98 protein-coding genes are annotated in these 115,343 nt (G+C 60.9%); 47 read left to right on the top strand and 51 right to left on the bottom strand.

The window, feature by feature from the left end; translation table 11 throughout:
* Window positions 1-19: 19 nt before the first annotated feature.
* Both AC1DX3_RS19800 and AC1DX3_RS19795 read left to right on the top strand, forming a co-directional pair.
* Window positions 20-781: an SDR family NAD(P)-dependent oxidoreductase gene (locus tag AC1DX3_RS19800; RefSeq protein WP_476991064.1), complete on the top strand. Its 762-nt coding sequence runs from the start codon at window positions 20-22 to the stop codon at window positions 779-781.
* A gap of 73 nt (window positions 782-854) precedes the next feature.
* Window positions 855-2,867 (top strand): glycoside hydrolase family 2 protein, encoded by a 2,013-nt coding sequence (locus tag AC1DX3_RS19795; RefSeq protein ID WP_476991063.1) that lies wholly within the window; start codon window positions 855-857, stop codon window positions 2,865-2,867.
* A 153-nt stretch (window positions 2,868-3,020) separates the two neighbouring features.
* Here the strand turns inward: AC1DX3_RS19795 and AC1DX3_RS19790 are convergent, their stop codons facing one another.
* The 3 genes from AC1DX3_RS19790 to AC1DX3_RS19780 all read right to left on the bottom strand — a co-directional run bounded on the left by AC1DX3_RS19790 (window position 3,021) and on the right by AC1DX3_RS19780 (window position 7,692).
* Complete coding sequence (locus tag AC1DX3_RS19790; RefSeq protein WP_476991062.1) at window positions 3,021-6,239, bottom strand: family 78 glycoside hydrolase catalytic domain; 3,219 nt, start codon at window positions 6,237-6,239, stop codon at window positions 3,021-3,023.
* Window positions 6,240-6,334: 95 nt separating this feature from the next.
* On the bottom strand, window positions 6,335-6,673 hold the full coding sequence (locus AC1DX3_RS19785; protein ID WP_476991061.1) for an L-rhamnose mutarotase: 339 nt from the start codon (window positions 6,671-6,673) through the stop codon (window positions 6,335-6,337).
* Window positions 6,670-7,692, bottom strand: a complete 1,023-nt coding sequence (locus AC1DX3_RS19780) for a LacI family DNA-binding transcriptional regulator (protein WP_476991060.1) — start codon at window positions 7,690-7,692, stop codon at window positions 6,670-6,672. Before AC1DX3_RS19780 ends, AC1DX3_RS19785 begins: the two co-directional genes overlap by 4 nt.
* Before the next feature lie 284 nt (window positions 7,693-7,976).
* Here AC1DX3_RS19780 and AC1DX3_RS19775 point away from each other — a divergent pair, with 284 nt between their 5' ends.
* The 8 genes from AC1DX3_RS19775 to lldD all read left to right on the top strand — a co-directional run bounded on the left by AC1DX3_RS19775 (window position 7,977) and on the right by lldD (window position 15,961).
* Window positions 7,977-9,149 carry an aldose 1-epimerase family protein gene (locus AC1DX3_RS19775; RefSeq protein ID WP_476991059.1) on the top strand — a complete coding sequence of 391 codons (1,173 nt, stop codon included), beginning with the start codon at window positions 7,977-7,979 and terminating at the stop codon, window positions 9,147-9,149.
* A 1-nt stretch (window position 9,150) separates the two neighbouring features.
* Complete coding sequence (locus AC1DX3_RS19770; RefSeq protein ID WP_476991058.1) at window positions 9,151-9,894, top strand: SDR family NAD(P)-dependent oxidoreductase; 744 nt, start codon at window positions 9,151-9,153, stop codon at window positions 9,892-9,894.
* Window positions 9,895-9,923: 29 nt separating this feature from the next.
* The gene (locus tag AC1DX3_RS19765) at window positions 9,924-11,114 is read left to right on the top strand and encodes a CaiB/BaiF CoA transferase family protein (RefSeq protein ID WP_476991057.1); all 1,191 of its coding nucleotides are present in this window, start codon (window positions 9,924-9,926) and stop codon (window positions 11,112-11,114) included.
* Window positions 11,114-12,214 (top strand): carbohydrate ABC transporter substrate-binding protein, encoded by a 1,101-nt coding sequence (locus tag AC1DX3_RS19760; protein WP_476991056.1) that lies wholly within the window; start codon window positions 11,114-11,116, stop codon window positions 12,212-12,214. Before AC1DX3_RS19765 ends, AC1DX3_RS19760 begins: the two co-directional genes overlap by 1 nt.
* Window positions 12,215-12,985 carry an enoyl-CoA hydratase/isomerase family protein gene (locus AC1DX3_RS19755; protein ID WP_476991055.1) on the top strand — a complete coding sequence of 257 codons (771 nt, stop codon included), beginning with the start codon at window positions 12,215-12,217 and terminating at the stop codon, window positions 12,983-12,985. It abuts the gene before it with no gap.
* A 114-nt stretch (window positions 12,986-13,099) separates the two neighbouring features.
* Complete coding sequence (locus AC1DX3_RS19750; RefSeq protein WP_476991054.1) at window positions 13,100-14,065, top strand: 2-hydroxyacid dehydrogenase; 966 nt, start codon at window positions 13,100-13,102, stop codon at window positions 14,063-14,065.
* A complete protein-coding gene (locus AC1DX3_RS19745; RefSeq protein ID WP_476991053.1) occupies window positions 14,049-14,834 on the top strand; it encodes a kinase in 786 nt (261 codons plus the stop codon). Before AC1DX3_RS19750 ends, AC1DX3_RS19745 begins: the two co-directional genes overlap by 17 nt.
* The gene (gene lldD / locus AC1DX3_RS19740; protein WP_476991052.1) at window positions 14,831-15,961 is read left to right on the top strand and encodes an FMN-dependent L-lactate dehydrogenase LldD; all 1,131 of its coding nucleotides are present in this window, start codon (window positions 14,831-14,833) and stop codon (window positions 15,959-15,961) included. Before AC1DX3_RS19745 ends, lldD begins: the two co-directional genes overlap by 4 nt.
* Before the next feature lie 78 nt (window positions 15,962-16,039).
* On the opposite strand, the gene AC1DX3_RS19735 is transcribed toward lldD, so the two are convergent.
* Both AC1DX3_RS19735 and AC1DX3_RS19730 read right to left on the bottom strand, forming a co-directional pair.
* Window positions 16,040-16,885 carry a fumarylacetoacetate hydrolase family protein gene (locus AC1DX3_RS19735; protein ID WP_476991051.1) on the bottom strand — a complete coding sequence of 282 codons (846 nt, stop codon included), beginning with the start codon at window positions 16,883-16,885 and terminating at the stop codon, window positions 16,040-16,042.
* A gap of 69 nt (window positions 16,886-16,954) precedes the next feature.
* Window positions 16,955-17,680 (bottom strand): SDR family oxidoreductase, encoded by a 726-nt coding sequence (locus tag AC1DX3_RS19730; protein WP_476991050.1) that lies wholly within the window; start codon window positions 17,678-17,680, stop codon window positions 16,955-16,957.
* A gap of 287 nt (window positions 17,681-17,967) precedes the next feature.
* Here AC1DX3_RS19730 and gntR point away from each other — a divergent pair, with 287 nt between their 5' ends.
* From gntR to AC1DX3_RS19700, 6 genes are all read left to right on the top strand, one after another.
* The gene (gntR, locus tag AC1DX3_RS19725; RefSeq protein WP_476991049.1) at window positions 17,968-19,005 is read left to right on the top strand and encodes an HTH-type transcriptional regulator GntR; all 1,038 of its coding nucleotides are present in this window, start codon (window positions 17,968-17,970) and stop codon (window positions 19,003-19,005) included.
* Window positions 19,006-19,320: 315 nt separating this feature from the next.
* A complete protein-coding gene (locus AC1DX3_RS19720) occupies window positions 19,321-22,245 on the top strand; it encodes a TonB-dependent receptor domain-containing protein (protein WP_476991048.1) in 2,925 nt (974 codons plus the stop codon).
* A 228-nt stretch (window positions 22,246-22,473) separates the two neighbouring features.
* Complete coding sequence (locus AC1DX3_RS19715) at window positions 22,474-23,049, top strand: gluconokinase (protein ID WP_476991047.1); 576 nt, start codon at window positions 22,474-22,476, stop codon at window positions 23,047-23,049.
* Window positions 23,046-25,280: a beta-glucosidase gene (locus AC1DX3_RS19710; RefSeq protein ID WP_476991046.1), complete on the top strand. Its 2,235-nt coding sequence runs from the start codon at window positions 23,046-23,048 to the stop codon at window positions 25,278-25,280. The genes AC1DX3_RS19715 and AC1DX3_RS19710 overlap by 4 nt, the downstream gene beginning before the upstream one ends.
* A 4-nt stretch (window positions 25,281-25,284) precedes the next feature.
* Window positions 25,285-26,649 (top strand): GntT/GntP/DsdX family permease, encoded by a 1,365-nt coding sequence (locus AC1DX3_RS19705; protein WP_476991045.1) that lies wholly within the window; start codon window positions 25,285-25,287, stop codon window positions 26,647-26,649.
* Between the two features lie 29 nt (window positions 26,650-26,678).
* Window positions 26,679-29,738, top strand: a complete 3,060-nt coding sequence (locus AC1DX3_RS19700; RefSeq protein ID WP_476991044.1) for a glycosyl hydrolase family 28-related protein — start codon at window positions 26,679-26,681, stop codon at window positions 29,736-29,738.
* A 46-nt stretch (window positions 29,739-29,784) separates the two neighbouring features.
* On the opposite strand, the gene AC1DX3_RS19695 is transcribed toward AC1DX3_RS19700, so the two are convergent.
* Both AC1DX3_RS19695 and AC1DX3_RS19690 read right to left on the bottom strand, forming a co-directional pair.
* The gene (locus AC1DX3_RS19695) at window positions 29,785-30,501 is read right to left on the bottom strand and encodes a TorF family putative porin (RefSeq protein ID WP_476991043.1); all 717 of its coding nucleotides are present in this window, start codon (window positions 30,499-30,501) and stop codon (window positions 29,785-29,787) included.
* A gap of 77 nt (window positions 30,502-30,578) precedes the next feature.
* On the bottom strand, window positions 30,579-31,949 hold the full coding sequence (locus AC1DX3_RS19690) for a dicarboxylate/amino acid:cation symporter (RefSeq protein ID WP_476991042.1): 1,371 nt from the start codon (window positions 31,947-31,949) through the stop codon (window positions 30,579-30,581).
* A 262-nt stretch (window positions 31,950-32,211) separates the two neighbouring features.
* On the opposite strand from AC1DX3_RS19690, the gene AC1DX3_RS19685 reads away from it, so the two are divergent.
* From AC1DX3_RS19685 to AC1DX3_RS19675, 3 genes are all read left to right on the top strand, one after another.
* Window positions 32,212-33,918, top strand: a complete 1,707-nt coding sequence (locus AC1DX3_RS19685; protein ID WP_476991041.1) for an ATP-binding protein — start codon at window positions 32,212-32,214, stop codon at window positions 33,916-33,918.
* Window positions 33,915-35,264: a sigma-54-dependent transcriptional regulator gene (locus tag AC1DX3_RS19680; RefSeq protein ID WP_476991040.1), complete on the top strand. Its 1,350-nt coding sequence runs from the start codon at window positions 33,915-33,917 to the stop codon at window positions 35,262-35,264. Before AC1DX3_RS19685 ends, AC1DX3_RS19680 begins: the two co-directional genes overlap by 4 nt.
* A 108-nt stretch (window positions 35,265-35,372) precedes the next feature.
* Complete coding sequence (locus AC1DX3_RS19675; protein WP_476991039.1) at window positions 35,373-35,927, top strand: alpha/beta fold hydrolase; 555 nt, start codon at window positions 35,373-35,375, stop codon at window positions 35,925-35,927.
* Here the strand turns inward: AC1DX3_RS19675 and AC1DX3_RS19670 are convergent.
* From AC1DX3_RS19670 to AC1DX3_RS19645, 6 genes are all read right to left on the bottom strand, one after another.
* Entirely contained in the window at window positions 35,913-36,647 is a 735-nt protein-coding gene (locus AC1DX3_RS19670; RefSeq protein ID WP_476991038.1) for a hypothetical protein, read from the bottom strand. The genes AC1DX3_RS19675 and AC1DX3_RS19670 overlap by 15 nt on opposite strands.
* A gap of 185 nt (window positions 36,648-36,832) precedes the next feature.
* Entirely contained in the window at window positions 36,833-39,559 is a 2,727-nt protein-coding gene (locus AC1DX3_RS19665; protein ID WP_476991037.1) for a TonB-dependent receptor, read from the bottom strand.
* A 624-nt stretch (window positions 39,560-40,183) separates the two neighbouring features.
* Window positions 40,184-41,467 (bottom strand): MFS transporter, encoded by a 1,284-nt coding sequence (locus AC1DX3_RS19660; RefSeq protein WP_476991036.1) that lies wholly within the window; start codon window positions 41,465-41,467, stop codon window positions 40,184-40,186.
* 17 nt (window positions 41,468-41,484) lie between these two features.
* On the bottom strand, window positions 41,485-42,318 hold the full coding sequence (locus AC1DX3_RS19655) for an amidohydrolase family protein (RefSeq protein WP_476991035.1): 834 nt from the start codon (window positions 42,316-42,318) through the stop codon (window positions 41,485-41,487).
* Window positions 42,315-43,265 (bottom strand): aldo/keto reductase, encoded by a 951-nt coding sequence (locus AC1DX3_RS19650; RefSeq protein ID WP_476991034.1) that lies wholly within the window; start codon window positions 43,263-43,265, stop codon window positions 42,315-42,317. The genes AC1DX3_RS19655 and AC1DX3_RS19650 overlap by 4 nt, the downstream gene beginning before the upstream one ends.
* 130 nt (window positions 43,266-43,395) lie before the next feature.
* Window positions 43,396-44,535, bottom strand: coding sequence for a mandelate racemase/muconate lactonizing enzyme family protein (locus tag AC1DX3_RS19645; RefSeq protein ID WP_476991033.1), 1,140 nt, complete (start codon window positions 44,533-44,535; stop codon window positions 43,396-43,398).
* Between the two features lie 286 nt (window positions 44,536-44,821).
* Here AC1DX3_RS19645 and AC1DX3_RS19640 point away from each other — a divergent pair, with 286 nt between their 5' ends.
* Window positions 44,822-45,556 carry a FadR/GntR family transcriptional regulator gene (locus AC1DX3_RS19640; RefSeq protein ID WP_476991032.1) on the top strand — a complete coding sequence of 245 codons (735 nt, stop codon included), beginning with the start codon at window positions 44,822-44,824 and terminating at the stop codon, window positions 45,554-45,556.
* A 132-nt stretch (window positions 45,557-45,688) separates the two neighbouring features.
* Window positions 45,689-46,111: a tetratricopeptide repeat protein gene (locus AC1DX3_RS19635; protein WP_476991031.1), complete on the top strand. Its 423-nt coding sequence runs from the start codon at window positions 45,689-45,691 to the stop codon at window positions 46,109-46,111.
* A gap of 175 nt (window positions 46,112-46,286) precedes the next feature.
* Here AC1DX3_RS19635 and AC1DX3_RS19630 read toward each other — a convergent pair whose 3' ends face one another.
* The 4 genes from AC1DX3_RS19630 to AC1DX3_RS19615 all read right to left on the bottom strand — a co-directional run bounded on the left by AC1DX3_RS19630 (window position 46,287) and on the right by AC1DX3_RS19615 (window position 50,846).
* Entirely contained in the window at window positions 46,287-47,822 is a 1,536-nt protein-coding gene (locus AC1DX3_RS19630; RefSeq protein ID WP_476991030.1) for a rhamnogalacturonidase, read from the bottom strand.
* Window positions 47,823-47,836: 14 nt separating this feature from the next.
* Window positions 47,837-49,930 (bottom strand): right-handed parallel beta-helix repeat-containing protein, encoded by a 2,094-nt coding sequence (locus tag AC1DX3_RS19625; RefSeq protein ID WP_476991029.1) that lies wholly within the window; start codon window positions 49,928-49,930, stop codon window positions 47,837-47,839.
* Window positions 49,931-50,229: 299 nt separating this feature from the next.
* A complete protein-coding gene (locus AC1DX3_RS19620) occupies window positions 50,230-50,571 on the bottom strand; it encodes a hypothetical protein (protein ID WP_476991028.1) in 342 nt (113 codons plus the stop codon).
* Window positions 50,550-50,846 carry a hypothetical protein gene (locus AC1DX3_RS19615; protein ID WP_476991027.1) on the bottom strand — a complete coding sequence of 99 codons (297 nt, stop codon included), beginning with the start codon at window positions 50,844-50,846 and terminating at the stop codon, window positions 50,550-50,552. The genes AC1DX3_RS19620 and AC1DX3_RS19615 overlap by 22 nt, the downstream gene beginning before the upstream one ends.
* A 412-nt stretch (window positions 50,847-51,258) precedes the next feature.
* On the opposite strand from AC1DX3_RS19615, the gene AC1DX3_RS19610 reads away from it, so the two are divergent.
* The 4 genes from AC1DX3_RS19610 to AC1DX3_RS19595 all read left to right on the top strand — a co-directional run bounded on the left by AC1DX3_RS19610 (window position 51,259) and on the right by AC1DX3_RS19595 (window position 53,875).
* The gene (locus AC1DX3_RS19610) at window positions 51,259-51,693 is read left to right on the top strand and encodes an OsmC family protein (protein ID WP_476991026.1); all 435 of its coding nucleotides are present in this window, start codon (window positions 51,259-51,261) and stop codon (window positions 51,691-51,693) included.
* Window positions 51,694-51,940: 247 nt separating this feature from the next.
* Entirely contained in the window at window positions 51,941-52,300 is a 360-nt protein-coding gene (locus AC1DX3_RS19605; RefSeq protein WP_476991025.1) for a YciI family protein, read from the top strand.
* Window positions 52,300-52,665, top strand: a complete 366-nt coding sequence (locus AC1DX3_RS19600) for a YciI family protein (RefSeq protein ID WP_476991024.1) — start codon at window positions 52,300-52,302, stop codon at window positions 52,663-52,665. The genes AC1DX3_RS19605 and AC1DX3_RS19600 overlap by 1 nt, the downstream gene beginning before the upstream one ends.
* On the top strand, window positions 52,649-53,875 hold the full coding sequence (locus AC1DX3_RS19595) for an RNA polymerase sigma factor (RefSeq protein ID WP_476991023.1): 1,227 nt from the start codon (window positions 52,649-52,651) through the stop codon (window positions 53,873-53,875). The genes AC1DX3_RS19600 and AC1DX3_RS19595 overlap by 17 nt, the downstream gene beginning before the upstream one ends.
* Before the next feature lie 212 nt (window positions 53,876-54,087).
* Here the strand turns inward: AC1DX3_RS19595 and AC1DX3_RS19590 are convergent, their stop codons facing one another.
* Window positions 54,088-55,506, bottom strand: coding sequence for an ArnT family glycosyltransferase (locus AC1DX3_RS19590; protein ID WP_476991022.1), 1,419 nt, complete (start codon window positions 55,504-55,506; stop codon window positions 54,088-54,090).
* A 26-nt stretch (window positions 55,507-55,532) separates the two neighbouring features.
* A complete protein-coding gene (locus AC1DX3_RS19585) occupies window positions 55,533-57,590 on the bottom strand; it encodes a phosphocholine-specific phospholipase C (RefSeq protein ID WP_476991021.1) in 2,058 nt (685 codons plus the stop codon).
* 139 nt (window positions 57,591-57,729) lie between these two features.
* Between AC1DX3_RS19585 and AC1DX3_RS19580 the strand changes: the two genes are divergently transcribed.
* Window positions 57,730-58,836 carry an NADH:flavin oxidoreductase/NADH oxidase gene (locus AC1DX3_RS19580; RefSeq protein WP_476991020.1) on the top strand — a complete coding sequence of 369 codons (1,107 nt, stop codon included), beginning with the start codon at window positions 57,730-57,732 and terminating at the stop codon, window positions 58,834-58,836.
* Here AC1DX3_RS19580 and AC1DX3_RS19575 read toward each other — a convergent pair.
* From AC1DX3_RS19575 to AC1DX3_RS19560, 4 genes are all read right to left on the bottom strand, one after another.
* Entirely contained in the window at window positions 58,833-59,270 is a 438-nt protein-coding gene (locus AC1DX3_RS19575) for a YdeI/OmpD-associated family protein (protein ID WP_476991019.1), read from the bottom strand. The genes AC1DX3_RS19580 and AC1DX3_RS19575 overlap by 4 nt on opposite strands.
* On the bottom strand, window positions 59,267-60,298 hold the full coding sequence (locus AC1DX3_RS19570) for a CFI-box-CTERM domain-containing protein (protein WP_476991018.1): 1,032 nt from the start codon (window positions 60,296-60,298) through the stop codon (window positions 59,267-59,269). The genes AC1DX3_RS19575 and AC1DX3_RS19570 overlap by 4 nt, the downstream gene beginning before the upstream one ends.
* 78 nt (window positions 60,299-60,376) lie before the next feature.
* Complete coding sequence (locus tag AC1DX3_RS19565) at window positions 60,377-60,910, bottom strand: rhodanese-like domain-containing protein (protein WP_476991017.1); 534 nt, start codon at window positions 60,908-60,910, stop codon at window positions 60,377-60,379.
* Window positions 60,911-60,956: 46 nt separating this feature from the next.
* Window positions 60,957-61,295, bottom strand: coding sequence for an ArsR/SmtB family transcription factor (locus tag AC1DX3_RS19560; protein WP_476991016.1), 339 nt, complete (start codon window positions 61,293-61,295; stop codon window positions 60,957-60,959).
* A 76-nt stretch (window positions 61,296-61,371) separates the two neighbouring features.
* Between AC1DX3_RS19560 and AC1DX3_RS19555 the strand changes: the two genes are divergently transcribed.
* Entirely contained in the window at window positions 61,372-61,734 is a 363-nt protein-coding gene (locus tag AC1DX3_RS19555) for a carboxymuconolactone decarboxylase family protein (protein ID WP_476991015.1), read from the top strand.
* Window positions 61,735-61,867: 133 nt separating this feature from the next.
* Here AC1DX3_RS19555 and AC1DX3_RS19550 read toward each other — a convergent pair whose 3' ends face one another.
* From AC1DX3_RS19550 to AC1DX3_RS19540, 3 genes are all read right to left on the bottom strand, one after another.
* On the bottom strand, window positions 61,868-64,201 hold the full coding sequence (locus tag AC1DX3_RS19550; protein WP_476991014.1) for a glycoside hydrolase family 31 protein: 2,334 nt from the start codon (window positions 64,199-64,201) through the stop codon (window positions 61,868-61,870).
* A gap of 161 nt (window positions 64,202-64,362) precedes the next feature.
* Entirely contained in the window at window positions 64,363-65,793 is a 1,431-nt protein-coding gene (locus tag AC1DX3_RS19545) for a DUF1501 domain-containing protein (RefSeq protein WP_476991013.1), read from the bottom strand.
* Window positions 65,794-65,805: 12 nt separating this feature from the next.
* Window positions 65,806-67,614 (bottom strand): DUF1800 domain-containing protein, encoded by a 1,809-nt coding sequence (locus AC1DX3_RS19540; protein WP_476991012.1) that lies wholly within the window; start codon window positions 67,612-67,614, stop codon window positions 65,806-65,808.
* A 127-nt stretch (window positions 67,615-67,741) separates the two neighbouring features.
* On the opposite strand from AC1DX3_RS19540, the gene AC1DX3_RS19535 reads away from it, so the two are divergent.
* On the top strand, window positions 67,742-67,960 hold the full coding sequence (locus AC1DX3_RS19535) for a hypothetical protein (protein WP_476991011.1): 219 nt from the start codon (window positions 67,742-67,744) through the stop codon (window positions 67,958-67,960).
* An 11-nt stretch (window positions 67,961-67,971) separates the two neighbouring features.
* Here AC1DX3_RS19535 and AC1DX3_RS19530 read toward each other — a convergent pair whose 3' ends face one another.
* Window positions 67,972-68,790 carry a hypothetical protein gene (locus AC1DX3_RS19530; protein ID WP_476991010.1) on the bottom strand — a complete coding sequence of 273 codons (819 nt, stop codon included), beginning with the start codon at window positions 68,788-68,790 and terminating at the stop codon, window positions 67,972-67,974.
* A gap of 314 nt (window positions 68,791-69,104) precedes the next feature.
* Here AC1DX3_RS19530 and AC1DX3_RS19525 point away from each other — a divergent pair, with 314 nt between their 5' ends.
* Window positions 69,105-70,145, top strand: coding sequence for a glycoside hydrolase family 43 (locus AC1DX3_RS19525; RefSeq protein ID WP_476991009.1), 1,041 nt, complete (start codon window positions 69,105-69,107; stop codon window positions 70,143-70,145).
* 28 nt (window positions 70,146-70,173) lie between these two features.
* Window positions 70,174-72,588: a beta-galactosidase GalA gene (gene galA / locus AC1DX3_RS19520; RefSeq protein WP_476991008.1), complete on the top strand. Its 2,415-nt coding sequence runs from the start codon at window positions 70,174-70,176 to the stop codon at window positions 72,586-72,588.
* Between the two features lie 80 nt (window positions 72,589-72,668).
* Here galA (AC1DX3_RS19520) and AC1DX3_RS19515 read toward each other — a convergent pair whose 3' ends face one another.
* A complete protein-coding gene (locus AC1DX3_RS19515) occupies window positions 72,669-74,342 on the bottom strand; it encodes a methyl-accepting chemotaxis protein (protein WP_476991007.1) in 1,674 nt (557 codons plus the stop codon).
* A gap of 355 nt (window positions 74,343-74,697) precedes the next feature.
* Here AC1DX3_RS19515 and AC1DX3_RS19510 point away from each other — a divergent pair, with 355 nt between their 5' ends.
* Entirely contained in the window at window positions 74,698-77,151 is a 2,454-nt protein-coding gene (locus AC1DX3_RS19510) for an exo-alpha-sialidase (protein ID WP_476991006.1), read from the top strand.
* A 283-nt stretch (window positions 77,152-77,434) separates the two neighbouring features.
* Here the strand turns inward: AC1DX3_RS19510 and AC1DX3_RS19505 are convergent, their stop codons facing one another.
* Window positions 77,435-77,860, bottom strand: a complete 426-nt coding sequence (locus AC1DX3_RS19505; RefSeq protein ID WP_476991005.1) for a YciI family protein — start codon at window positions 77,858-77,860, stop codon at window positions 77,435-77,437.
* A 164-nt stretch (window positions 77,861-78,024) separates the two neighbouring features.
* Between AC1DX3_RS19505 and AC1DX3_RS19500 the strand changes: the two genes are divergently transcribed.
* The 4 genes from AC1DX3_RS19500 (at window position 78,025) to AC1DX3_RS19485 (ending at window position 81,443) form a co-directional block, all read left to right on the top strand.
* Window positions 78,025-79,131: an S-(hydroxymethyl)glutathione dehydrogenase/class III alcohol dehydrogenase gene (locus AC1DX3_RS19500; RefSeq protein ID WP_476991004.1), complete on the top strand. Its 1,107-nt coding sequence runs from the start codon at window positions 78,025-78,027 to the stop codon at window positions 79,129-79,131.
* Window positions 79,132-79,232: 101 nt separating this feature from the next.
* Complete coding sequence (locus AC1DX3_RS19495) at window positions 79,233-79,904, top strand: hypothetical protein (protein ID WP_476991003.1); 672 nt, start codon at window positions 79,233-79,235, stop codon at window positions 79,902-79,904.
* A 115-nt stretch (window positions 79,905-80,019) separates the two neighbouring features.
* Complete coding sequence (fghA, locus tag AC1DX3_RS19490; RefSeq protein WP_476991002.1) at window positions 80,020-80,874, top strand: S-formylglutathione hydrolase; 855 nt, start codon at window positions 80,020-80,022, stop codon at window positions 80,872-80,874.
* A gap of 53 nt (window positions 80,875-80,927) precedes the next feature.
* The gene (locus tag AC1DX3_RS19485; RefSeq protein ID WP_476991001.1) at window positions 80,928-81,443 is read left to right on the top strand and encodes a homogentisate 1,2-dioxygenase; all 516 of its coding nucleotides are present in this window, start codon (window positions 80,928-80,930) and stop codon (window positions 81,441-81,443) included.
* Here AC1DX3_RS19485 and AC1DX3_RS19480 read toward each other — a convergent pair whose 3' ends face one another.
* The 7 genes from AC1DX3_RS19480 to AC1DX3_RS19450 form a co-directional block, all read right to left on the bottom strand.
* Window positions 81,444-83,450: a ferritin-like domain-containing protein gene (locus tag AC1DX3_RS19480; protein ID WP_476991000.1), complete on the bottom strand. Its 2,007-nt coding sequence runs from the start codon at window positions 83,448-83,450 to the stop codon at window positions 81,444-81,446.
* Between the two features lie 153 nt (window positions 83,451-83,603).
* Window positions 83,604-83,828, bottom strand: a complete 225-nt coding sequence (locus AC1DX3_RS19475; protein WP_476990999.1) for a hypothetical protein — start codon at window positions 83,826-83,828, stop codon at window positions 83,604-83,606.
* Window positions 83,829-83,840: 12 nt separating this feature from the next.
* The gene (locus AC1DX3_RS19470) at window positions 83,841-84,650 is read right to left on the bottom strand and encodes a SagB family peptide dehydrogenase (protein WP_476990998.1); all 810 of its coding nucleotides are present in this window, start codon (window positions 84,648-84,650) and stop codon (window positions 83,841-83,843) included.
* 6 nt (window positions 84,651-84,656) lie between these two features.
* Window positions 84,657-85,958: a YcaO-like family protein gene (locus AC1DX3_RS19465; RefSeq protein WP_476990997.1), complete on the bottom strand. Its 1,302-nt coding sequence runs from the start codon at window positions 85,956-85,958 to the stop codon at window positions 84,657-84,659.
* Window positions 85,955-86,812, bottom strand: a complete 858-nt coding sequence (locus tag AC1DX3_RS19460; protein WP_476990996.1) for a TOMM precursor leader peptide-binding protein — start codon at window positions 86,810-86,812, stop codon at window positions 85,955-85,957. Before AC1DX3_RS19460 ends, AC1DX3_RS19465 begins: the two co-directional genes overlap by 4 nt.
* Window positions 86,813-87,120: 308 nt before the next feature.
* Window positions 87,121-87,450, bottom strand: coding sequence for a transcriptional regulator (locus AC1DX3_RS19455; protein WP_476990995.1), 330 nt, complete (start codon window positions 87,448-87,450; stop codon window positions 87,121-87,123).
* Window positions 87,447-88,088 (bottom strand): hypothetical protein, encoded by a 642-nt coding sequence (locus AC1DX3_RS19450; protein ID WP_476990994.1) that lies wholly within the window; start codon window positions 88,086-88,088, stop codon window positions 87,447-87,449. Before AC1DX3_RS19450 ends, AC1DX3_RS19455 begins: the two co-directional genes overlap by 4 nt.
* Window positions 88,089-88,318: 230 nt before the next feature.
* Here AC1DX3_RS19450 and AC1DX3_RS19445 point away from each other — a divergent pair, with 230 nt between their 5' ends.
* Window positions 88,319-88,729 carry a helix-turn-helix domain-containing protein gene (locus AC1DX3_RS19445; RefSeq protein WP_476990993.1) on the top strand — a complete coding sequence of 137 codons (411 nt, stop codon included), beginning with the start codon at window positions 88,319-88,321 and terminating at the stop codon, window positions 88,727-88,729.
* A 180-nt stretch (window positions 88,730-88,909) separates the two neighbouring features.
* Window positions 88,910-89,527, top strand: coding sequence for a 30S ribosomal protein S4 (rpsD, locus tag AC1DX3_RS19440; RefSeq protein ID WP_476990992.1), 618 nt, complete (start codon window positions 88,910-88,912; stop codon window positions 89,525-89,527).
* Window positions 89,528-89,624: 97 nt separating this feature from the next.
* Here rpsD and AC1DX3_RS19435 read toward each other — a convergent pair whose 3' ends face one another.
* The 4 genes from AC1DX3_RS19435 to AC1DX3_RS19420 all read right to left on the bottom strand — a co-directional run bounded on the left by AC1DX3_RS19435 (window position 89,625) and on the right by AC1DX3_RS19420 (window position 94,259).
* On the bottom strand, window positions 89,625-91,253 hold the full coding sequence (locus tag AC1DX3_RS19435; RefSeq protein WP_476990991.1) for a DUF1570 domain-containing protein: 1,629 nt from the start codon (window positions 91,251-91,253) through the stop codon (window positions 89,625-89,627).
* 75 nt (window positions 91,254-91,328) lie between these two features.
* A complete protein-coding gene (locus AC1DX3_RS19430) occupies window positions 91,329-92,861 on the bottom strand; it encodes a hypothetical protein (protein WP_476990990.1) in 1,533 nt (510 codons plus the stop codon).
* A gap of 91 nt (window positions 92,862-92,952) precedes the next feature.
* Entirely contained in the window at window positions 92,953-93,288 is a 336-nt protein-coding gene (gene grxD, locus AC1DX3_RS19425) for a Grx4 family monothiol glutaredoxin (protein ID WP_476990989.1), read from the bottom strand.
* Between the two features lie 65 nt (window positions 93,289-93,353).
* Window positions 93,354-94,259 carry an aldo/keto reductase gene (locus tag AC1DX3_RS19420; protein ID WP_476990988.1) on the bottom strand — a complete coding sequence of 302 codons (906 nt, stop codon included), beginning with the start codon at window positions 94,257-94,259 and terminating at the stop codon, window positions 93,354-93,356.
* Window positions 94,260-94,572: 313 nt separating this feature from the next.
* Between AC1DX3_RS19420 and AC1DX3_RS19415 the strand changes: the two genes are divergently transcribed.
* Window positions 94,573-95,043 carry a hypothetical protein gene (locus tag AC1DX3_RS19415; protein WP_476990987.1) on the top strand — a complete coding sequence of 157 codons (471 nt, stop codon included), beginning with the start codon at window positions 94,573-94,575 and terminating at the stop codon, window positions 95,041-95,043.
* A gap of 7 nt (window positions 95,044-95,050) precedes the next feature.
* Here AC1DX3_RS19415 and purL read toward each other — a convergent pair whose 3' ends face one another.
* The 6 genes from purL to purC form a co-directional block, all read right to left on the bottom strand.
* Window positions 95,051-97,267, bottom strand: a complete 2,217-nt coding sequence (purL, locus tag AC1DX3_RS19410; protein ID WP_476990986.1) for a phosphoribosylformylglycinamidine synthase subunit PurL — start codon at window positions 97,265-97,267, stop codon at window positions 95,051-95,053.
* 39 nt (window positions 97,268-97,306) lie between these two features.
* Window positions 97,307-98,734 carry an alpha/beta fold hydrolase gene (locus AC1DX3_RS19405; RefSeq protein WP_476990985.1) on the bottom strand — a complete coding sequence of 476 codons (1,428 nt, stop codon included), beginning with the start codon at window positions 98,732-98,734 and terminating at the stop codon, window positions 97,307-97,309.
* Between the two features lie 70 nt (window positions 98,735-98,804).
* Window positions 98,805-99,476 carry a phosphoribosylformylglycinamidine synthase subunit PurQ gene (gene purQ, locus AC1DX3_RS19400; RefSeq protein ID WP_476990984.1) on the bottom strand — a complete coding sequence of 224 codons (672 nt, stop codon included), beginning with the start codon at window positions 99,474-99,476 and terminating at the stop codon, window positions 98,805-98,807.
* A gap of 6 nt (window positions 99,477-99,482) precedes the next feature.
* Window positions 99,483-99,965: a DUF3291 domain-containing protein gene (locus AC1DX3_RS19395; protein WP_476990983.1), complete on the bottom strand. Its 483-nt coding sequence runs from the start codon at window positions 99,963-99,965 to the stop codon at window positions 99,483-99,485.
* Window positions 99,966-100,205: a phosphoribosylformylglycinamidine synthase subunit PurS gene (gene purS, locus AC1DX3_RS19390; RefSeq protein ID WP_476990982.1), complete on the bottom strand. Its 240-nt coding sequence runs from the start codon at window positions 100,203-100,205 to the stop codon at window positions 99,966-99,968.
* The gene (gene purC, locus AC1DX3_RS19385; RefSeq protein ID WP_476990981.1) at window positions 100,202-100,963 is read right to left on the bottom strand and encodes a phosphoribosylaminoimidazolesuccinocarboxamide synthase; all 762 of its coding nucleotides are present in this window, start codon (window positions 100,961-100,963) and stop codon (window positions 100,202-100,204) included. The genes purS and purC overlap by 4 nt, the downstream gene beginning before the upstream one ends.
* Window positions 100,964-101,195: 232 nt before the next feature.
* On the opposite strand from purC, the gene AC1DX3_RS19380 reads away from it, so the two are divergent.
* Both AC1DX3_RS19380 and AC1DX3_RS19375 read left to right on the top strand, forming a co-directional pair.
* On the top strand, window positions 101,196-101,525 hold the full coding sequence (locus AC1DX3_RS19380) for a DUF1476 domain-containing protein (protein ID WP_476990980.1): 330 nt from the start codon (window positions 101,196-101,198) through the stop codon (window positions 101,523-101,525).
* Between the two features lie 18 nt (window positions 101,526-101,543).
* Window positions 101,544-102,290 carry a transglycosylase SLT domain-containing protein gene (locus tag AC1DX3_RS19375; protein ID WP_476990979.1) on the top strand — a complete coding sequence of 249 codons (747 nt, stop codon included), beginning with the start codon at window positions 101,544-101,546 and terminating at the stop codon, window positions 102,288-102,290.
* Here the strand turns inward: AC1DX3_RS19375 and AC1DX3_RS19370 are convergent.
* Both AC1DX3_RS19370 and purB read right to left on the bottom strand, forming a co-directional pair.
* Complete coding sequence (locus tag AC1DX3_RS19370) at window positions 102,287-102,967, bottom strand: 2OG-Fe(II) oxygenase family protein (protein ID WP_476990978.1); 681 nt, start codon at window positions 102,965-102,967, stop codon at window positions 102,287-102,289. The genes AC1DX3_RS19375 and AC1DX3_RS19370 overlap by 4 nt on opposite strands.
* Before the next feature lie 177 nt (window positions 102,968-103,144).
* Window positions 103,145-104,446, bottom strand: a complete 1,302-nt coding sequence (gene purB / locus AC1DX3_RS19365) for an adenylosuccinate lyase (protein WP_476990977.1) — start codon at window positions 104,444-104,446, stop codon at window positions 103,145-103,147.
* A 127-nt stretch (window positions 104,447-104,573) separates the two neighbouring features.
* Between purB and AC1DX3_RS19360 the strand changes: the two genes are divergently transcribed.
* The 3 genes from AC1DX3_RS19360 to galA (AC1DX3_RS19350) all read left to right on the top strand — a co-directional run bounded on the left by AC1DX3_RS19360 (window position 104,574) and on the right by galA (AC1DX3_RS19350) (window position 108,628).
* On the top strand, window positions 104,574-104,684 hold the full coding sequence (locus AC1DX3_RS19360; RefSeq protein ID WP_476990976.1) for a lipoprotein: 111 nt from the start codon (window positions 104,574-104,576) through the stop codon (window positions 104,682-104,684).
* Window positions 104,685-104,782: 98 nt separating this feature from the next.
* On the top strand, window positions 104,783-106,063 hold the full coding sequence (locus AC1DX3_RS19355) for a peptidoglycan-binding domain-containing protein (protein WP_476990975.1): 1,281 nt from the start codon (window positions 104,783-104,785) through the stop codon (window positions 106,061-106,063).
* 102 nt (window positions 106,064-106,165) lie between these two features.
* Window positions 106,166-108,628 carry a beta-galactosidase GalA gene (gene galA / locus AC1DX3_RS19350; RefSeq protein WP_476990974.1) on the top strand — a complete coding sequence of 821 codons (2,463 nt, stop codon included), beginning with the start codon at window positions 106,166-106,168 and terminating at the stop codon, window positions 108,626-108,628.
* A 170-nt stretch (window positions 108,629-108,798) separates the two neighbouring features.
* Here galA (AC1DX3_RS19350) and radC read toward each other — a convergent pair whose 3' ends face one another.
* Together radC and map are read right to left on the bottom strand one after the other, a co-directional pair.
* Window positions 108,799-109,542: a RadC family protein gene (gene radC / locus AC1DX3_RS19345; RefSeq protein ID WP_476990973.1), complete on the bottom strand. Its 744-nt coding sequence runs from the start codon at window positions 109,540-109,542 to the stop codon at window positions 108,799-108,801.
* Window positions 109,543-109,570: 28 nt separating this feature from the next.
* On the bottom strand, window positions 109,571-110,389 hold the full coding sequence (gene map / locus AC1DX3_RS19340; protein ID WP_476990972.1) for a type I methionyl aminopeptidase: 819 nt from the start codon (window positions 110,387-110,389) through the stop codon (window positions 109,571-109,573).
* A gap of 205 nt (window positions 110,390-110,594) precedes the next feature.
* On the opposite strand from map, the gene AC1DX3_RS19335 reads away from it, so the two are divergent.
* From AC1DX3_RS19335 to AC1DX3_RS19325, 3 genes are all read left to right on the top strand, one after another.
* On the top strand, window positions 110,595-111,014 hold the full coding sequence (locus tag AC1DX3_RS19335) for a hypothetical protein (RefSeq protein WP_476990971.1): 420 nt from the start codon (window positions 110,595-110,597) through the stop codon (window positions 111,012-111,014).
* A gap of 86 nt (window positions 111,015-111,100) precedes the next feature.
* Complete coding sequence (locus AC1DX3_RS19330) at window positions 111,101-111,943, top strand: division plane positioning ATPase MipZ (RefSeq protein ID WP_476990970.1); 843 nt, start codon at window positions 111,101-111,103, stop codon at window positions 111,941-111,943.
* On the top strand, window positions 111,943-112,404 hold the full coding sequence (locus AC1DX3_RS19325) for a J domain-containing protein (protein WP_476990969.1): 462 nt from the start codon (window positions 111,943-111,945) through the stop codon (window positions 112,402-112,404). Before AC1DX3_RS19330 ends, AC1DX3_RS19325 begins: the two co-directional genes overlap by 1 nt.
* A 130-nt stretch (window positions 112,405-112,534) precedes the next feature.
* Here the strand turns inward: AC1DX3_RS19325 and AC1DX3_RS19320 are convergent, their stop codons facing one another.
* Window positions 112,535-114,058, bottom strand: a complete 1,524-nt coding sequence (locus tag AC1DX3_RS19320) for an SPOR domain-containing protein (protein WP_476990968.1) — start codon at window positions 114,056-114,058, stop codon at window positions 112,535-112,537.
* Window positions 114,059-114,482: 424 nt separating this feature from the next.
* Here AC1DX3_RS19320 and AC1DX3_RS19315 point away from each other — a divergent pair, with 424 nt between their 5' ends.
* Window positions 114,483-114,917 carry a phasin family protein gene (locus AC1DX3_RS19315; protein WP_476990967.1) on the top strand — a complete coding sequence of 145 codons (435 nt, stop codon included), beginning with the start codon at window positions 114,483-114,485 and terminating at the stop codon, window positions 114,915-114,917.
* Window positions 114,918-115,343: the final 426 nt, after the last annotated feature.

Genomic DNA, 115,343 nt, shown 5'->3' with positions numbered 1-115,343 from the left:
CATGCTGCTTGAAGGGCCCATGCTTCTTAAAGGTCAAAATATTCTCATCACCGGGGCCTCGCGTGGTATCGGCCGCGGCACGGCCATCGAATGCGCCCGCCACGGCGCCGACATCGGCCTCAATGTCTATAATGACGCTGATGCCGCCGAAGACGTCGCCGCCGAGGTCCGTGCGCTTGGGCGAAAGGCCTTTATCTATAATGGCGATGTCGCCGATCCGGCCTCGGCATCGGCCTTCGTCGCCGCCGCGGTTGAGGCGCTCGGCGGCGTTGACAGTTTCGTCTCCAATGCAGGTATCTGCCCTTTCCACAGCTTCCTCGACATGCCGGCCGAGGTGCTGAAACGCACGGTCGATGTCAATCTGATGGGCGCCTATTACATGGTCCAGGCGGCGGCTAACCAAATGGTGAAGCAGGGCAGGGGCGGCAGCCTGATCGCCATCTCCTCCATCTCCGCCCTGGTCGGTGGTGAAATGCAGTCGCACTACACCCCGACCAAGGCCGGCGTCCATTCCTTGATGCAATCGACCGCCATTGCCTTGGGCAAATATGGCATCCGCTGCAACAGCGTCATGCCGGGCACCATCGCCACCGATATCAATAAGGACGATCTCGCCGATCCGGCCAAACGCGCCTATATGGAAAAACGCATCCCACTCGGCCGCCTCGGCCGTCCCGAAGACATCGCCAAGGTCGTCGTCTTCCTGGCGTCGGACCTCGCGGGTTACGTCACCGGCGCCTCGGTCTTAGCCGACGGCGGCATGTTCGTGAACTTGCAATAAAATTCATCATACAACTCTTGTTTTGACACCGGTAGCACGCTAGCGTAACGGGGACATAAACAGGAAATGCCACATGAACAAGCTCCTTTCCGGATTGGCGCTGACTGCCGCCATCGCCTTGCCGCACGCTGCCGAAGCCCGCACCGTCACGCCCTTGCTCAGCCACTGGCAATTCATCCGCAGCGATGTCCCGTCCGCCAAGGCCCCCGCTTTCGACGCATCAAACTGGCAGACCGTCGACCTGCCGCACACCTTCAATGCCGATGACGCCGACTCAAACGGCAATGGTGCTTATTATCGCGGCCCGGCCTGGTATCGCCACGATCTCGCCATCACCCTGGAAGCCGGCCAGCGCTACGTCCTGCAATTCGATGGCGCCGCACTGATCACCGACGTCTATGTCAATGGTCAATCGGTCGGCCACCATGAAGGCGGCTACGCGGCCTTCCGATTCGACATCACCCAGGCCCTGCGCGCCGGCGCTAACACCATCGCCATCCGCGTCGACAACACGAAGGTGCCGCAGATCGCCCCGATTAGCGGCGATTTCAACGTTTTCGGCGGCCTCTATCGCGGCGTGTCCCTGATCCAGGCCCCGGCCGTTCACATTGCCCTCAACGATCACGGCGGACCAGGCGTCTATGCGACAACCCAATCTCTCAACGGCGCTATTGCCGTACGTAATCTGATCAGCAACGATGGCGCCGCGCCCGCCAAGGTCAAGGTGCGCACCCGCATCCTCGATGCTGATAACAGGACGGTCGCCATGGCCACGGCGACACAAACCATCGCCGCCAATACGACCGCACCTGCCGCCGTCACGCTCAACGTCAAACACCCGCACCTGTGGCAGGGCCGCAAGGACGCCTATCTCTACCATGTCGTCACCGATATCGCCGACGACTCGGTCACCGTGCCGCTCGGCATCCGCACCGTCACGGTCGACTCGAAGAACGGCTTCCGGCTCAACGGCCAGCCTTACCGCGTCTACGGCGCCAACATGCAGCAGCCCGTCCGCATCGGCAAAGGCACGGCCGTCTCGGCCTCCGACATCGACCAGGACATGCAGGTCATGGACGACCTCGGCGCCACCGCCTTGCGTCTGGCCCACATGCAGCATCCGCAGCGCGTCTATGACGATGCCGACACCATGGGACTATTGCTGACCACCGAAGTGCCTTTGGTCGATAACATGACCGAAACGCCGGAGTTCAAAGCCAATATCGTCACCCAGATGCAGGAACTGGTGGCGCAAAACTATAATCATCCATCGGTCATCATGTGGGGCATCGGCAACGAGATTCGCCAGGGCACGCCGGCCTATCTCAATGACGTCCTGGGCGCGCTTGCCACGACCGCAAAGTCGCTCGACTCCAACCGCCCGACTGTCTATTCGCATTGCTGCTTGGCCGACGACGACGCCATCACCGCTCATAGCGACGTCATCTCCTACAACCGCTATTACGGCTGGTACGAAGGCGAACTGACCGGCATGGGTGACTGGGCCGACGCCTTGCACAAGAAGCTGCCGGACCGTGTCTTCGGCGTCAGCGAATACGGCGCCGGCGCCTCGATCGCCCACCAGGAAGATCCCGTCAAACGCCCCAATACCCAGGCAACCTGGCACCCTGAACAATACCAGGCGGTCTATCACGAATCGAACTGGCGCCAATTGAACGCCCGCCCGTTCATCTGGTCCGATTTCGTCTGGGTCGCCTTCGACTTTCCGTCGATCTGGCGCAACGAAGGCGACCGCCCCGGCATCAATGACAAGGGCCTGGTGACTGAAGACCGCCAGACCAAAAAGGATGCCTATTACTGGTATCAGGCCAACTGGTCGGACAAGCTGATGCTGCACATCACCAGCGCCCGCGATACCCAGCGCCGCGTCCGCCATGCGACTATCAAGGTCTATTCCAACATGCCGGAGGTGCGTCTCTCCCTCAACGGTGAAAGCCTGGGCACGCAGCCGGTCAACGACCACATCGCCACGCTCGAGATAGACCTGAAAGACGGCGATAACGTCGTCGAAGCGTTTGCTGGTAAGGATCTCCACGACCGCGTCGTGTGGACGTATCAGCCCTGATGCTGCTCTAGAAGCCAGATCCAATGGCTTGTAATTAGGTATTATAATGCCGCATTCGCGCCAGCCGTCTCTCCATTCGGAGTGCGGATTTTCCTTGAATAGGGCCTCGGCTACTCCGAATCTCGCCGGCAGCGGTTTCGGAGATTTGCTCAATTAAGTCCGTGTCACGAAGCGATACGTCCCCGAACCGACGTCGAGCTTGACGCGCCCGCCCTCGACACCCAGAACCTTCACATTGGCGCCTCCAACGGCGTTGCCGCTCTCGCGCACCTTTCCCGCCGAAGCGGCCGGCAGCCACACCTCGGCGCGGGCGTTCGGCGGCACGGTCAAATCCAGGCGGAAACCACCAGCCTCCTGCGCCCATGCCGTCGATATCCGCCCCAGCACGCTGTCATAATCCCCGCCGCCGGTCGTGACCCGCCCATCCAAGACCGGATTGAAGCGGAACCTTCGGAATCCGGCCTCGACTGGATCGATCCCGGCAATCCGCCGGAAAATAAAGCCATTCACCGCCCCCAGGGCATAGTGGTTGAACGAATTCATCGAGACATCGCCGACATCGCCGTTCCATCTTTCCCAGATGGTCGTGGCGCCCTTGACCACCATATAGCCCCACGACGGGAAGGTCGTTCGCAACAAGAGATTATAGACGATATCGTCGTAGCCGGCGTCGCTCAGCACATCCAGACTGCTGGGCGTCCCCAGGAACCCCGTCGACAGCAACATGCCACGGCGCTTGATATCGGCGACCAATAAGGCCGCTGTCGCCGCCCGCATTTCCGTCGGCACCAGATCGTATTTCAGCGCCAATATATAGCCGGTGTGCGAGTCATTGCCGAGAGAGCCGTCGTCGCGCACAAACGCCTTGATAAAGGCCGCCCGGATGCGCGCGGCCGTGTCGCGATAACGCGCGGCCTCGTCGGGCCGGCCCGACATGTCGGCCATATCGATCATATGATCGCACGACAGCTTCCACATCGCCGTCGCGACCAGGTCCTTCGGTGTCGTCGGATCGCCCGGTTCCTTGGCGTCCAGCGCCACCCAGTCGGCATAGTCGTGGCCGCGCTTGTTGAGCCAGAGATAGTCGGGATTGTTGCTGCTGAGGAAGGTCATATAGCGCGTCATGGCCTCCCAGTTCTGGTCGATGACGTCGGTATCGCCGTATTTCTTCCACACCGTCCAGGGGAGGATGATGCCGGCTTCCGACCAGCCCGGTGACGCGCCATAGGCGCCCCAGCGTGTGTCCCAGGCATTGGGCGCGAAATCGGGGAAGGCGCCGTCAGCGCTTTGGCCGTCGCGGACATCGCCCATGAAACGCTTGGTGAAGGCAACGACGTTCATGTTGAACGAGGCGGCGTCCCAGAAGACGCCGGCATCGCCCATCCACCCCAAACGTTCGTCGCGCTGCGGGCAATCGGTCGGCAGGCCGACAAAGTTAGACCTTTGACTCCATAGCGTATTTTGCCAAAGTTGCTGGATGATCGGATTGCCGACCCGCAAATGACCAGTCTCAACGAGATCGGAATGGACGACGATGCCGGTGATGTCGGCGGCCGTGGGTGTGCCGGGAAAACCGCTGACCTGGACGAAGCGGAAGCCGTGATAGGTAAAACGCGGTTCCCAGGTTTCGCCGGAGGCTGTGCCTTTCAGCGTATAGGTATCCGTCGCCCGCGCCGCCCGCAGATTGGACGGATCGACATCGCCGTCGGCCAGCAGGACCTCGGCAAAACGCAGGGTGACCGTGTCACCGCCCTTGCCCTTGACCTTCAACCGCGCCCAGCCGGCGAAATTCTGCCCAAAATCGAAGACAAAGACCCCCGGCTTGACCTCCTTGATGGATTTGGCGGTCAATTCCATGGCGCGGCGGATCGGTGGTGAGCTCTGCGCTATCAAGACACACGATGGCGCGGGCGCCAGTCCCACAGGCGCCCAGCCGCTATCGTTCAGGCCGGGCGACGACCAGCCGGCGATCTCCTGGCGCGCATCATAGGTCTCGCCATTATAGATCTCGCTTGAGACGACGGCTGAATGTTTTATCGTCCACGACTCGTCGCTGACCACGGTCTCGGTCGAGCCGTCGCTATAGGTCAGCTCCAATTGCGCCAGATAACGCAGGGGCGGTGGACCATAGGCAAATCGACCGGCGGGCGCATTATAACTCCCGTACCAACCATCGCCAACCCAGGCGCCGATGACGTTTTCGGCCTGTTTGACCATTTGTGTTACGTCGTAAACGCGGTAAAGCGCGTGGTCGCGGAAGTCGCTGCTCTCCGGCGTTAGCAGGGCATCACCGACCCGGGCCCCATTGATCCAGGTCTCATAGGCGCCCAGCGCCGTGGCGTATAAGCGCGCCGAAACCACGGTTTTCGGAGCTGTGAACTCTTTACGCAGCAAATAGGCACCTTTACCGGGCAGGGCCTCCATCTGGTAATCGGATTTGGCCGCCACGGCCCAGGCGCTGTCGTCAAAACCGACATCCGTCCAGCCGTCGGGCTCGCCAAGCGCCGTTACCGTGCCGTCGCTGCCGATTCGAATCGTCTGGCCATTTGCCAGATGGGCGCGGATCAGGCTCGCCAGGCCGATTTCCGGCTGATACATTTCCAGAAACCCGTCTGGATCGCGCACCAGGACGCCCAGAACATGCTCACCCTTGGTTAGTTTCGACGGTGTTTGCGCCAGTTCCGCCTTGCCGAAACGCGCCGCGCCGTCGGCCGGCAGGGTGAACTTCCGCCCGTCGACATAGATGTCGTAGCTGTGGTTGGCGATGGTAAGGATCGTGACATCCGCCGCCTCCGGCAGGTTGAACTTCAAGCGGAACAGGCGATGGCTCTTGTCCTGCGGCCGGTCGCCGCGCACCCAGATCAGCCCGGTTTCGCGATCGAGGCGTGATTCTTCATCTTCTGCAGCGATCCATTTCGCCGACCAATCCGACGGCGACAACAACGCCATTTCCCACGACGCCGCGGAGCCTGTCGCCGTCTGTCCGCGGTTATCCCAAACCTGCACGGCCCAAAATGCCTGTTGCCTGGACAGCAAGGGTTTGCCGGCATATTTGACATCGAAACACTGGGGCGAATTGACTTCGCCGCTGTTCCACAGATCGAAATCGCCGGCCTTCAACTTCGCCGGCGACGACGCCACCGTTACGCGATAAGCCGTCTGTTCGGTCGCCCGCGCCGGCGACGCCAGTTGCCACGACAATCGCACTGACTGCTCGTCGATACCCATGGGGTTGACCAAAGACTGAGCCTGCAAGCCCTTGACGTTCAAGCCCTTGACGTTCAAGCCATTGCCCTTTGAAAGGGCAGGCACGGCGGCGGCCATCGGGGTGAGGGCGGCGACGGTCATCAGACCACGGCGAGAGATCGACATCGGCATTTCCTCGTTTTTATAATACGTATGATGTTTGCAGAAAATACCCTGATGCGCAAGAGGGCAGGCGGGAGAGGCCCTGTTTTACGGCCGCCTCAACCCTGTTCGTCCAAACTATAGATACGTTCCATCTCCACCCACGTCGTCTCAGGCGCAAATGGCAAAGGCTTCTGAAGCCTCCGCATCAAGGCATCCCAGGCCTGAACATCGGTATTGTCTTCGTCCCGCGCTGCTTTAGTCACTGGATCGAAACCGTCACCCTGTTCCATGATCATCATCATGCGGTCGCCGACCAGGTAGATCTCCAACTCACGAATATCATCCGCGCGGATAGCCGCCGTCACCGCTGCCGGCACGGCCCCCGCTGCATGCCATGCGCGATACTGCGCGATCAGTGGCTCATGGATGTCGACAGCAAATACCTTTCGGGTCATTCAGGTATGTTTTCCTTGAAAATCGCCTGCACCCGGATCGGCAGATAGGTCTTCAAGCTCTCGCCGCGCACCGCCCGCGCCAGTTGATCGATCGCCTCGCGCGCCTCAACCCTTGGGTTCTGGTCGATCACTGCATCCATCACGCCCGACAGCAGGAACCGCCGTGTATGTTCAGTTAACTCGTGACCGATAAAGACGATCTTGTGCCCAACACCGGCCTCTTCGATGGCTCGCGCGATGCCGCGATTGCCAGCGCCGATATTATAGATCCCAGCCAATTCAGGATATTGCGCCAACAAGGCCTTGGCCTCGGCATAGGCCCGTTCGTCGTCGTCGCGCACTTCACGCAGTTCAACAACCGACAGGTTGGGATAGTCTTCTCGCAGGATATGGCGGAAGCCCATTTCGCGCTCCTCGTGGCCGCGGTAGGACAAGGAGCCGGCAAACAAGGCCAGCTTGGCCGGCGCCTTGGGCAGCAGCCGCCCCAGCAGATAGCCGCTCAACCGCCCTGCGGCGCGATTATCGATCCCGACATAGCTTTCACGTGGCACGTTCGAGATATCCGAGATCATGGTGATGAACTCGGTGCCGGCCGCCTTGACCTGGCGAAGGGCCTCGCGCACCAGGGGATGGTCGAGCGCGATAAGCCCTATCCCCTTGACCTTGCCGGCTAAAGGCAACAGGCAGTCGGCCATGGCATAGGGATCGAAGCCTTCGATATAGTGCAGGCGCAGTTCGATATCGCCGCGTTCGGTGCTGGTCTCTTCCAATGACTTGGCGAGATTGCGGATAAATGTGTTGTCGCCATTGGGCAGGATGAAGTCGAGCGCCACTGGCGCGCGTGAAATCGTCTGTTCGGGCCCGGAACTGATATAGCCGAGCCGTGCCGCCGTTTGGAAAACGATATCGCGGGTCCGTTCGCGCACGCCCGGCCGGCGGTTGAGCACGCGATCGACGGTCGCTGTGGATACGCCGGATTGCCTGGCAATATCGATCAGGGTTGCGCGGGTTACCGCCATAGGTTTCATCTCCCTACCTCGGACACATCGCGCGGTCCATGAGGTCTGCTGACATCAAAATACATCGTTACGGGGAGGGCAAGTCAAGTGCTGATTTTGCCAATTCGTGTAAATGGCCGCTATGATTATTGACCGCTATCTATCATCCTATTGAAACATATAAATTAATTAGATAGCGAAAATAAATTAGACGTATGATGTATGATGATGTATTGACATCACAAGTCAGGCGTATATGAATCATCGACATCAAAAATAAGCGTACAGGGACCTGCAGGCCAACGATGACGGAGCTTTATCACCGCAGCTATAGCCGGCGCGACCTGGCGGCCCATACCGGGCAGTTATCGCAATTTGCCGGGGTCCGTCTTATGACTCTGGGCGATGGCCTGGAACGCGGTGTGCGCATGCTCGAATTCCGCACCGGCTCGGGCCTGCGTTTCACGGTCATGATCGACCGCGCCATGGATATTGCCGATTGCGAACACAATGGCCGCGCCGTCGGCTGGCACTCGCCGTCCGGCTTTCAAAATCCCGCCCTGCATTACTATGAAGGCGAGGGCGGCCTGGGCTGGTTTCGCGCCATGTCGGGCCTGATGGTGACCTGCGGCCTCGATCACATCCTGTTTATGGATGACGACGACGCCAGCCATTATCATTATGGTCCGCGCAAAACCGTGAAGTCCTCGCTGCACGGCCGGGTCGGCACCATCCCGGCGCGCCTGACCGGCTACGGCGAGCGCTGGGATGGCGATATCTGCACCCTGTGGGCCGAGGGCATCGTCCAGCAGTCCACCGTCTTCGGCGAAGACCTCCACCTGATCCGTCGTATCGAAGCACGGGTTGGCGCAAACGAAATCGAGATTCACGACCGCGTCGTCAATCACGGTTTTTACCGCACGCCGCATATGTATTGCTACCACATCAATGTCGGCCACCCGGTTCTAGCCGAAGGCTCGCGCTATGTCGCACCGATCAAGGATGTCATCTGGGCTGCGCACGCCGACGATTACCAAAAACAGAGTACCGGTTATCGCACTATGCCGGCGCCGCAGATGAACTTCCACGAACAGGTGTGGCAGCACGACATGGGCGCGTATAACGACTGTGTAAACGTTGCTTTGATCAATGAAAACATAGGCTTCGGCTTTGAGGTAGAAACCCGCAAGTCGCAGTTCCCCGCCATGTACGAATGGCAGAACCTGCAGGCCGGGCACTACGCGCTGGGTATCGAGCCCTCGACCAACCACGTATTTGGCAAACCCTTCGCCCGCGAACGCGACGAACTGATCTGGCTCGAACACCGCGACGAGCGCCGTTACGACAGCGTCTTCCGCATACTGCCCGACAGCGATGCTGTCGCCGACGCCGTTCAACGCATCGAAGCTGTCGCCGTCCAGCCCGACGCAGACTATCCCGTCCCGTCGGGCCATTTTCCGATGATCGTGAGGCCCTAAAATGCACAACAAGACTATTCTCTATACGGGGGCCGCCGGCGGGCTTGGACTGCAAACGACGCTGCGCTTTCTCGAACGCGGCGCCACGGTGGTGGCGGTGGACCACGACGACGCCAAGATCGCCGCCCTGACGGCTGCGGCCGGGACGACCAATGGCCGGCTTCTCGTCACCAAGTCCGACATGTCCGATCTCGAAGGCTTCCGCGCCGATATCCGCGCAAAGCTTCATGAGACGAAGGGCTTCGACGTCGTCATCAACAATGCCGCCATCTATCCGTCGAAACCGTTTGAAGACTACAGCATTGAAGAACATCAGCTGGTCCAGCGGATCAATGTTGATGCCGGCATCGTCGCCGTCCAGGAAGCCTTGCCCGGCATGAAGGCGCGCGGCTTCGGTCGCATCATCAATGTCGCCTCGGTGACGTTCTACGGTGGCTGGGCCAACCTGTCGCCCTATGTCGCTTCCAAAGGTGCCCTGGTCGGCCTGACACGGGCCTGGGCGCGCGAATTTGGCGCCTACGGCATCACGGTCAACGCCATCTCGCCCGGGGCCTTCCCGACCGACGCCGAAGCCATCCACCCCGATCCCGATGGCTATACGCGCTACGTCCTCGATCATCAGGCGGTCAAGCGCCGCGGCGACGTCGGCGATATCGCCAATGCCATCGCCTTCCTCGCCTCTGAAGACACGGGCTTCATCACCGGCCAGACGCTCAATGTTGATGGCGGCTGGGTCATGCACTAACCCATACACTAGCTAAGGTCTTGTTTTTTATGTCCATACTGTCCGGTATCCGCGTCCTCGACTGCTCCATCGCCATGGCCGGTCCCTTTGCCGCCCAACGCATGGGCGACATGGGCGCGGACGTCATCAAGGTCGAACCAACGACCGGTGAATGGCAGCGCCACGCCCCGGCCGGCGGCGCCTGGGGCAACGAAATCAACGTTTCCTTTCTCTCGCTCAACCGCAACAAGCGCTCACTGGCTATCGACCTGAAGGCACCGGAAGGCAAAGCGCTTCTGCTGGAGCTGGTCAAGACGGCCGATGTCTTTCTGCAGAACTATCGCCCGGGCGTCGCCGCCCGCCTCGGCGTCGATTACGAGACCCTGTCCGCCATCAACCCAAAACTGATCTATGTCTCGATGTCGGGCTACGGCGAGGAAGGCCCGTACAAGAACTATCCCGGCCAGGACCTGCTGCTGCAATCCATGTCCGGCGCCATGATGTCGGCCGGCTCCAAGGATCAGCCGCCGTCGCCCGCCGGGCAGTACCTCGTCGACGCCATCACAGCCTATACGGCCTTCGAAGGCGCCCTGGCGGCCCTGTTTCACCGCGAACGCACGGGAGAGGGGCAAAAGGTCGAGGTCAATATGCTCGACGCCATCACCACCATCCAGATGCAGGAACTGTCGGTCTTTACCGTTGGCAAAAAGCCACAGACGCGCTCGGTCGAGCCGCACGCCCATTGCTATATCCGCGCGCCTTACGGCGTCTTTGCCACCAGCGACGGCTATATCACCATCGCCATGGCCAATCTGAAGAAGCTCGGCGAACTGATCGATGAGCCCTTCTTCGCCAATCTCGAGGACCAGACCGATTCCTGGACCTATCGCGACGAGATCTACGCCATGACGCGTATCCGCCTGTTGACCAAAACGACGCAGGAATGGCTCGACCTGTTCCGCCCGGTCGATATCTGGTGCGGTCCGGTCTACGGCTATGCCGACCTGGTCGACGATCCGCAAATCAAGCACAACGGCACCTTCGTCGAATACGATCACCCGACCGAAGGCCACGTCAAGACGCCCGGCTTCCCGATCAAGTTTTCCAAGACTCCATCAACCATTGATCGCGGCGCCCCGCGGGTGGGCGAGCACACGCGCGAGATACTGTCCGCCGCCGGCAAGTCTGATGCCGAGATCGACGCCCTGCTGTCGAGCGGCGCGGTCAAGCAGGCGTCGTAATGTCTTTTCGCGGCCTGACTTGGGACCACCCGCGGGGCTTCAACGCCCTCGACGCCGCAGCCAGGGCGGCGCCCGAGCTTGGCCTGTCGTGGGACAAACACTCGCTGGAAGGCTTTGAGGCCCACCCCATCGCCGACCTGTGCGCCCAATACGACCTCGTTGTCCTCGACCACCCCCATGTCGGTGAAGCGGTCGCCGGTGATTGTCTGGTTCCGCTCGAAGACCTGTTCACCGCTGCCGAGATCGCGGCATGGCAGAGAGACTGCATCGGACCGTCGTTGGCCAGCTATCATTTCGCCTGCCGGCACTGGGCCCTGCCACTTGATGCGGCCACGCAAGTGATGGCCGTCCGCCCAGACCTGATCGACGCCCTGCCGACCACCTGGGAAGACGTCCTGGCCGCGCCCTGCAGCGTGGCCGTGTCGCTCAGCGGTCCCCACGCCGCCCTGACCTTCCAATCCATCTGCGCCGCGCTTGGCGAACGCCCGGCAATGATTGATCCCGACCGCTTTATCGGCGACGATGTCGGCTTGGCCGCGCTCGATATCCTGCAACGCTTGACCGATAAAAGCCCGTTGAGCGTTCGCGACAAGAACCCGATAGCCATCCTGGCGCACATGTGCGACCACGAAGATGTCGCGCTCTGTCCTCTTGTCTATGGCTATGTCAACTATGCCCGCCGCGTGACCTTCGCCAACGCGCCGAAAGGCGAGGGCGGGATCGGCTCGACCCTCGGCGGCACCGGTATCGGCATCTCGAAGCGCTGCACCATGACGCCGGAACTTCTCGACCACCTGCGCTGGTTAATGTCGCCTGAAGCCCAGACCGGCTTCATCCCCACTCACGATGGCCAGCCGTCATTGCGTACCGCTTGGTATGACGATCGAGTCAATGCTGATTGGGGCAACTTCTATCGCAACACGGCCGATACTTTGGAAGCCGCCTATATCCGGCCGCGCCACGACGGCGCCATCGCGTTTCAGACCGCGGCGTCTGAACTGTTGCGTAATGGCTTGTTTGCAAAAGGTAATCACCACAACATACTAATCGGTTTGCAGTCCGCTTATGCGCGGACACGCGTGCCGGAATCGGAGAGATAGATGACCCCGGACCTGATTTTCACTGTCGACGGCCATGTCGCCATCATCACCATCAACCGCCCGGCCAAGCTCAATTCGATGACGCAGGAGATGGCCCACGCCCTCGAATCCGCCGTTGCCGAATGCAATGTATCGAATACGATCCGCTGCGTTATCGTCACCGGTGCCGGCGATCGCGCCTTCTGTGCCGGCTCCGATATCCGCACACTCGACGACTACGCCACGCCGTGGGATTTTCGTAACCGCGGCGACTATTGCGACGCCATCCGCCTTTGTCTGAAGCCGACCATTGCCGCCGTCAATGGTTATGCCTTCGGCGGTGGCCTGGAGACCGCCATGAGCTGTGACATCCGCATTGCCTCTAACAATGCTCAATTCGCGGCGCCGGAAATCAAGCTCGGCTGGATCGGCGGCGGCGGCATGGCAGCAGGCCTCGCCCACAGCATCGGCGCCTCCAATGCAGCCCTGATGATCCTGACCGGCGATGCCATCACGGCGCAGAAAGCCGAGCAATGGGGCTTGGTCTCGGAAGTCTGCGAACCGGCCGATCTGATGGGCCGCGCTCGCGCCATCGCCGATACCATAGCCAGCCGTGCGCCGATCGCCGCCGAAACCGGCAAGCTTAACCTCCGCGCCGCCCACACCATGCCCTATGAAAAGGCGATCGAATACGAGCGCGACCTGCAAACCATCTGTTTCGCCACCGAAGATGCCCACGAAGGCCGCGCCGCCTTCAAGGAAAAGCGTGCACCGGTCTTCAAGAGACGTTAGAGAGCTATGATCATTCCACTTATCCCCTCTCCCTTTTTAAGGGGAGAGGGTGGCGAGCCTCGGCCCGCCGGGTGAGGGGATTCTTCCTTCCTTCTTTTAATCCCGACAGACGTCATGAAACCCAAAATCCTGATCACCCGCCCGTGGCCCGCAGCCTCCCAGGCCTATATGCAGTCGCGCTATGATGTCACCGTCAATGACGCCGCGCCCCTGACACCGGCTGAGCTGGCCGAAGCGATGACGCAATACGACGCCCTGTGCCCGACCGTTACCGACAAATTGACGGCCGAGGTCTTCGCCACGCCGAATGCCCGGGTCAAGATGATCGGTAATTTCGGCGCTGGCTACGAACATATCGACGTCAACGCTGCCAAGGCCGCCGGCATCGTCGTCTCCAATACCCCCGACGTCCTGACAGAAGCCACGGCCGATATCGCCCTGATGCTGATGCTGATGACATCGCGCCGCGCCTCCGAAGCCGAGCGGCAATTGCGCGACGGCGGCTGGAGGGGCTGGGGCACCACGGCGCTGATGGGCCAATCTTTGGAAGGCAAGACGCTCGGCCTCGTCGGCTTCGGCCGTATCGCCCAGGCAACGGCACACAAAGCGCGCACGGCGCTCGGCATGAAGATCGCCTATTACAGCCGCCGCCAGGCCGGGGCCGATATCGAATCCGCCCACGACGCCCGCTATGTCGCCTCGCTCGACGCCCTGGCCGCAGAGGCCGACGTCCTGTCCCTGCATACGCCAGGCGGCGCCGAAACCCACCACTTGGTCAATGCCCGGCTGCTCGGCCTGATGAAGCCCTCGGCCATCGTCATCAACACCGCCCGTGGTTCCGTCGTCAATGAAGACGATCTCGCCGCGGCGCTGAAGGCCGGCACCATCTGGGCCGCCGGCCTCGATGTGTACGAACGCGAACCCATCGTCAATCCGGCTCTCCTGCCGTTGCACAATGCCGTCCTGTTGCCCCACCTCGGCAGCGCCACGGTAGAAACTCGCGAAGCCATGGGCATGCGCGCCGCTCGCAATGTCGATCAATTCTTCGCCGGGGAGCCCGTCGGTGACCGGGTCGCTTGATTGCGTCGACGCTGCCCTGACCGGCTGGCTGGCAGCCGCCGGCCGGCCGTTTGTGCTCGGCATCTGCGGTTCGCAAGGCTCGGGTAAATCAACATTGTCCGACGCCTTGGCCGAACGGTTGACGGGGAGGGGCCTGAAAACCGCCGTCCTGTCCCTCGACGATCTCTATCTACCGCCCGAAAGCCGTCCGGTCACTATCCAACCACTCTTCGCAACGCGCGGCGTTCCTGGTACCCACGATGTCAAACTCGGCCTCCAGGTCATGGCCGGCCTGCGCAACGGCACCCGGCTGCCGCGTTTCGACAAGGCAAACGACCAACCGATGGCGGAAGACCTGTGGCCCGAGGTCACCGGCCTCGACATCCTGATCTTCGAGGGCTGGTGCGTCGGCGCTATTTCCCAACCCGTTGCCGATCTGGCCGAGCCGGTCAACGATCTGGAGCGCAACGAAGATCCCAACGGGGTTTGGCGCCGCCACGTCAATGATGCATTGGCCGGCCCCTATGCCGATCTGTTCGCGCGAATCGATCGTCTCGTCCTGCTCGCCGCGCCCGGTTTCGAGGTCGTCCAGGCCTGGCGTACCGAACAGGAGCATGCCTTGTCCCGCATGTTGGAAAACGAGGGCCGTCACGGCACAAAAGTGATGTCAGACGCGCAGATTTTGCATTTTATTCAACACTATGAGCGGCTTACACGCTATATCCTCACCGAGATGCCCAGACGCGCCGATCTGACCTTGCGGCTGGATACCAACCGGGGCTTATTATGATCATTTCCGCCGCCACCGACTACCGCGAAGCCGCCCGCCGTAAATTGCCGCGCTTCCTCTTCGACTATCTCGACGGCGGCTCCTATGCCGAACAGACCCTGCGCGCCAATGTTTCGGACCTGTCAGCCCTGGCCTTGCGTCAACGCGTGCTGAAGAACGTTGCCGACCTGTCGACCGAGACCGCCCTGTTCGGCGAGAAGATGGCCATGCCTATCGCCCTGGCGCCGGTGGGGCTGGGCGGCATGTATGCCCGCCGCGGCGAGGTCCAGGTGGCGCGCGCCGCCAAGAAGGCCGGCTTGCCCTACATCATCTCGACCGTGTCTTTGTGCCCGATCGAGGAGATCGTTGAAAAGTCCGGCCACGACATCTGGTTCCAGCTCTACGTCCTGAAGGACCGCGGCTTCATGAAGCATGCCCTGGAACGCGCCCAGGCGCTCGGCATCACGAAACTGATCTTCACCGTCGACATGCCGGTCCCCGGCGCCCGCTACCGTGACAAGCACTCCGGCATGAGCGGCGATTTCGGTCCCATCCGCCGCATGCTTCAAGCGATGATGAAACCGTCCTGGGCCTGGGATGTCGGCGTCATGGGCACGCCGCATGACCTCGGCAATGTCTCGAAATACCTGGGCAAGGCCACCGGCCTCGAAGACTATATCGGCTGGCTTGGCGCCAATTTCGACGCCTCGATCGACTGGTCCGACCTCGAATGGATCCGCGACATGTGGAAGGGCCCGATGATCATCAAGGGCATACTGGACCCCGACGACGCGCGCGACGCCGTGCGCTTCGGCGCCGATGGCATCGTCGTTTCCAACCATGGCGGCCGGCAACTGGATGGCGCTTTGTCAACCACAAAGGCTCTGCCTGGAATCGTCGATGCTGTCGGTAACGATCTGACTGTATTGGCGGATTCCGGCATACGTACCGGTCTGGATGTTGTGCGCATGCTGGCCTTGGGCGCCAAGGGCGTGCTCATCGGCCGCGCCTATATCTACGCTCTGGCCACTGGCGGCGAGGCGGCCGTGACCAACCTCCTGGGCCTGATCGAGAAGGAAATGCGCACCGCTATGGCGCTGACCGGCGTCAAATCGGTCGCCGAAATCGACCGCAATCTGCTGGCCTAAACTCAAAAGGCCCGCGATGTCATCGCGGGCCTTGTCGTCTTTTACCTGCTCCATTTTCGGAGAGGGCTGCTAAGCGGTTTAAGCCGCTCCAACCGTCTGCTTTTGCGTCCCCAGACCTTCGATGCCCAACTCCATGACGTCGCCGACATTGAGATAGATCGGATCCGGCTTTTGCCCCAAGCCGACCCCCGGAGGCGTGCCCGTCGAAATCACGTCGCCGGGCTGCAGGGACATGAACTGCGATACGTAGTGGACCAGAAAGGCCGGTTTAAACACCATAGTCTTGGTCGAACCGTTCTGGAATCGCTTGCCATTGACGTCCAACCACATCTTCAAATTATCGACGTTGCCGGCCTCATCCTTGGTCACCAGCCACGGTCCGATCGGTCCGAACGTGTCGCAGCCCTTTCCCTTGTCCCAGGTGCCGCCGCGTTCGGTCTGGAAGTTGCGCTCGGATACATCATTGATCGTGCAGAATCCGGCAACATAGTCCAGGGCCTCGGCCTCCGACACGTAGGACGCGCGCTTACCGATCACCAAGCCCAGCTCGACTTCCCAATCCAGCTTGGTCGAACCGCGCGGCTTCAACACCTCGTCGTTGGGACCGACGATAGCCGAGGTCGCTTTCATGAAGATGACCGGCTCATCCGGCACGGCTAGGCCCGACTCCGCGGCGTGGTCGGCATAGTTCAAGCCGATGCAGATAAACTTACCGACTTTTCCGACGCACGGGCCGTACCGCGAACCGGCGGGCGCTAAGGGCAGCGACGCCGGATCGACCGCCGCAATCTTCGTCAAACCTTCGGCGGACAACACGTCGCCGGCGATATCGTCGACCACGCCCGACAGGTCGCGGATCTGGCCGTCGCTATCGATCAAGCCGGGTTTTTCCGAGCCCGCGGGCCCAAAGCGCAAGAGTTTCATGGAAGATGTCCCTGTGTCGTGAAATGGCGTTCACGTATAAAATGATTTTTACCGGTTTGTCGCGGAAAATCAGTTCAACCAACCGCCGTCGATAATATGCGCCTGACCGGTGGTAAAGCTCGATTCATCCGACGCCAGGTAAACGGCGATCCACGCCATTTCCTCCGACGTTCCCAACCGGCCCGAAGGCTGACGGGCGATAAACGCCGCTCGTCCCGCCTCGTAATCGCCTGTGTCGCGCATGCGCTGCTGCAAGGACGGTGTGTCGATCGTACCGGGGCAGATAGCGTTGCAGCGTATACCTTGCTTGACGAAATCGGCCGCCACCGACTTGGTCAGCCCGACGACCGCCGCCTTTGACGCGCCATATGCCAACCGGTTGCCGACGCCCTTGAAGGCGGCGACCGATGCCATATTGATGATCGAGCCCTGGCCGCGCTCCAGCATCTTCGGCAGGAAGGCCTTGATGGTATGGAACATGGCGGTGACATTGATATCGAAGCTGAACTGCCATGCCTTGTCGTCGGTATCCAGCACGGTGCCGGCATGGACGTAGCCGGCGCAATTGTACAAGACATCGACCCCGGGGAATTCGGCTGCCAGGGCGTTGATCGCCGCCGGATCCGTCGCATCCAGTTGCCGCAAGACGGCGCCGTCCAGATCGCCCAATAACTCCACCTTCAAATCAGTCGCGATCACTGTGGCGCCCTCCCGGATAAAGGCTTCAGCAGCGGCCCGGCCCATGCCTTGGGCGGCGGCAGTGATAAAAGCGGTTTTGCCGGAAAGACGGCCCATGACAAACTCCAAAAGATAATATGTATTACGTCTATCTACCGAGCACCATGCAGGCTGTCAAACGGAAATGACAGCCATCGCACGGCCAAAGCATGGCAGCATGACCATCGTAGAATAGGAGTGACAAGCGTCGGTTCGAATGATAGCGCTGTCATCGTGGTGGACTACGGGCTGCGTTTGCGCAAGATAGCATTGCTTAAATTTGCGCAACCCTTATCCTCTTCCATCTCGAATAATAAGAGAGGCTCCCTTGACGGAGATCGGGAACTGACGGGGTACAAAGCCAAGTGAACGATAATCCCAGCCGGCCCAGTCCACGCGCCTCCAGCACGGGGCGTGTAACCCTGGACGATGTAGCGCTGAAGGTCGGCGTGTCGAGCATTACGGTCTCGCGCGCCTTTCGCAAGCCGAATACGGTTTCGGAAGACGTGCGCGACAAGATCCTGAAGGTCGCGGCGGATTTGGGTTATGTGCGCAACCGGGCGGCCAGTTCTCTGGCCTCGGCGCGGTCGATGAACATAGCCGTCATTGTGCCGTCGCTGAGCAATACCGTTTTCGTCGATATACTGAGCGGCATCGATAAGGTATTGAAACCACGGGGCTATCACACTTTGCTGGGGATCAGCAACTATTCGTCCGAAGAGGAGGACGCGCTGGTCCGCGCCTATCTGGCCTTCGATCCGGACGGCATTATTCTGTCGGGCATGAATTATCGTGAGACCACGCGCCGGCTGCTGGAGCAGGCCAAGGTGCCTGTGGTGCACTTGATGGAGTTGTCCGATCAAGCCGGAATCTACAGTGTCGGATTTTCCCAGGAAGCCGCAGCCGAGGCCATGACCGAACACCTCCTGAAATTGGGGCGCAAGGGCGTTGCTTTCGTCGCCTCGCAGTTGGATTCGCGCACCCTGGCGCGGGCACGGGGTTATCGCGACACGCTCATGCGGGCAGGGCTGTATGATTCGCGCCGCGAACTAATGGTGCCGGATCCGTCGTCGATCGACTTGGGGGGGCGACTGCTCGAGCGCCTGCTGCAGCAGGCCCCCGATGTCGATGCCGTCTTCTTCTGCAATGACGACTTGGCGCAAGGAGGCTTGTTCGAGTGCCTGAGGCGCGGCATTGCCGTCCCCGATCAACTGGCCGTCGCCGGCTTCAACGACCTGCCGGGATCTGCCTGTACCGTGCCGTCGCTGACCACGATCGCGACGCCGCGTTACGAAATCGGCCTGCAAGGCGCCCATATGCTCATGGCCCTGATAGATGGCCAGAAGATCGCAAAGCCCAGTATTGACTTGGGATTTGAATTAAGGTTGCGCCAAAGCGCGTGACAAAAATGTAGCAATGTGGCTGGACAGTGGCCAATTGCCGACGATATTTGTTTGACAATTGTGCAGGCTTGTGAACAGCTGGAGAGGCGCAATGTTAGCGCTATCCAAAAAAATACAGCAGGAAACACTAGGCGTCTTGGCATATGTGCCGACATTGTAACTACGAGCAATGTTAGCGCTGTCATCAACATAACTTATGGCCAGTGCATTCAACGCAAGCGATTGCGCGGCACTACTGTCTCTGTGACGGGTCGTGTAATGTTAGCGCTGTCATATGCCAATGACCGAGACTAAGTCATATAGGGAAAGAAACACATGCTCAAATCCAAGCGAAATCTCATTGTCTGTTCATGCTCGGTCCTGACCTTAAGCGCCGTAGCGGGGACAGTCTTTGCCGCCGATCCGGTCCCGCCGGCAACGGACAAAACCGATGACACGACGGTGGTCGTCGTGACGGCCTCACGCCTGACGTCGCGTGGCTTCAAGGCTCCGACTCCGACAACCTCGATCGGTGCTCTGGACATCGCCAATAATGCCGAACCGAACATTTTCACGACCGTCGCACAACTGCCGTCCCTTCAGGGATCGAGTGGCGTAGCGACCAACACGTTCAGCACGTCCAGCGGCCAACAGGGACTTAGCTCCTTTGCCCTGCGTGGCCTGGGCGTCAGCCGCACCCTGACCTTGCTGGATGGCCAGCGCGTTGTGCCGTCCAATATCGGAACCGGCGCTCCGGACGTCAGCCTGTTCCCGCAATTGCTGATCAAGCGGGTTGACGTGGTGAATGGCGGCGCCTCCGCCTCCTGGGGCTCAGATGCCGTCGGCGGCGTGGTCAATTTCATCACCGATAAGAAGTTTGAGGGCATCAAGGGCAATTTCGAGCTCGGTGAAACCACCTATGGCGACGACAAACAAGGCCTGTTTCAACTGGCCTTGGGCAAATCCTTCCTCGGCGGCCGGCTTCATACCGCCGTGGCCCTGGAATATCACCGCGAAGACGGCGTTCCAGCCGGCGAATTTGGCGAGAATGCCGCCAACGGCCGTGATTGGTACCGCAGCTCGACCCTGGTCAACAGCGGGGTCACCAACAACGGGTTGCCGCAATTTACCTATGTCGATCACGCGCAATCCTATACCTATTCCAAATACGGCCTGATTACATCGGGGCCGTTGCAGGGCATCGCTTTCGACCAAAACGGAAATCCCTATAACTTCGTCTACGGCTCCAACGGCGTACCGGCAAAGAACGCCGCTGGCAATGTCACAGGCTGTTATGTCGGCTTTTGCGTCGGTGGTGATACCTCTGCCAATGTCGGCGTGGGGGCGACGCTTCAGTCGTCGATCACACGGTCGAATTTCTACAATCGCACGTCCTTCGATCTCGATGCGGACAACGAAATCTACTTCACGATCAACTATGCCAAGGTCGGCACCAGCAACCAGCCGAACCCGGGCTTCACCGAACCCGGTTTGACGATACAGTGCTCGAACCCCTACGTTCCGACCTCGGTCTCCACAGCCTGCGCCACGAACGGCATCACCAAATTCACGCTGGGAACGGTCACGCCCTTCCTGACCAGCATCAAGGTCAATACCGAGCGCACTCAGAAGCGCTTTGTCTTGGGCGCGGACGGTAAGTTCGACATGTTCGGCACCGACTGGCATTACGACGCCTATTACCAGCACGGCGAGGAAAATTCGGATATCGCGGTCCATAATCTCCTGCTGAAGGCTCGCTTCACCGCCGCGATCAACGCGACCATGCTGGACGGGGCTATCGTCTGCGCCGATCCTGTGGCCCGCGCCAATGGCTGTCAGCCGATCAACGTCATCGGCAATCAAACCCCAAGCGCTTCGGCGATTGCCTATCTGCAGCCAGCGGTCGGTGCCTTCCAGCACACGATCCAGACTCAGGACGTCGCCAGCTTCAGCTTTTCGGGGGAGCCGTTCTCGCTCTGGGCAGGTCCCGTGTCGATGGCACTCGGTGCTGAATACCGGCGCGAAACCTATCGCGCCGTCGCCGATCCTTACGGCAACGGTTCGACCAGCCCCTATACGGCGGATTATCCTGCCGACCCGCTGCTCAGCACTAGCGGCGGCAACTTCTACGCCGGCAATTACCGCAACGGTCACGGCAGCTATAACGTCGCCGAAGCCTTTCTCGAATTCAACGTGCCTTTGATCAATTCCGACGCGCTTGGCCAGCTGAACCTCAACACAGCGGGACGCGCCACCAAGTACAGCACCGCCGGTGATGTCCAGACGTGGAAGGTCGGTCTGACATGGGACACGCCGCTTAGTGGCATCCGCCTGCGCACCGTCAGATCTCAAGACGTCCGGGCGCCTAACTTGAACGACCTGTTTGGTCCGACCGTGTCGACCAACCTGCCGAACTTCACCAACCCGTTTAACAATACGACGCTGACCGTATCGCAAAACGCCGGTTCGAACCCGGGTCTCAAGCCGGAAATTGCGCAAAACTTCAGCTTCGGCGTCGTTCTGGCGAACCCGACCTGGGCCCCCGGCTTCAACGCTTCGATCGACTACTACGATATCAAATTGACCGACGCGATCTCAAGCGGCCCCAATGCAACCCAACTCGTGCAATACTGTTTCGACGGTTCCGTGCCGGCTGCGTGCAGCGCCTTTGATTTGACCGGTTCAAATCCCTACGTCAACGTAGGCAGCATCAATGCTGCCTCCATCAAGACCAGTGGCGTCGATTATGAACTGAGCTATCAACTCGCCAGGCCGTTGGGTCTGGAAGGCAATCTGGTTCTGCGGGCCCTGGCGACCAATGTCCGTGATTTCACGACCACGCCCGGCCTGCCGGGTACCATCCCGCAACAGACGGCAGGCCAGAATTCCGGCGCGACTCCGGACTGGAAGGGCCTGTTCGTCCAAAGCTACTCGACCAGCAAATACAGCCTGACCCTTCAGGAACGCTGGCTGAGCGATGGCGTCATCGGCAACCAATATGTGGTCTGCAGCTCGAGCTGTCCGGTGTCGACGTCCAACAACCCGACCCTCGATAATAACAGCATGCCGGGCGCGACCTATGTCGATTTTGCCGGCTCCTACAATATCCGCCCAGGCGTCGTGGCCTATTTCAAGATCGACAACATGTTCGATCAGGACCCGACCCCGAGCCCGCAAACCAATACCGGTCTTGATGTCAACCCGGCGCTCTACGACACTTTGGGCCGTTTCTATCATGCCGGGGTGCGGTTTAACTTCTAAGACAAAGGGGCGGGCCCTCGACACGTGACGACGGCCCGCCCTGTTTTCTCCCCCTGAACTTGCTTGTCGCAGACTATTTGAAGCGCTTTATCTGCGACCATAGGCGACATGTTTCCGAGCGGACTCCTTCGACCCCGTCGAATCCGCTCGGGAATATGTTTTTTTCTTGCTGTCTAATACTCTTCCTGAGGTGTCGCATTGGTTCAAGGCGTTACGGGCATTGTGGTCATGGGCGCCAGCGGCAGTGGGAAATCGACCCTCGGCCGCCAACTCGCGCTTGCCTTGGGCTGCCCCTTCATCGAGGGTGACGATCTCCATCCTGCCGCCAATGTCGCCAAGATGGCGCGTGGCACGGCCCTGGAGGACGAGGACCGCTGGCCGTGGCTGAAGGCCGTCGCCAATGCCTTGAATGCTGCGGAAGGGGAGGTCTGTGTGCTGTCCTGTTCCGCGCTGAAGCGCAGCTATCGCGATTTTATTGTCGATTGCGCCGCGGGCGCCGTCCTTTTCGTTTTTCCCCGTGTCGATCGTTCAACACTGCAATATCGGCTCGATCACCGGCCGGGCCACTATATGCCGCCTAGTCTGCTGGAAAGCCAGTTGGCCATTCTCGAGCTTCCAGAACCTGATGAGGTGATTATCGAGCTTGACGGGACGCTGCCGGTAGCGACCCTGGTCGCCGGCGTCCGCGATTATCTGTCGACACGCTTGCCTAGTCGAGACATCTTAGCTGAAAGCTCCGGCCACGCCTCCACCCAGATACTTGGCAGAGTTACCACAGACAATATCCCAGGGACGAACCAATGAGCCATCTATCCAAAAACCTGTCCGTTTGCGTCTTTATGGCCGTTCTCGCTGGGGCGGGCGGGGCATGTATTGCACCCGCCACAGTTCAGGCGGCAGAAGCCGCCCAACCGTGGATGGACCCCAGCCTGACCCCGGAGGCGCGCGCGCAGCTGCTGCTGGGTGCCATGACTCAGGCGGAGAAGCTGAGCCTGGTGTTCGGCTACTATTCCACCGACTCCAAATCGAAGAACTACACCCATCCCGCCGAAGGCCGGCCCTGCACGGCAGGCTTCGTACCCGGCGTGCCGCGTCTCGGCATTCCGCCGCAATGGCAGACTGATGCTGGCCTGGGCGTTTCGACCCACCGGACATGCGTCACGCCGCGCGGCCGGACCTCCCTGCCGTCTGGAATAGGGACCGCGGCGACGTGGAATCGCGACATTGCCTATGCCGGCGGCGCCATGATCGGCAACGAAGCGCGTCTGTCGGGCCACAATGTCCTGTTGGCCGCGGGCATCAACCTGCTGCGTGAGCCGCGTAACGGGCGCAATTTCGAATATGCCGGCGAAGACCCGCTGCTGGCCGGCACCCTAGTCGGTCAGGCCATCAAGGGCATTCAGTCCAATCACATCGTCTCGACCGTGAAGCATTTTGCCTTCAACGATCAGGAAACGAACCGCTTTACCGTCGACGTCCATATCGACGAAGCGGCGGCGCGTCAGTCCGATCTTCTTGCCTTTGAGCTCGCCATCGAAGCCGGTCAGCCGGGCTCGATTATGTGTTCATACAATCGTCTGAACGGCGATTATGCCTGCGAAAACGACTTTCTCCTCAACACGACGCTAAAACAGGCCTGGCATTATAAGGGCTATGTCATGTCGGACTGGGGCGCGGCCCACTCGACGGTCGAGGCGGCGAAAGCCGGGCTGGACCAGCAGTCCGGCTGGCCGTTCGACGTGTCGCCCTATTTCGGCGAAGCCTTGCGCGAAGCCGTCACTGACGGCCACGTCCCTCAGGCACGGCTGGACGATATGGTGTCGCGCAATCTCTATGCCCTGTTTGCCGACGGTGTGATGGACGGGCCGGTCACCGAGCCCAACGAAGCGGCCATCGACTTCACCGCCGACGGCCTGGTCAGTCAGGCCGACGCGGAGGAGGGGATCGTCCTGCTGAAAAACAACGGCGTCCTGCCGCTGGCGGTGACGGCTCGGCGCATCCTCGTGGTCGGCGGCCACGCCGATAAGGGCGTCCTGTCGGGCGGCGGTTCGTCCCAGGTCTATCCGGTGGGCGGCATGGCGGTGCCCAATGAGGGCCCGAACGCTTTTCCGGGGCCGATGGTCTTTCATCCCTCGTCGCCGGTTACGGCCTTGCAGGCGCGGACCCAAGCCAAGGTCGACTATGTCGATGGCAAGGATGTCGCGGCCGCAGCGCGCCTGGCCAAGGGCGCGGACGTCGTGATTGTCTTTGCCACGCAATGGATGGGCGAAAGCATCGATGCGCCCGACCTTAACCTGCCCAACAATCAGGACGCCATGATCGACGCCCTGACGCGCGCCAACAAGAAGGTGGTGGTCGTCCTCGAAACCGGCGGCCCGGTTCTGATGCCCTGGCTGGCTAAGACCGCCGCGGTGATGGAAGCCTGGTATCCCGGGACGTCGGGCGGGGTGGCCATTGCCCGCCTGCTGACGGGCGAGGTCAATCCGTCGGGCCATCTGCCGGCGACCTTCCCAGCCAGCCTGGACCAGTTGCCGCGTCCGATTGTCGACGGTGACCGGGCCAATGAACGGGCGCCGGCCGCGACCGACTATAATATCGAAGGTGCCGCCGTCGGTTATAAATGGTTCGACCTCAAACAGCACAAGCCGTTATTTCCGTTCGGTTACGGCCTCAGCTATACGCAATTTAAGTTTGACGGCCTCAGGGCGGCCCTGGACGGCAACGCCGTCACGGTCACCTTCAACAGCCGCAACACGGGCCGGCGCGAGGGCAAGGCGACGCCCCAGATCTACGTCGCGGCGCCCGGGTTCGAAGCCCCAAAGCGTCTGGCCGGGTGGGACAAGCTAAGCCTGGCTCCGGGTGAATCCCGCAGCAGTACCGTTACGCTCGACCCCCGTCTGCTCGCCACCTTCGACAAGGCGACCGGCAACTGGCAAGTCACCGAAGGCGACTATGACATCATCCTGGCCAGTTCGGCGGCCGATCCGGTTGCCCGCGTCACGGTACATGTGCCGGCACGTAGCTGGGCGGACTAAGATCATGACCTCTCCTATTGCCGCGGCCCTGGGCCTGACATCCGCTACCTGGTCGATAACCGCCGTTGTGGCCTCGGTCGGCCTGCTGACCCTCCTGATCGCCTGGGGCAAGATCCAGCCTCTGTTGGCCTTTGTTATCGCCGCCCTGACAGCGGCCCTGCTCCTGGGCATGCCGCTCGAGACCGTGCCCAAGGCGATTGAAAAGGGCATAGGCGACCTGCTGGGTTCTCTGACCGTGATCATCTGCCTCGGCGCGGTCTTCGGCAAACTGATCGCCGACAGCGGCGCGGCCCAAAGGATCGCGAACTGGCTGATCGGCCTGTTCGGTCCATCGCGCATGCCGATCGCCCTGACCCTGACCGGTTTCGTGGTCGGCATCCCGCTCTATTACAATGTGGGCTTCGTCCTGATGGTGCCCTTGATCTTTTCTTTGGTCTATCAATCAAAGCGACCGCTCGTTGCCCTGGCCATTCCGCTCCTTGCCGGCCTGTCGATCGCCCACGGCTTCCTGCCGCCCCATCCTTCGCCAACCGCCCTGGTGACGCAGTTCCACGCCGATATGGGCCGTACCCTGTTCTTTGGCTTCCTGGTGGCCATCCCCACCCTGATCATCGCCGGTCCGATCTTCGCCATGGGCCTCAAAGGCATCCAGGCCACGCCGGCGCCGATGTTCCAGACCGAGCTGCGCGCCGAAGCCGACCTGCCGGGCGCTTTCAACAGTTTCGCCACGGCCCTGCTGCCGGTCGTCTTGCTGGGCATAGCGACCTTGCTGACCATGTTGCCGATCGCAGACCCTAACCTGAAGGCCGTGATTGCCTTCATGGCCAATCCTATGATCGTCATGCTGGTCGCCTATGCCGTGGCCCTGGTCACCCTGGGGCTGGGGCGCGGTGAGGGGTTGCCGACCCTGATGACCGGTGCGCAGAACGCCCTGCGCGACATTGCCCCCATCCTGCTGATCATCGCCGGCGCCGGCGCCTTGAAGGAGGTCCTGGTCGAGTCGGGTGTCAGCGCCCAGATGGGTGCTCAGCTCAGCCACCTGCCGCTGCCGCCTCTCGTCCTCGGCTGGCTGGTCGCCTGCCTGATCCGTATCTGCCTGGGTTCCGCCACGGTGGCCGGCCTCACAGCCGCGGGCATCGTTGCGCCGCTGGTCCAGACCTCGGGCGTCGACCCCAGCCTGATGGTCCTCGCGGTCGGCGCCGGTAGCCTGATGTGCAGCCACGTCAACGATTCCGGCTTCTGGATGTTCAAGGCCTATTTCGGCGTATCGCTGAAGGACACCTTTCTCTCCTGGTCGGTCATGGAGACCCTGGTGGGGATCTTCGGCCTGATCTTCGTACTCCTCCTGGGAGCCGCCTTGCACCTCTAACGAATAATCAAGCTACAGGGATAAAGCACATGAAAAACCGTCATCGCAGCAGAAGATTCACAACGACAGCCTCGATGGTTCTGCTGGCCGCCATGCTCGGAGGCATCCCCGTCGCAGCCCTTGCCGGCCCGTCCCACTCGGTTTTCCTGACCCAGCCCGACGATCCCCATGCCATCGTCGCCCACGCCATCGGCGACGGCAAGACCGACGACACGGCCGCCCTCCAGGCCGCCATCGACAGCGCCGCCAATTCAGGCGACGGCGGCATTGTTTTCCTGCCCTCGGGCCGTTACCGCATCACCCGCACCCTGCTGGTGCCCATCGCCGTCCGCATCTTCGGCTTCGGCCCGACCCGGCCGGTCCTGGTGTTGGGCGACCGCACGCCCGGTTTCCAGACCGGTGTCGCCAACATGGTCGTTTTCACCGGCAGCGCGCTCTATGTCGCCGACAAGGTGCCTGTCCCCGTTGTCTCCGCCGTCCCCTATAGCGACAAGGTCCGCGACGCCAATTCGTCGACTTTCTATTCTGCCCTTAGCAATGTCGATTTCGAGATCGGCGCCGGCAACCCGGCGGCCGCCGCCGTCCGCCTGCGCACGGCCCAGCATTCGTTCCTCAGCCATATCGATTTCCACCTCGGATCAGGCCTGGCCGGCATCTATATGGTCGGCAACGAAGCCGAAGACCTGCATTTCTATGGCGGCCGCTATGGCATTCTGACCGAAAAAACCTCCCCGGCCTGGCAATTCACCCTGATCGATTCCACGTTCGACGGCCAGCGCGACGCCGCTATCCGCGAACACGAGGCCGACATCGCCCTGGTCCATACCGACATCCGCAACACGCCCGTCGGCATCGAAATCGACAAGGGTTACAGCGACTCCCTATGGGGCAAGGACGTGCATTTCGAGAACGTCTCCAAGGCGGCCGTCATCATCAGCAATGAAACCAGCGCCTTCACCCAGGTGGGTTTCGACCATGCCACGGCGCACAATGTCCCGGTTTTCGCCCGCTTTCGCGATAGCGGCAAGACCATAGCCGGCAAGGGGGCCGCCTATACGGTCAGCCGTTTCACCCACGGGTGGAATGTCCCGGCGCTCGGCGCCATGGCCAGCCTGGCCACGGACATCCAGATGACGCCGCAGACCGAGCCCGCAGCCGAGACAGCCAACGCCATCCGGGCCCTGCCGCCGGTTGCGCAATGGGTCAGCGCCGGCAAATTTGGCGTCAAGGGTGACGGCACAACCGACGACACCGCCGCCTTGCAGGCCGCCATCGACGCCAGCCCGGTCGTCTACCTGCCCATGGGCTTCTACCGCGTCACCGACACCCTGCGCCTCAAGCCCGATACCGTCCTGATCGGCCTGCACCCCAGCCTGACCCAACTGGTCCTGCCCGACAATACCCCGGCCTATATGGGAGTCGGCGCGCCCAAGGCCCTGCTGGAAAGCGCCAAGGGCGGCAGCGCCGTCGTCTCCGGCATCGGCCTGTCGACCGGCGTCATCAATCCCCGCGCCACCGCCCTGTTGTGGAAGGCCGGCGCGGATTCCCTCGTCGACGACGTCAAGATCCAGGGCGGCCACGGCACCCAGCTGGCCAGCGGCGCCAAGGCCAATCCCTATGCCGCCGCGCCCGGCGCCGATCCCACGGCCGAATGGGACCGTCAGTCGCCCAGTATCTGGGTGACCGATGGCGGCGGCGGCACTTTTGCCGCTATCTGGACGCCCAACACCTATGCCCAGGCCGGTTTCTACGTCACCAACACCTCGACGCCGGGCCACGTCTATGAGCTCTCGGCCGAGCACCATGTTCGCGCCGAAATCGTTCTCGACAATGTCCAGAACTGGGAATTCCTCGCGCCCCAGACCGAAGAAGAGGTGCGCGAAAGCCAGGATACGGTGTCGCTCGACATCCGCAACTCGTCGCATATCCTGTTCGCCAACTATCATGGCTACCGCGTCACCCGGACGATCAAGCCGGCCCTGTCCGCCGTCAAACTCTACAATTCCGGCGACCTGCAGTTCCGCAATGTCCACGTCAATGCCGAGAGCGGTTTCGCCACTTGCGACGACATAGGCTGCGGCACCTATCTGCGCGCCAGTAAGTTCCCGTTTGAAAATGCCCTGATCGATGTCACCAGCGGGCTCCAGGTCCGCGAACGCGAATTCGCCACCCTCGACGTCCCACCCATTTCCGCCACGCCGCCCGCGACCCAACCCTCGGTCACCGCATCACAGGTCAGCAAATTACAAGACGGCTTCTATTCCATTTCCGGCGCCGCGATCGATTCCACCGGCAAGCTCTACTTTGTCGAACACCGCTTCCATCGCATCTACAGCTGGTCGCAAAGCCAGGGCCTGGCCATTGTCCGCGATGCCCCGCTTGATCCGGTCAACCTGGCCTTCGACAAGTCGGATAATCTGCTGGTCCTGTCGTCCGACGGTCCTGAAAGTACGGTCTATACCTTCCGCCCGGATAAGCCGGATAGTGCCGTCACCCTTATCCCGCCAACCCCGGTCGCCGACCATCCGGACGCCACCATCGCCTTGCCCGGCAACCTGTGGGACAACGGGGAGTTCCGCGACCAGATCGACCCGAAGACCTATGAATTCACCACCCTGGCGCAAATGTTCGCCCGTGACTTCGCGGTGCCCAAGGCAAAAGAATATGTCTCTCCCGATGGCTCACTGGTCTTGCCGGCCTTCCGCGTCTTCCAGCAGGGACCGGTCACCCATCTCGGCTGGCGCTTCTCGGACATGCTCGACACCTATGGCTTCGTGCCGGCCAAGGCAGGTCAACGCCTCTACGTTATCAACGGCTCGGAAGACAAGACCTACAGCGCCCTGGCCGGCGCCGGCGGCACGCTGACCGACCTGAAGCCCTTTGCTGAACGGGGCGGAGAAAGTGTGGCGGTCGACGCCGATGGCAATGTCTATGTCGCCAACGGCCAGACCTTTGTCTACGGTCCTGACGGCGTGCAGAAGGGTCGGATCGACGTGCCGGAACGTCCCATTCAGCTGATCTTCGGCGGCCCCGACCGGCGCACGCTCTTTATCCTCACCCATCATGCCCTCTACGATATCAGGCCTTGAGTTCAGAAACGGCCGTCTTGTCGCTTGGCGTCGAACGGACTGCGCTCTAGAATTTCTGCGTAAGTGTCAGAAACGTCGAGTCGCCGTATTTGTCGCCGAACTTCGCCTTGTCCGTGGTGGTGAAAGTCACAGCCACACTTAAGGTCTTGTTGAGCGCATAGGTCGCGCCCACCAGGTAGTTGGTATAGTCGACGCTGTGTTCATTATGGCGGAACCCTGTAGCCGCCTGAAGGCTGAATTTTGGCGTCAATTTTTGCTCAAGACCGACTTCGGAAAAGGTCGCCACCTTGGCGGAGCCGTAATTGTCCGGGCTATAGGCCAGGGTCAGCCGGGCGGTGGTATTGGCGGCTATCTTGCGACTGAAGACGGTTTCATACTCCATGAAAGCCTTGTCGATGCCCGGCTTGACGCCGTTGTAACGCTTGTAGGACGCGCAGGCGCTGATATCGAAACCGGACCAATTGGTCTTGTAGCCGATAATCGCCTGTGTCTGGTTGTCGACCCCGGTCGAGCGATCGCGCATCGACTTGTAGCGGGTGGCGATATAGACCTTACCGAAGGCGATTTGCGCATAGGCGTTGAACTGCGGCAAGCCTTCGGTCTGGCTGACGCCGCGATAGATACCGTCGCTGAGCGCACTGACTTGTCCCGAAAAGACCGGCCCTTTGGTTTGCGCCAGGGCGCTGGCGGGCAGGGCCAGGATCAGGCCGGCAATGAGGACGGCCGGGCACACTGCGGCGCGTGCCGGATTTGATTTCGACATTTTCGACTCCATGTTTATTTTATTGTGGGGAAACAGGCCCGCCGCGGCCTGGTCGTATCTGGCGCGGCGGGGCGGGATCAGTCCGCGCTTTGCTCGCCGGCCTGCAGACCCGGGGTGAGGGTAGTGATCTCCCCAAGCGGCGCGATCCGCCGGGGCTTGCCGCCAATCGCGGCCTTGAAGGCATCCATATCCACGGCCTTTTCCCAGCGGCTGACGACGACCGTGGCCACCGCATTGCCGATGAAATTGGTGAGCGAGCGGCATTCCGACATGAAGCGGTCGACACCCAGGATGAGGGCCATGCCGGCGATCGGCACGGCCGGCACGACCGACAAGGTGGCGGCCAGGGTAATGAAGCCGGCCCCGGTGACGCCAGCGGCCCCCTTCGACGACAGCATGGCGACCGACAGCAGCACCACCTGTTGTTCAAGCGTAAGGTGCGTATTGGTCGCCTGGGCGATGAACAGGGCCGCCAGGGTCATATAGATGTTGGTGCCGTCCAGATTGAACGAATAACCCGTCGGAATCACCAGGCCGACGACAGGGCGCGAACAGCCGGCCTGCTCCATCTTTTCCATCAGGCTCGGCAGGGCCGATTCCGAGGACGAGGTGCCCAAGACCAGCAGCAGTTCCGCCTTGAGATAGGCGATCAGCTTGAAGATCGAGAAGCCGTTGGCAGCGGCCACGGCGCCCAGGACGATGACAACAAACAGGGCAGAGGTCAGGTAGAAGGTGCCGACCAGAGCGGCCAGGTTGACGACCGAGGCGATGCCGTACTTGCCAATGGTGAAGGCAAAGGCTCCGAACGCGCCAATAGGGGCCGCCTTCATCAGGATATTCACCATGCGGAAAATGGCGTTGCTGGCGCTTTCCAGGATGTTGACCACCGGCTTGGCCTTGTCGCCGATCAGGACCAGGGATATCCCGAAGAGAATGGCAATGAACAGGACCTGCAGGATATTGCCGTCGACGAAGGCGCTGACGAAGGTGTCGGGGATGATGCCGGTCAGGAACCCGGTGATCGTCGTGTCGTGCGCCTTGGCGGCATATTCGGCGACCTTGTCATTGTGCAGGGTGGTCGGATCGATATTCATGCCGTGGCCGGGCTGAACCACATTGGCGACGATCAGGCCGATAATCAGGGCCAGGGTCGAGAAGGTGAAGAAGTAGGCGAAGGCCTTCCACGTCACATTGCCGACGCCTTTCAGGCTGCCCATGCCGGCGATCCCGGTGACGATGGTGAGGAAGATCACCGGCGAGATGATCATCTTGACCAGCTTGACGAAGGCATCGCCCAACGGTTTCAGGGCTTCGCCGGTGTGCGGATAGAACTGGCCGATCAGGGCGCCGGCGATAATGGCGATGATGACGTGCAGGTACATGTGGCTGTACCACTTGCCCGTCTTGGCCGGCGGATTGGAGGGAGTGACGTGAGAGACGTAAGCCATGAAGTTCTCCTGATGTCAGGCGATGGCCCCATCATTGGGTCCGTCGCGGCGTTTCCTGTGGCGTGACGATCTTGCTGAGCGCGCCTTGCCCCCAGTGTTCGCCGGAAGTTCCGACACGACAATGTTATTTTAAAAATGAGGAAAGTTGTTGTTTTTAAAGGAAACTATGTGAATGACGTTTCCTCGAGCGGTTCACATTTGTGTTGAAATCCGCCCACCCGTATGTCATTTTGTGCATCTTTTCACACACACGGCCCGTGACATGACCGCGACCATCCACAGGCTATTCGCTTTCATCCGCGCAACGTCACCCCTGCTGATCACGGCTGCGGTCGCCGCCCTGTTGGCCGGTTTTGCCCTGACGTTCGCCGCCTATAATGCGGCGTTCGAACAGTCCCTGCATGGGCTGGAAAAAGAGGCCGCCGCCTCGGCGCAACTCCGGGCCTCGGTGCTGCAGAGCGAGATCGACAAGCAGCGTACCGTCCCCGCCGTGCTGGCCGCCGACAGCGGTCTTCAGGCCGCCTTGACCTCACACGCACCCGAGGCCGCCGGGGCGTTGTCGCTGAAGCTGGAGGCTCTGCGCCGTGAGACCGGCAGCGCGGTCATCTATGTCCTCGACCCGACCGGCACGGCGGTCGCGGCCAGCAATTGGAACCGGCCGGAAAGCTTCGTCGGCTCCAACTACCGCTTTCGCGACTATTTCATCCAGGCCCTGAGCCAGGGCAAGGCATCGCAATTTGCCCTCGGCACGGTCAGCCACATCCCGGGGCTTTTCCTGTCCCATAGCGTGAAGTCGGACGGACAAACCGTCGGTGTCGCTGTGGTGAAGCTCGAATTTACCACCCTGGAAGCGGAGTGGGGGCGCCTCAACGAGGTCGCCTTCGTGACCGACAGTCACAACGACGTCGTCATCGCCGGCAATCCGGACTGGCGTTTCAAACAACCCCGGCCGCCGACACGGGACCAAACCCCCGCGGTCCTGCCCATTCCCGGCGTCGATGGCTGGCAAATTCACGTCTACCGCTCGCTGGCCCCGGCGAAGAGCACGGCCCTGGCGGCTGCCGCGATCACCGCCTTGGCGGAACTGCTCGTCGCGGGTCTTGGCCTGTGGTTCTGGCGCCGGCAATCGAACCTGCGCCTGAAGGCCGACGCCGATCTGGCCTACCTGTCGCGGCTGGAATTCGATGTCGGTCAACGCACCCACGCCTTGCGGCACGCCAACGACCTGTTGTCGAAGGAAATCGAGGAACGCCACGCCACCGAGCTCAGGCTCAACACCCTCCAGGCCGACCTGGTCCAGGCCAATAAGCTGGCCCAGCTGGGCCAGATCACGGCCGGCGTCGCCCATGAAATCAATCAGCCCCTGGCGACGATTCGCGTCCTTGCCGACAATGCCCTGCGCGGTTTGAAGCCGGCCCTGATCAAGGCCAATCTCGAAAACATCGTCGCCATGAGCGAACGGATCGGCCATATCACCGGCGAACTACGCGCCTTTTCCCGCAAGGCCAGCGGCCAGAGCGAGCCGACCTCGGTCCTTGAGGCCGTCGAAGGCTCGATCCTTTTGACCCATAGCCGGGTCAAGGCCCATAAGGTGCGCTTCAAACGCCCGGACATTCCCCCCGGCGTCAAGGTCTGGGCGGAGCGCGTGCGCCTGGAACAGGTCCTGGTCAATCTGCTGCAAAATGCCTTCGAAGCGGTGGAAGGCGTCCCCGACGCCCAGGTCAGGCTGGGCTGCGAAGTCGAACCGGATCAGGTGCGGCTATGGGTCGAAGATAACGGCCCGGGCTTGCCCGATACCGTAAGAAAAGCCCTGTTTATCCCCTTCACCACGACCAAGCCGAAGGGATTGGGGCTGGGGCTCGTCATCGCCCGCGATATCCTGCGCGATTTCGGTGGTGAGCTCGGTGCCGACACGGAATATCCCGACGGCGCGCGCTTTATCGTCACCTTGCGGCGGGTCGTGTCGTGACCGGTCAGATCATTTTCATCGACGACGACGACGACCTGCGCGCCGCGCAGACCCAAGGCCTCGAACTGGCCGGCTTTACCGTCAAGGCTTTTTCGAACGGACCTGATGCGCTTAGAGCCGTCACGCCGCAATTCGACGGCGTCGTCATTACCGATGTGCGCATGCCCGGCATGGACGGCATGGAAGTCTTCGCCCGTATCCGTGCCATCGATCGCGACATCCCAGTCATCCTGATGACGGGCCATGGCGACGTCCCCATGGCCGTGACAGCTCTGAAAAACGGCGCCTACGACTTCATCACCAAACCGTTCCCCATGGACATTCTGCTGTCGGCCGTGCGCCGGGCCATCGACACGCGGCGCCTGGTGATCGAAAACCGCCATTTGCGCGCCCGTTACGAAGCGGCGCCCGATGACGGCGACCGTCTCCTGGGCGATAGCGCCATCATGCAGCACCTGCGCCAGACCATCGCCCAGGTGGCCGGCGCCGATGTCGATATCCTGATCGAGGGCGAAACCGGCGTCGGTAAGGAACGCGTGGCGCGCACGATCCATCGCCAAAGCCCGCGCAAGGGCCGGCCGTTCGTTCAGGTCAATTGCGCCGCCTTGCCCGACCCGGTTTTTGCCGCCGAGCTGTTTGGCGTCGAATCGGGCGCGCGGCTGGAGCCGAACGCCCCGCCGGCGCGCCGCAGCCAGGGCCGCATCGAAAAAGCCCAAAAAGGCACCCTGTTCCTCGACGATATCGATGGTCTCAGCCTACCGCTGCAAACCCAGTTGCTGCGCGTCGTCGAAGCGCGCGAACTGTGGGTTCTGGGCGCCGATGAGGCCCGGCCTCTCGATGTGCGCGTGATCGCCTCAAGCCGCGTCGACCTCAGCGAAGCCGTGCGCGCCGGCCGGTTTCGCGCCGACCTCTATTACCGCCTGAGCGGTGTAACGCTGAAAGTGCCGCCGCTCAAAGAACGAAAGGGCGACGTACCGTTGCTGTTCCAGCACTTTCTGATCGAGGCCTGCCTGCGACTGAAGCGCCCCGTGCCGCACCTCTCCGCCGATGTCGGGACCTATCTGCAACGCCATGACTGGCCCGGCAATATCCGCGAGCTTGAACAATATGCCGAACGCTACGCCCTGGGCCTGAATGTCGTGCCGTCGCGAACCGCGGACATCCATCCGAACGAACCCGGCCTGGCTGATCGGGTCGCCGAGTTCGAAGCGATGATCATCTCGGAAACCCTGGCCGCCTGCCGCGGCAATGCGCAACTGGCCATGCAGGCCCTCAAACTCCCGCGCAAGACCTTTTACGACAAGCTCAGCCGCCACAGTATCGATATCCAGGCGTTCAGGAAATAAAAACGGCGCGCGCGTCCCCACCCGACGGGTGCGGTCCGTCACCTCCTCATTGCAAAACTATGTCCCGATCTGCATCCTGACGCCGCAATGCGGATATGGAGATTCCGGATGCCACGACAAATCCTTTTCATTCAGGGCGGCGGCGAGGGCGCCCACGATCAATGGGACAACAAGCTGGTTGCCAGCCTCAAGCAGGATCTCGGCGACGGCTTCACCATCCTCTACCCGCATATGCCCGACGAAGCCGATCCTGGCTATGCGACCTGGAAACACGCCCTGCTGACGGAACTCGATAGCCTCGACGATGGCGCCATCCTCATCGGCCACTCCGTCGGTGCCACCATCCTCCTCCACGTCCTCGCCGACCAGGTACTGACCTTTACACCTGGTGCTCTCATGCTGATTGCGCCGCCGTTTGTCGGTGACGGTGGCTGGACGAGCGATGACGTGACGCCCCCCAGCGATTTCACCCGGCATCTGCCGGCTGGCGTACACATTGTCTTCTATCACGGCGCCGAGGACGAGACCGTGCCCGCCGCCCACATCGCGCTTTACGCCAAGGCCATCCCGCAGGCGATTATCCGCTCGCTCCCGCACCGCGATCATCAGTTCAACAACGACCTCAGCGAGGTCGCCCGGGATATCCGCTCACTGCTTGGCTGAGACGAGCGGCGCCAAATAGGGTTTAACCTCGGTTTCATTGCCCTTGTCGATATCCGCCTGTTCCCCCTCCAGTGCCGGCAATCGCGTGATCAGAGCGGCGCGTCTCGGTTCCGGACTGCCCCCCAGATCACGCATCCCGGAAATCTCCGAGACCAGGGCATATTGCAATGCGGCTAGCGATTGCAGATCGCTCAGCGTAGTCAGGCGGTCCTTTGCCTGTGTCGCTGTCTTATAAGACGCTGTGACCTCATCGTAGCGCTTCAGCAGCGTTTCGTCGCGATAAACGGCCCGCCACAGAATGATGTCGATCAGCTTGCCCTTGCCATGACCGTCCTTGGCAGCCTGCGCAGCCGCGCAGGCGTCGGCTGCGGACCAGAACAACTGGTCCGTTTCCCGCGACGTAAGGAGATAATCCCTGATCAACGAGTCGACCGGTTTATTGTCCTGTTCGTACCGATGCAGAAGCGCCAATTCCTCGCTCTTTTGTGCCTGGATCTCGCCGAGGCTCTGGGTCTCCAATGCACAGACCTTGATCTCGTCGATGGGCCAGACGGCGACGGTGTGCATGGTCTGGTTCTGATATCCCATCAGAACAGGGAAGCGTTTCTTGCTGATGGCATCGAACGCGGCCTTGTCGGCCGGACTCAACGCCGTTTCGACATGCACCGAAGACGCGACTGTGGCCAGGGCCAGCACGAGTCCAACAGTCTTCAGTATCATAATGTCTTTCCCCCAACGGCATTTAGGTGACAGTCCATCAACCGCCCGTCCATGTCAACGCGAGGCGCTGGTGTTGCCACGACAAAAAGAAGCCGGCATTCCGTGGAATGCCGGCTTAAGGGGCCTCTGTCGCGGGTCGATGAAACGGGTAAACGCCGAACCGGTTTGATCACAGAAGGCTGAAATCAGAAGCGGAAGCGGACCCCGGCGGCGACGCGCTTGCCGGTCGTGCGGTATTCCTTGGTGCGGTCCGGCGTAACCGAATAGATGAACTCGTTCGTATCGGTCAGGTTGAGGCCGTCAAGGTACAGGGTTACATGCGGCGTCAGGTCGTAGGACAGGCTGGCGTCGAGCTGGCCATAGGCGTCGAAATATTCCGGCTCGCCGTTACGGCCCGAAGCGACCTGCAGGAACTTGTCGCGCCAGGTATAGGCGACCCGTGCCTGGACACCGTACTTTTCATAGAAGCCGATCAGGCTGTAGCTGTACTTGGACAGACCTTCCAGGCCGTAGGAAACATGCGCCACGGTATTGGTATAGTTGGCATTGCTTTCGGCATAGGTGAAGCTGGTCTGCACGCCCAGGCCGTCCCACGGCGCCGGCAATTGGCCRAACGACTGACGGTAACCCAGTTCGAAACCCTTGACGACGGCGCCCTTGCCGTTGGTGGGCACGGTTACCTGGAAGGTGACCTGGTCGACCTTTTGCGGCGTTGTGGTCAGGGTGACGAACGAGTCGATATTCTTGTAGAAGGCCGAGACCGACAGCAGGGACAGCTTGTCGAAATACCATTCCAGGCCACCTTCGATCTGCGATGCCCGGAAAGGCTGCAGATCCGGATTGCCGCGCTTGATCGTCTCGTTGCCGGGATTGGTCTGGATCGACTGCTTCGGCGACAGGTCGGACAGGGTCGGGCGGGTGATGACCCGCGATGAGGCGAAACGGGCGATCAGGTTGTCCGTGAGGCTCAGCTTGACGTTCAAAGACGGCAGGATGTCGGTATATTTGCCTTCGAAACTGACCGGAACAATGCCCGAAAGCGTGATGAGGTTCTGGCCTGCGCCGTTGGGAACGGCGGAAATGATGGTCTGCGACGCGCCGGACGAGGTATATTTGGTGTCCTCGATGCGCACGCCGGTATTGATCGACAAGGGCATGCCGGCGATTTCGGTGCGGATGTCGCTCATCAGGTACCCAATGAGCACCTTTTCATCGACGACCGACGAACCTGCCGGATCGAAGCGCCCGGGATCGAAGGCCTTGCCATCCTGGGTGGCGAACTGGTCGACCTGCATGATGACGGCCAACGGATCATAGGCGATCCAGTCGCGAATGACATTGCCGTTATGGCTTTCAAAAAAGCCCATATCGGTCGAATGGAACAAGGATGTCGGCAGGACACGATCCGAACCGCAATAGGCGCATTGCTCGCCGCCCGGGGTCGAATTAGTGGTGATCGTCTTGGTGCGCTGCTCGCTGGCAATACCGGAATAGAGGGTCACGGCGCCTTCAGGTGCCCATTTGCCGTCGAACTTGAACTCGGTCGTCTTGTCGTCGATGTCCGATCCGCCGCCCCAGATATAGTAGTGGGCGGTGATGCCTTGCGGATTGGTCGCGGCGTCGGGATAGTTCGGGCTGGTAAAGCCGTAATCATAGATCGGGCTGCCGCTGCGGCGGTCGAACCACAAATCCATATGCTTGCGGCGGATGGTGGTGAAATAGTCATTGGCCTTGCCGCGGCGCTCGGCCTTGGAGGTCGAGGCGTCGAACGACAAGGTCAGGCTGTCCGTGGCCTTCCAGGCGGCATTGAAGCCGACCATCGAAGTCGTTACATTACGCGTATCGTGTTGCAGGATTTCGTCGACCGTACCGTTGGTGTATTTTTGATAAACGGCTTCGCCGTCCGCCACGACCTGGTCGATCAAGGTGCCGCCCGAGAAATCATAGGCGAGGCCGGTTTGATCCTCGGTGATGTCCGACTTCGAATAGAGGGTATCCAGCGTCAGGGTCAGGCGATCCGTCGGCTTATACTGCACCGAACCGTTGAAACCGGTCGTCTTCTTGTTACGCACGAAGAAGAACGGCGACAGGTTGGACGGCATCGAGATATGGCTGAACGGCGCGACATTCGCGCCGATACGAGCGCCGGGGACTCCGCCGGCATTGTAATAGCTATCGGTCGAGGAGCGATAGACGTGACCGGCGCCGATGGTGAATTCGTCGTCGCGGACTTGTTCATCGCTGTAGGAGGCGGAGAGTGCGACACCGAAATTGCGGGCCTCATTGCGCCAGCTCATGACGGCTGCCGCGTCGGGATTGTTGGTGTCGGCCAATTCGGCGTGGCTGGCGCCGATCGAGCCGGCCAGGGAGAAATTCTTCGGTTGGTCCAACGGACGCAGAGTGCGGATATCGACCGTGGCGCCGATCGACGCGCCGTTAATATTGGCTTGCGGCGACTTGTAGACGTCGGCGCCGGAGATCAGTTCCGACGGCAGTACGTCGAAGGAGAATTCGCGGCCGTTATTGTCGGTCGCCAGGGTCCGGCCATTGACAGTGACGGCATTGAACTTGGGACCGAAACCGCGGACCGAGATATAGCGGCCTTCACCGCGGTTCCGTTCGATTGTGACGCCGGCGACGCGTTGCAGCGATTCGGCGACGTTCTGGTCGGGCAGCTTGCCCAAATCTTCGGAAGCAATCGAATCGACGACGCCGATCGCGGACTTCTTGATATCGAGCGATTGCTTGATCCCGCGGCGGATACCACGAACGACAACGGTCTGGGTTGTATCTTCGCTGGCGGCAGGGGCGGCGGCTGTGGTGGAGGCATCCTGCGCGGCGGCGAATTCGGGGGCCAGCAGTGCGGCGGCCGAGAGGGCGGTGGCGGCCAGCAGTACAAGTTTCCTGGACATAGATTTCCTTCCTTGGATCTCGCTCTATATTGAGCGCTGATGAGGCATATTATTTTATCGTAATATGTGTGTCAAATTATCATCATATGTCTGACAATACGCCCGGGCTGAAATCCAATGGGTACACAAGAAATTGAGGCAACGTGACCTAGCGAGCTGTAGGCGTGGAGCGGCCGTAGTGAAAGGCTTGGTGATCGTGCTTGGTCCCTGTTTTCTTTATTGTTTTACAGCGACGGGGCGTACCGGCGGAGCCTGTGAATCCGCAAACGGCCGCCGCGTCGCTGCCCTATCATAAAGCCTCAAGGTCGCATGATGTCAATGGAAGGAAAAGAGGTTGCCCGGCCACAGATGTTGTTGCAAGCGCCAGAAGCGAGAAAGTCTTTCATAGAAAGGATCACAGGACATCGATGCCGACTTGGAGGTGGGATGGGAGGGCGCTGCATAAGTGCTTGGCGGGATGTGACTTAATCACAACATTACTGATTTGATTTGTGTGAAATGCATCATTTGCTGATGTTTAATGATTTGTTTGAAAATTAATTGTCTGAGTAATTGCGCGCAGATACAAAAATGACCGCTTGCTTGCGGAAGCGGCCAGTCAACACCCCGGGGAGGGATATCTTGTTATTTCACCGACTTGATCGGCAAAACGAAGAAGGAGCCGGCGAAGACGAAGACGATCGCGGCCAGGAACAAAACACGGTAATCGGTGTGAAAAGATTTCAACAGCCATGCCGCCAGAACCGGCGAAATGATCTGCGGAATATTGACGGCGGTGGTGAGCAGGCCGAGATCCTTGCCGGCTTCGCCGGTATCCTTGGGCAGGACTTGGGTCATCAGCGCCATATCGATCGACATGAAAGCGCCATAGCCTAAGCCGATCAGGGCGGCATAAATGTACATGCCATTGAGCGAGGGGATGAAAAGAGGGGCGACCATGGCGGCGCCCATGATCAGGCTGGCGGCGAAAACGAACGGCTTACGGCGTTTGATCCAGTCCGACACCAGGCCCGACAGCAGGGACGAACCCATGACACAGACGAAGGTGATGGCCGACACTGTGCCGATAACGATATTGGCGCGGTCCGTGCCGAGGTGGATATAGTCCTGCAGGATATAGAGCAGGTAGGTGACGATACCCTGATAACCCATGTAGATGGTGAAGCGGCCGAGAAAGGCCCACCAGAAATCGGGATAGGCCTTCGGATCGATCCAGAAGCCCTTGGCGAAATCACCGATTTTGAATGGCTTCAACGCCACGCCCTTGGACGAAGTATCGTGGTTGAGGACGACGAAGGCCAGGCAGCATACTGCGATGGCGCCGGCGAAGACGGCATAGGCCAGGGGCATGTTGTTGGCCAAGCGGCCGGCGACGATCATGCCGACCGTCCCGCCGGCCGTCATGCCTGCGCCCACAAAGCCTGACGCGGTACCACGAGCATGTTCGGGAAAGCGGTCGGCGACGACGGTTGTCAAGGCCGGTTGCATGGAATTGAGGGCGACGGCCGCCACCACCCAAACCGCGGTGATACTCCAGAAGGTCGGCATATAGGCGACGCTGGCCAAGGCGATGGCCCCGACGACCGAGCCGGCGATGATCCACGGCGTGCGGCGGCCCAATTTTGACCGCGTCCGGTCCGACAGCGCACCGGCGATCGGCGTCGTCAGGGTCGAGAAGATCGAGGTGACGAAGAACATCAGGCCGAGATTACCCACCTTGTTGGCGGGGTCGAGCGCCGCGATCTGGTTCGGCAGCAGCACGGCCAGCACACCACAATAGAGCGCCAAAAGCATAAAGAAGCAGACGAACAAAGAGCCGAGCAGCAGCCAGCGCCGGGCGCCTGCAACATGTGGGATGCCGGTAAAACTGGGCGCGGGCGCCTCGGTCAGGGTCGGTTGCAGGTCCATGTCGTTTCCTTCGTTTTTTATTGTAGACGATAAACGTCTCGGGCGCTGCCGGCCCGGATTCGTATTTGATCTTCCACGCTCAGGCCGGCGATCGCCGCCTCGACGACATCCAGCCAAGGCCCGTAGCCGCCGGCCAGATCGACGACCGGCCAATCGCCGCCGAACAGACAGCGGTCCGGTCCGAACACCGAGATGGCGTGGTGCAGATAGGGTAGGAGCTCTTCGGGCCGCCAGTCGTCCCACGTCGCCTGGGTCGGCAGACCGGACAACTTGCACCAAACATTCGGCAGGGCGGCGAGGGCAGACAGGTTGTCGGCCCAATCGTCGCCATTGATGTTGGCGTCATGCGCCGCAATATCGGGCTTGCCGAGATGATCGAGTACGATCCGCGCCTCGGGCACCTGACGGACGGCCTCAAGCAGTTCCGGCAGTTGCGGCGCACGAATACACATGTCAATCGCCAAGCCGGCTTCCGCGGTCAACCTCATACCGGCGACATAACCGGCAGCGGTCATGAAACCGTCGTCCTCGTTCTGAGCGTTGCGACGAACACCTTTCACCAATGGCCGCGCCGTCAGGGCGGCGAGGTGAGGGGCCACATCGCCACCCGCTTCAAGCGGTGCATAGGCGACAATTCCTAAAATCGGGAAATCTTGCGCGGTGACCCAATCGACTTCCGCCAGTGCCTGTTCAGGCGCGCAATCGGCCTGGACGAAAACGGCGCCCTTCAGGTCAATTCCAATATTTTTGAAACGTTCGCTGTCGTGCACGCCGGCAATCGCCGGCACGTGTTTCAACCAGTCATAATCGAGCTGCGTCGGATCCCAAAGATGGAGGTGGGCATCGATCATTGGCCGGCCTTGCCGCCATTGCCCGGCAGGACATCCCACCCTTTATCGAGGACGGGCGCCAACACTTCCTCCACGCGCGCCAACAAGTCTTCGTCGATCGGCGCGCTCAGGGCGGCGACATTGTCGCGCATATTGGCCGGACTGGATGAGCCTATTACCGTCGAGGCGATGCCATTGGCGCGCGCCGCCTGCATGGCGAATTGCAGGGCCAGGCGGGAAATATCGTTGCCGGCTTCGGCGCAAATCCCTGCCGCTTCCGCCGCCGCGGCGTGCACCGAGGTGTGCCCGGGATGCCAATCAGGCGGTCCGCGCCGCGTCAGCAAACCCATGCCCAGCGGCGAGGCGTTGAAGACGGTGATCCCGCGCGCTTGCAGGCGCTTGGCCACTGGCGCCAGGCGCTGGTCCTGCAGGGTGAAGGTGCAATAGGCCATGACCGTGTCGACCGATTGTTCGACCGCGACCTTTTCCAGCAGGGCCAGATCATAACCGGTGATGCCGACATAACCGATAACGCCCTGGCGCTTCAGGTCATGCAGGGCCGGGATGGCCTCATCGACCAATTGGCGGTAATCGCCCATTTCGATGTCATGGCATTGCAGGATATCGACATGGCCGCATTGCAAACGCCCCAGACTGGCCTCCAGGCTGCGCATAGTGGCGTCGCGCGAAAAATCCCAGTCCTTGTCACCGTAACGGCCGATTTTGGTCGCCAGGGTATAGCGATCGCGCGCAATACCTTTCAGCGCGTGCCCCAGCGCCGTCTCCGCCGTGGTCAGCCCGTAATAGGGCGCAACGTCGATCAGTGACACGCCCAGTTCCAATGCCGTATGCACCGTGGCATCGGCGTCGTCCTGATTGACCTTGTGATAGACGCTGCCCAGCGAAGCCGCGCCCAGGGCCAGCACCGAAACCTCTGGTCCGTCCCCACCTAATCGTGTCGTTTCCATCTGGTTTTTATCTTACTCAGAGCGCTTACTTCCCCCTCGCCCCTTTCAAGGGGAGAGGGTGGCAGGCTTCAGCCTGCCGGGTGAGGGGTTTCTTACTTCACTTGGCATTTCTACCAAAATTCGTATCGATCTAGTTTTCCGGCACCAGCCGCAAACCGGCACGCGCCGGCCGCACATGCGGGCCGCCGGCGACGGCCCATTGGCCGGACTGGCGCGTGCTCAGAATCACGGCCTCGTCGACCTCGATACCGAGGCCCGGCGCGTCGCCCAAAACGATACCGCCATCGGCGATCTCCTGATCGACTTTCAGCCCGACCGGCGAGCCGAAGTCCTGGAGCTCGACCGTCAACAGGTTGGGCACCGCCGTAGCGGCATGGGCCACCGGATTGCAGTTGTATCCGACCGGCGACACCGGCAAATTATGCGCGTGAGCCGCCATGGCGACCCGATTGAAGTGCGTAATGCCCCACACCATACCGGCCTGGACGACATCGACCGCGCCAGCGGCAAACAGCGGACTATATTGATCGAGACCTGTCAGGTTCTCACCCGTCGCCACAGCCGCCTTGACGGCGCGGCCGATCACGGCGTGGCCTTCGGCGTCCCAACGCCGCACCGGCTCCTCGATCCAGGTCAGGTCCATATGCTGTTCGATTTCGGCGATATGGCGGATGGCCTGCTTGGGCGACCACGATTCGTTGACATCGAACATCATGGCGGGGCGCGACGTGTTGCGTTTCAGGACCTCGCGGACCGACAACAGCCGCCGGATATCGCGGTCGATATTTCGCCCGCCTTTCAGTTTGGCGCCGGTAAACCCGCGATCGGCCCACTTTTCATAGAGCGCGACCAGGGCATCGTCATCCAGGCCCTGGCACAAACCCGAGGCGTAGCCGGGCACGAACCGGTCGCGCCCACCCAGGGTGCGCCACAAAGGCTCGTCGGCCATCTTGGCCTTCAGGTCCCACAAGGCCATGTCGACGGCGCCGATCGCGCCATAGGTGGCGCCGGCATGGCCGCTTTTGAAGACGTGGGCCAGCATGCGATCGTAAAGCGTGGCCACGGCCCGCGGGTCTTCGCCTTCGATGGCCGGAAAGACGCGATCGATATCACCGTGGGCGCCCAGGCCGACCCCGGTCAGGCCCTCGTCGGTCGTCAGCAGAAGCACCGGCACGTCGGTTACCCCCGATTTGATGATGCCGTTGACATCACCGATCGGACGGCCCCAATTGTGCACCGTGGTCAGACTGCGATAGCCGGTAATCTTCATCAACTTACTCTCGGGCCGGCCGCGGCATCCGTACCGCGATGTGAATAGATAATATGTATGATGAACCTAACAGCTTGCGCGGCGGTTGACAAGCGCATTGCATCACGGATGTGATGTTTGAAGTCTAAGATGCTGAAAATGCGCCCTAAAGCCGCTTGCCACGGTGGCGATAATATATAACATATATTCTTTAGGCGCGTTTTTGTTACGAACTTAAACGCGTGCTGAATTCGCTAAATCCGTGTTAAGCTTGATGGAATCACGGATATTTCAAGGTAACGCCGACTTGACCGCTATCGCTTTTTCCGCTCGCAATGCCCGTCGCCGTCCACGTCTGGCTGTGGCCGTCGTCGAAGACCTGGTTACCGCCATCGTTACCGAAGTCTATCCGGCCGGTTCGGCTCTGCCGCCGGAAAATGTGCTGTGTGACATGTTCGAAGTCAGCCGCACCGTTATCCGCGAAGCCACCACCGCCCTGACCGAAAAAGGCCTGGTGATTTCGCAGCAGGGCAGGGGCACCATCGTGCAGGATTCGGCGCACTGGAGCCTGCTCGACCCGATGGTCCTGAGTGCCCTGTTCCAGCGCGAGGACGGCCTGTCCTATCTCGACAACCTGATCGAAATCCGCGTCACGCTCGAAGCGTCGATGGCGGCCAAGGCGGCGCAGAAACTGACAGCTGACGATGCCGCCGACCTGACGGCGCAACTGGAAAAGCTGGCAGCCCTGATCGAGACGCCGGCGGCCTATGTCCATGAAGACGTCGGTTTCCACGATATCATCATGCGTATTTCCGGTGATCGCTTGAGCGAGGCCATCATTAATTCGATCCAGGGTAAGGCGCTGAAAAACCTGAACTATTCCGGCAAGCTGAATGTCGAGCATATCAAAGCGACGCATGAGGCCCACCAACTGGTCTATGACGCCATCATGAAGCGCGACCCCGAAGGCGCCGCCAAGGCCATGCGCGATCATATCGAGTCGTCATGGCACAAACGCCGACCCACCTCGTTGCGGGGCTAAGGGCAGGTTAGGGGATCCGCAGATTACGCAGATTACGCAGATTTTTCAGAGCCTCATTGTTCGCCTGCCGCACACTCTTCTTACAGTGCCTAATTTGAAATCGTGGCTAAATAAGATATGATAAACAATAGCTTGGAATTGGCGGACGAAGTGCATGACGAAATAGTTCGTTTATGCAAAGCGGGCGACAACCTTGCCGAATCGAGGAATTTTGAAGCAGCAATTGCTGAGTATAATAAAGCATGGAAGTTATTACCTGATCCGAAGAACAATTGGGAAGCAGCTACCTGGATTTTGGCCGCGATAGGGGATTCGTGTTATTTGGACGGTAAAAACGGGTCTGCACGGCAGGCGCTTGAATATGCGATGACCTGTCCTGGTGCGTTGGGAAATCCGTTCCTGCATTTTCGACTGGGCCAAGTATTGCTCGATGTCGGTGAGGAAGATGCCGCCGCCAACGAGTTAATGCGAGCCTATATGGGAGCGGGCGAAGATATATTTAAAAGTGATGATCCAAAATATCTGGAATTTCTCAAGACGCGCGCAGTTTTATAATCTAGCAAGCGCTTATCTTATTCGTTGAGGCAGGGTGCTAATCTTTCTTCCGCCGCCCCCGTTTAAGGGGAGGGTGGCGCGAAGCGCCGGGCGAGGCACGCATAAGAACCACGAATCTTGTCGTTAAATATCTGAAAAATCTGCGAAATCGGCGTAATCTGTGGATTCCTTTCCTTCAGGAAACCTGCCGCACGCTCCCGACCGCGACATTTTCACACACCACTTGCCGCACCGCCCCTTCCAACGGGGAACTCGACCGCAATCCATCGATCTCGCTGTTCGTCACCCGATCCAGCACCACCGCCGGCCTCGCATCCGCGCTATCAATTGTAAAACTGCAATCGCGCAACACCAATCCCGTCGCTTGCCGGCCATAAAAGCCATAGGCGGGCAGTGCCTTCATGAAGCTGACCTCCAGGCTGGCCTCACGCTTCTCCACCGGTACAATCGCTGCATCGGCGGCGGTGCCACCGCCGGCATAGGCAACATGTACACCCGAGAATGACACATCGGAAATGATACCATCGCTGATCCCCTGGACGCCGCAGGCCATTTTGGCACCCGACACCTCGATGTCGCTGAAGCGCACGCGCCGGCATGCCCCGACAACTGTCCCCACCGGCGCCCGCAGTCGCGCTGCCTGACGGACGAACAAGGGATGATTGACAGGATTGCGCAGGACGATGTTCGAAACCGTGACGTCTTCCAACACCCCGCCGTCGACCACCCCGATCAGTATGCCCCGCGTGTTATCGCACACACAGGCGTCGATCAGGATATTGCGAAATCCACCATTACTTTCGGTCCCGAGCTTGATGCGCCCCAGCACACCGATATTATCCACCGACATATAGTCCGACGGCCGGTACGTACCGTCCAACAACGTACCCATCGCATAGCCGCTGGTCGTGCAGCCGGTAATGCTGATGTTTTCGCAGACAATTTTCTGCCCCAAGGCATAGCTCGACTTGACGACGATGGCGTCGTCTTTCGGCGCGTTGACAATACAATCGCGCACGCGCACGTCGCGGCAACAGTCGATATCGATGCCGTCGCGATCGGTATCGACGGTGATGGTGTCGACCAACACATGCGTGCACCCCAGCAGGTGACAGGCAAAATGCCCACCCTGCAGGATGGTGACATCGCGAACCAGGACATTGCGGCACGACTTGAAACCGATGGCCCGGATGCCCTGGCCGTTCATCGCCATGTCCTTCGGGTCTTCCGTCCGCGACCATCCGGGATGCCAGCCGGCGACTCCGTGCCAATGGGCGCCGGCGTCTTCACGCAACAGTCCGGCCCCATGGATCATCCCTCGTCCGATCACGGCAACGTCGTTGGCGCCGTCGCCATAGATCAGGCTGCAATGGAACTGCGTGATGCCGAAATCCTGAAACTCTTCTTCCAGATCACTTTCCGGCAGATCATAGGCGCCCTTGTGCAACACCGGATCGGCCGCCTCCAACACGCAGCCCTCGGCCAGCAAAAGCGTGACGTGATCGAGCAGGCGGATGGAAAAGCTGAGATAATGCCCGGCCGTCAGCACGACCGTACCGCCGCCGGCCTTATTGGCCGCCTTGATCGCGGCATTGATGGCCGGGCTGTCGACGGTTATGCCGTCACCACGCGCACCGAAATCGCGGACATCGAAAAAGCCCGGCGTCGCCGCGAAAACCGGCGCCGCCACCAAGGCCGCCGCCCCTGTCAAAAACGCCCGCCGTATCATTTCTTGACCGGCGCGGTCGGCGAGCCATTGGACGCCGGCAGGTCCGCCGGCTTGGCGCGTGGCTTGACATCGCCGAATTCCACCGGCCCAGCCGACGGATCGATACCGGCATTGGCCATGACCTGTTTCGCCGCATCCGGCCACGCGCTGTTCGTGACCAAATGATCGTCGAGGATCGGGTCGTTCTGATAGGCCGTCCAGATGCCGGCCGTGCCGGCCGTATCGTGCCAATTGCCGGTCGCGGTATTGTTGACCGTGGTGCGCAAGGGCAGAGCGCTGTGGGCGGTATTGATATTCAGCCACGCGCTGGCGCCCTGGACGACATTGTCGCGCGCCATTATACCGCGTGAACCTTCGTCGAAATAGAGCGCGATACGATCACCGATATCGAAGACGTGGTTTTCAGCGAAGACACAATCCGGACAGGCGCCGAGATTATAGATGGCCCCGCCGTCATTGAACAACTGCTTGACCTTATAGACGCGGTTGAAGCCGACGAAGACGTCCTTGTGCGTCGTCGGCGTATCATAAACGGGGTTTCCCAGATCGTAACCGCGCTGGCGCGTGCGGTAATTGGGATTGCCGCCGGCATCGACATAGCCCCAGCCATAACCGACATCGATCGCATCATAAGGCGCGCCGGAAATATCGTTGTGGATGATGACCGCGCCCCACACATAGGTGCTTAGGATGGCGGCATTATCCTTGTAATCCTGGCTGATCGTTTGGATCAAATTATTGCTGACGACCAACTGCCGGTTGGTCAGCTTCCCGTCCGACGGATGGTGAGCATCAGGCCGCACCCCGCCGGATTCGATGGCGCCGCCGGCCAAATCGGTGAAAACGTTGCGCGACACGACGATGTCGGCCGTCGCCAGGCCCTGGCCCGACAGATTGGCATTGGCGTCGGTACCAATGCCCAGCGCATACTGCCCAAGGTGCGTAAACACATTGCGGTCGAAGACGATATGCTGGGCCGCCGCCACCTGAACCGCCGCCGGCGTCTGGCGCCAATTGTTGCGCACCGTCTCGAACTGCGGACAGCCGGTCTTGCACACGGTCAGCACGTCTTTCGGATATGCGACTGCCTTACCGGCGATAAACGACCCGCTCTGCTGGCTGGCGAAACCTTCGTTCGACGACGGCCCCATCCAGCTCGAATAGGAAAACTGCAGGCCGCTGAAATTGAGATCGCTGACCGGCTTGTCCTTGGTGCCGGCGATCGAGACCAGCACCGCCAGACGCGGCAGGACGACCCGCGCCTCTGCCATATTCTCACCGACGCGCGGCTTGTAATAAAGCTTGCCGGCGGTTGGATCGATAAACCATTGCCCAGGCTGGCTGAGAAAACTCAGGCTGTTTTCCAGCAACAGATGCGACCATTCCGGATGGTAAGGGTAGGGGATGCTGTCATAGCCCCAGATATTGTTCGACCACGCCGGCTGCTGCATGGTGATGGTCTGGCCCACGATCTTCTCGACCGGCGAAAAGCGGGCGGTGAAAAAGCCCTGGCTCTCTATCTCAATGCGTTTCTGGCCGCTCAATCCGGCAAGATAACTCAGGCTGGCATCCTTGATAGCCATGCCGGTCTCGGTGAAAGACACAGTGTCGCGCGAAATCTCGACCTGGGCGCGTTGGGCCACCTTATCATTGACCCAAAGCTGGCGCGTGTCGCTGCCCTTGGGCACATCAGCGACAAAGATACCTTTGGCTGCGTCGAACATCCTCCAGCCGACTACCGGAACACCGCCGGACAGAACCGGGTGCGCGCCCTCTGCCGCACGCCATGTGACCGCGAAACCGTTCTGTCCGCCGTCGGCCGCGGTAAAGACCAACGGCTTGTCCAACGCATAGACGCCGTCGCCCAAGGTGACCGTCACGTCCCCCACAGCACTGGCTGTGCGCACCGCCGCCTGGGCGCGGCCCAGGGTGCGAAAGGGATGCGCCGTGTCGCCGCTGGCCTTGTCGTCGCCGGAGGGAGAGACCGTAAAGTCGCGATGCGGGTGATCCCATTTGGTTTGGGCCATGGCGATCGTAGGAATTACGATGATGAGCGTCGCCAGGGCGGCTTTTGTCGCAAAGCGGATCATGGTTTTCCTCAGCCGATTGTGAATTTAAACATCATACATCATATGTTGATGACTTCAACGTCGAACCTGTGCTTTTCCGCCGTTAACACATTACTGATTTTTTTGCCCGCTGGACGATATGGCGCGGCGATGGGGGCCACGCTATTCCTTGCTCATCCGCAGTGTATTGAGGCCACCATGTTGAAGCTGTTCAGAATGACCGTCGCGTCCTGGCGATTACCCGCCGGCTCAGGCTTCGAGCTCGCCATGGCGCTGACCTCGACGGCCCTAATCCCACCTGCGATCGCCACCACCAAGATCTAGCCGTAAAGCCCCCTGGACGGCTGGTCTTGCAATGACCCCTTCGGTTCCCCCACCGAAGGGGTCTTTTTTATTCCACCCAATTTTTCTTCAAAAAGCGCGCGGCCAGGTCGAGGAGCAGCGCAGCGACAACATAGAAGCTCAGGCCGTAGAGGAAGGCGTATATGGATCGAGCCGACGCGGTATTGCGGCTTCAGCAGGTCCGACAGCTTGCCGAAGGCATAGGTGCCCAGCGCAATACCGATCAGATTGTTGATCTGCAGGAACAGCGACGACATGACGCTGCGCGACGACGTAGGCGCCAGGTGCTGGACCGCCGTCAGGACCGGGCCCAGCCACACCAGGCCCAGCGCCTGCAGGACCAGGAACAGGAGAACCGCCTGATGGGGCGTTTGGCCATCACCCCCAGCATGTAGAGCGGCGCCGAGATCAGGAAGGCCACGGCTGGTATCACCGCATAGGCCGGCTTCCATTGCTGCCCGAAACGATCGGCGAGAAAACCGCCCAACGCCATGCCGATGACGCCGCCGACCAGCAACACCGTGGCGAACAGTTGCGAGCGGCTAACCAGATCCATTTTCAGCGAGCGCGCCAGGAAGGTCGGCATCCAGTACATGACGCCGTATCCGACCATGGATGAACAGGCCGACCCCAGCGACAGCAACTAGAAGGACAGCTTGGACGCCGCCAATTTGGCGACCGCTCACATGCTGAGCGTCGGCGCCGCAACGGCCGGCTCGACTTCTTTCTGCCCGCGCGGTGGATACTTGACCAGCAGCCGGAACACCGGCGCCAGGACCACGCCAACTCCACCGATGACCAGGAAGTGTGACGTGTTTCGACCACACAGACCTGCCGAAAATTGCGATAATAAACATTAATATATTGAAATAAAACATAAATATATTCGCAGTTCCAAAACTACGCGCTCCATCGAAATGGTCATGAAACTTTCGTGATCGCCTTTCCCAGCACGGCATTAAGCGCTAGAACCCGCAGTGCAATTTCACCGCACAGGAGAACTCCCCATGATCCGTACCGCAAAAGCCCATTGGGCCGGCAATGGCCAACAAGGCGAAGGCACGCTGACCACGCAAAGCCATGTGCTCGACAGCCAGCCTTACAGTTTCAAACTGCGCTTTGAAAACGCCGACGGCCAGGCCGGCACCAATCCGGAAGAGCTGATCGCCGCCGCCCACAGCGGTTGTTTCTCGATGGCCCTGGCCTTTGCCCTCGGCGGCGCCGGCTTTACCGCCACCAGTATCGATACCGAGGCGGCCGTCACCCTGTCGCCGGTCGAAGGCGGCTTTGCCATCAGCGGTATCGTCCTCAAGCTGACGGCCTCGATCCCCAATATCACCAAGGACCAGTTCGACCAGATCGCCGCCGGCGCCAAGGCGAATTGCCCGGTGTCCAAGGCCCTGTCGTCCGTGCCAATCACCCTGGAAGCCAACTTGGTCTAATTTAGTAGCTTAGATGCCTTTCTTTGTTCCTCCCCGCTTGCCGGGGCGGAGCGTCGCGAACGTATACGTTCGCAGCGACGGGACCGCGCCGCTCTTGCGGCGTGGTGGTGGGGCAGTTGTCGCTCGCCCGAGACTCCGCCGAAATTATTTTCCACGCCCTGTCGAAATCCGCCCCGCTCGCGCGTTATGGTGCCGAGCGGGTTTGCACCGTGCAAATTTAGCGCTCAGGCAGACAAGGAACCGTGTCATGAAATTTTCGCTGATCATCTATGAAACCCCCGAAGCCTTCGCCACGCGCAGCGATCCCATAGGCGCCGCCGACTATTGGGCAGCATGGCCCGCCTACACCCAGGCCCTGGTCGAGGCCGGCGCCATGGCCGGCGGGGCAGGCTTGCAGGCGCCGACGACCGCGACGACCATCCGTTTCGCCAAGGACGGCCAACAGGTCCAGGACGGCCCCTTTGCCGAAACCAAGGAACAGTTGGGCGGGATCTACATCATCGAAGTGCCGGATCTGGATGCGGCGATGAAGTGGGCGGCGCGCATGCCGCTGCAATATGGCGGCTCCGTCGAGGTGCGTCCCAATCTCGACATGAGCGCCAGCTGATGCATGTCACCCTGCTGATCTATCAGACAGCCGAGGACGTCGCCGACCGGACGCGCCGCGAAGCCGCCGCCGACTATTGGGCGGCATGGCCCGACTATATCGGCGCCCTGAAAGCGGCAGGCGTCTTCGTCGACGGTGCGGGGCTCGATCCCGTCGCCACAGCCAAGACCGTGCATCTCGACGATGGCATGGTGCAGGACGGCCCGTTCGCCGATACCCACGAGCAGTTGGGCGGCTATTTCCTCATCGACGTCCCGGATATGGCGACCGCCATTACCTGGGCGTCGCGCGCGCCCAAGGCGAAAGGCCGCAAGGTCGAGGTTCGGCCGAACCTCATACCCAAACAGTATGACCCCGGCGCTTGACCAAGCCACCCAGGCGGCCGTAACGCGGACCTTGCGGACCGCTTACGGCCGCCTGATCGCCTGGCTGTCGGCGCGCAGCCGCGATATCGCCGCTTGCGAGGATGCTCTGTCGCACGCTTTTGAAAGCGCACTCGAAACCTGGCCGCTCAAGGGTGTGCCCGACAAACCCGAAGCCTGGCTGCTCACCGCCGCGCGCAATCGTCTCAAGGACGGCTACCGCCGCGACAAGGTCCGCGCCGAAGCCATCCCGACCCTGGTAACCCTGATGGATGAAGCCCAAGCGCGTGATACGCCTTTCCCCGATGAACGCGTGAAACTGATGTTCGTCTGCGCCCACCCGGCGATCGACGAAACCCTGCGTACGCCGCTGATGTTGCAGACGGTTCTGGGCGTGCCGTCCGACCGCATCGCCTCGGCCTTCCTGGTCAAGCCGGCGACCATGGCCCAGCGCCTCAGCCGCGCCAAGGGCAAGATCCGCGACGCAGGCATCGCTTTCGAAGTGCCGGAGGCGCCCGAATGGCCGGCGCGCCTGCCGCCGCTGCTGGCCGCCATCTATGCCGCCTATGGCCTGGGCTGGGGCGACTTTGCCGGCGACGCGGGCGAGGGCACTCTGTCCGGCGAGGCGCTGGAACTGGCGACGGTCTTGGCGGCGCTGGTGCCGTTGACGCCGGAGTTGAACGGCCTGCTGGCCTTGATGCTGTATTGCGAAGCGCGTAAACCGGCGCGTTTCCGCGACGGCCATTACATAGCCCTGTCGGAACAGGACACGACCTTGTGGGTCTGGCCGATGATCATGCGGGCCAATGCCTTGTTGAACGCCGCCGAGCCGTTACGCGACTTCGGCCGCTACCAGCTCGAAGCCGCCATCCAGTCGGTCCATATCCGCCGCGCCCTAACCGGCCGCACCGACTGGGCCGAGATCGTCATCCTTTACGAAGGCCTGCTGCGCTACGCGCCATCGCTGGCATCGCAGACTGGTTACGCTGCCGCCCTGACCGAAGCCGGCAGGCCCCACGATGGTCTGTTGGTTCTGGACGCCATGGACGCGTCCCGCATGTCCGACTACCAACCGTTCTGGGCCGTTCGTGCCCATATTCTCGCCTGCCTTGGCGACAAGGACCTGGCCCACGCCGTCTACGACCGAGCCATCGGCCTCAGCCGCCACAACGCCCAGCGCGATTTCCTGCGTGCCAAGCAAGCCATGCTCTGACGCGAACGGCGCCATTCGGAGTAGCCATGGCCTTGTTTCGAGAAACCCGGCACTCCGAATGGTGGGTGACCGACAATTTGTGGTCATTGGATACCTTATTTCCTGATTGCGCAAAGTGGTAATATAATACGTCCGCCAATCAACCGCTCGCCATTCGGAGTGCGGGTTTTGCCGTGAATAAGCCAGGACTACTCCGAATGGCGCCGGATGGCCTAATCCACGTCGCACGCCGGGCTTTTCAACGTCCCCGACCACAGGCGGTAATCCGATTTCCGTCCCGGCTTATCCAACCTCGACACGATTCCCATATCCGTTAAGCCATCGAAACAGCGCCCCAAATCCGACTGATGATCCAACCCCACCACGATCAACGCCTTCTGCCCGACGATCTCAGCCGTCCAGTCGTAACGCGTCCGTTCCGCCATACCGACGACATGAGCACCCGGCAGATGGTAGCTCAGTTCGCCCTCAGTGTCGTAATCGGTGGTGGCGATCCAGCCGGCGCCGGCATGGGCGCTCCGAATGGCGATATCCCGGCTCAGCCGATCCCAGCCCTGACCCAGCCCCGCGGCGCCCGGCAGAGGCACCCAGCCGCTCAAGGCCAGAACAAAAAGTACAACCATGCTGATCCCGATACCGAACGGCGCCGCCCACGCCTTGGCGCGCAGGATCTTGCCCTCGGTGATACCTTCCGCCACCACGGCGCCTAGTAAAACTAGGCCGGGATAAACCGGCGCCGGCCAATTGCCCTGGATACGGTCGTGGAAAACATGAACCACCAGATAGGCCACCAACGGCAAGGGCAGGGCGGCCAGCAATTTCAGTCGGCTGTCGCCATTCTGAAACGCCGCCAACATCCCGATCACCACAAAAACGAAGATCAGCACATTGACCAACAGCGGCTGGGCGATGATCAGCTCAACGAAATACCGAACGGTGAAATGACTTGCACCGATACGGCCGAACTGCTTGGCGACCGTAATCCAACCGTGGTCGAGGTTCCACAAAATATTGGGCAGCATCAACAGGACAGCCACCAAGGCCCCCAGCCACGGCCAGGGCGTCACCAACCAGCGCCGCGCCGGCTTGTCCATGACGAACCATACCAATACGCCCAGACCCAGGAACAGATTGGTATATTTGGCTTCGACACCCAACCCCGCGAACGCGCCGAAAACCAGCCACCACCACGCCTTGCCCGATGCCGTCAGCCGGCACAGCGCCCACAGCCCGCCAGCCAACATCAAGACGGACGGCGGGTCGGGCGTAGCGACGACGCTGCCGATACTGAGCAACAGACAGGCATTGAGCCACAGCAGTGTCCGCTTCGCCACCGCCTCATTGAACAACGCCCGGGCAGCATCCCACATCAACCATGACAGGACGACGAAGCTCAACACAAACGGCAGCCGCACCGCCAAAGGCGAATGCCCGAACACCGAGGTGCTGACCATGATCCACCACGCCACCATGGGCGGATGGTCGTAATAGCCGAGCGCCGGATGCTGCGCCCACAGCCAATAATAGCTCTCATCCGGCGACAACGGCCCGCACGCCGCCGCGACCAGGCGCAGCACCATCAAGGCGGTCAAAAGCGGCAGATAGGGGATGGCTTTCAGCTTGGCGATCATGCCCTTACATGACCGGTTTCGCTGTTTTAGACAACCGCCGGCTTCCAGGGTATCATAACGGACGAGCCGCCTAAGGCAGGATCGCTGACACGCGCCCCATCACCGCCGGCATGACCGGCAAGACGTTGCACCCATTGCGCATTGCCGAGCGTGAAATCGTACCATCCCTGACTGCCCGTCAGATCGAGCACCAGGCTTTGCGTGCCGTGCGCCGCCACGGTTACCGTCTGCGGTGCGGCGCCATAAGCCTGATCCGTCCAGGTCAAAGTCAGCTCAGCATCGCCAATGTTCTCGATCGCCACGGTCGCATATTCCATCCGCACCACGGCGTCCGTCCGACCCGTATACAGGCGATGGAAACCGCCGGAAGCAAGGACCAGTGTAGCCGGGCCTTGCGCCTCGTCACTTCCGACATGGAGGATCTTGTGGCTGAGCTTGCCAGCTGGCTTAACCGTATAGCGAAAAGGCGCGGTTCCAGATGTGTAAATGTGGAAGACCACGGCCACATCATGGCTGCGGTTCTCAAGATCGATGTACTGGCTATTCCCGTCAAAGCGGGTTGTCGCCGCCAGATCATACGGCAATGGCCTTACCGGTCTTTGCCCCTTGTCCTGCACCGGTATTTCGATCTGGTCCGGCGTCGGCGGCGTGGTCGTTCCGCCCAGAGCATGCGCCCGGTCAGCCAAGGCCTTGGTCGCTGGCAGATGCTGGAAGAAGTCCTCGCGATTCGGATTGGCGAAATCAAAACAGCTCGTCAAATCGCCGCACACCGCCCGCCGCCAGGCCGAGATATTCGGCTCTTCGACACCGAACCGCGCCTCCAAAAACCGAATAACCGAGGTATGGTCGAAGACCTGCGAATTAACGTAACCGCCCTTGCTCCACGGCGAGATGGCGTATAGCGGTACGCGCGGCCCCAGGCCATAGGGCCGGCCGATATAGTCGCCCTTGCCGACCGTATGGTATTCGCCGGTGGTGTCGACCTGACTTTCACCCAGGACAAGCGGCCCCAGGCTCGATGGCGGTGCCGGCGGCGGCACATGGTCGAAAAAGCCATCGTTCTCATCGAAATTGACGATAAACACCGTCTTGGCCCACACCTCGGGATTGGCCGTCAAGGCATCGAGAACGCGCGACGTATAGTCCGCGCCCTGGGCCGGGCTCGACGGGCCGGGATGCTCGGAATCGATATCGGGCGCCACCACCCACGACACCTGCGGCAAGGTCCCAGCCAGAACATCGGCCTTCAGCAAGTCGAGATCGCGCGTGCGCAAGCCCCGCTTGGCGAGGTCCGCCAACGGGCCGTCCTTGGCCTTGTCGGCCATGCGGAACAGCTTGAATCCGACCAGCGGGTTATCATCGAAATTGTCGTGTTCTTTCTGATAGCACTGCCAACTGACGCCGGCCGCCGACAATCGTTCGGGATAGGTCGTCCAGGTATAGCCGCCATGGCCTTCGGGGTCGGCGCCGATCGTATCATATTGGTTGGTGATGACCGGACCGTGATGGGCGCCCGACGGGTCATTGGTGCCGGTCCAATGGAAGATGCGGTTGGGGTCGGTGCCGGCATGGATCGAACAATGATAGGCGTCGCAAATCGTAAAGGCTTCGGCCAGAGCGAACTGGAACGGAATATCGTCGCGGGTAAAATAGCCCAGGCTGTGATTGTGCTTGGCGTCGGCCCAATTGTCCATGCGGCCGTTGTTCCACGCCGCCTGGGCATCCGGGAAGGTGTGCGGCGTGCCGGTCACGCGCATATGCTCGAAATGCTGGGTGGTATTCAGCTTGAACGGCGCCAGCATGCGCTTGGCATTATGCTCGTCGGGCTGCGACCACACCGTGCCGTTGACGGTCGGGATCGGGAAGCGATCGCCAAACCCGCGCACGCCGCTTAAAGTCCCGAAATAATGGTCGAACGAACGGTTCTCCTGCATCAGGATGACGACGTGCTCGACGTCCATGACCGTACCGGTGGTGACCTTGGCCGGCATATCTAGCGCCCGCGCGATCGAGGCCGGCAGCCCGCCCAGGGCGGCGGCCAGCGCTCCGGAGAGCATGAAGTTGCGACGATTGATCTTTGACATGGTGTGATCCCCTCAAGCGCCCGGCCTATTTACGTTCATCCGGGGTCTTAGAGCAAGGACGTGACACGAAAATGACGCACCCAATATTGATCCTTTATCGTCGCGACGCCACATGTCGGCGAAACCAAAAGGACCTCCCATGCCTGCCTTGTTTACGCCGATCCAACTGCGCGACCTGACCCTGAAAAACCGCATCATCGTCTCGCCCATGTGCCAATATTCGGCCGAAGAGGGCCGCGCGACCGACTGGCACATGATTCACCTCGGCCACCTGGCTCTTTCCGGCGCCGGCATGCTGTGCCTCGAAGCCACATCAGTCGAGCCCGAAGGCCGCATCACGCCCGGCGACCTAGGCCTGTGGGACTATGCCACCGAAGCCGCTTTGGTGCCGGTCCTGGCGGCGATCCGTCAATATTCCGATATCCCGGTGACCGTGCAACTGGCCCATGCCGGGCGCAAGGCATCGTGCCACCTGCCCTGGAAAGGGGGCGAACAGATTTCACTCGCCATGGGCGGATGGACGCCGTCGGCGCCGTCGCCCGTTTCGTTCAAGCCGGACCAGACCGTACCGCACGCCTTGGACGACGATGGCCTGACGCGCGTGCGCGACGCCTTTGCCGCCGCCGCCAAACGCGCCGACAAACTGGGCATCGACGGCATCGAAGTCCACGCCGCCCACGGCTATTTGCTGCATCAATTCCTCTCGCCGCTCAGCAATCAACGCACCGATGCCTATGGCGGCTCGCTCGACAACCGCATGCGTTTTCCACTCGAAGTCTTCGACGCTGTGCGTGCGGTGTTTCCGGCCAACAAACCGGTCGGTATCCGCGTTTCAGCCAGCGATTGGGTCGAAGGCGGCTGGGATCTCGATCAAACCATTGCCTTCGCCCAGGCTCTGAAGGCGCGTGGTGTCGACTGGATCGACGCCACGTCGGGCGGCATCTCGACGGCGCAAAAGATACCGTCCGGCCCGAACTACCAGGTGCCGTTCGCCGAGGCCATCAAGGCGGCGACCGGCGTCCCGACCATGGCGGTCGGCCTGATCACCGATCCGCACCAGGCTGAAGACATTCTCACTTCAGGCAGGGCCGACATGGTCGCCATGGCGCGGGCCATGCTCTACGATCCGCGCTGGCCGTGGCACGCCGCCGCCGAACTGGGCGCCGAGGTCGACGCCCCGCCGCAATACTGGCGCTCGGCCCCGCATGGTCACAAGGGCTTGTTCGGTCCCAACGCTGTGGCTTAACCGCGCAACCCCGCCACGGCCTTTTCAATCCGCCGCGTCCGCGTCTCCGCCGTCTTGGCCTCTTCGATCGCCCGAACATGTTCCTTGCGATGGCTATAGGCCAATTTATCGAAAGCCGTCTTCACACCCGCCGCATCCAAAGCCGCGGCGAAATCCTCCGGCACCTGGACTGTACGCGGCGCGGCATCGAGCACGATGTCGACCTCGATAGCGTCGCCGCCTTTCAAACCCGAAGCGGCCCGGTGCTCGGCGCTCAAACCCACCATATATTTGCCGCCCATGACGGCGATTGTGTTGCGATAGCTGTAGCCGTTGACCGTCACGACCACCGGCGGCTTCTTGCCGGCGCCAAGGCTTTCCACCACCTCCGCCGGCACAACAATCCCGGTCACCGACCGGCCTTCGGGTTGCAAGAGGGTGGTGTGAAACTTCATGCCAACGACTCCAATCGCTTGAACAAGCGCCTGTAATGCGCGACGGCCGGGCTTCCCAGCCCGAGTCGCGCCATCACCGCGCACGGCACGATATAGCACCAATAGCTGTTCAGCCAAATCGCGGCGGCATCGCCGCGCTCGTTGATGCCGGCGACCAGGCGCGGTGCTTCGTTATAATAACGCACACTCAAGGCGCGGCCGCTCTCGGTCCGTCGCAACGGCCCGTCGCGGAAAGCGCGCAAGGTTTGCAATTCCCAGCAATCGTCGCTCAGGCCCAATGTCCCCACCGCCGCTGTGGTGAAGAAGCAATCCGAACCGTCGTTCAGCTTGCAGTCGTCGAGACCCTCGATCGCCCCGGTCTCTGCGTCGAGCACGAGGTCCGATGCCGCCAGAACCTCGCGGTCCTTGGCAGCGATCAATTCGGCATAATTGACCCTGCTGGCGTCGAAGTCGAAGACAGCTATCAGGTCCTGGCCGACATAGATGGCGACTTCGAACAATCCGCCCAGGACTTCGGACGTGGTCGGAGTCCAAAAGCCGACGATATTGTAGGTTTTGCCGTCGCTGCCGACATTGAAAGTCCCTGACGTGCAAGCGGTTTTCGCCGACTTGGTGACCAGCACGACGGTGACGGCGGTCAGCTTGGTTTCGCTAACCAGATACATCGAAAAGCGGCCAGCGAACCCGGACAGGGTCGGCGAGGTGATGGTGAATTGCGGGGCGTCGAAGGATACCCCGTCGCTGATATCGCCCAAGGTGCCGCCACTGCTGTAGCCGTCGGCATATTGCGCCTTGGTGGGCGCCAGATCGACGGAACTGCTGTCATTGTCGGCAAAGGGTGTCAGCCGGCCATCGACCAACTCGTAAAGGCGTCTGTAGTTGACATTATAGCCATCCTTGGTCGCCTGGAGCAGGGCTTCGCAGACGATTTGTGGTGGGCCGGCCGGTTCCGCGGTCTGCGCCCATACCGAGCTCGGCAGGCCGAACAGGCCGAGCAACCCCAGAAAACGGCGGCGCGAATTGGTCATGGCGGATCTCCCCGTAAGCACGCGGCACTATGGGGCCAAACGCCGTTATGTCATGTGAAAAAAGCTGTTAGGCTACGCTCACTTGGTCACGCGGTTCCACGGCATGACCGCCATGACCCGGGCCAGTCCGCAAAACCCCGTCGCACCGGCTATGGTCAGGCCGGTGCCGAAAACAGCGGCCAGCAAGACGAAACCGGGATGAACCAGCAGGGCCAGGGCACTACTCAGCAGCAGGCCGAGCCCGATCGTCAGTTGAACCTGGCGATCGAGTGGCAGGCCGGGCGCCCGCCCGGGCGGCGTGATGGTGGCGAAGCCCGCGTCGCGCCAGGCCGTGATGCCGCCCTCGAGGTTATATAGCTCTGCCTCCGGTCGCTCGGTGGCCAATTTCTGGCACGCCGCCATGCCTCTACCGCCCTTGAGGCAGTGAATGATAACCGGGCGCTGACCGGCCTCGGGTACGGTGGCCGGGCTGACCTGGCCCAGCGGCACGGAGCGCCCGCCGGAGATATATTCCGTGGCATATTCCGCCGGTTCGCGCACATCGATCAGAATAGCCTCATTGTGCGCCAACCACTGCTTCGCGGTGGCCGCATCCACGATCTTAATCGCCATTGCGATTGTCCTTTATATTAGAAAAGCATAATATGTACTGCGCCGATCAGMCGGCGCAGTACATGAGGTAGAGTGTCGCAAGTATGGCTTCTATGCGCGGATCGCCGATGCGGTAAAAGACCATCTGGCCCTGCTTTTCGGTGGCGACCAGGCCTTGCTCGCGCATTTTCGCCAGGTGCTGCGACAGGGCGCTTTGCGACAGGCCGACCAGATCTATCAACTGATTCACCGACTTGGTGCCCTTGACCAGGTTGCACAGGATCAGCAGGCGGTGCCGGTTGGCGAGCAGTTTGAGCATGGCCTCGGCCTCGGCGGCGTGACGGGCCATGACGTCGAGTGGGAGCGGGGCGGGGCCGGGCTGCGGCAATTTTTCTGAACTGTCCATCTTGCATATATATTAGATACTACTAATTTATGCAAGGGCGACCGACGCCGCAAACACATATATCGAGACCCATATCATGAGCAAATCCTATCCCGACATCACCGCGCGCATCTCCGCCAACCTGAAAGGCCTGCGCAAGGGCATTCCCGACACTATGCAGGCCTTTTCGGCCCTGGCCCAGGCGGCCAGCCGCGACGGTGCGCTCGACAAGAAGACCAAGGAGCTGATCGCCCTGGCCATCGGCGTCGCCACGCGATGTGACGGCTGTATCGGCTTTCATGGCGAGGCCCTGGTTCGCCTCGGGGCTTCGCGCGCCGAGGTCGAGGAGGCGCTGGGCATGGCCGTCTATATGGGCGGCGGCCCGTCCCTGATGTATGCTGCAGATGCCCTGATGGCCTTCGAGCAGTTTAGCGAAAAACGGGTCGCACCAGCAGCCTGAATCAGTGTGGCCTGAATCAGAGCGGCCTGAATCAGAGCGGCCTGAATCAGAGCGGCCTGAATCAGAGCGGCCTGAATCAGAAAGGCCCCGGTGTGCCAACACCGGAGCCTTCAATTATGCGATATTGAGCCGTCTACTTCCCGGCGATTTGCACCAAACCAGGCGCCGACTTGACCAAGGCCTTGTCGCTACCCGAGGCCGTCAACTGGCCCTTGGCGTCGTCCCAGGTCAGGGTGGTGACCGCCGTCCCCTTGCCCTTTTCGTAATCATAGGTCACGCCGTCGTCGTCATAGACATTGAACGTGCCATTGGCGCCCGGATAGACCTTGATCGCCGCAATCGCCTGCTTCGTCGCCGTCGACTGGATGTCGGCGCCGATCGGCACCACGGAACCGGCGCGGACGAAGACCGGGATCTGATCGATCGGGGCCGCCACCTTGATCCATTGCCCGCCGGCGGTCTTTTCATTGGTCCAGAAATTGTACCAGTCGGCCCCGGCCGGCAGGTAGACGTCCTTTTGCACCTGGGCCTGCTCGGTCACCGGCGCCACCAGGAAGGCATCGCCCAGCATATATTCGGTGCCGAGATTTTTGACGTTCGGATCGTTGGGGAAGTCCATCCACAGCGGGCGCATGAACGGTGCGCCCGTGTCATAGGTCGCCTTGGCCTGGCCATAGAGATAGGGGATCAGCTGGTAACGCAGGCGGTCATACTTGGCCAGGATGGCTTCGGCCTCGTGCCCGAAAGCCCAGATCTCGGTGTGCTTGCGGTCGCCATGGATGCGCAGGGTCGGCAGGAAGGTGCCGTATTCGAACCAGCGCGTGAACAACTCGGGATAATCGTTGTTCTGGCCAACGACGTCGCGGGCGTCCGACGGATCGAGCAAAGGCGGCTTGGTGGCGTTGGTCGTCTGCGGCAGCCATTGCCAGCCGCCGATATCGTTGCCCCAATAAGCGATGCCCGACGCCGTCATGTTGAGCCCCGTCGGGATCTGCCGCGTCAGGGCTTCCCAACTGGGGTTGATATCCGACGACCAGAAGAGGGCGCCGGTGCGCTGCGAACCCAAATAGGCCGCCCGCGCCAGGATTAGGCCGCGTTTGTTCGGCTGCCAGGCCCGCATGCCCTGTTCGACACCCTCGACGTGGAGCAGCGGGAAGACGTTATGATAACGGTCGCCGGAACCGATCGAATAGAAGAAGCCGTCCGGCACGAGATCCGGCTCGGTCTCGTCCAGCCACGGATAATCGAAACCGTGGCTGAGGATATTGTCGCGCGCGTGCTCCCAATACCATTTGCGGGCATCGGGATTGGTGGCGTCGATCAGGGCGCCGGTGCGGTCCGAGCGGAACGGCAGGCCGTCGACCGTCTTGCCGTCCTTGTCCTTGAGGAAATAACCCTTGGCGTCGAGTTCGTTATAATAACGGCCCGAGGTCTCGTAACGCGGCCAGATCGAGATGACCGACTGCATGCCCATGTCGTGCAACTGCTTGTTCATGGCGTCGGGATCTGGGAACTGCGCCGGATCGATGTCCATCTGCCCCATACGCGTCCAGTAGAACCAGTCGACGACCATGATATCGAGCGGATATTTCTTCTGGCGATAGGTGTTGGCCACCCGCAGGACCTCGTCCTGGCTCTCGTAGCGCGCCTTGGACTGGATCAAACCGAACGCCGCCTTGGGCGGGATCGGCGTCTTGCCGGTCAGACGAGCATAGCCGCCGTAGATTTCCTCGGGCGTATCACCGGTGATGATGAAGAACGAGACGCGCTCGCCGACATTGGACTGGAACGCCGTGCGGCCGTTGACCGCGGCGACGAAGCGCGTATCCGACGGATTGTCCCATACGATGCCATAGCCCTTGGACGACACCATGAACGGCACGCACACCGTTTCGCCGGCCGGAGCGTCGTACCAATGCTTGCAGTCGATGACGCGGCCGCGCAGGTCGAGAATGCCTTCCTGGTTCTGGCCCATGCCGTAATAATGCTCGTCCGCCGGGGCGGCGAAGGTGGCGCCGACCTGATAGGTCTGCTCGCCATTGACCTCATGTGGCGCCATTTCCCAACCGTTCATGGTGAGGACCAGGTCGCCCTTGGCGTTCTTGACCTGGAGCCCGACGGGGGCGAGGGACGGGGCGAAATATTTCTCGCCCTGGCTCGGCGTATGCGGCGGCGGCGCGGCATTGACATGAAGGCTCAACGCGCCCGACGTAAAGGTGTCGCCATTGCTGTCGCTGGTCTGTTTGAAAGCGCCGTTGTCGGCATGGTCGCCCAAGATGCCGTAGCCGGCCGGCGCCAGGACCAGGTCCTTGTCGGCGGCGATGGTGACGTGGATGACATTGGGGCCATAGGCCTCGACGCTGACCCAGGCGCCGTTACGGTCGAGCGTGCTGATCGGCGCCGCCTGCGCCCCCACAGCCATAATTGCCAAGGCGGAAACAAAGCCCGCCAAAAGTCCCTTGCGCATGAACGCCTCCCAGAGTCCCGATGATGTACCGACAGCATGATAGCGCTATCATTTTGATGACAGGGCTAAGGCGTGCTTGGCCCTTCGTCAAGCCTAAAGCGCGTGCCTGGTGTTATTTATCATACCACGACGACGTCGCGAACATCGTTCTCAGCCAGCGGCTACCCCATGAAACCCATATCGGCGGTGGCGAAATTGCCGATCCGCGGCAGGACCGTGGTCATCTGACTGTCCGGAACCCCGAACCAGCGGGCCAGGGTGGCTCCCATCTGATCGACCGAGGTTGTCGGCAGTAAGCGCCCCTGGCCGATCTGGTCGTCGCTGGTCACGGACACATGCGGCGCCGTACCGTAAAACTGCCCGCCCTTGACCGCGCCGCCGACGATGAAATGGTGACCGCCCCAGCCGTGATCGGAGCCGTCGCCGTTGGACTCCAGGGTGCGGCCGAAGTCCGACGCCGTAAAGGCCGTGACATTGTTGGACACGCCCATTTCCACGGTGGCGTTGTAAAAGGCGGTCATCGCCTCATTGACCTTGCTCATCAGGGCCGGATGGTCGCGCATCAGATTGTCGTGCTGATCGAAACCGCCCAGGCCGACGAAGAAGACCTGGCGCTTCATCCCCAGGGTGTTGCGCGCGCCGATCAACCGCGCCACGATCTTGAGCTGGTCGGCCAAAGGATTGGTGACACCGCTGGGATTGAAATTGGTGCTCAGGCTGACACCGCCGAGCGCCGTATTGACCGTATCGCACATGGTCATCGAACGCTGAGCGATATTGCTGTAATCGTCTTCCAGGTAGCGGCCGCTTTGTTGCGCCAGCAGGGTCTTCAACGCCGCCTGGGTGGCATTGGTGCCGAAATAGCGGTTGGTAATGCCGCTGATCGGGATCGCACCGGTGGTGTCGATCTGATAGGGCACGGCATTACGCCCCGAAACGAAGACCGCCGTGCCGCCCGCCGAAATGCAGGTCAGGCCGGCATTGCCGTTATTGGCCATGGCCAGGTCGGCCATCTTTCCGCCCCATCCGGCCGTCGCGCCTTCGATCGCCATGGACTGCCAGAAGGACTGCTGGTCGTTGTGCGAGAACAGCTGCGCCGGCACGGGATAGGCGCCGCGATTGCCGCCGTCATACTGGGCGCGTGTCAGGGGGACGACCAGCGGTCCGACATTCAGTTGCACCGCCATCTTGCCGGCATTGAACAGGCTCTTGAGCCCGGTCAGTTGCGGCGCCAGGGCATATTGAATGTCGTCGGTCAGAGTTTGGCCGTTGCCAGGCGTCAGCGCGGTCGCGGTCAGGGCGCTGCGGCCCAGCGCGATCCCGCCCTGGGTCCGGTTGGCGCCACCGCCGCGGATGGCGCTGTACAGGTCGTAATTGGTTGTATCGTACGGGATCAGGGTATTGGACTGGTCGTTGCCGAAATAGAGGAAGACGCAGACCAGGGCCTTATAGTCGGTGGCCTCAAAGGCGGCGGCTTCGCTGGCGCCGATCAGGTTCATGGCCAGGGGCGCCGCGGCGCCCAGCGCGGTCAATTGGGCGGCGCGATTGAGAAAGGTGCGGCGGTTGAGATCTTTGAGACGGCTGATGTACATGAGACGCGTACCTTACTTTTGAACGAGATAGTCGGGGGAGGCCATCACCATGAAGATGGCCGATTTCAGCGTGTCGAGGCGCTTGGCGTTGTCACTTTTCGCCGTCACCGGATAGACATCCAGGGCGTTGCGCACCGTGGCGATCGTCGTCGCCGACAATTGCCCGGCGGCGAAGTGCAGGTTGAGCCAGTCGACCAGGGCGGCGTCGTCCGTGACGATCGACAACAGGCTGTTATAGTCCGGAACCACGTCCTTCAAGCCTTTTGAAATAAAGGACATGAGGAAGTTGAGATAGCCGGCGACAGTGCTTTCGGTGACCACGCCGAATTCGGGCGCTGCCAAACCGGCGTCCGCCATGTGCGAATTGGCCGGGACAAAACCCGGGCGAAAGAAGTTGAACACCGACGGCGCCCGCAACGGACTTTCGCCCATGCCCCAAACGCCCTTGGTCAGGTCGTAAAACGCCCAGGCGCCGTTGGTCGAGCTGAACGGCACGGTGCGGGCCAATTGTACGATGCGTACGGTCGGCTCGCGCAACTTGCCGCCGGTCGCGGCCGTGACGGGCGTACGCGCCTCCAGATCGCAGAAGATCGCCGTCCACACCGCCTGCAGGTCGCCGCGCACACCGGAACCGTTATTGTTAAAGGCGGCGGCGACGCGGCCAACATAGGCGGCGCTGGGGTTGGAGGTCACCAGGCGCTGGATCATCTGACGCGCGAAAAAGGGGCCGACATTCTTGTGGCTGAAAATGATATCCAGCGCCTGTTTGAGCGCCCCCGCGCCGCTGGTGCCGGCCGGCACGGTCGTGCCCAGGAAGGTCGCCGCCAGGGTCGAGTGCTTCGACGCCGTCAGCACCAGCGGCAGGCGGCAGAAGTCGCGCGTCGGCACATTATAGGTCTGGGTCGACGTCACGAACGGCGTCCACACTGCCGGCGCATAGTCGTAACCGGTGAAGACGCGGGCCAGGTTGCTAATGTCGGACTGGCTATAGGTCGGGATCGGGGAGCCATAGGCGTCGGTCGCCAGGGTGCCGTCGGTGTTCAGTTCGTTGAGCCCGATGGTGAACAGTTGCAGGATTTCACGGGCATAGTTTTCATCTGGCTGACGGCCGTTGCCGTCTTCCTTCATATTGCCCTTGGTGTTGAGAAAACGCCCCACGGCCGGGTTGAGCGTCACGGCTTCCAGCAGGTCGCGGAAATTGCCGAAGGCATAGGTGTTGAGCATGTCCCAGTAGGCGGCCATGAGATAAGATGGCCAGTAACCGTCAAAACCGTTGGCGGACACCACGAAATATTCCGACAGCGCCAGGGCAATGCGCTTGCGCATGGCGTCGCTCGACGTGATGAGTTGTTTCCACACCATCGAGTCGGTGGCGCTGACCGAGAAGAATTTGAGATTGCTGTCGATGACGTTGAAACCCGCCGAATCCAGCCAATCCCAGCCTGTCTGGCTGATCGCCGAACTATATTGCATTTGCAGCCAACCGGTCATGCCGGCGTCCTGCAGAACGGCAATCTCAGACTGGGTCGCCGAAAACTGCGCCTGCAGCAGGAAACGCGCGGCCTCTTCATTGCTCAGGACGCCTGACGACGCCTTGGTCGCCATCGTTGTCCCGGACGAGGCGGATGAGGTCGTGGTCGCCGTGTCGCTGCCGCCGCAGGCCTCGAGACCGATCGCCATCAGGCCGGAAGCGGCCGTAAATGGCAGGAGACGTCTTCGCGACAGGGCCTGAGGGGCCGTGCTGGAAGCCGTATCGGCGGGGGCGTCATCGCTCCCCGAAGATGATGGTGATGGTGGCTCGCTGTCGGCGTTCAACGCCAATAAAGTCTTCGCCCGCTTAGCCACGCCCCGGAATAGATTCATCATATGTACTATACGCCTTACTCGTCACTGAAGGTCCCACGCCCTTTGATATTTTGAATGTATTAAACCCGAAAAAAGGAAGAGCATGAGCGCCGCGTTAACCATGTCAGCCGCCCGACAGGCGGCGCAACGCAGGTCATTAACCACACCGATATTTCAGTGGGTTGACAGGATTGCTTATTTTCGCCGGAATGGGGAAGGGTTAACCATGGCTTTGTGGCCAAAAGGCGCCAAATACCGTTCGGCAGGACAAAAAAATAAAAAAGGTGAAAGTTTTTCTGCCGAATTTATAAAGAAGTCATGAGCGCGAAAGTCTCAGTCGAGATGCAGTTCCAGCTTCGATTCATTGATCCGCTTCAGCTCGATGGCGCGGTCTTTCAGGACGCCGATCGCCTGCCACAGGCGTGAGATCTCGTCGCCCTTGGCATTATCCGCCGGAATGGCGGTGTCATAAGCGCCTTCGGAGATGCGGATGACCGACTGGCTGATGCGCTTCAGGGGATTGGCGATCGAGCCGATGGCGATCCATAGCGAGGCCAGCAGCAGCAGAATCGTCCCGGACCCGGCAACCGCGAAAAATTCGACGGCACGCTGAGCCTGGTAGGTTTTCAGGTCGGCCTGGCGCTGTTTCATCTGGCCCTGGATATGCAGCACGGTCGTCTCGAGCTGCGCCTGGAAGGTTTCGCGCCCGGCAATGCTGTCGGGGTTCATGCCGAAGGCCTGCGCCGCCGGAATGCCCTGGGTGCGTGCAATTTCCATGACCCGTCGGCCGAAGGCATCGACCGAATTGGCGCCGCCGTTCATATAATCGAACTCGGGGACCTCGCCGGGCTTCAGCTCGGCCTTCCACTCGGCCATCATGGCCTGGGTCGTGTCGATGAAGCCGTTAAGCCGGTTGAAACGCTTGTCCAGTTCTTCCGGTGTCTTGCTGACATAGATGTTGCGCATCTCGATGATCGAATTGGCGATCAACAGGTTCAGGCGCTCGGCGCGGAAAGCGTTATTCGATGCTCGGGTATAGCCTTCGATGACGCGATGATAATCGGACATGGTGGCTAGGCCCATGGCCGTGATGGCCGCGGCCATCAGCGCGAAGGCGGCGACTAGCGAGAGGATTTTGGCTTTGATCGACATGGGACACAGACAGGTAAGCTGATGAAACCGGACATCGATCCTAGCAAAAACAGTTTAACAATCTGTCCTTGTGGTGGTTGTCTCGCTCGCACTATCCGATGCCAACGGCGATAGAGAGGGACCATCGATGCAAAATGCCTCCTGCCAGTCCGCTGTAGTGACAGAAAGCCTTATTGCAGCAGAGTGTCGATGATAAAATGCTCGTCTTTTTATGGTATCGATATCAAAAGTTCTTGCATTGACCGCAATAATGTCGGACAAATGGGGCCTATAAAAAACGGCCTCGCTAAAGCGGCCGCCCCGGGAAACGCCAAATGAAAGCCGTCTCGCTCATCTTATCAGCCGCTTTTGCGGTCTCGGCCCTGATCGCACCGGCCGGCGCGGCGGAAGCGCCCAAGCCGCTCTATCGCGACCCCGTATTCGACGGCGCCGCCGACGTTTCGATCATCTATGATCGCGGTGCCGGCCAATGGAAGATGTTTTACACCAATCGCCGCGCAACCCTGCGGCTTCCGGATCACGACGACGTCGCCTGGGTGCACGGCACAGCCATCGGTATCGCCACGTCGCCGGACGGCGTCAGCTGGACCTATCAGGGCACGGCGACCTTTCCCACGGCCTGCACCGACGTCACGTCGTGGGCGCCGGAACTCTATTACGAGCACGGGACCTATCACATGTGGCTCACTGTGGTGCCCGGCATATTCCATCGTTGGGGCCAGCCCGGAAGCCAGGCGAAAATCGTTCACCTGACCAGCCCGGACCTGGCGAACTGGAGCTGTAGCGATACGCCCGATCTCAGTACGGCAACGACCATCGACGCCAGCGTTCTCAAGCTGAAACACGGCTATCGCCTGTGGTACAAGGACGAGGGCCTGAACAGCCGCATTATGGCGGCCGACAGTCCTGACCTGAAGGCGTGGAAAAAGGTCGGCGACCAGCCGGTGGCGCAAACCCGGGGCGAGGGACCCAAGGCCTTCCGCCTCAAAGGCCACTATTGGCTCATCGCCGACGCCTGGAAGGGACTTATGGTCCTGAAATCCGACGACGCCCTGCACTGGACGCAGCAGGACGACTTTATCCTGTCGCAACCGGGTATAAAGGCAACGGACAAAAGCATCGGCCAGCACCCCGACGTAGTCGTGAATGGCGGGCGGGCCTTCATCTATTATTTCGTCCACCAGGGCCATGAAACGGAGGCGCTCAGCGATCCGTACTGGAACCAACGCACCGTCATCCAGGTTGCCGAACTGAAATACCGGCACGGCAAACTCACGGTCGACCGCGATGCTGGCCTTTCCTTTCGGCTAAAGCCACCAGCTGATCATGACATCCGCCCCGCCGACACCCATTGAAGCCACCCACAGTCGCAGGACGCCTGCAATGCTAAGCCGCCGAACCCTCCTTGCCACAGCACCCGCCCTGGCCGTCGCCCTGGCTGAGGGGCTTCGACCGGATAATGCTCCGGCACAAATTCCGGACCTGCCGGCGGGCAATCGAAGTCTCCTCGACGACGGTTGGAAATTCGCGTTCGGTCATCTCAACAACATCCATCGCGATTTCGAATTCGGCGCGAATCTGCGGACATTCGCCAAGCAAGGTCCGGACAGCAGTCCCGCCGCTCGTTTGCAATTTGACGATTCAGGCTGGCGGACACTCAACTTGCCGCATGACTGGGCGGTCGAATTGCCTTTCGATCCTCATCCGGACGGCGCCATCGACACCCCCGACAAGGGCGGCTTCATATGGTCGGAAGCGGCCGGGCACGGTTTCAAGCCCATCGGCCGGAATTATCCGGAAACCAGCGTGGGCTGGTATCGCCGAATGATCGACATCGCTCCCGCGGACAAGGGCAAACGCATACGTATAGATTTCGACGGCGTGTTCCGCAGTACGACCGTCATGATCAACGGCTATATCGTAAAAGAGCATAGCGGCGGTTATGTTCCGTTCTCTGTCGATGTCACGGATTTTCTCAACACGGATGACCAGCCGAATGTCCTGACCGTACGGGTCGATGCCAGCCTCGGCGAAGGATGGTTCTATGAGGGCGCCGGTATTTATCGCCATGTCTGGATGGTCAAGCACGATCCGGTTCATATGGCGAAAGATGGATTGTGCATTCGCGCCCGTGCCGACGGAACGGTGGACCTTGTCGCGACGGTGCGGAACGATTCCTCCGAGTTGCAACATGTAACAGTCGATTTTTGGACGGACCCTGGCCCGCCCCCCGGAGACGCGTCGGTTGCCGCCATCCTCGATCCCCACTCGCAAAAAGAGATATCCCTGTCGTCCACGATATCGTCTCCGCGTCTGTGGTCGCTCGACGACCCGTTTTGCTACGTCTTGACCGCGCGTCTCCGCGATATCGGTGGCCGGGAATTGGATGTCGCCCGGTCGAGATTCGGATTTCGCGACATCCGCTTCGACCCGGAGGAAGGATTTTTCCTCAACAACGCCCCGGTTAAGATCAAGGGCACATGCAATCATCAGGACCACGCCGGAATCGGCGTCGCTGTACCGGACGCCATCTGGTCCTACCGGCTTCAGTGCCAGAAAGACATGGGCTGTAACGCCATCCGGACCGCGCACCACCCGGCGGCGCCCGAACTGCTGGACGCCTGCGACCGGATGGGCATGCTCGTCCTTGAGGAAACCCGCATGATGAGCGCGTCGGAGGCAGGTCTCGACGAGCTTGCGACCATGGTCGTGCGCGACAGAAACCACCCGAGCATCATCCTCTGGTCTGTCGGAAACGAAGAGCCCCAGCAGGGAACCCCGCGCGGGGCCAGGATCGTCCAGACCATGAAGGACCTTGTGCGGACGCTTGACCCTACCCGTGGGATAACCGCCGGCATGGACAAACGCCAGGGCGAAGGCATTACACAGGTCCTCGACGTCATGGGCTTCAATTACAGTGACGACAAGATTGACGATTTCCACGCCAGGTTCCCGAAAATGCCGATCATCGGCAGCGAGACCTCATCCGAACTCGCTACTCGTGGGGAATATATAAAGGATCCGATCAAGCATCTCGTGCCGGCTTACGACAATCAGGTGCCGTGGAACAATACGGCTGAAGGGTGGTGGTCGCACTTCAATTCCAAGTCCTATATCGCAGGCGGATTTTTTTGGACGGGCTTCGACTATCGCGGCGAGGCCACCCCGTGGCAGGCGTGGCCAAGTGTGTCATCGCACTTCGGCGTTCTGGATACCTGTGGCTTTCCGAAAGATACCTATTATTACTACAAGGCCTGGTGGTGGCCTGAGCCCCTGTTGCATCTTTTCCCGCACTGGAATTGGGAGCCAGGTTCGACGGTCAATGTGTGGGCGCATTCGAACTGCGATTCCGTCGAATTGTTCGTCAATGGCAAGTCCGCCGGGCGGAAAACCATGGTGAAAGACCGTCATGTCGAATGGGACGTGCCCTATGTTCCGGGCAAGATCGAAGCCTTTGGATACAGGGCCGACAAGGTGATCCTGAAATCCGTGCGCGAGACGGCCGGGCCCGCGGCGCGGATCGTCTTGACCTCCGACCGGGACGCCCTGGCTGCCGATGGGCGGACCGTCCCCAGGGCCGCCAATCTGATCGTGTTCCGAGTCAATGACCTGGCGTCTGTCATCGGGGTGGGCAATGGAAACCCGAATTGCACCGAGCCCGACAAGGCATGGCAACGCTCAGCCTATAACGGCCTGGCGTGCGCCATTGTCCAAATGGGCCGGAACCCCGGCAATGTCACGATTGTCGCCACCGCAGACGGGCTTGCGCCCGGGAAGGTCAATTTGAGTATTGCGTAGAGCATTTCCCGCCAAAGTGGATGCCAGTTTGGCGTAAGGAAATGCGACAAACAAAAACTTGGAGTGTTTGCCCGGCCCATTTAGGCCGCCCGCAAACGCCCGACGAAATCGAAGACTTCCGACTGCAGGTCTTCCGAACGGCGTTCCAGATCGCTCGACAAGCCAAGCAATTGCTGAGCCGCCTGGCCGGTCGCCTGAGCCGCTTCGCCGACACCGGAAATATGGCCGGTGACGTCGCGCGTGCCCGAAGCCGCGCGGTTGGTATTGCTGGCGATTTCCTGGGTCGCGGCGCTTTGCTGCTCGACCGAGGACGAAATGGCGGCGGTCAGTTCGCCGATCGTGTCGATGGTGCGGACGATGGCGCCGATACTGCCGACCGTGGCCGAAGTCGCGCTCTGGATCTCCGCGATCTTCTTGCGGATGTCTTCGGTGGCGCGGCCGGTTTGCGATGCCAGTTGCTTGACTTCCGAGGCAACGACGGCAAAGCCCTTGCCGGCCTCGCCGGCGCGGGCGGATTCGATGGTGGCGTTGAGCGCCAGCAGATTGGTCTGTGCGGCGATGGCCTGGATCAGGTTGATGACCTCGCCGATCTGGCCGGCGGCATTGGTCAGGGTGTGAATGGCGACTTCGGTCTTGGCGGCTTCTTCGACGGCGAGGCGGGTAACCTCGGACGTGCGCGCGACCTGGCTAGTGATCTCATTGACGCTGGCCGACAATTCTTCCGTGGCGGCGGCGACGTTCTGCACATTGTTGGCGGCGTCGTTGGCGGCGTCGCTGACCGAGTGGGCGCGTTGCGTGGCTTCGTCGGCATTGTGCGACAGACCCTTGGCGGCGTCGGCAACCGTGCGCGACGACGTCGCGAAACGCTTGGCCAGGTCGCCCATATGCTCTTCGAACTCGGTGGCGATACGATTGCGTTCCTCGCGCATATTGCCAGCGATGCGCAGATCCTCTTCCTTCTGGTGGGCCTTCAAGGTCTCGCCTTCCAAAGCCCTGTCTCGCAAAGTGCGGATCGAGCGCCACAGCGACGACACTTCGTCGCGGCCGTTGGCTTCGGGAATTTGCGTATCGTAGGCGCCTTCGGAAATGCGCATGACGCTGCTGCTGACGTGTTGCAGCGGACGGGAAATCGACCTGACCGCCACCCACAGCGACGCCAGGACGAGGATCAGAATGCCGGTGCCGGCCATCAGCAGGAACTGGATCGACCGCGTGTGCTTATAGGCCTCCATGGCGGTCTGGGACGCCGTCAAATTGGTGCGGATATGGGCGACCATGGCGTCGATACTGGCCTGGAAGGCCTTGCGGTTGCTGCGGTTGGCGTCATTATTGCCCTGGGCGTTGGCGGCTTCGGGCGAAACTTCGCGGCCCAGGCGCGCCAATTCGCGGCGGAAGGTGATAAATTCCTGCGCCTTGGCGTCGACCGCGTCGAATTCCGGCAATTGACCGGGCTTCAGGGTCGCTTTCCAATCGGTCAGCAGCGTCCCGATGTCGCCCAGATCCTTGTCGACATTGTCGGCATATTTCGATGCTTCGGTCGTATCCTTCGACATATAGACGCCGCGCGACTCCATGACGGCCGCGGTGACCAGGCGGTTGAGGTGCTCACCGTTATAGGCATTGTCATAGGCCTGGGCCGAACTGCGCAACATGCCGTTATAGTCGCCGATCGTCACCAAACCCAGGGCGGTAATGGCCGTCGCCATGATAGCGAAACAGGCCACGAGGGCGAGAATACGGAACTTGATCGTCATGGTACACCTTTACTGGCCGGACAAGTTGCTGATTATCCGCCGGATTATTGATCCTTTAATTCTAGGCGAACAGAGTTAACGCAAGGTGATCAGAGGTTGCGTATAACAACGTGCTTTGAGCCCGAAACGCCGGGCTGCAAACCCGAAATCTTTCTTATGCCTCCCGGCTTTGCACGGGGCGGAGCGTCGCGAACGGATAGCGTTCGCAGCGGCGGTGGGGTGTGCGGCTTGGAGATTTTGGTTAGGCGTGCCCTTCTCAGGGCTTGTCACACTTCGCCTTTGCCTTTACACAATTATCCTACAAATATAGGGCCAGCCAATGGTCCATTGTTGAGAAGAGTTGAGGGAGAGTTTGATGAGGGGACCTATCGCCTGGGCCATGGCCGCCATCCTGGCCGTGCCGCTGACCGCGTGCGGCGGTTCTGACGGCACAGCACCGGCCCTGACCTCGCCGCCGGTCGCTACCGTCCTGTCGGGCACCTCGGGCGCTGTCTACACCGCAAGCGTTGATGCGACGGACAGCCGTCCCATTACCTTTGCCCTGACCGGCGAAGACGCCGCCGCTTTCACCATCGACCCCGCCAGCGGCGTGGTGACGTTCAACCAAACGCCGGATTATCAGGCGCCGAAAGACGCCGACCACGACAACGAATACCTGATCACGGTAAAGGCCGATAACGGCGACACCGTCGCCGCCAAGACCGTATCGGTCAATGTCGCGCCCCTGACCGGCAACCGGCCCTATACCTGGACCAACGCGTCCTGGGGCGGTGGCGGCTATGTCTCGGGCATGCTCTATCACCCCAAGGTCAAGAACCTGCTCTATGCCCGCACCGATGTCGGCGGCGTCTATCGCTGGGACCCGGCGCATCTCGGCTGGATACCGCTCAATGACGATCTCGGCCGCGACGACTGGCAATTGACCGGCGTCCTGTCCATGGCCGTCGATCCGAACAATGCCAACAAGCTTTATCTCGCCACGGGCCAATACCTGCCGTCATGGGGCCGCCTCGGCGCCATCCTGCGCTCCAACGACCAGGGCAAGACCTGGTCGCGCACCGAACTGCCGATCCATATTGGCGGTAACTGGGATGGCCGCGGTGAGGGCGAACGCCTCCAGGTCGATCCGAACAAGGGCTCGATCCTGTTCCTCGGCACCAATCAGGACGGCCTCTATAAATCCGTCGATTCCGGCGTCACCTGGGCCAAGGTCTCAGGTTTCGCGCCCACCGCAACCACCTTTGTCCTGTTCGGAAAAGGCGCCACCGGGCAAGCGACCCAGACGATTTATGCCGGCACGCAGTCCAACAGCACGACCAGCCTGCTGCGCTCGACCGACGGCGGCGCCACCTGGGCCGCCGTGCCGGGCCAACCGGCCGCCTTTATCCCGCAACAGGCCGTGCTCGACGATGCCGGCAACCTCTATGTCACCTTCGGCAACGGCATCGGTCCGAACGGTATCACCGACGGCGCGGTTTATAAACTCAACACCGCCACCGGCGTATGGAGCAATATTACGCCCCTGGCGCCCAATGCCAACGTCGGTTTCGGCTATTCCGGCGTATCGGTCGCCGCTTCGACGCCCGGCGAGGTCATCGTCTCGACCATCGACCGCTGGAACACCGGCGACACCATCTACCGCTCGATGGATGGTGGCAGCACCTGGACGTCGCTGAAGGAAATCAGCCACCTCGACGAGGCCGGCTTCTCATGGATCGTCGCCTATAACGGCGGCAGCCTCAGCAATCGTCTCGGCCACTGGATCACCGATGTCGAGATCGACCCGTTCAACAGCGATAACGCCATCTATAATACCGGCTACGGCCTGTGGATGACCTCCTACCTGACCAAGGCGGCGCCGACCTGGTTCTTCAATGACAAGGGCTTCGAGGAAACGGTCATCACCGATGTCGACTCGCCGATGTCGGGCGCGCACATGCTGATGACGCAAGGCGATGTCGGCGGCGGCCGCTATAGCGGTTTCGTCCCGCGTTCTGACAATTCATTCGTCTCGCCGCCGGCGCAAACGGACTATGCCATCCAATCGGCGACCCTCTCGCCCGATATGGTTGTCCGCACCACTTCGGCGACGGGCAAAGGCTTCTGGTCGGGCGACAACGGCCGCACGTGGACCAAGATGGCGGCTTCGCCCGTGACCGGCGACCACGACGTCGGCCGCATCGTCATCTCGGCCTCGGCCACCTCCATCCTGTGGGCGCCGAAGAACCAGGCGCCGGCCACCTCGTCGGACCACGGCGCCACCTGGACGACCGCAACCGGCTGGCCGGTCGTGCAGTCGGATCAATTCCTGATCCCGGTCCCCGACAGCGCAGCCGATGGCTATTATTATGTCTACGACTATCCGGACGCCCGCCTCTATGAGAGCAGCGACGGCGGCAAGACCTTCGCGGCGGTCATCACCAGCGGCCTGCCGCAATGGCAGGGCTCCGACGTCATTTCCGTGCCGGGTACGCTGCGCCGCGATCTGTGGATCGCCACCAATGTCGGCCTCTACCATATCGACGGCCCGATCGCGTCTCCCGTCAAGCTGCCGGGTATCGACGTCGCCTGGCGCGTCACCTGTGGCGCCCCGGCGCCCGGCCGGACCTATTGGTCGATCTTCGTCTGGGGCACGAAAGGCGGCGTCAGCGGCCTCTATCGTTCCGACGACAAGGGCCAGACCTGGCTGCGCATCAATGACAACCTCCACCAATTTGGCGGCTTTAACGATATTTCGGGCGACCCCCGGATTTACGGCCGCATATACCTCGGCACAGGCGGGCGCGGACTTATCGTCGGCAACCGCTGACGCGTTCCAGAGGTCTGCAAAGCCCCGTCTCTTTGCGCGCCCTTGCTCGTGTACCTGAGTACACGTCGCGTCGGGTGCTCAAGAGCCAGACCTTTTCGACTCACTGGAACGCGCCAGCCCCGTCTGGAGTATAAACAGCGGCACCACCTTAAACTTCATCTAAAATGGTGACTTATTACCTTTTTTAGTCCACTGCATTAACGTCGAAAAACTCAATAAAATCAACTAATACAGAGCCCAAAAAGCGCCATTGACTACTGCATAGCGCCGCCCCAATTGGCCTTTAAACCCCACCCAGTTGCTTGCGCATTTCGGCTTCCTTGGCCATGATTTCGCCCGTCGGATCCAAAGACGCGAAATCCTCCATCGTATAGAACGGGCGGATCTCGATATCGCTGTCCCCGATCATCGGATTCGGCGCCTTCTTGACCCACGCAATGGCCTCATCCAGGTCCTTGACCTCCCAGATCCAGAACCCGGCCAGTTGCTCTGTTACGGGGCCGAACGGGCCTTTGACGACGTCGCGTTTGTCGCCGGAAAAATGCACCCGGACGCCCTCGCTGGTCGGCTTGACGCCGTCGCCATTGAGCATGATGCCCGCCGCCACCAGTTCCTCGTTATACTTGCCCATGGCGACCAGCAGTTCGGGTTCCGGCAAGATGCCTTTTTCGGAATCGCTGGTTGCCTTGACGATGACCATGACCTTCATTGTAATCTCTCCATCCTTGCCGCCTGACACCATGTCATTCCCGCGGCTCTGTCAATAAGACGAACCACCACCAGCCGATCCGACATCGCGACGAAAAAAACTTTTGTCCTCTTGCCAAGGCGGCCAAAGCTTCGCACAAAAGGCCGAACCTGAGGAGCCTTGCCATGAAAACCCGTGCCGCCGTCGCCTTTGCCGCCAAGCAACCGCTGGAAATCGTCGAAGTCGATCTCGAAGGCCCGCGTGCCGGCGAGGTCCTTGTCGAAATCAAGGCGACCGGCATCTGCCATACCGACGCCTACACCCTGGACGGCCTCGACTCCGAAGGCCTGTTCCCGTCGATCCTCGGCCACGAAGGCGCCGGCGTCGTGCTCGAAGTCGGGGCAGGGGTGACCTCGCTCAAACCCGGCGATCACGTCATCCCGCTCTACACCCCCGAATGCCGCCAATGTAAGTCGTGCCTGTCGCGCAAGACCAATCTGTGCACCGCCATCCGCGCCACCCAGGGGAAGGGGCTCATGCCCGACGGCACCACCCGCTTTTCCTATAAGGGCCAGCCCATCCACCACTATATGGGCTGCTCGACCTTCGCCAATCACACCGTCCTGCCGGAAATCGCCCTCGCCAAGATCCGCGACGACGCGCCGTTCGACAAGGCCTGTTATATCGGCTGCGGCGTCACCACCGGCGTCGGCGCGGTCGTCAACACGGCCGGAGTCGAGCCCGGCGCCAATGCCGTCGTCTTCGGTCTCGGCGGTATCGGCCTCAATGTCATCCAGGGCCTGAAGATGGTCGGCGCCGACAAGATCATCGGTGTCGATCTCAACGATGCCAAGGCGGAGTGGGGCCGGCGCTTCGGCATGACCCATTTCGTCAACCCGAAGAACGTCGCCGATGTCGTCGCCCATCTCGTCGAACTGACCGGCGGCGGCGCCGACTACACCTTCGACTGCACCGGCAATACGACAGTCATGCGCCAGGCCCTCGAAGCCTGCCACCGCGGCTGGGGCGAAAGCATCGTCATCGGCGTCGCCGAGGCCGGCAAGGAAATCTCGACCCGGCCGTTCCAACTGGTCACCGGCCGGGTATGGCGCGGTTCGGCCTTCGGCGGCGCCCGCGGCCGCACCGACGTGCCGAAAATCGTCGACTGGTATATGGACGGCAAGATAGAGATCGATCCGATGATCACCCACACCTTCCCGCTGGAACGCATCAACGAAGCCTTCGACCTGATGCATGCCGGCGAAAGTATCCGCAGCGTAGTAGTGTTCTGATGACAGCGTCCGCGCGGATGCTGATCGGCCTTGACTATGGGCAACGACAGCGCAACACATAGGGCGAAGGCTGCCGACAGTCGGGAATGTGGAGGGGATACATGGTCACGCGTTGGGTTGCAGCCACCTTGGCGGCCTGTACGGTTTTGCTGGGCGGTCACGCCCTGGCGGCGGCGTCTCTACCAAGCCTGGACGGCGTCGAGCTCGCTGACCCGATATTCGATATCGTCTTTGCGCCCGCCGACACGCATTACGATGTCATGCCGGACCGCATTCGCGAGCTATGCAAGGATTTCGACGATCCCTACAATTGGGTGTTTGCCCACGTCCAAAAAAACGGCGCCGACTACTATGTCGTCATGAGTTGGGGACCGGATGGAGACAGCGATCCTTTGGGCAACGGCGTCAAGATCGCCGGCAATACTTGTGAGGTGTCAGCTTTTGGCAATATGCTGACAGGCTTCGTCCCTCAACAGGGTTACAGCACCGCCGACAACACCGCCGCCCCGCAGCTTCCCGGTGTCGATGCCCCATGGATCAGAAATGCCGGCGACACCCAGGGCAATTATCACTACGAATTTCGTAGCCAGGCCGAGGAAGAGGTACTGCGCGACCTGATACGCGACGGCGCGGCCCAGGGTGAACGTATTTGGGGCGCCGCCAGGCTTCGCGCCATGGTTTGTCCGTATGACGGTGCCGCAACCGTGCCCTTCGCACCCCTTTATGTTGAAGAACGCCACGCCTATTGTGACAAGGCGGCCGCCACCAACTAGGCGGAATCTCCTTACTGAAATTTACCAAACCGCCACGCAGAATCGCGCGACATACTCACACGCGGTCCGTTACCGTAACGCCTGCTATTTTCACGAATATCAGGATCTGAGGAACATGTATTCAGTGGATTTTATCTCGCAACACCGTGTCTTCGACGGCATTTTGTACTTCATCAAACACGACAGCCTGGCGACCGGCACCCCTATGTCGGCCACGGTTTTCGTGCCGGACGTCGCCGAGCAGCGCAGCGATGCGCCGTTCCCGACCCTGTACTGGCTGTCGGGCCTGACGTGCAGCGCCAACAACTTCACGGAAAAAGCCGGTGCCTACCGTAAGGCCTCGGAACTGGGCCTGATCGTGGTGGCGCCTGACACCAGCCCGCGCGGCACTGGTGTCGCCGACGCCGATGCCGGCGATTTGGGCCATGGCGCCGGCTTCTATGTCGACGCCACGCAGTCGCCGTGGAAGCTGCATTTCCAAATGGAATCCTATATTACCAAGGACCTGATCGAGGCGATCGAGGGCAATTTCCCGGCCGACAAGGGCCGCCGCGGCATTGCCGGCCATTCCATGGGCGGCCACGGCGCCTTGACCATCGCCATGAACCATCCGCACCTCTACCGCTCGGTTTCGGCCTTCGCCCCGATCGCATCGGCCATGCATGCGCCTTGGGGCGACAAGGCGCTGACGGCCTATTTAGGGGCCGACCATACCGCCTGGGAAAAATACGATGCCGCCCTCCTGCTGGCCGGGGGACACGCAAAACCGTTCGACGACATCCTGATCGATCAGGGCCTGGCCGATCCGTTCCTCGAAAAGCAACTGATGCCGGATCTGCTTGAAAAGGCCGCCGCAACAGCGGGTCAAAAGATCACCCTGCGCTATCACGACGGCTACGATCACAGCTACTATTTCATCCAGAGCTTTATCGACGATCACATGGCCTTCCACGCCGGGCGCCTGAAGTAGGTCCTAGATTCGCCAAACTTTTGTGCCACAAAATCGGCACAAGGAGCTCCGACATGAAACGCTCAGCCTGTCTTATTGCCGCCGTCATGGTGTTGGCCGCACCCTTCGCCGTCCAGGCCCAGACCGCCGTACCCGATTGTTCGGCCGTCACAGCGCCGGCCCTGCCCGACGCGTGGAGCGCATTCGCGCAAGCTTCGCCGCTAACCGCCGCCGCCAAGGCCGCCGACCAGCCTGAAATCAAAATCGCCCAGGCCTATGCCCTGACCCTGGTTCCCGCTGCGCAGGCGGAATATGCCGTGGCGCCGAAAATGGTCGCCCCCGGCAGCTTCGGCGGCCTTCTGATGCTGACGGTGGACAAGGCCGGCGACTACAGCGTTGCCATCAGCGACAAGATCTGGGTCGACGTCATCCGCGACGGCCAGGCCTTACGCCCGGCCGCCCACCAGGACAGCGCACCGTGCGGCGCCATTCACAAGACGGTCGATTTCCAGCTCGTTCCCGGCCACTACACTATTCAGCTGTCGAACGCCCCTGCGGCCTCAGCCACCGTCGAAGTCATCGCCAAATAATCAGCTGACAAACCCCACCCGCGCATGACTGCCGTCGCAAAACGGCTTGTTGCCCGAATGACCGCACCGGCACAGCATCAAGGCCTGGGCTTTGCGGATGGTCCGGCCCGTACCGCTCAGCACTTCGAGATTGCCCGAAACCCGTAGCGGCCCGTTCTTCTGCGGCCGGATATCGACATCGCCATCGCGCACCTCTAGCGCCGTCACGTCCCCTGTCGCCGGCTCGCCTGTCGCCGCGAAAGGATCGTCACCCAGCTTGTGCGAACCGTCACAGAAGGGCTTGTTCTGCGACCGGCCACAGCGGCACAAGGTCGCGCGCGTTCCGATATCCTCGCCATCGATCTTGAGCGCGCCGTGAAAGGCGTTCGGTCCGTTTTCACGCACGCGGATCAGGTTCACAAGCGGCGGCGTCTCCTGAGGCCGTCCGTCCTTGCGCCGGTACTGGATAGCGCCTGACGGGCAGTTCAATGCCGCCGCCACCAGGTTGTCGGCGTTGTCGGCGTCGTCCGGAGCGATCCATGGCCCGACGACATTGGCCTTGAACACGCCCGGTTGCTGCAGCACGCAGTAGCGAGCATGGATGCAGCGCTTGGCTTCGAATTCGATAATGACATCGGTGCCTTCGGCGACCTCGATGTCCGGCGTCGGGCCGTGATTTTCAGCGGCGCCCGACGGCGGGTTCGGCATGACCGCGGCCGGCGGCGAATCCGGCGTCGCTTGCGGATCACCGCTTTTCTCTGCCGGAGATGGACTGTCTCCGGCAACGGGCGCCTTCGGTGGCACGTGGACGTCGCGCAGCTTCTGCGCCAGGGCCGCCAGGCTCCTTTGCGTCGATGTCGAAAGCTCGCCCAGCAGGCAGCGTGTTGCGCCGGCAGCCAACTCCTCCAACCGCTCGGCGACGAAGGCCAGGGCCGGCTTGCCTTCGGGCAGGGGCGTGACATCACGCAGGGTGGCAAAGCTCATGCCGGCGTTCAGGTCGGGCACGGTCGTCGATGCCGGTAATTTGGTAAGGTAGGTCGCGACCGGCGACAGGGCGAACATACCGTCGATGGCGACATCGATGAAGACGCGTTTGATGCGGGTGTCGCCCTCGGAAAAACCCTGGGCCAGGCAACGCAGCATGACATTATAGATGGCGTTGGCCAGATCCATCACCGCGGCGGCCTCAGGAGCATCTACCCATAGGTGACCGCGGTCGGGGCCCTTGCGCATGACGGGATTGTCGGCAACCGGCCGTGCCGGCGCGACACCGGCGGCTTCGAAAGCGGAAAAACCCTCGCACATGTCGAGGAAGCGTCTGTAGTGGCATCGGGCAGAATCGTCACTGGCGCCTTCGCCCTGCTCGACAATGGTGTCGCAAGCCGCCAACGCCGTCTTCAAACACTTCACCGTACTCAGCCCCGGCAGGTTGACCAGGTCGGCCCCGACCTGCAACGACATGTCACCGATAAACAATTTATCCTCGCCCAGGCGCTCGCTGAGTTCGGCCAAAGCGTCACGGATGCCGCGATAGAGGTGCCCGACCGTGGCATAGTCTCTCGCATTGGGCATCAAGGTGTCGTCGCGCATATTACGGTCGTATACCGGCGCCTCGAAGCCTTCGCCGTCCTGGCGTATCACGTTTTCCGGCCGTTCCAGGAAGATGAAATGGTCGAGCGTGGCGCGGTTGAACGGATGCAGTTCGACAACGATCCCCGAAGGATGATAGCCGGCGGCGATCGGGAAGTTCGGGCGGCCGAAATGCGGGCTGCCGCCGATGGCGATGGTGATATTGGCGACCAGGGCCAGATGGGCCATTTCCTCAACGGCGATGGCGATGATCTGCCGCCGCCAGCCGGCGACCACCTTCGCTTGGTCGGCCGTCAGGCCGTCGCTTTCATCCTTAAGGCTAAAGGCCGCGAAGAGATAGGTGCACATCAGATTGTGCTCGATCTCGGCGGCTTCGGCGAGCAGGAAGATCAATTCTTCGCGGCTCTGGACGTGGATAGCTTTTTCGATCGTCGGCATGGGAGCACCTCTGACCGAAGTTTGACGCGATTGCCATAACGGTGCAACCCGGTCTTTCGCCCGGGTAACCGCTTGAAGGTAAATCTTCAGTGTTGAGGCAAGTGTCGCGACGTTAACCTGTCATATTGAGCGCCCGACTGTTCGCCTCCATGGTCAATCCGTGGTTTTCCGCCTCGCGTCATCGTCCGCCATGGCCTCGCTTTGCGACACATGCAGGCTCAGGCAATGCTCGAAGGCGACGCCGATGGCTTCGGACATTTCAATCAGGTCGTCTTCGGCGGCCAAACCACGAAGATGTTCCAGAAGGGTCAGGATGGTGGTTTCGGACTGGAGGCGACGCTGCACCCGCAGCTCCCAGCTATTGTTGACGCTAGCCATTATGTTTCCCCGTTATAGATATGAATTGTTGTCGGCGCCGCCGATAAGGACGGCCGACAGGACGACCTCGTTGAGACCGTCAAGTCCCAGCCATTGTTCGACTTCGACATCGTAAAACGCGCTGTAGACCAGGCTCGGCAAGGCCATGGCCGTCGCCGCCAGGATCAGGTTTTGCCCGATATGACCGGCTTCGAGACAGGCCAGCCGATAGCCGCGCGGTCCGTATTTTTGCGTGACGCGATCCAGCACCCCGGCGATGACGATCGTGCACGGCGGCGCGGTCTCGCAGGCGTCGGTTTCCGTGGCCTGGAACCGCCCGGTGGCGCAGCCGAAGTCGATGAGGGCGTGGCGCACTGGATCATACCGGTAAGGCCGGTGGCTCAGGCCCGCCACTGCCCCGGGGATCACGAAAATCTCGCAGGGATACAGCGCCCCTGGCGACGGATAGGGGCGAAAATTGTATAAGACATGCGGCGCCTGAGCCGCCGGCTTTTGGCGATGGCTGCGGATGGCCAGGGCGAGCAGGGTCCCCAGGTCGCCCAGCCCCAACTCACCCGCCAGGTGCGCGCGCTTCGCCGATTCACGCGCCGCGCACACGTCCGAAAAACTGTTGTCCGGGAGACTGGCGGCCGGCAGGGCGATGATTTTTTCACCGGCCACGATTTTCCATCCTTGGGCCGCGGCCTGGATGGTGACCGGGTCGCTGAGATAGCGCTGGATAATGCGCGACCGGCGGCCGATGGCGCCGCGGTAATAGCGCGTCTGCTCGTGCCACAGTTCCATCAGCTCCGCATCGTCATTGTCGAGGTCAAGATTGGGCATGGCCATCTACGGGAAGGGATGGGGGTGGGGATTGAGCGCGGACCCGGCGATCCCCCACATCGTCCGCCATTGGTCCAGGCGGCGTTCGTCGGGGACCTGCACGCTGGCCGGACCGAAGACGAGGGGCTGCAGACCCGGCACGACCACGCGCACGACGGTGAAGTTCAGGTCGGAGACATCGCTGGTGGACAGATCGGCGGCCGCCGCCTGAAAGCCGTCAGCGGTCAGGCGGCGGGCAATGTCCCGGGCGGTCATGTCGGGCTGGTCGCCGGCGCAGAGGTCGCCGAATGCCGCCGCTTCGCTGCCGCCGCACATGGCCTCCAGTAAATGCAGGCGCTCGGCATGCATATAGTAGCGCAGCTGATCGAACGGCGTCTTCAGCCCCTCAAGCGTCAGGGGCTCCGTCAGGACCGGGAAGGCGTTGACGGCGCTCCAACCTTGCAGGACTTCGGCCGTGGCCTTTTCGACCGCGCGCCGCAGGGACGGCGAGGCCGCGGCGCCGATCGAGCACAGGGATACGCCGTCGCTGACAAAGGCCATGACGACATGGACGCCGAACGACTTGGCGACATGAAGAAGGCGGATGGACAGGTTGTTGTCGGTCAGCGCCGCGGCGACGGCCGCCGGAAAGCCGGCGATATCCGCCGCCGTGAAGGTCATCACCGGCGGCTGCCGGCTGAGCAGCCAGTTGGCGGCGAAGGCGTCGCGTTCGATAACTTCGCACAGCCCGCGCTTGCACCCGTCATCGAATGAGGTGGCGCAGGCGAGGCCCGTTGAATCGCTCTGGGCAATCACTTCGCCGGGATACTGGCTGCGGTAACCGAGATAGCACAACATGGCCGGAACCAGGCTGGCCTCGCCCGTCGCCAGGTCTACGCCCTCCATCCAGGCGCGCGCGCTGTCCGGGTCGAAGGCGCAGGTCTCGGGGCGGGCCACGCGAATGAGCGGCGCCATGGCGACAGCGCGGGTGCCCAGCGCCCGGGCCGTCGCAACGATGAAATGGTCGGGCCAATAGATAGAGGCCGAATAACGCTCGACGCTTTCGCCGATCGCCGCCCAATAGGCGGTTTCGCGGTCGAAGGCCGCCCCATAACCGTCCTCGACGGTCTTTACCGGAGAGGGGGCATTGCCGCGAAAATAGGCGGGTGGCGCGACCGTGGTGCGCACGATACGAATGCCGGCGGCCTGGCGCAGAGGCTTGTCCTCATGGACGGACGTCACCAAACCGTGGGTTGGATCGAGCAAGCGGTCAATCACGGCCATGAGATTGTCGGACAGCGGACGGTTCTGCTGGGCGTGATACATCATGGGCGCACGCCCTGGCCGGTGCCGCACACCGTGCACCGGGGCAGGCGCAGGACGCGGCTGCCCGACATTTTCATGGTCAGCCAGTCGAAGCGCCAGGCGACGCCGATATCGGTGTCGACATGGGCATCCAGCGCCCAGCGAATGATCTCCCCGGTGGCGAAGGTGGCGGCCAGGTCGCTTAACAGCAAGCTGGCGGTCAGTTCCGGCATATCCATCGCCTCGACCGGATCGGCCCGGCGCCGGCCGGCCTGTTCGCGGTGGAGCAGGCATTCCAGGCAGCCGGTCGCGCACGGCAGGGTCATCGGCCCCCAGCGCACGGTGGAGCGCTCCAGCCATACCGGCAGAAAGGGGGTTTCGGTATTGCGGGCTTCGAGATTGAGCTGGCGTAGCGACGACAGGTGCGGTGTATCGAAGGCGGCGACGATACAGGCGGCGGCGCCCTGGCTGCGGTCATTGCCGACGCTGGCCAGCTTGGCGAGCAGCGAACGCGCCAGCGCGCCGTCGCCACGGACGTCGATGGGCGGGAGAGGCACGTCCCGGGCATTGGCAAAGTGGCGCAGCCATTCGCGCGCCGGATCGACGTTTGCGGTATCGCCGGCCGGTTCGACGACCATCACCTTGCGTACCTGCAGAAAGTTCAGCAGTTGCGCGGCGGCTTCGCGCTCTTCGGGTATGAGATAAGGCGCCATGATGTCGGCGGCCGTGGCGCCGGTGCGGCATTTTTCGGAGACGGCGGCGGCTATGCCGCTCGGGTCCCGCAGGGAGAAGGCGCCGCCAGGCGTAAGATAACGGATGCTGTCCTTGCCGGCGACGATATCGACCGCCGGATCAACGCGAAATGTATCGTCTGCCATAGTCCCCTCCGACGCAGAACAAACGGGCCGCGACCGGAAGGACGCGGCCCGAGCCGTTTAGAGCGTGCAGCAACAGCAGCCGTTGCCGATCGGCAGATCCAGAAGGGTGTCGCCTTGGTCGTCGTCGTACAGCTCGAAGAATGAGGAAGTCATGGTCAACTCCTTACGATGCCGGACCCCAGCGGCCGGCCATTAACCATGACATGAGACTTTGAACTTTACAAGAGGAAGTGCTTCGTATGAGGAAGTTATTGTTTTGTATAAATAAAAACTGATTTATGAATGGTCAAAGTTGTATAAATTGATCTCTATTCGGCCTTTTTTTTCGGGGCAGCCTTCGGAACCTGACCGATAAGCCGCTTCATATTTTTCAAATACCCGACCAGAGCCATGTGGCCGGTATCGGTGAGGGTCACCAGGGTCTTGATGCGTCCGTTCATGACCACCTTGTCGATCTTGACATAGGTCGCCTCTTCCAGACGCCGGAGCTGCTGCGACAGGTTACCGTCCGTCATCTCAACGGCATCGCGCAAGGTAACGAAGTCTACTTCGGCGACCGTCGACAGATAGACGAGTACCGTCAGCCGTCCACGCGTGTGAATCGTTTCCTCGATGGCGTCGGCGGAAAACAGGCTCATGCGGGTATCGACTTCTCCTCCCACCACAGCCGCAGGCCTGGCAAGAACATGAACAAAAACGCGGAAATGCCAAAAGACAGACTCAGCATGGGGTTGGAGTCTTTCAATGCGAAGGTCAGGATCGCTTCGATTATCCAGCCGATCGCGACGATAAGCAACCATTGCCCGCGCCGGGTTGTCGCCATGGCGGCAAAATTGAGCATATAGATCAGCGACAGGAAGACATTCATAACGATGGCATTATCCCATCCCGTCATGACGCAGCCAATAAAGAACACGCAGATCGATATGCCGGACGCCATCCACAGCGCCGCGATGGGTTGGGTGCGCCATGAGACTATGACGCGGGTCTTTTTGGAATAATGCATGATCAGGAAGGTGCCGCTATAACCCAGGAGAACCTGGAATATTCCGATCGGCATGGGGCCGGGCACCCAGCCGCTGAAAGCCGCGGCCTGGTAAATATTGGTTGCCGCCAGGAGAAAACCCCACAAGGCGCAGATCGACCCTCCCGCCCGTGGCAGGGCTTCCCCGCGCACGGCCAGCCGGGTCAGCTGGTCGAGATCTTCCTGCATGAACTGCACGTCGTCCATGGTCAGCGGGGGAAGAAGGTCGTCTAGTCCTGGGCCTTCCGACATGATTACATCCTATGTGATGAAACAGCTTAGCAAAAAAAACACTCAAGAGGTGTATATGTATAGATGACACTTGATCACAGACTGCGGCCGTTGTCATCCGTTGTTTAGCATGACTTTGCTGTGCAATGAACCTTGGTGAAAGGTGAGGGGGCTCATTATTAACAGTTCCTATCGGGAAAATTATAGAATAGGTTGAATCACTTGGCCACGAACCGGCGCCGGAGGGGTTTATGACGGGTATCGACAATTTGCCTCATGATGTTGATCTGTATGTCGGCGGCCGCGTCAAGATGCGGCGCAAGTTTCTCGGCATGAGCCAGGAGGCGTTGGCCATGATCATCGGCCTTACCTTCCAGCAGGTGCAGAAATACGAACGCGGCGCCAACCGCATCAGCGCGTCGAAACTGTTCGAGCTGTCCCAGGCTCTCAAGGTCCCCGTAACCTATTTCTTCGAAGGCTTCGGCGATCGCGACAATAACGCGCTCCGCGCTGAATCCCCTGCGGAGCGCGCCATCCATAGTTTCCTGACCACCAGTGAGGGCATCGCATTGGCGGAAGCGTTTCCCCGTATCCGCAGCGCCAAACAACGTCGGTGCATTCTGGAACTGGTGCGTGCCCTGGCGGAAGACGATGACGCCTGACAAAAACTGGGCCTGACAAAAACGCCCGATGTGCTTGACTTCGGGCCGTCAATCCGACATAAGCGCCCACTTCACGCCCTGGCTAATGCCTCGGCGCATAACGGGTTGATCCTGAACCGCCGTTGCAATCGCTTTTCACATACGGGTGGGAAGCCGGCCAGGGTTGAATTAGAGGTCTAAATGTCCAAGCGCCATAGCGCCAAGTACAAACTCGACCGCGTCATGGGTGAAAACCTGTGGGGCCGTCCCAAGTCCCCCGTCAACAAGCGTTCCTACGGTCCCGGCCAGCACGGCCAGCGCCGCAAGAACAAGATCTCCGACTTCGGTACGCAACTGCGCGCCAAGCAGAAGTTGAAGGGTTACTACGGTAACATCACCGAAAAGCAATTCCTGCGCACTTACGAAGAAGCCGATCGCCGCAAGGGTAACACCTCGGAAAACCTGATCGCGCTCCTCGAAACGCGCCTGGACGCCCTGGTCTATCGCGCCAAGTTCGTGCCGACCGTCTGGGCTGCCCGCCAATTCGTCAACCACGGCCACGTCCTGGTCAACGGCAAGCGCGTCAACATCGCGTCCTATCGTGTCAAGCCGGAAGACGTCGTCGAAGTCCGTGAGCGTTCGCGCAACATGGCGCTGGTCCTCGAAGCCCTGCAATCGCCCGAGCGCGACGTGCCGGATTACCTGGAACTCGACGCCAAGGCGATGCGCGTCCGTCTGGTCCGCCTGCCGGAATCGTCGGAAGTGCCTTACCCGGTCAAGATGGAACCGAACCTGGTCATCGAATACTACTCCTCCTAAGCTTCTGACGGGCATTTTTGCCGCGTCATACCGCTTAAGACCCAGTGCTATAAGAAACCCCGGAAGGCAACTTCCGGGGTTTTGCTTTGTTGATGTTTCATCCCACCTTTTTCTCAGGCTCATCCTTGGGGCCAGTACCCGCGTCATCGTCGTCGCGCGGGGCCGCCATCGCCTTTAACACGTCCGCCTTCGATGCGCCGCCGTCGATAGCGGCTATGACGCCTCTCACCCATTTCGACAGTTCCGGATAGTGGGGATTGCTGGCCAGGGGGAACAGCACGTCCTTGGCTTCGCTCAGCCGCCCCTTGCGGACGAGAAGCTGCGCCGCCTGGAAGGCGAAGGATTCGACCGAGGGCGCCAGTTCATGGGCCGCGATGGCGGCGTTGATGGCATTGTCCGTCGGCTCTGGTGCCTGGTCCTGCAGTGCCAGCGAGTAGTAATAGAGATCCCCCGGATTGAGCGGATCGAGCTTGTAGCTTTTGCCCAAGGCCGTGCGCGCCTGCTTCATTTGACTTTCCGCGGTTTCGCCGTCGGCAATATGCTTGTGCACCGTCATCAGGAACCAGGTTTGCCCCAGCCTATAGGCGGCTTCGGCGTCGTCGGGATGCGTCGCCGTATAGGCCTTGAGATAGCCGAGGGCCTGTGACTCGTCACCGATGATGATCTCGGCCCGCGCCAGCGTCATCGCCGCATAGTCGTCGCCGGGGAATTTCGCAGCTTCAGTACGGATATTGGTCAACAGGGCGGGCATGTCGGCCGTCGCTGGGCACAGCCGGTCGGCGGCGTCCCACAACAACAGCTTATTGGCGGAGACCGGCATGTCCGTGACCGTAATGTCCGGCGCCGGCATGTCATGGATGCGGTACTGCGTCGCCATGATCTTGTCGAGATAGCGGTCCAGGGTTTTGCGCAGGTCCTTGACCGGAATGCCGAAGGCCTTCTCGAAGGCGGCCACGGGATCGTCGCCCCTGGCATAGGCTTCGAGGTAGGCGTCGAACTGCTTTTGCCGCTCGGGGTCCGACAGGATATAGTGGGTCAACAGCCACGACTGCGCGTAAAAGGCCTCGATACGGGGGTCGTTACGACCTTTCGGCGATCGCCACGTATCACGCAACAACTCATCATAGCTGATGGTCGCGCCAGGCTGCATCAAGGTGTAGACTCGCCACGAGAAGGCCATGCCGATAACCGCCGTGTCGCCTTCTATCTTTGTCGTCGAATAGAATTCCGCAAAGCCTTCGACGTACCACGGCGGAAACTGACCTTCACTGTTCTGGAACATGAAGTTGTGGGCGTATTCGTGGAACAGGATGGCCTGGCTGGCGTTTTCTTCTTGTCCCCGCGCATCCTTGGACTTGCGGATGAGATCGTCCTGATAGATGGCGAGCGCCGCCTGGCCTTCCGTGCAGTTCTTGAAATAGCCGGCGATATCGGGGTTCGCTTTGGGCCAGGTCTGCTCCAAATCCTTATGATTGGCGACGAAGTAAACCGTCAGCTTGGGCAGGGCCGCGTCGTCTTCCTCGGTAAAGCCATGGAAGCGCGAGAGGATATATCGATATTGCTCCAGCTTGAGCAGGTGGTCGCGTGTCACCTTGGCGCCGTTGTCGCTGTAGACGACGAAGTGCGGCGACTCGGCCTGGATCCATTTATTGGCCGGATCGGCGGCGGCCCATGACGGCAGGCCCAACACGGCCATCGCCAACATCCATGATTTAAGTGACTTCATCCCCGATCCCCCTGCCGGCCCCTCAAGGTATTAAATTAAGGGCAATCCCGTGTGTTGGAAAGCGGTTTCTTCGGGCTATTCGGCCGGCACGTCGGCTAAAAGCTTGACCACATCCGCCGTCGGTTTGCCGTCGCGGATGGCCAGGATCGCCGTCTGGATGCGGCCCGCCTGGACGCGGTTGTGGGGATCGCTGAGGAAGGGCGTCAAAACTGCCTCGGCCTTGTTCCTTTCACCGACGGCGAGGTCGGCATAGGCGGCATATTTGGCGTAATCGAGCACGCCGGGCGCCAGGAGGTGGGCGTTATTGGCGGCATTGACGGCGTTGCGGTTCTTGAGATCGGCCGGATTGCCGGCGGCGCGGCTAAGATAATAGAGGTTGGGCGCGTTGAATTTGTCGATGCGATAGGCTTCCAGATAGAGATTGTAGGCCCGGTTGTTGAGGTCCTGGGCGACATCATCGGGTTCGTCGGCGGCCAGGCGGTTGTAGACCCGGCCCAACAGGTAGCGGGCGTCGAAATTGCCGTTGTCGGCAGCTACCAGGGCTTTCAAAGGCGCTTCGGCCGCGGCCGGATCACCGAACAGGAGTTGCGCCCGTGCCAGGGCCAATTGATAAACCGGACTGGTGCCGGCGCCTGGCGCCGCGGCTTGCAATCTGGCCAGGACATCCTGCCCCTGTTGCATAGGCAGGCAGGTATTCAGCAGCGAGGCGTCAAGGAGGATCTTGCCCTCGGCGGCGGGAATATCGCTGACGGCGATCGCGGTCTCCGGATAGTCGGCCACGGGAACTTTGAGATAGTACATTCGGGTTTGATAGCGCAGCAGGATGTGGTGCAAATCCTGAATCCGGATACCCGTCGCCGCCGGCCAGGCGGTAATCGGGTCTTCGCCCGCGCCGATACGGACAAAATAGGCGTTCAGTGCCGCGGCGCGCTTGTCGTCGCTCATCATATAGTGGGTCAGCAGCCAGGACTGCGCGTAAAAGCTCTGGATAACCCAGGGATTGTTCGACTTGTCACCGGCGAAGCCGAAGTCGGGCTTCAGGATGCGGGTGAAGTCGATCCAGCGGTCCTTGGCCAGGACATAGTTGCGACCCTTGGCCAATTCGCCGACGCTGATGACGCCCTTTTCGGGATCGGCCGTACTGAGATATTCGGCGAAACCCTCGGCGTACCACATGGGGTAGGCGATCTTGGCCGTCTTGAACATGACGTAGTGGCTGTATTCATGAAACAGAACCAGCAGGCTCGGATCCTGGTCGCTCTTGCTGTATTGGATAGCGGAATAGGCGCTGGTGCCTTCGGCGCAATTGAAATAAACACCGCCGACGCCCTTGGCGAACGTCGGACGGACGATCTGCATTTGGTCGCCGCTATTCAGCAGATAAATCTGGAACTTGACCTGCGGGCCCGTACCGGCGCTGCCGACCAGCATATTGGTCAGGGTGCGGAAGGCCTCAAGTTTACGGGCATAGGTCCGCGTCTTTTGCTCGAGCCCGTTGCTGTAAATGACGAAATGGGCGGTTTCAGCCTTGATCCACGAGTCGGCGCGAGCCTGACCCGTTACGAACATGGCGAAAAACGCCACCAGCCCCATGATCAAATTACGCATCAATACGCCTTACGCCACTCTTTTATAAAGAAAGCATAAGGGAGCTAACGAGAATTTAAAAGTAAAGTTTACCGTGAGGCGGGATGGCGCCTTAAGCGGCGATAACGCCCTTTTCCGACAGGGCAGTTTTCAGTTCGCCCGACTGGAACATTTCACGCACGATGTCGGCGCCGCCGATAAATTCGCCCTTGAGGTAGAGCTGCGGAATGGTCGGCCAGTCGCTATAGGTCTTGATGCCGTCGCGCAGATCGTTGTCCTGCAAAACATCGACGCCGATATATTCGACACCGAGGTGGTCGAGGACCTGGACGACGAGGCTGGAAAAGCCGCAACGCGGCTGCTCGGGCGTACCCTTCATGAACAGGACGACATCGTGCCCCTTGACGGTGCTGTCGATAAAGGTCTGGACGTCGGTTTCGCCGCTCATGGCACGCTCCTTAAGAAATCACTGTCACCCATATAGGCGAGGGAAGTCCGGGAATCCAGTGGACTTTAAGCCGATTTTGGCGCGCGTCCGTTAAAGCGCGCCATTTCGATCTGCGCCGGCACTGACGAAGGCAGGTGACGCTCTGGTACAGCCGCCAGGGATTCGAGGTGGTCCGGGGTGTCGGCATCGATGAAGATACACGACAGGCCCGGTTGCGATAAGGCATAACCCAAGCACAGCTCTTCCGGCGTCCAATCGTGCGTCTGATGCAGGAAGGCATGGGTACCTGCGCCGCCCAGCGGATTGGCCGCCTTGCCGCCGAACCAACTGCGGCGCGCGGCCTTGGGGACCACATCCGATGCCTTGCGATAGGCTTCCGGCATGACGTCTGTGCCGAAGACATTCAATTCCTTGGAAACGGCATTGTCGATCTGGCGGCGTTTATCCCAGCTTGAGTCGATATCGTAGCTGGTCTTGATGACGTCGAAATTGCCGCTGGCGACCAAATCTGCCATTTGCTCGGCCTCGCAGGTTGTGCCGACATAGCGCAGCATCTTGGAGCGTTTCAGGCTATCGAGGAAGTTCAGGCTGTCGTCGGGTATGAACTCGGCGGCGGGCTGATCGAACAGCAACAGGTCGATCCAATGAAAGCCGGAGTCTTTGATGGCGCTGCGCAGGCGGTCCTTGAGCACCGGCATGGCGCAGACCGAGGCGTCGGGGGCTTGAGTCGGTTCGTGGGCGTTGATGCTGATAAACAGGAGCTTGCGTTCGACGACGCCGAAGATTTCCGACGCACTCTGCAGGAAGCCGGGCTCGGCGCTGTCGAAATGATAGGTGTTAATGCCGTTTTCCAGCGCCGTGAAAATCAGCTTTTGCAGCAAGCTGCGATTCTTGTGCAGTTTTTCCCAGCGCAGGTTGAGGCCGATATTGGACAAGGCGAGGCCGGAGCGGCCGAAGGGACGATAGCGCATGGTATTATGAGCCCTCCCTGCCGTTACCCATTCCTTGCCGTATTGCCGTCATGCCCGAAACGCCCCGATGGGTTCAAATCGTTAAACTATAAATGCCACATATGTTTCAGCGGTAGCATACAGAAGTTAATGAGTCCGTTAACGCTGTTTTAAAAGTAGTACGCGTTTCAGATAAAAATGCGAAAAATACACGCAGAGCAAACCTTTTCCCATTCATCGCCGGTTCAAGGCGGACATGCTAAACGTTTGTAACGATTTGGTCCTGGCGCCGGTATGCGCTATGGTCGGCCGTTCAACCGGGAGATTGTTAGCCATGGCCATTAACCTTGTCAGGACGACAGCCGTCATCATGGCGGTGCCGCTCGCCGCCTTGACGCTGTTGACCAGCGCTTGTGCTCAGACCTGCACGGCGGACGACGTCTCGCTCGACCGGGCGATCGTCGCAACCCTGGGCGCCGTGCGCGGCAATGACGCGGCCGCCTTACTGGGCCAAATGAGCCCCGATGGCGTCGCCTTCGGGACAGACGGTCCCCTGGTATCCTATAAAACCCTGTCCGCCAATTTTGCCGGTCGCACGGGCCGCTATTGCGATCTGTTCAACTGCGGTGGCCAGGAAGGCGACATGCACCGTCTGTTCGAAATGGGCCAGATCGACAAGTCTCTGGACGCCAAGCACGGCCTGGCCGGGGTGACGATCAATGCCAATACCAATGACGAACTGGACCTCAGCTATAAATGGAGCGACCAGTGCCGCTGGGAACTGACCGGAATCGGTTATCCGTGAGGAACACTCAGGCCTTACCCGCCATATAGGTTGGCAGCCAGTGCTCGTGCGCCTGGCGCAGGCGCTCGATACTGAGCGACACCCCGGCATAGGTTAAATCGCTGCCCGTCGCCACGCCGATCACCGACACCGGCACCTCGGCTTCGGCAGCCTGGCTGAGCACGATATGCACTACGGCTTCGTCGACGAAGACCAAATAGCGCGCCTGGTCTTCGGCAAAGGCGAATACATGATCAGCCAGGTCGGTGGTGTTCTTCAACTCCAGACCGATCTGCGAGCTCAGCACGACGTCGACCGCGGCCGACAGCAGGCCGCCATCCGACAGATCGTGAACGCCACGCGCCACGCCGGTCTTGATCAGGCGTCGCACCAGAGTACCGTTATTCTTTTCGTTGGCCAGATCGACTGTCGGCGGGGCGCCGATTTCGAGGCCGAAGACTTCGCGCAAATAGAGCGACGAGCCCATTTCACCGACCGTTTCGCCGACCAACAGGGCAACCTGGCCTTGCCGAACCCTGTTGAAGCCGACGCGCTTGTCGTAATCCTTCAGCAGGCCGACGGCGCCGACCGTCGGGGTCGGCGGGATCGAGACGCCATTGGTTTCGTTATACAGGCTGACATTACCTGACACGACGGGGAAATCCAGGGCCCGGCAGGCCTCGGCCATACCGTCGATGGCGCGCACGAACTGGCCCATGGTCTCGGGCTTTTCCGGGCTGCCGAAATTGAGATTGTCGGTAATGGCGATCGGTTCGGCACCGACGGCGGTCAGGTTGCGCCAGGCTTCGGCGACGGCCTGCTTGCCGCCCTCATAGGGATTGGCCTTGACATAACGCGGGGTGCAATCCGACGTGACGGCGAGGGCCTTCCGGGTGCCGTGGACGCGGACCATGCCTGCGTCGTGGCCGGTCGACGAGTCGGCCAGCGTATCGGCCATGACGTGGCGGTCATATTGTTCCCACAGCCAGCGCTTCGACGCCTGGTCGGGACACGAGATGATCTTGAGCAGGGCGTCGCTGACGGCGGCGACGGGTACGTCGGCTGCGGTCAGGGCCGGTTCCTGGGCCGGTTCGACCCAGGGACGGTCGTAAAGCGGTGCGTCGTCGGACAAAGGCGCCAACGGCAGGTCGCACACAGTTTCGCCCTTGTGCGTCAGGACGATGCGCCCGCTGTCATTGGTCCAGCCGATGACGGCGGCGTCCAGGCCCCATTTCTTGAAGATGCGATAGCCGTCTTCCTCGCGGCCGGGCTTCAGGATGGCCAGCATGCGCTCCTGCGATTCCGACAGCATCATTTCATAGGCCGACATGCCGGTTTCGCGCTGCGGCACCATGTCGAGGTCGAGCGTGATACCCAAACCGCCCTTGCCGGCCATTTCGACCGAGCTGGACGTCAGACCGGCCGCACCCATGTCCTGGATGGCGGCGACGGCGCCGGACGCCATCAGCTCCAGCGTCGCCTCGATCAGCAGCTTTTCGGCAAAGGGGTCGCCAACCTGGACGGTCGGGCGCTTTTCTTCCGAATCTTCGGAAAATTCAACGCTGGCCATGGTGGCGCCGTGGATGCCGTCGCGACCGGTCTTGGAACCGAAATAGACGACCGGCAGGCCTGGCTCGGGCGCGGCGGAATAGAAGATCTTGTCGGCATCGGCCAGACCGACGCACATGGCGTTGACCAGGATGTTGCCGTTATAGCCGGCGTGGAAATTGGTCTCTCCGGCGACCGTCGGCACGCCGACGCAATTGCCGTAACCGCCGATGCCCGAGACGACGCCCTCGACCAGGCGGCGGGTCTTGGGGTGGTCCGGCTCTCCAAATCGAAGGGCGTTGAGCAGGGCGATCGGACGCGCGCCCATGGTGAAGACGTCGCGCATGATGCCGCCGACGCCTGTCGCCGCGCCCTGATAGGGCTCGATGAAGGACGGGTGGTTATGCGATTCCATCTTGAAGATACAGGCTTGGCCGTCGTCGATATCGATAACGCCGGCGTTTTCACCCGGGCCGCAGATGACGCGCGGACCGGTGACCGGGAATTTGCGCAGGTGCAAACGCGAAGACTTGTACGAGCAGTGCTCCGACCACATGACGCTGAAAACGCCCAGCTCGACATCGTTGGGCTCGCGCCCTAACCGGTCGAGAATGACGGCGTATTCGTCGGCCTTGAGGCCATATTCGGCGGCCTTGTCGGCCATGGATTTTTGCGGGGCGGCGGTCATGGTGCTCATGTGCGCGCATATAGGGGATTCACGCTCCGCCCTCAAGTTTTACTTATAGATAAACGGAAAACTCGGCCGATCTGTCTCGATGCAGCTGGCGTCGACATTTGGGTCGGCCTTGTCGAGGAACTGCACCACCAGGTCATGGGCGCATTGGCTGCCGCCGGCGATGGTGTGGGTACGGTTGGGGAAGAAGTAATTCTTCCCATGGCTTAAACTCTTGACCGAAACCTCCGACAGTTCCGCCGGGCAGCCGGCGTCGATATCGGCCGACATCATCAACACCGGAATATCGCTGACCAGGGTCTGGTTTTCGACCGGGTCGGGTGTGCCGTGATTGAAGGCCTGGCAGACCGGGAAGAAACGGCGGGTGTCGCGTGCCACCGCGGTGGCGATCGGGTCCCCGCCCTGGTCATCGGTCACGGCCTTGACGTCTTCGAACGAGAATTCTTCGTTGCACAAGGTGGTGAAGAACTGGCCCTCGGTATAGCCGGCCTGGACCTTTACGAAGTCGCCGAGCGCGCTGTAATCGCCCTGCAGCACGGTGTCGATCGTCGACGGCAGTTTGCGGGCGCCATTGTCGCTGTAAATGGCGTCGAGCAGGAAAGCGCCCATTTCGTCGGCCGTATAGGTCGTGCCGTCTTTAGCGATAGTCGGCGCCGCCAGCCAGTCGGTCATCCGGCCATCGAAGCGTTTTTCCAGATCGGGATATTTGGCGTTGCAAACGGCGTCCTTGGCGCAGTAACCGAGAACCTGCCGGACCTCGCGCGACACCAGACCGGGCAAGGGCTTGGTGGCATTGGCTTCCGGCGGCCAGGTCGAGTTGAGCACGACGGCGCGCAGATCGGCCGGATCGTGCTGCATGACGGCCATGGCGACGCGGGTGCCATAGGAGCCACCATAGAGATTATAGGTCGTGATGCCGAGCGCCGCGCGCAGATCATGGATGTCCTTGGCGATGACGGCCGAATTGTACTGGGTCAGGTCGGCGCCGGTCGCCTGCCATTTTTTCATGCAGGCCTGCAGTTCCGCCACGCCGACATCGCTGGTCACGCCGGCGTCGGACAACGGCGCTTGGCCGCAATCGAGCGAGGGGTTGGATTTGCCGCTGCCGCGCTGGTCGAAGAATATCCAGTCGCGGTCATCGGTAATAACGCTGGGGCTGCGGCTCAAACGGGCGGCCATGCTGTCGACCACGCCGCCGCCCGGGCCGCCGTGTAGGAAGATGACCGGATCGCTTTTCTTGTTGGCAGCGGTGGCGCGGACGATAACGACCGGTAATTCGACCAGACGGCCATTCTTGGCGCCGCGAGTCTCTTCGACGACCATGGTGCCGCATTCGATCGTCTGTTTCAGTCCGGCATAGAGCGCGGAACAGGTTTGTTTGTGATAACCGAGCGTCAGGGGTTCTTGTTTCGGTGTACAGCCGACGACGGCCAGGGCGGCGACAAACAAAATTCCCAAACGACGCAACATAGACCCACTCCCAATACCCGAAGAGCATTGGTTTCATTCTACACGTCTTTTGTCAACGTGTTGTGCCGAGCTACGCGACGAGCAGGGCGCTCTGCAGGCTCTTGAACAGCGGCGCACCGTCGGCCGAGCCCAAGGCTTCCTCGAAGGCGCGGTCCGGGTGCGGCATCATGCCCATGACATTGCCGGCCTTGTTCATCAGCCCGGCGATGCCGTTCAGCGATCCGTTCGGATTATCGACATAGCGGAAAACCACCTGGTCGTTGTCCTCGATGCTTTTTAGCGTCTCGGCATCGGCGAAGAAATTGCCGTCGCCATTACCTTGGGTCATCCAAACGGTCTGGCTGTTGCCATAGGCGCTGGTGAAGCGCGTGTTGCGGTTCTCGATCGTCAATTCGATCGGCTTGCAGACATATTTCAAGGCCTCGTTGCGCAGCAGGGCGCCCGGCAGCAAACCGGCTTCGCATAGGATCTGGAATCCATTGCAGATGCCCAGGACCGATACGCCGCGCTCGGCTTCCTTCTTGACGGCGGCCATGACCGGCGACTGCGCCGCCATGGCGCCGCAGCGCAGGTAATCGCCGTAGGAAAACCCGCCGGGGATAATGATCAGGTCGGTGGCGGCGGGGAGGGACGTATCCTCATGCCACACCATCTCGACCTTGCCGCCGACGGTCCGTTCCACGGCGGTCTTGCAGTCGCGATCGCAGTTAGAACCAGGGAAAACGAGGACGGCGGCTTTCATGATCTTTTACTCGCAGGTTTCGAGGACGGGCTTTATCGGCGCGGCGTCCGGAGACGGGAAGGGGTTTTTGAAGGTGAAGGCTTCGGGAGATGGGCCTTGGCGCGCCAGAAGTTCAATACGCGCCCGGCCTTCGGCGGGTGTCGGCCGGTGACCTGCCGGAACCCACCACAGCGCCATATGGACCTCCATCTTGCTGAACCACTCAGCGCGCCGGCGCATAATGGTGCGATGGTCCGAGCGGTAGACGTAAGCCCCGAGCGCATCCATATCGCGCCACGTGCTCATATTGGTGATGACGGCGGGATCGTCGAAGGCAACCAGGTCGGTGGCGTCATTGCCTTCGCCCGTCAGCCGCCAGACAAAGCCGTCTGAACCTTCGGCTAGTTCGTTGATGCGGTCGAGATTGTTCTTGAAGTCGGCGATCTGAGGGTCATCGATCGGCGCCAAAAGGCGGCCGATATTGATTTCCGCCAGCTCGAACCGCGACATCTAGGCGACCTCGACCCGGTAGGATTCTATGACCGTGTTGGCGAGAAGCTTCTCGCACATGGCCTTGAGCTCGTCCTTGGCCTTGGCCTCGTCCTGGCCGTCCAGGTCGAATTCCAGCAGTTTGCCGACGCGGACATTGGCGACGCCGCCCCAGCCCAGGTCGTGCAAGGCGCCTTCGACGGCCTTGCCCTGGACGTCGAGAACACCCGGTTTCAAAAAGACATGAACCTTGGCCTTCACGCTACGCCTCCCTCGATAACACGGGGCATATCGCCCATGATCCCCAGCCGCTTGGCGACTTCGGTATAGCTTTCGATGACATTCCCCATGTCACGGCGGAAGCGGTCCTTGTCGAGCTTTTCGTTCGTCGTCGAATCCCACAGGCGGCACGAATCCGGGCTGATTTCGTCGGCCAGGATGACGCGGGCGAAGTCGCCTTCAAACAGGCGGCCATATTCGATCTTGAAGTCGATCAGGGTAATGCCGACGGCGGCGAACATGCCCGACAGGAAATCGTTGACGCGCAACGTCATGGCCAGGATATCGTCGATCTCCTGGGTATTGGCCCAATTGAACGCCGTGATGTGCTCTTCGGTCACCATCGGATCGTTGAGGGCATCGTTCTTGTAATAGAATTCGATGATCGACCGCGGCAATTGCTGGCCTTCGGGCAGGCCGAAGCGCTTGGCCATCGAGCCGGCGACGACATTGCGGCACACGACTTCCAGCGGGATGATCTCGACTTCGCGGATCAGCTGTTCGCGCAGGTTCAGGCGCTTGATGAAGTGGTTCTGCACGCCGATATTGGTCAGCTTCGTCATGACGAATTCGGAGATGCGGTTATTGATGACGCCCTTGCCTTCAAGCTGCGCCTTCTTCTCGCCGTTGAAGGCGGTCGCGTCGTCCTTGAAGTACTGGATCAGAGTGCCGGGCTCGGGACCTTCATACAGGATCTTCGCCTTGCCTTCGTAGATTTTCTTCCGGCGGGGGGTGGTCATGGCTTATAGGCTCCAAACGGGGCAGGGGCAAAAGACGGGGCATGTGTCGTAAACGGACGAAATTTCGGGGTTTGAAGCCCGCCAGGCCCATGAAATGCGCGAGTCTCATCATAGAGGATGCGCGTTGCCGCCGCAAATAAACAAAAACTTTTGTCCTGTAAACGTCAGTTCTTGTTGCGTACCCCCACAAGGCGAACTAAAACCGGATCAACCTGAAAGGTTTGCCCACTCCATGTCCATATTCGATAAGCGTTCGTCTGAAAAATCACAGCCGCAGGACGCACCGGCAGCGGGCAGCGCCGATTTCGAATTCCAGGCCGCGGCCGCCAGCCACCGCATGATCGCCCTGTGGGCGGCGCAAAAGATGGGACTCAGCGGCCAGCATATCGAAAACTACGCCAAGGCCGTGGTGCGCGGACCGTCGGATCAACCCTCGGAAGACGACGTGATTCGCAAGATACTCGGCGATCTGGTCGCCTCCAATATCAGTGTGCGCGAATCCGAAGTGCGCACCAAGGCAGCGGAATTCCTGGCCCAGGCCAGGGAGGCCCTCAAGAGCTAACCCCTAACGGAGCGGACGATGAAGCTGAAAGCCCTTGCGTCCCTGATCCTCGGTGCCGGCCTGCTGGCCGTGGCCGGGTGCGCCACCATTCCAGCGGGGCCCGATGTCGGCGGCCCCGGCGGCGAATTGCCGCAGCAGCCGATCGACGCGCCGCCGCCGCCGCCGCCCAACGAAACGCCGGCCGAACCGGATGTGCCACCGCCACCACCGCCACCACCGGCGGAATTGCTCAATGGCCTGGCGTGGGAAAACAATCACTCTGAACGTGTGGCCTGGTCCGACGAACTGCGCACCCAGATCAAGGCCAACCTGGTCTCCTTCAATAAGGCGACCGACCTGGCCGACATATGTTCCGCCTATCGCGATCTCGATACTGACGATCAGGTAACGGTCCTGGCCACCATGGCCGTCGCCATCGCCAAATATGAAAGCGGCTACGATCCGCACAATATCTTCCATGAACCGCCGCCGCTAGGCGTCGACTCGGTCGGACTTTACCAATTGTCCTATGAGGACGGTTTTTCGTGGTGCGTGCTCGATCGCGGCAATCGCTCGCTGGAAGACCCGATCAACAATATCCGCTGCGCCATCCCGAAAATGGCCAAGCTGATCGCCAAGGACCGCATCCTGACGGCCGGCAGTACCAGCGACAATGCCATGGGCCTGGCGCGCTACTGGTCGGTCATGCGCCTGGGCGCCGGCCACCATCTCGAAGACATCCGCAACGCCACGCGATCACTGGCCTTGTGCCAGGCTACGAATTAAGCAAACCGGCCCGTTACCGAGAAACGCGGACCCGCGGCATAGGGTGCCACGCTGGCGATCGAGCGCGGTTGATCGCCACTATACAATGCCAGATCGTTGAAGCGCGGCATGATGCCGCCTTCGATATCGCCCGATGGCGAATGAAACAAAACCTGCCCGCCCCAGTCCGAACGCCAGCCTTCGGTAAAATTCCATTCGAAACACAGCCGCGCCTGGCTGTCGGTATGCTGGGTGAAGAAGTCGCCCGGGCGATAACAGACTGCTTGGAGCTGAGTCAGGTCGAGGCCCGTCAGCCCCGTCAGGCGCCCGCAAAAATCGGCGAAGGCCTGGGACTTGATCAGGTCGGACAACGGCGCCAGCGCGATCGTATCCGCCGCCATTAAATCGCAACCCAGGCGCAGATAGGACAGACCCGTTTGGGCGCGTTCCGCCGCATCGGTTAGGCGCGTCTGGATCACCGACGGCGCCAGGCTTTCCAATTGCGGGCGCGAAATAACATCCGGCCGGCCATCAACCGTCACCAGTTGCAATTCCCATGGCGTCTGTTGTTCAAGGCCATGATGGACGGCATGGGCCTCTTCTGCCGCAATAGCGCCTTCAAGTCGAATGCGGCCCTTGGCGGCGAAACGGCTTTCATAGCCGGCGGCATCGAACAGATCGGAGAGCAGGGCAGGCATGGCGTTCCTCCACCTGTCTTGACGGCTAACGTCCGTTCAGGTCCCAACAGCGGTAAAGGGGATCCACAGATTACGCAGAGTTTTTGCCGCCTTGCGGCGCCAAGACTGTCGACATATCGCCCGACGACGTGGCCGAGCTAATCTGCGAAATCTGCGTAATCTGTGGATAAGTTTCTTCTACCCAAACACGCGCGCGAAAATCGTATCGACGTGCTTGGTGTGATAATCGAGATTGAAGAACGGCTCCAACTGCTCGCGCGTGAAAAACTTCGACACATCCTCATCCGCACTCAGGAAATCGAGGAAATTGCCTTCGCCGCGCCATACCTTCATGGCGTTGCGTTGCACGGCCGAATAGCTGTCCTCGCGCGACATGCCTTTTTGAGTCATGGCCAGCATGACGCGCTGGCTGTGCACCAGACCACCCAGGCGATCCAGATTTTTTTGCATGTTTTCCGGATAGATCAGCAGGTTATCGACGACACCGGCCAAACGGCGCAGGGCGAAATCCAAATGGACACAGGCGTCCGGCGCAATCCCGCGCTCGACCGAGCTGTGCGAAATATCGCGCTCGTGCCACAGGGCGACGTCTTCCATGGCCGGCACGACGGCGGAGCGCACCAGCCGCGCCAGACCGGTCAGGTTTTCCGTCAGCACCGGATTGCGCTTGTGCGGCATGGCCGACGAGCCCTTTTGTCCGGCCGAGAAAAACTCCTCGACCTCGAGCACTTCGGTACGCTGCAAATGGCGGATTTCGGTGGCCAGGCGTTCGACGCTCGACGCCACCACACCCAGGGCCGCAAAGAAGGCGGCGTGACGGTCGCGCGGAATGACCTGGGTCGAGACCGGCTCGATCGCCAAACCCATCTTGTCGGCGACATAGACTTCGACTTCGGGCGAGACATTGGCGAAGGTGCCGACGGCGCCTGAAATGGCGCAGGTCGAAATCTCCTCGCGTGCCGTCACCAATCGCTTACGGGCGCGGGTGAATTCGGCATAATAGCCGGCCAGTTTCAGCCCGAAGGTCACCGGCTCGGCGTGGATGCCGTGGCTGCGGCCGACGCTCGGGGTAAACTTGTGTTCCAATGCGCGCTTCTTCAACGCCGCCAGCACCAGGTCGACATCGTCGATCAAAAGGTCCGACGCACGTTGCAACTGCACGGCAAAACAAGTGTCGAGCACGTCCGACGACGTCATGCCCTGGTGCAGGAAGCGGGCTTCCGGCCCGACGATTTCCGAAACGTGGGTCAAAAAGGCGATGACGTCGTGCTTGACGGTGCGCTCGATCTCGTCAATGCGGTCGGCGTCGAACTGGGCATCCTTGCCCTTGGCCCACAGGGTCTCGGCGGCCTCCATCGGAATGACGCCAAGCTCGGCCATTTTGGTGGCGGCGTGGGCCTCGATCTCGAACCAGATCTTGTATTTCATCGCCGCATCCCAGATGGCGGCGGCTTCCTTGCGGGCGTAACGGGTAATCATGACCATACCTAATGTTTATATGCGCGTGTGCATCGGTAAATCCGACCCGCATGTCAAGACCTGATTACCAATCGGGTTGACACTGGCAGAGACCGCGCCGATCCTCTACCCACAAGGAGATACCGTCATGAAACGCATTTTACTCGCGCTTGTTGTGCTCTTGAGCCTCTCGGGATGTGCCGGATGGTATGGGGGCGGCGACATCGGCAGACTGGCGGAGAATGGCCATCACAAATAGTTAATTTACGCTTTGTGGGTGTGAGCGCTTGGCGTTAAGGTTTACAAAGCGTTAATTTCTTGGCCAGATTCCATTCCTACGATGCAGAGGGTACCGTCGTGCGTAAGCTTGTTTTGAAGTCCGGTGTTACCGTCCTGGCCTTTGTCGGCCTGGCCATGTCCGCTCAGGCTCACGATCACACCAAGCCGGTGGTCAAGCCGATCAGCAGCACCTTCCAGTCCGAATCGCGAGAGACGGCGACGAGCACGGTCGAGGTTGTCGCGACCGGCACAACGGACGGCTATCACGGCAACGGCCATGTGACCGAAAGCGACCTGCCGGACGTTAATACGACCACCGTCATCGCCTGTCCGGAAGACGGCCCGGATTCGGCCGACTGGAAACAGGTGCCGGAAGATTTGCGTAAGATCGCCACGCCCGGTCAGTGTTATGCCCGCTTGTTAATCGCGCCGAAATTCGAAAACTTCACCGATCACGTCATGGTCGCCGACGCTCGCACCGAAACCCGCACCGTCCCCGAAGTCGCCCAAATGGTCGAAAAGGACGTCATGGTGGCGCCCGAGCACGTGGTACACAAGACCATTCCGGCCGTATCCCATACCGAAATGGTCAGCGTCGTCGTCACACCGGCCACGGTCCGCGAAGAAACCATCCCGGCGCGCTACGAGACGCGTGTCGAACATGTCATGGTCGCGCCCGAGCATCAGGAATGGGTGAAGACCGCAGGCATTCCGACGGGCGCCGCCCTTGTGACGCCGATCGATCATGAGCCGGTGCGTTACCGCGCCGACGGTTCGCTGACCTGGCCGGGCAAGACCCCCGTCGTCGTGGAGACCTCCGACGAAACGGCCGAATACCTGCAGCAAGGCAGCGCCCAGCCGGTCTACTGCCTGAAAATCGTCCCGGCGCAATATGAAGAGCGCCGCGCCCAGGTCGAGGTGTCGCCGGCCTCGTTGCGCCGCATCGACGTGCCGGCTGTCATGCGCCAGGAGCGCCGTGTCGTCGTCGACGCTCCCGAACATGTCGAAGACGTCGTCATTCCGGCCGTCTACCGCAAACAAAAGGTCCGCGAAATCGTGACCCCGGCCCATACGGAAGAGTTCACCGTGCCGGCCGTTTATCAGGACGTCGCCAAGTCGCGCCTGGTCGGCGACCCGCAGCCGGTGTGGCGTCAGGTCCTGTGCGCCAAGAACACCTCGCCGGCCAAGATCGCCGAGATCCAGCGTGCCCTGGCCAAGCGTGGCTATAATCCCGGTCCGGCCGACGGCCAATTGGGGACGCAAACCGTGTCCGCGATGCAGAAGTTCGAAGCCGACCGCGGCCTACCTCAAGGCCAGGTCTCGGTCGAGGCGGTCCATGCCTTGGGCATTTCTCTATAAATTAATAAATCGTACAATTAGGGGGCTGGCGGCGCGTTTTGCACTTCAAAACGCGCCGTTCCTATGTCTAACTCCTGATCAATCACATTCGGGAGCACGCAGATGAATCGCCGTCAATTGTTCATGGGGGCCGCGGCCACCGGTGTTATCGCCATGACCGGCAGCGCGCGTGCCCTGACGGTGCCGCCCCCACCACCGCCGTCACCGCGCGAAACCCTGTTGCTGGACAAAGGCTGGCGCTTCCACGACGGCGACATTCCCATGCCGGTGCTGATCGGCCATGACGACGCCTATAATGCCGCCAAGGCCGGCCACGCCCTCGGCGCCGCCAGCACCAGCTACGACGATAGTGCCTGGACACAAATCACCCTGCCGCACGATTTCGCCAGCTTCCAGCCGATCGAAGAGACGGCCAATGTCGACCAGGGCTATCGCCGCCGCGGCGTCGCCTGGTATCGCAATCACCTGAATTTCGACGCGTCCGACCACGGCAAACATATCGAACTTCAGCTCGACGGCGTCGCCACCTTTGCCACTGTCTGGTTCAACGGCACCCTGGTCGAACGGAACTGGAGTGGCTATTCGTCGGCCTATATCGACCTGACGCCCTATGTCACCTATGACGACAAGAATATTCTGGTCGTTCGCGTCGACGCCACCGCCATGGAGGGATGGTGGTACGAAGGCGCCGGCATCTATCGCGACGCCTGGATCGTTAAGCGCAACCCGGTTCATATCGTCACTGACGGTGTTTTCGCCCATCCGGTCAAAACCGGCACTGAATGGTCGGTCCCGATTGAGGTGACGGTTTACAATGCCGGGAAGGAAGAGGCAAAGATTCGGGTGCTGACGAGCATCTGGCGTGGTCCGTTGGCTGGAATGGCGCCAACTGTCTATCAGGACATTACCGTGCCAGCTTTGGGCACGACCATCGCGTACATGAATATGCCGTGGCAATTCGGCGTCGAGTTTTGGAGCCCGACTGAGCCTAATCTCTACGACGTTACCACAACCTTAGTATTTTCTTCGTCCCCTGCCGACGCCGCTCAGGCGCCCACTTACCTGCCACTCGATACGGTCGCCACCACCTGCGGCTTCCGCACGACCCGTTTCGACGCCAATCTCGGCTTTTTCCTCAACGACAAACCTGTGAAAATCAAAGGCGTCTGCCTGCATCAGGACCATGCCGGCGTCGGCACGGCCGTGCCCGACGGCCTTATCGAATTTCGCCTGCGCCGCCTGAAAGAAACAGGCTGCAACGCCATCCGCTTCTCGCACAATGCCCAGAACAAGGTCCTGATGGACGCCTGCGACCGTCACGGCTTTCTGGTCATGGCCGAGAACCGCAATTTCAACGCCTCGCCGGACTATCTCGAGCAGCTGGCATGGCTGGTTCGCCGCGACCGCAACCATCCGTCCATCTATCTGTGGTCGGTCTTCAACGAAGAACCCATGCAGGCGACCGAGCAGGGCTATGAAATGGTCCGCCGCATGAGCGCGGTGGTCAAATCGCTCGACACGACGCGGCCGGTAACTGCCGCCATGAACAACGGCCTCGAAGCCCCGCTCAGTGTCGCCTACGCCGTCGACGTTGTCGGCATCAATTACCAGCAGGACCATTACGACAGCTTCCACGCCGCCCATCCCGACATTCCGATGTTCTCCTCGGAAGATACCTCGGCCTTCATGACGCGTGGCGAGTACAAGTCCGACAAGGACAAGCACATCATGGCGTCCTATGACGACGAGGCCGCACCATGGGGCGAAACCCAACGCGCCGCCTGGAAGGCCGTCGTCGAACGTCCCTTCGTCGCCGGCCAGTTCGTGTGGACCGGTTTCGATTATCACGGGGAGCCCACGCCCTTTACCTGGCCGTCGAACAGCTCCTATTTCGGTATCATGGACCTGTGCGGGTTTGAGAAGGCCGCCTTCCATATCCACCGCGCCCAATGGATCGACGACAAGCCGGTGCTGGGCCTAGTGCCGCACTGGAACTGGCCGTCTGGCGAGAGCGTGCGCGTCATGGCCTGTACCAATTGCGAGGAGGTCGAGCTGTTCGTCAACGGTCGTTCCGCCGGCAAGCAAAAGGGCGACCGCCTGGAGATGAACTATTGGACCGTGCCATATGCGCCTGGCTTTATCGAGGTGCGCGGATCCAACGCCGGCAAGGTGGTCATCAAAACGCGCAATGAAACCACCGGCCCGGCCGTGGCGTTGAAGCTGGTCCCCGACCGCACCGCCTTGGCCGGCGACGGCCGCGACGCCATGCCGATCACCGTCATGGCGGTCGATGCCAAGGGGAGGGTCATTCCAGGCGCCGATCATCAGGTAATCTTTGGCGGCAACGCACCGATCATCGGGCTGGGTAATGGCAATCCGACCGACATTTCGGCCGAAAAGGGTAATACGCGCGCCTTGTTCCATGGCCTGGCCCAGGTCATCGTTCAGGCCCCGGCAAGTTCAGGCAAGATAACCCTGACGGCAAAGGCCGAGGGTCTGAAAACGGCGACTCTGGACATTCCGATTGCATCGTCACCGTCGGTTATGCGCCAGGCGACGGCCTGATCGGCGGCGGGAAATTGCTGGCGGCAATGGCTATTCCGCAATTCGGTGTAGTTTGGGGCAATTTCAACGAAAACCGGCGCTCCGAATGGGAGGGAGGCGTGTTTTGGTGGGGTAATATAATGCCTCTTTACGGGCGCGGGGGCGAACGGGGGAACAGAGATCGTTGCGTTCTAAATCGCGCCGATCTGCTTCATGCTGGTGACGCCCTCACGCCCAACGATCAGGTGATCGTGGATGGTAATCTTCAAAGGCTTGCCGGCATCGATGATTTGCTTGGTCATGTCGATATCGCCGGCGCTGGGGGACGGATCGCCGGAAGGATGATTGTGCACCAAAATAACCGCGCTGGATGATAGCTCCAGAGCCCGGCGCATGATCTCGCGCGGATAGGCCGGCGCGTGATCGACTGTGCCGCGGCCCATGATCTCATCGGCGATCAACTGGTTCTTTTTGTCAAGGAACAGACAGCGAAACTGCTCGCGCGGTTCATGCGCCAATGTGACCTGAAGATAGGACAACAAGGCCGACCAGCTTGAGATCACCGTGCTGCGTTTCAACGGCGCCGCAACCGCCCGCCGCGTCGCTTCGAACATCAATTGCAGATCCAGCGCCACATCCTTGCTGACACTGAGTTTCTTGCCCTTGTTGTCGAGGACGCTGACCTGCATCATGTCCTCCAGCGGCGCCGATAATACCGCCGGCAATGACTTGAACCGTTCCAGCAGCGCCTTGGCCAGCGGTTTGACGTCACGCATCGGGATCGAGCGAAACAGGAACAGTTCGAGCAATTCATAGTCGGGCAGGGCCGATACCCCGCCCTGGCGCGCCCGGTCACGCAGGCGGTCGCGGTGGCCACCGTGGTTCGGCATGGCCGCCTCCGCCATCACGGCGAAAGCAGCGGAAACCTCGTCCATCCCGTCATCCGCCCCCACGGTGCTGGCCTCAGGCCAGAACCGGCAGCGGCCGGAACTGGCCGGTGCGCGAGGCCGTGAAAATCTCCACGCCGTCGTCGGTTACGCCGCAGCTATGCTCGCATTGCGCGGTCAGGGTCTTGTCGCGCGTCACGGCGGTCCAGCCGTCGTTCAGCACCTTCACATCGGGCTTACCGAGATTGATCATCGGCTCGACCGTGAAGAACATGCCCTTTTGCAGGACCGGGCCGGTTTTAGGCTTGCCGAAGTGCAGGACATTGGGATTGTCGTGGAAGACGCGACCCAGACCGTGACCGCAGAAATCGCGCACCACGGTGCAGCGCTGGCCTTCGGCATATTTCTGGATGGCCGCTGCAATATCACCAAACGTATTGCCGGGCTTGATTTGCTCCAGGCCCAGGCGTTCGGCTTCGTAGGTGACGTCGATCAAACGCTTGGCGCGCGGCGCGACCTCACCGACCTCGTACATCCGCGAGGTGTCGCCATGCCAGCCGTCGATAATGCAGGTGACGTCGATATTGGCGATATCGCCTTCGCGTAGCGCCTTGTCCGACGGAATACCGTGGCAAACGACGTGGTTCGGCGAAATACAGACCGTGTGCTGATAGCCCTTGTAGAAGACGCAGGCCGGCAAACCGCCGTGGTCGAAGATGAATTCGCGCGCCAGATCGTCGAGATAGGACGTCTTCACGCCCGGCACGACATAGGGGATCAGCATGTCGAGGCAATCGGCGGCGACGCGCCCGGCCTTGCGCATGCCTTCGAAATCTTCGTCCGTATGGATACGAATGGTCTCGGAGCGAAGCATATAATCGGAATCTGTTGTCATGGCGCTCAATATAGACCTCGGCCCCGGCAATATCCAGTCTCGTATCGCAAATCCTGCACGGGACGCCATTACGGGGACAGCCAGCGGCTCGGCCGGCCGAAAACCCGGCAAAGTGGTTTTTCTCATCCATTTTACGAATTTTAGGACGCAATAAAGCGTTTTGCAACCTTTGAGTATTAAGGCTGAGTAGAGGTCAGGAGGCGTTATGCGCTATGGATTGTACGGAATATTGGCGGCCTTGCTCATATGCTGTGGCGTGGCAGGGTGGTCATATGTCGATCTGGGCGCTAATTATACATCCGTAGCGGGTGTTATCACCTCGACATCGACGCTGTGCTATTTGCAAAAAGGTCATGACAAGGTCGCCGACAAGGTGACGCACACAACGATCGAAGTGCCGTGCAATATTGCCGAGCTGGCCGTGCAGCCCGGCCAGGCCAGGGCCGGTTATACGGTGATGGCGAGGACGACGCTGAATTACAATTATCTGTCGCCGGTCGACAAGACCTGGCACCATGGCTCGACCCGGCGCGGCGGCACACCCGACACCTGGCCGCAACCTGGCGCCAGGGTGAAGATTTATGCCCATAAAAAAGAGGCCGATATCTCGAAATATGTGACCTGACCGGCGCCTCCTCTGGCAGAGAGGGGCGATAGAGCTTAAGTGCAACAGGCACATGAGTCGTGCGTCTGTTATGATGGAGTTGCCGGGTGTCGGCTGCGCGTATTCTGGTTTTCGGCAATGAAAAGGGCGGGGCGGGCAAGTCCACCGTCGCCATGCATGCGGCTGTGCACCTCTTGCATCAGGGCAAGCGGGTCGCCTTTATCGATCTCGACCTGCGGCAAAGATCTCTGGCGCGTTTCTTTTCCAATCGCCGGCAATGGGCCGCGGCCAACGAAAAGATCCTGCCGCACGCTTTCGAGCCGCATCTCGCCGACAAGCCTGCGGCCTTGTTGGAAGCGCCCGAGGCGAGGGCGAAGGCGGCCTTCGACCGGGCGCTCAATGACGGCATCGATCACGCCGACTATATCCTGATCGACACGCCGGGCGGCGATCACGTGCTGTCGCGGCGCGCCCATGCCGCCGCCCACGTCATCGTGACGCCGATGAATGACAGTTTTATCGATTTCGATTTGTTGGGTGAGGTCGATCCGGTCACGCTCGACGTCAAGCGGCCGTCGATCTATGCCGAGACGGTATGGAATTCGCGCAAGCAGCGCGCCGCCTGGGACGGCAAGTCGATCGACTGGATCGTCCTGCGCAACCGGTTGGCGGCGCATGAGGCGCGTAATCGCAAGCGGGTCGACGAGCGCGTTCTGGCCTTGGGAAAGCGCGTCGGCTTCCGGGTTTTGCCGGGTCTGCGCGATCGGGTGATTTATCGCGAGCTGTTTCCGTTCGGCCTGACGGTCGGAGATTTGTCGGCCGAGGTGCGGCCGGTGTCGATATCGCTGGCGCACATTTCGGCGCGGCAGGAATTGCTGGCCCTGATGAAATCGCTCGATCTTGGCGACGCGGTCTTGCCGGCGTTCGACATAGAGGCGGCGGACGCCTGATGTGGCTGATCGGGGGCATAGCGGTCTTCCTGTTGCTCGTCTATGTCGGGCGGCAGACGCGACTCGGCCGTTTCAAGCCCGGACCGTGGATCCAGCAGTTTCGCGTCGTGCGCGGTTTGTTTGCCACGGCGATGATGATCCTGGGCGTGACCATGTTGGTGCGCGGCGAGATATGGCCGGGTCTGGCGGCCTTGCTGGTGGCGTTGATCCTGGGCGGTAGCGTGCGTTTCAAGGCGGCTTTCGGGAATGGCCCGCGGCCGGCGCCCGAAGTGGCGGCCTATTCGGCGGACGAAATTGCCGCTTACAAGACCTTGGGCCTGGCGGTCGGCGCCGACAAGAAGGCGGTCAAGGCGGCGTGGAAGGCATTGATGAAGGCGGCGCATCCGGATCAGGGCGGTTCGGACGCGCGGGCCAAGGCGTTGAACGCGGCGAGGGATGTGCTGTTGAAGCGGCGCACTTAAATTTACGGGGTTTGGGGCCTGCGGCCCCAAGACTTTTCTCTATCTAACAAAATAGCCCAGGCCAAAGGCCCGGGCTATTTTGTTAGAAGAGGCAAGGTTTTGTGGGGGCACAGCCCCAAACCCCATAAGTTTAAGCGTCCGGCTTCACCACCATACAATCCAAACGCTTCGCACTGATCTGCGAGCAAGCCTTCTGCGCCTGCTCCTTGGTCAGCGATGCAAAGCGCGTGCGATACCAACCCGCATCCGATTTGGTCACCTGCGATGTCGCATCGGCCAGGGCATTGTCGAACTTGCGCTGCATGTTCTTGACCCAGTCGGCCGCCAAAGACTTGTCCTTGAAAGCGCCAACCTGGATCGCCCACACGGCATTGGGGTTCTTCTTCGCCTTGCCGGCCTTGGCCGGCTTGGTCGCGGCCGCCGCCACAACAACCGTCTTGCGCGTCGTCGTCTTGACTTGGGCCTTAGCCGGCGCCGGGGCAGGGGGCGCCATGGCAACCGTCGCCGCCGGACGGCTCAGGGTCGCAACAACGTCCGGCGCCCGCACCGTGGCGCTGGCTTGCTGGACATCGACGTCCGTCGCATTGGCTTCTTCACTGCCTTCGAGCGCATCGCGCAGCTGATCGTCGCTAAGCGGCGCATTGGCGCGCGAATCGTTACCCGAATCGTTAGACGCCAGAAGCGTGTACGGCCGGGCGCCGGCACCCGTATAAGGCTGCGGACCGTTCGGCACCACCGGCTGATCCATCATCATCGCCTTGGTGAATTCGTTCTGCGCCACCATGATGGTCTCGCCATGGTCGCGGCGGTCTTCGACTTCGAAACCGACATTGAGCAGTTCGGTCACATGCTCGCGGCGCTGCTGCTTGTCGGCGGCGCCCAACATGACGGCGATCAGACGGTGATTGCCCTTGACCTGCGACGCCACAAGATTCTGACCGGCGGCATTGGTATAGCCCGTTTTCATGCCGTCGACGCCCGGCATACCGTGCAGCGGGTTGTGATTATAATAGGTGCGGCCGCGGAAGGTGACGCTGTCGAGGTCGAAATAGCTGTAATATTGCGGATAGTCGCGCAGAACGGCCCGCGCCAGGATGGCCAGGTCGCGCGCCGACGACAATTGCCGCGCATCGGGCAAACCGTTGGCGTTGACGAATCGCGTCTGGGTCATGCCCAACTCCTGGGCCTTGATGGTCATGAGCGCGGTGAAACGTTCTTCCGTGCCGCCGACCTTTTCGGCCAGGGCGACGGCCATATCGTTGGCGGAATACATGGCGGCCAAACGCATGGCGGTATCGACGTCGATCGTATCGCCGGCCTTGAGATAGACCTTGACCGGCGCCTGGCTGGCGGCGCGCGACGAAATGGTGATCTGGTCGGAAGGCTTGATCTGGCCGCGGGCCAGAGCGTCGAAGACCATGTACATGGTCATGATCTTGGTCAGCGACGCCGGATAGCGCGCCGAGTCGGCACGGGCGGCGTACAGGACTTCGCCCGACTGGGCGTCCACGACGATGGCCGAGTATTTGGGATTGTTGCTGAGGTCCTGCGCCGAAGTCATGGGTGCTGCACCCATCAGGAGGGCCGATACAGCGGCGCATCCCCCCAATATAAGTCCGCGGTACTGCTGGCTAACCCGCCCGATCACACGCATCAAAGCTGTTCCTCATACTCTGTTACAAAACGCCGCCGGGATTCTCAGAATAAGAAAGCAATGTGTTCTTATTGTGAGAGCCCGGTCAACATAACCCGGATCGTATAGTCTGTCGTGAAATTTCCTTAAGCAAGCCTTAAGGACACTTGTTTGTGACCGACCACCCACCATATCGCGCCCATTCGTCCGAACCCGCCATAACAGACAACCACTAAACCATTGCGCCGACTAAAAATCTCCCACCTGAGGGGAATTGTCTCCTCACGATTGCGTTAACGTTTTGTGCAGTGCACAATAATGCTTGACTGAATGCTGCAACCGCGTTATATGGACAGTCAAGCGGGCACAACGTCCGGTGTTTGTGTATCGACTATCGACCCCCGAATCCGAGCAGCCCACCAAACCCTATCTAAGGAGCATTCCCATGGAAGCCGCTGAAACACTCAAAGCCAACGTCGAAAAGTTCACGATCGCTGGCAACCAAGCCTTCAAGGACGGCGTTGAAAAGACGCTCGGCGCCCTGAATGAAGTCAACACCCTTTCCAAGGGCAATGTCGAAGCCGTCGTCGAATCGCTGACCGCCGCCACCAAGGGCGCGGAAACCGTCGGCGCTCAGGCCCTGGCCTTCTCGAAGAAGAACTGGGAAGAAGCCGTCACGGCTGCCAAGACCCTGTCCGGCGCCAAGAGCATTCAGGAAGTCATCGAGCTGCAATCGAAGTACGCCAAGTCTTCGATGGAAGCCTATGTCTCCGAAATGAACCTGATGACCGAAACCATGTCGGCCTCGTTCAAGGACACCTTCAAGCCGATCAACGCGCGCATGACCGCCGCCGTCGAAAAGTTCCAAAGCTACCGTTAAGTTTTGGCCGCTAAACATTTGCCCTCCACATTTGCCCTCCGGCAAATCGAGTAAGCTTGAGTATCAGCCCCGGGCCACAAGGTCCGGGGTTTTTCGTCGTCGGCACAAATTCCCCAAATGCCACACCACCGTCACATTTTGACATCAGCGTTCAGAATCTGTGATCGATAGCGGCGCGCTTTGTGCATTTAACCCCTTAACAGCCAGCCGGTTTGGGCTATCTTGTTATTTTGCGGCGGCGACTTATCTAGGGCTTGTGGCTTGGCCGGGATGAGCCGGCGCCACAAATCGCGGAATTTTGTGTAAGAAGAGGTTGGCTTTGTCGCTACAGGTTTTATCGACGCAACTGATGCGGGACGCCATTACGGCGGCGGATAAGGGCACGTCGGTGACGCGCCCGGGTCAGTCGCCGGGCATCCTGTCCTG

The organism is Asticcacaulis sp. P2_B1, from assembly GCF_056404915.1.
Note: the sequence above shows the minus strand (reverse complement) of the source record. Positions and strands in the feature narration are given on the sequence as shown.

Bases quoted from the DNA above. Each gene is read 5' to 3' on its own strand.
- AC1DX3_RS19700 (WP_476991044.1), top strand. From the start codon at position 26,679: ATGAAAAACCGTCATCGCAGCAGAAGATTCACAACGACAGCCTCGATG.
- AC1DX3_RS19610 (WP_476991026.1), top strand. From the start codon at position 51,259: ATGATCCGTACCGCAAAAGCCCATTGGGCCGGCAATGGCCAACAAGGC.
- AC1DX3_RS19650 (WP_476991034.1), bottom strand. From the start codon at position 43,265: ATGGAAACGACACGATTAGGTGGGGACGGACCAGAGGTTTCGGTGCTG.
- AC1DX3_RS19750 (WP_476991054.1), top strand. From the start codon at position 13,100: ATGAAACCCAAAATCCTGATCACCCGCCCGTGGCCCGCAGCCTCCCAG.
- AC1DX3_RS19470 (WP_476990998.1), bottom strand. From the start codon at position 84,650: ATGCCCAATCTTGACCTCGACAATGACGATGCGGAGCTGATGGAACTG.
- AC1DX3_RS19690 (WP_476991042.1), bottom strand. From the start codon at position 31,949: ATGGCTTACGTCTCTCACGTCACTCCCTCCAATCCGCCGGCCAAGACG.
- AC1DX3_RS19545 (WP_476991013.1), bottom strand. From the start codon at position 65,793: ATGTACATCAGCCGTCTCAAAGATCTCAACCGCCGCACCTTTCTCAAT.
- AC1DX3_RS19720 (WP_476991048.1), top strand. From the start codon at position 19,321: ATGCTCAAATCCAAGCGAAATCTCATTGTCTGTTCATGCTCGGTCCTG.
- AC1DX3_RS19775 (WP_476991059.1), top strand. From the start codon at position 7,977: ATGACGGAGCTTTATCACCGCAGCTATAGCCGGCGCGACCTGGCGGCC.
- AC1DX3_RS19515 (WP_476991007.1), bottom strand. From the start codon at position 74,342: ATGACGATCAAGTTCCGTATTCTCGCCCTCGTGGCCTGTTTCGCTATC.
- galA (WP_476990974.1), top strand. From the start codon at position 106,166: ATGAATCGCCGTCAATTGTTCATGGGGGCCGCGGCCACCGGTGTTATC.
- AC1DX3_RS19695 (WP_476991043.1), bottom strand. From the start codon at position 30,501: ATGTCGAAATCAAATCCGGCACGCGCCGCAGTGTGCCCGGCCGTCCTC.
- AC1DX3_RS19570 (WP_476991018.1), bottom strand. From the start codon at position 60,298: ATGACCAATTCGCGCCGCCGTTTTCTGGGGTTGCTCGGCCTGTTCGGC.
- AC1DX3_RS19450 (WP_476990994.1), bottom strand. From the start codon at position 88,088: ATGTCGGAAGGCCCAGGACTAGACGACCTTCTTCCCCCGCTGACCATG.
- map (WP_476990972.1), bottom strand. From the start codon at position 110,389: ATGACAACAGATTCCGATTATATGCTTCGCTCCGAGACCATTCGTATC.
- AC1DX3_RS19765 (WP_476991057.1), top strand. From the start codon at position 9,924: ATGTCCATACTGTCCGGTATCCGCGTCCTCGACTGCTCCATCGCCATG.
- AC1DX3_RS19575 (WP_476991019.1), bottom strand. From the start codon at position 59,270: ATGAAGTTTCACACCACCCTCTTGCAACCCGAAGGCCGGTCGGTGACC.
- AC1DX3_RS19315 (WP_476990967.1), top strand. From the start codon at position 114,483: ATGGAAGCCGCTGAAACACTCAAAGCCAACGTCGAAAAGTTCACGATC.
- AC1DX3_RS19800 (WP_476991064.1), top strand. From the start codon at position 20: ATGCTTCTTAAAGGTCAAAATATTCTCATCACCGGGGCCTCGCGTGGT.
- AC1DX3_RS19715 (WP_476991047.1), top strand. From the start codon at position 22,474: ATGGGCGCCAGCGGCAGTGGGAAATCGACCCTCGGCCGCCAACTCGCG.
- AC1DX3_RS19480 (WP_476991000.1), bottom strand. From the start codon at position 83,450: ATGCCGACGATCGAAAAAGCTATCCACGTCCAGAGCCGCGAAGAATTG.
- AC1DX3_RS19430 (WP_476990990.1), bottom strand. From the start codon at position 92,861: ATGCGTAATTTGATCATGGGGCTGGTGGCGTTTTTCGCCATGTTCGTA.
- AC1DX3_RS19625 (WP_476991029.1), bottom strand. From the start codon at position 49,930: ATGATCCGCTTTGCGACAAAAGCCGCCCTGGCGACGCTCATCATCGTA.
- AC1DX3_RS19445 (WP_476990993.1), top strand. From the start codon at position 88,319: ATGACGGGTATCGACAATTTGCCTCATGATGTTGATCTGTATGTCGGC.
- AC1DX3_RS19590 (WP_476991022.1), bottom strand. From the start codon at position 55,506: ATGATCGCCAAGCTGAAAGCCATCCCCTATCTGCCGCTTTTGACCGCC.
- AC1DX3_RS19460 (WP_476990996.1), bottom strand. From the start codon at position 86,812: ATGGCAGACGATACATTTCGCGTTGATCCGGCGGTCGATATCGTCGCC.
- purB (WP_476990977.1), bottom strand. From the start codon at position 104,446: ATGATTACCCGTTACGCCCGCAAGGAAGCCGCCGCCATCTGGGATGCG.
- AC1DX3_RS19485 (WP_476991001.1), top strand. From the start codon at position 80,928: ATGAAACGCTCAGCCTGTCTTATTGCCGCCGTCATGGTGTTGGCCGCA.
- AC1DX3_RS19535 (WP_476991011.1), top strand. From the start codon at position 67,742: ATGAGCGCCGCGTTAACCATGTCAGCCGCCCGACAGGCGGCGCAACGC.
- AC1DX3_RS19790 (WP_476991062.1), bottom strand. From the start codon at position 6,239: ATGTCGATCTCTCGCCGTGGTCTGATGACCGTCGCCGCCCTCACCCCG.
- AC1DX3_RS19780 (WP_476991060.1), bottom strand. From the start codon at position 7,692: ATGGCGGTAACCCGCGCAACCCTGATCGATATTGCCAGGCAATCCGGC.
- AC1DX3_RS19380 (WP_476990980.1), top strand. From the start codon at position 101,196: ATGTCCATATTCGATAAGCGTTCGTCTGAAAAATCACAGCCGCAGGAC.
- AC1DX3_RS19730 (WP_476991050.1), bottom strand. From the start codon at position 17,680: ATGGGCCGTCTTTCCGGCAAAACCGCTTTTATCACTGCCGCCGCCCAA.
- AC1DX3_RS19475 (WP_476990999.1), bottom strand. From the start codon at position 83,828: ATGGCTAGCGTCAACAATAGCTGGGAGCTGCGGGTGCAGCGTCGCCTC.
- AC1DX3_RS19415 (WP_476990987.1), top strand. From the start codon at position 94,573: ATGGCCATTAACCTTGTCAGGACGACAGCCGTCATCATGGCGGTGCCG.
- AC1DX3_RS19755 (WP_476991055.1), top strand. From the start codon at position 12,215: ATGACCCCGGACCTGATTTTCACTGTCGACGGCCATGTCGCCATCATC.
- AC1DX3_RS19525 (WP_476991009.1), top strand. From the start codon at position 69,105: ATGAAAGCCGTCTCGCTCATCTTATCAGCCGCTTTTGCGGTCTCGGCC.
- AC1DX3_RS19795 (WP_476991063.1), top strand. From the start codon at position 855: ATGAACAAGCTCCTTTCCGGATTGGCGCTGACTGCCGCCATCGCCTTG.
- AC1DX3_RS19685 (WP_476991041.1), top strand. From the start codon at position 32,212: ATGACCGCGACCATCCACAGGCTATTCGCTTTCATCCGCGCAACGTCA.
- AC1DX3_RS19375 (WP_476990979.1), top strand. From the start codon at position 101,544: ATGAAGCTGAAAGCCCTTGCGTCCCTGATCCTCGGTGCCGGCCTGCTG.
- AC1DX3_RS19465 (WP_476990997.1), bottom strand. From the start codon at position 85,958: ATGATGTATCACGCCCAGCAGAACCGTCCGCTGTCCGACAATCTCATG.
- AC1DX3_RS19370 (WP_476990978.1), bottom strand. From the start codon at position 102,967: ATGCCTGCCCTGCTCTCCGATCTGTTCGATGCCGCCGGCTATGAAAGC.
- AC1DX3_RS19530 (WP_476991010.1), bottom strand. From the start codon at position 68,790: ATGTCGATCAAAGCCAAAATCCTCTCGCTAGTCGCCGCCTTCGCGCTG.
- AC1DX3_RS19565 (WP_476991017.1), bottom strand. From the start codon at position 60,910: ATGGCGATTAAGATCGTGGATGCGGCCACCGCGAAGCAGTGGTTGGCG.
- fghA (WP_476991002.1), top strand. From the start codon at position 80,020: ATGTATTCAGTGGATTTTATCTCGCAACACCGTGTCTTCGACGGCATT.
- AC1DX3_RS19580 (WP_476991020.1), top strand. From the start codon at position 57,730: ATGCCTGCCTTGTTTACGCCGATCCAACTGCGCGACCTGACCCTGAAA.
- AC1DX3_RS19510 (WP_476991006.1), top strand. From the start codon at position 74,698: ATGAGGGGACCTATCGCCTGGGCCATGGCCGCCATCCTGGCCGTGCCG.
- AC1DX3_RS19660 (WP_476991036.1), bottom strand. From the start codon at position 41,467: ATGGACCTGCAACCGACCCTGACCGAGGCGCCCGCGCCCAGTTTTACC.
- AC1DX3_RS19655 (WP_476991035.1), bottom strand. From the start codon at position 42,318: ATGATCGATGCCCACCTCCATCTTTGGGATCCGACGCAGCTCGATTAT.
- AC1DX3_RS19405 (WP_476990985.1), bottom strand. From the start codon at position 98,734: ATGTTGCGTCGTTTGGGAATTTTGTTTGTCGCCGCCCTGGCCGTCGTC.
- AC1DX3_RS19335 (WP_476990971.1), top strand. From the start codon at position 110,595: ATGCGCTATGGATTGTACGGAATATTGGCGGCCTTGCTCATATGCTGT.
- AC1DX3_RS19550 (WP_476991014.1), bottom strand. From the start codon at position 64,201: ATGCGCAAGGGACTTTTGGCGGGCTTTGTTTCCGCCTTGGCAATTATG.
- purC (WP_476990981.1), bottom strand. From the start codon at position 100,963: ATGACCACCCCCCGCCGGAAGAAAATCTACGAAGGCAAGGCGAAGATC.
- AC1DX3_RS19455 (WP_476990995.1), bottom strand. From the start codon at position 87,450: ATGAGCCTGTTTTCCGCCGACGCCATCGAGGAAACGATTCACACGCGT.
- AC1DX3_RS19435 (WP_476990991.1), bottom strand. From the start codon at position 91,253: ATGAAGTCACTTAAATCATGGATGTTGGCGATGGCCGTGTTGGGCCTG.
- AC1DX3_RS19760 (WP_476991056.1), top strand. From the start codon at position 11,114: ATGTCTTTTCGCGGCCTGACTTGGGACCACCCGCGGGGCTTCAACGCC.
- purL (WP_476990986.1), bottom strand. From the start codon at position 97,267: ATGAGCACCATGACCGCCGCCCCGCAAAAATCCATGGCCGACAAGGCC.
- AC1DX3_RS19420 (WP_476990988.1), bottom strand. From the start codon at position 94,259: ATGCGCTATCGTCCCTTCGGCCGCTCCGGCCTCGCCTTGTCCAATATC.
- AC1DX3_RS19670 (WP_476991038.1), bottom strand. From the start codon at position 36,647: ATGATACTGAAGACTGTTGGACTCGTGCTGGCCCTGGCCACAGTCGCG.
- AC1DX3_RS19600 (WP_476991024.1), top strand. From the start codon at position 52,300: ATGCATGTCACCCTGCTGATCTATCAGACAGCCGAGGACGTCGCCGAC.
- AC1DX3_RS19735 (WP_476991051.1), bottom strand. From the start codon at position 16,885: ATGAAACTCTTGCGCTTTGGGCCCGCGGGCTCGGAAAAACCCGGCTTG.
- AC1DX3_RS19325 (WP_476990969.1), top strand. From the start codon at position 111,943: ATGTGGCTGATCGGGGGCATAGCGGTCTTCCTGTTGCTCGTCTATGTC.
- AC1DX3_RS19705 (WP_476991045.1), top strand. From the start codon at position 25,285: ATGACCTCTCCTATTGCCGCGGCCCTGGGCCTGACATCCGCTACCTGG.
- AC1DX3_RS19555 (WP_476991015.1), top strand. From the start codon at position 61,372: ATGAGCAAATCCTATCCCGACATCACCGCGCGCATCTCCGCCAACCTG.
- AC1DX3_RS19585 (WP_476991021.1), bottom strand. From the start codon at position 57,590: ATGTCAAAGATCAATCGTCGCAACTTCATGCTCTCCGGAGCGCTGGCC.
- AC1DX3_RS19320 (WP_476990968.1), bottom strand. From the start codon at position 114,058: ATGCGTGTGATCGGGCGGGTTAGCCAGCAGTACCGCGGACTTATATTG.
- AC1DX3_RS19360 (WP_476990976.1), top strand. From the start codon at position 104,574: ATGAAACGCATTTTACTCGCGCTTGTTGTGCTCTTGAGCCTCTCGGGA.
- AC1DX3_RS19785 (WP_476991061.1), bottom strand. From the start codon at position 6,673: ATGACCCGAAAGGTATTTGCTGTCGACATCCATGAGCCACTGATCGCG.
- AC1DX3_RS19615 (WP_476991027.1), bottom strand. From the start codon at position 50,846: ATGTACTGGATGCCGACCTTCCTGGCGCGCTCGCTGAAAATGGATCTG.
- AC1DX3_RS19500 (WP_476991004.1), top strand. From the start codon at position 78,025: ATGAAAACCCGTGCCGCCGTCGCCTTTGCCGCCAAGCAACCGCTGGAA.
- AC1DX3_RS19675 (WP_476991039.1), top strand. From the start codon at position 35,373: ATGCCACGACAAATCCTTTTCATTCAGGGCGGCGGCGAGGGCGCCCAC.
- rpsD (WP_476990992.1), top strand. From the start codon at position 88,910: ATGTCCAAGCGCCATAGCGCCAAGTACAAACTCGACCGCGTCATGGGT.
- lldD (WP_476991052.1), top strand. From the start codon at position 14,831: ATGATCATTTCCGCCGCCACCGACTACCGCGAAGCCGCCCGCCGTAAA.
- purQ (WP_476990984.1), bottom strand. From the start codon at position 99,476: ATGAAAGCCGCCGTCCTCGTTTTCCCTGGTTCTAACTGCGATCGCGAC.
- AC1DX3_RS19395 (WP_476990983.1), bottom strand. From the start codon at position 99,965: ATGTCGCGGTTCGAGCTGGCGGAAATCAATATCGGCCGCCTTTTGGCG.
- radC (WP_476990973.1), bottom strand. From the start codon at position 109,542: ATGGACGAGGTTTCCGCTGCTTTCGCCGTGATGGCGGAGGCGGCCATG.
- AC1DX3_RS19505 (WP_476991005.1), bottom strand. From the start codon at position 77,860: ATGAAGGTCATGGTCATCGTCAAGGCAACCAGCGATTCCGAAAAAGGC.
- grxD (WP_476990989.1), bottom strand. From the start codon at position 93,288: ATGAGCGGCGAAACCGACGTCCAGACCTTTATCGACAGCACCGTCAAG.
- galA (WP_476991008.1), top strand. From the start codon at position 70,174: ATGCTAAGCCGCCGAACCCTCCTTGCCACAGCACCCGCCCTGGCCGTC.
- AC1DX3_RS19595 (WP_476991023.1), top strand. From the start codon at position 52,649: ATGACCCCGGCGCTTGACCAAGCCACCCAGGCGGCCGTAACGCGGACC.
- AC1DX3_RS19495 (WP_476991003.1), top strand. From the start codon at position 79,233: ATGGTCACGCGTTGGGTTGCAGCCACCTTGGCGGCCTGTACGGTTTTG.
- AC1DX3_RS19605 (WP_476991025.1), top strand. From the start codon at position 51,941: ATGAAATTTTCGCTGATCATCTATGAAACCCCCGAAGCCTTCGCCACG.
- AC1DX3_RS19645 (WP_476991033.1), bottom strand. From the start codon at position 44,535: ATGAAGATTACCGGCTATCGCAGTCTGACCACGGTGCACAATTGGGGC.
- AC1DX3_RS19770 (WP_476991058.1), top strand. From the start codon at position 9,151: ATGCACAACAAGACTATTCTCTATACGGGGGCCGCCGGCGGGCTTGGA.
- AC1DX3_RS19710 (WP_476991046.1), top strand. From the start codon at position 23,046: ATGAGCCATCTATCCAAAAACCTGTCCGTTTGCGTCTTTATGGCCGTT.